The sequence below is a fragment of the Sutterella massiliensis genome (assembly GCF_016899755.1).
In the GTDB taxonomy this organism is placed as follows: domain Bacteria; phylum Pseudomonadota; class Gammaproteobacteria; order Burkholderiales; family Burkholderiaceae_F; genus Sutterella; species Sutterella massiliensis.
On record NZ_JACJJC010000007.1, the window covers coordinates 1 to 115343 of the forward strand.

The 115343-nt window shown below is 61.3% G+C and carries 94 protein-coding genes (1 of these 94 running past the window's edge); 42 read left to right on the forward strand and 52 right to left on the reverse strand.

Annotated elements, in window-relative coordinates; genetic code table 11:
* Positions 1–501: 501 nt before the first annotated feature.
* Both H6A60_RS05475 and H6A60_RS05480 read left to right on the forward strand, forming a co-directional pair.
* On the forward strand, positions 502–1230 hold the full coding sequence (locus H6A60_RS05475; protein WP_205102408.1) for a carbonic anhydrase family protein: 729 nt from the start codon (positions 502–504) through the stop codon (positions 1228–1230).
* A 9-nt stretch (positions 1231–1239) separates the two neighbouring features.
* The gene (locus H6A60_RS05480; RefSeq protein ID WP_205102409.1) at positions 1240–2166 is read left to right on the forward strand and encodes a DMT family transporter; all 927 of its coding nucleotides are present in this window, start codon (positions 1240–1242) and stop codon (positions 2164–2166) included.
* A gap of 220 nt (positions 2167–2386) precedes the next feature.
* On the opposite strand, the gene H6A60_RS05485 is transcribed toward H6A60_RS05480, so the two are convergent.
* The gene (locus H6A60_RS05485; RefSeq protein WP_205102410.1) at positions 2387–3229 is read right to left on the reverse strand and encodes a LexA family protein; all 843 of its coding nucleotides are present in this window, start codon (positions 3227–3229) and stop codon (positions 2387–2389) included.
* A 384-nt stretch (positions 3230–3613) separates the two neighbouring features.
* Here H6A60_RS05485 and H6A60_RS05490 point away from each other — a divergent pair, with 384 nt between their 5' ends.
* The 8 genes from H6A60_RS05490 (at position 3614) to H6A60_RS05525 (ending at position 14590) form a co-directional block, all read left to right on the forward strand.
* Positions 3614–4615, forward strand: a complete 1002-nt coding sequence (locus H6A60_RS05490; RefSeq protein WP_205102411.1) for an HlyD family secretion protein — start codon at positions 3614–3616, stop codon at positions 4613–4615.
* On the forward strand, positions 4612–6489 hold the full coding sequence (locus H6A60_RS05495) for an ATP-binding cassette domain-containing protein (protein WP_205102412.1): 1878 nt from the start codon (positions 4612–4614) through the stop codon (positions 6487–6489). Before H6A60_RS05490 ends, H6A60_RS05495 begins: the two co-directional genes overlap by 4 nt.
* Positions 6486–7919: an ABC transporter permease gene (locus H6A60_RS05500; protein WP_205102413.1), complete on the forward strand. Its 1434-nt coding sequence runs from the start codon at positions 6486–6488 to the stop codon at positions 7917–7919. Before H6A60_RS05495 ends, H6A60_RS05500 begins: the two co-directional genes overlap by 4 nt.
* Positions 7920–7941: 22 nt before the next feature.
* Entirely contained in the window at positions 7942–9075 is a 1134-nt protein-coding gene (locus tag H6A60_RS05505) for an ABC transporter permease (RefSeq protein WP_205102414.1), read from the forward strand.
* Positions 9076–9271: 196 nt separating this feature from the next.
* On the forward strand, positions 9272–10942 hold the full coding sequence (nikA, locus tag H6A60_RS05510; RefSeq protein WP_205102415.1) for a nickel ABC transporter substrate-binding protein: 1671 nt from the start codon (positions 9272–9274) through the stop codon (positions 10940–10942).
* Complete coding sequence (opp1B, locus tag H6A60_RS05515; RefSeq protein WP_205102416.1) at positions 10942–11901, forward strand: nickel/cobalt ABC transporter permease; 960 nt, start codon at positions 10942–10944, stop codon at positions 11899–11901. Before nikA ends, opp1B begins: the two co-directional genes overlap by 1 nt.
* Positions 11898–12854: an ABC transporter permease gene (locus H6A60_RS05520; protein WP_205102417.1), complete on the forward strand. Its 957-nt coding sequence runs from the start codon at positions 11898–11900 to the stop codon at positions 12852–12854. Before opp1B ends, H6A60_RS05520 begins: the two co-directional genes overlap by 4 nt.
* Positions 12851–14590: an ABC transporter ATP-binding protein gene (locus tag H6A60_RS05525; protein ID WP_205102418.1), complete on the forward strand. Its 1740-nt coding sequence runs from the start codon at positions 12851–12853 to the stop codon at positions 14588–14590. The genes H6A60_RS05520 and H6A60_RS05525 overlap by 4 nt, the downstream gene beginning before the upstream one ends.
* Before the next feature lie 23 nt (positions 14591–14613).
* Here the strand turns inward: H6A60_RS05525 and H6A60_RS05530 are convergent, their stop codons facing one another.
* Positions 14614–15807 (reverse strand): RtcB family protein, encoded by a 1194-nt coding sequence (locus tag H6A60_RS05530; RefSeq protein WP_205102419.1) that lies wholly within the window; start codon positions 15805–15807, stop codon positions 14614–14616.
* 293 nt (positions 15808–16100) lie between these two features.
* Between H6A60_RS05530 and gpmI the strand changes: the two genes are divergently transcribed.
* A complete protein-coding gene (gene gpmI / locus H6A60_RS05535; RefSeq protein WP_205102420.1) occupies positions 16101–17627 on the forward strand; it encodes a 2,3-bisphosphoglycerate-independent phosphoglycerate mutase in 1527 nt (508 codons plus the stop codon).
* 128 nt (positions 17628–17755) lie between these two features.
* Here the strand turns inward: gpmI and H6A60_RS05540 are convergent, their stop codons facing one another.
* The 4 genes from H6A60_RS05540 to H6A60_RS05555 all read right to left on the reverse strand — a co-directional run bounded on the left by H6A60_RS05540 (position 17756) and on the right by H6A60_RS05555 (position 21961).
* A complete protein-coding gene (locus H6A60_RS05540) occupies positions 17756–18307 on the reverse strand; it encodes a hypothetical protein (protein WP_205102421.1) in 552 nt (183 codons plus the stop codon).
* Between the two features lie 410 nt (positions 18308–18717).
* Positions 18718–20016 (reverse strand): L-cysteine desulfidase family protein, encoded by a 1299-nt coding sequence (locus tag H6A60_RS05545; RefSeq protein WP_239477612.1) that lies wholly within the window; start codon positions 20014–20016, stop codon positions 18718–18720.
* A 186-nt stretch (positions 20017–20202) separates the two neighbouring features.
* On the reverse strand, positions 20203–20994 hold the full coding sequence (locus H6A60_RS05550; protein WP_338054839.1) for a TMEM165/GDT1 family protein: 792 nt from the start codon (positions 20992–20994) through the stop codon (positions 20203–20205).
* Positions 20995–21265: 271 nt separating this feature from the next.
* A complete protein-coding gene (locus tag H6A60_RS05555) occupies positions 21266–21961 on the reverse strand; it encodes a Crp/Fnr family transcriptional regulator (RefSeq protein WP_205102422.1) in 696 nt (231 codons plus the stop codon).
* 572 nt (positions 21962–22533) lie between these two features.
* On the opposite strand from H6A60_RS05555, the gene H6A60_RS05560 reads away from it, so the two are divergent.
* The 4 genes from H6A60_RS05560 to H6A60_RS05575 all read left to right on the forward strand — a co-directional run bounded on the left by H6A60_RS05560 (position 22534) and on the right by H6A60_RS05575 (position 27467).
* Complete coding sequence (locus H6A60_RS05560; RefSeq protein WP_205102423.1) at positions 22534–24069, forward strand: flavocytochrome c; 1536 nt, start codon at positions 22534–22536, stop codon at positions 24067–24069.
* A 181-nt stretch (positions 24070–24250) separates the two neighbouring features.
* Positions 24251–24592, forward strand: coding sequence for a cytochrome c3 family protein (locus tag H6A60_RS05565; RefSeq protein ID WP_205102424.1), 342 nt, complete (start codon positions 24251–24253; stop codon positions 24590–24592).
* 132 nt (positions 24593–24724) lie between these two features.
* Positions 24725–25882 (forward strand): porin, encoded by a 1158-nt coding sequence (locus H6A60_RS05570; RefSeq protein ID WP_205102425.1) that lies wholly within the window; start codon positions 24725–24727, stop codon positions 25880–25882.
* Positions 25883–26165: 283 nt separating this feature from the next.
* On the forward strand, positions 26166–27467 hold the full coding sequence (locus tag H6A60_RS05575; protein WP_338054840.1) for an NCS2 family permease: 1302 nt from the start codon (positions 26166–26168) through the stop codon (positions 27465–27467).
* Between the two features lie 96 nt (positions 27468–27563).
* On the opposite strand, the gene mmuP is transcribed toward H6A60_RS05575, so the two are convergent.
* Positions 27564–28982, reverse strand: coding sequence for an S-methylmethionine permease (gene mmuP, locus H6A60_RS05580; RefSeq protein WP_205102426.1), 1419 nt, complete (start codon positions 28980–28982; stop codon positions 27564–27566).
* 458 nt (positions 28983–29440) lie between these two features.
* Between mmuP and H6A60_RS05585 the strand changes: the two genes are divergently transcribed.
* Positions 29441–29671: a FeoA family protein gene (locus H6A60_RS05585; RefSeq protein WP_205102427.1), complete on the forward strand. Its 231-nt coding sequence runs from the start codon at positions 29441–29443 to the stop codon at positions 29669–29671.
* A gap of 143 nt (positions 29672–29814) precedes the next feature.
* On the forward strand, positions 29815–32193 hold the full coding sequence (feoB, locus tag H6A60_RS05590; protein WP_205102428.1) for a Fe(2+) transporter permease subunit FeoB: 2379 nt from the start codon (positions 29815–29817) through the stop codon (positions 32191–32193).
* Positions 32194–32293: 100 nt separating this feature from the next.
* On the opposite strand, the gene pepT is transcribed toward feoB, so the two are convergent.
* The 3 genes from pepT to H6A60_RS05605 all read right to left on the reverse strand — a co-directional run bounded on the left by pepT (position 32294) and on the right by H6A60_RS05605 (position 35875).
* The gene (pepT, locus tag H6A60_RS05595) at positions 32294–33544 is read right to left on the reverse strand and encodes a peptidase T (RefSeq protein WP_205102429.1); all 1251 of its coding nucleotides are present in this window, start codon (positions 33542–33544) and stop codon (positions 32294–32296) included.
* Between the two features lie 161 nt (positions 33545–33705).
* Entirely contained in the window at positions 33706–34611 is a 906-nt protein-coding gene (locus H6A60_RS05600) for a MetQ/NlpA family ABC transporter substrate-binding protein (RefSeq protein WP_205102430.1), read from the reverse strand.
* Between the two features lie 280 nt (positions 34612–34891).
* Positions 34892–35875 (reverse strand): DUF362 domain-containing protein, encoded by a 984-nt coding sequence (locus H6A60_RS05605; RefSeq protein WP_205102431.1) that lies wholly within the window; start codon positions 35873–35875, stop codon positions 34892–34894.
* A 194-nt stretch (positions 35876–36069) separates the two neighbouring features.
* Here H6A60_RS05605 and H6A60_RS05610 point away from each other — a divergent pair, with 194 nt between their 5' ends.
* Positions 36070–36576: a CYTH domain-containing protein gene (locus tag H6A60_RS05610; protein WP_205102432.1), complete on the forward strand. Its 507-nt coding sequence runs from the start codon at positions 36070–36072 to the stop codon at positions 36574–36576.
* A 159-nt stretch (positions 36577–36735) separates the two neighbouring features.
* Here the strand turns inward: H6A60_RS05610 and cybH are convergent, their stop codons facing one another.
* From cybH to H6A60_RS05625, 3 genes are read right to left on the reverse strand one after another with little or no spacing between them, the layout of a single operon-like run.
* Entirely contained in the window at positions 36736–37452 is a 717-nt protein-coding gene (gene cybH / locus H6A60_RS05615; protein WP_205102433.1) for a Ni/Fe-hydrogenase, b-type cytochrome subunit, read from the reverse strand.
* Between the two features lie 21 nt (positions 37453–37473).
* Positions 37474–39237, reverse strand: coding sequence for a nickel-dependent hydrogenase large subunit (locus H6A60_RS05620; RefSeq protein WP_205102434.1), 1764 nt, complete (start codon positions 39235–39237; stop codon positions 37474–37476).
* Positions 39237–40331: a hydrogenase small subunit gene (locus H6A60_RS05625; RefSeq protein WP_205102435.1), complete on the reverse strand. Its 1095-nt coding sequence runs from the start codon at positions 40329–40331 to the stop codon at positions 39237–39239. Before H6A60_RS05625 ends, H6A60_RS05620 begins: the two co-directional genes overlap by 1 nt.
* 662 nt (positions 40332–40993) lie before the next feature.
* On the opposite strand from H6A60_RS05625, the gene hybE reads away from it, so the two are divergent.
* The 8 genes from hybE (at position 40994) to hypE (ending at position 49660) form a co-directional block, all read left to right on the forward strand.
* Positions 40994–41755 (forward strand): [NiFe]-hydrogenase assembly chaperone HybE, encoded by a 762-nt coding sequence (hybE, locus tag H6A60_RS05630; protein WP_205102436.1) that lies wholly within the window; start codon positions 40994–40996, stop codon positions 41753–41755.
* The gene (locus H6A60_RS05635) at positions 41748–43079 is read left to right on the forward strand and encodes a hypothetical protein (protein ID WP_205102437.1); all 1332 of its coding nucleotides are present in this window, start codon (positions 41748–41750) and stop codon (positions 43077–43079) included. The genes hybE and H6A60_RS05635 overlap by 8 nt, the downstream gene beginning before the upstream one ends.
* Before the next feature lie 32 nt (positions 43080–43111).
* A complete protein-coding gene (hypA, locus tag H6A60_RS05640; protein WP_205102438.1) occupies positions 43112–43492 on the forward strand; it encodes a hydrogenase maturation nickel metallochaperone HypA in 381 nt (126 codons plus the stop codon).
* An 89-nt stretch (positions 43493–43581) separates the two neighbouring features.
* A complete protein-coding gene (hypB, locus tag H6A60_RS05645; RefSeq protein WP_205102439.1) occupies positions 43582–44433 on the forward strand; it encodes a hydrogenase nickel incorporation protein HypB in 852 nt (283 codons plus the stop codon).
* A gap of 118 nt (positions 44434–44551) precedes the next feature.
* Complete coding sequence (gene hypF, locus H6A60_RS05650; protein WP_205102440.1) at positions 44552–47107, forward strand: carbamoyltransferase HypF; 2556 nt, start codon at positions 44552–44554, stop codon at positions 47105–47107.
* Between the two features lie 80 nt (positions 47108–47187).
* Positions 47188–47445 carry a HypC/HybG/HupF family hydrogenase formation chaperone gene (locus H6A60_RS05655; RefSeq protein ID WP_205102441.1) on the forward strand — a complete coding sequence of 86 codons (258 nt, stop codon included), beginning with the start codon at positions 47188–47190 and terminating at the stop codon, positions 47443–47445.
* On the forward strand, positions 47442–48557 hold the full coding sequence (hypD, locus tag H6A60_RS05660; RefSeq protein ID WP_205102442.1) for a hydrogenase formation protein HypD: 1116 nt from the start codon (positions 47442–47444) through the stop codon (positions 48555–48557). Before H6A60_RS05655 ends, hypD begins: the two co-directional genes overlap by 4 nt.
* Positions 48558–48613: 56 nt before the next feature.
* On the forward strand, positions 48614–49660 hold the full coding sequence (gene hypE / locus H6A60_RS05665) for a hydrogenase expression/formation protein HypE (protein ID WP_205102443.1): 1047 nt from the start codon (positions 48614–48616) through the stop codon (positions 49658–49660).
* A 92-nt stretch (positions 49661–49752) separates the two neighbouring features.
* Here the strand turns inward: hypE and H6A60_RS05670 are convergent, their stop codons facing one another.
* A complete protein-coding gene (locus H6A60_RS05670; protein WP_205102444.1) occupies positions 49753–50475 on the reverse strand; it encodes a dihydrofolate reductase family protein in 723 nt (240 codons plus the stop codon).
* Between the two features lie 630 nt (positions 50476–51105).
* On the opposite strand from H6A60_RS05670, the gene H6A60_RS05675 reads away from it, so the two are divergent.
* A complete protein-coding gene (locus H6A60_RS05675) occupies positions 51106–52335 on the forward strand; it encodes an MFS transporter (protein WP_205102523.1) in 1230 nt (409 codons plus the stop codon).
* Between the two features lie 270 nt (positions 52336–52605).
* Here the strand turns inward: H6A60_RS05675 and H6A60_RS05680 are convergent, their stop codons facing one another.
* The 12 genes from H6A60_RS05680 to hutW form a co-directional block, all read right to left on the reverse strand.
* Positions 52606–53361 (reverse strand): ABC transporter permease, encoded by a 756-nt coding sequence (locus H6A60_RS05680; RefSeq protein ID WP_205102524.1) that lies wholly within the window; start codon positions 53359–53361, stop codon positions 52606–52608.
* A 13-nt stretch (positions 53362–53374) separates the two neighbouring features.
* The gene (locus tag H6A60_RS05685) at positions 53375–54364 is read right to left on the reverse strand and encodes an ABC transporter ATP-binding protein (protein ID WP_338054843.1); all 990 of its coding nucleotides are present in this window, start codon (positions 54362–54364) and stop codon (positions 53375–53377) included.
* 170 nt (positions 54365–54534) lie between these two features.
* Positions 54535–55593 (reverse strand): TonB family protein, encoded by a 1059-nt coding sequence (locus H6A60_RS13920; protein ID WP_205102445.1) that lies wholly within the window; start codon positions 55591–55593, stop codon positions 54535–54537.
* The gene (locus H6A60_RS05695; protein WP_205102446.1) at positions 55590–56024 is read right to left on the reverse strand and encodes an ExbD/TolR family protein; all 435 of its coding nucleotides are present in this window, start codon (positions 56022–56024) and stop codon (positions 55590–55592) included. The genes H6A60_RS13920 and H6A60_RS05695 overlap by 4 nt, the downstream gene beginning before the upstream one ends.
* A 61-nt stretch (positions 56025–56085) precedes the next feature.
* Positions 56086–56856, reverse strand: coding sequence for a MotA/TolQ/ExbB proton channel family protein (locus H6A60_RS05700; protein ID WP_205102447.1), 771 nt, complete (start codon positions 56854–56856; stop codon positions 56086–56088).
* A 29-nt stretch (positions 56857–56885) separates the two neighbouring features.
* The gene (locus H6A60_RS05705) at positions 56886–57437 is read right to left on the reverse strand and encodes a flavodoxin family protein (RefSeq protein ID WP_205102448.1); all 552 of its coding nucleotides are present in this window, start codon (positions 57435–57437) and stop codon (positions 56886–56888) included.
* A 113-nt stretch (positions 57438–57550) separates the two neighbouring features.
* On the reverse strand, positions 57551–58090 hold the full coding sequence (gene hutX / locus H6A60_RS05710) for a heme utilization cystosolic carrier protein HutX (RefSeq protein WP_205102449.1): 540 nt from the start codon (positions 58088–58090) through the stop codon (positions 57551–57553).
* Between the two features lie 82 nt (positions 58091–58172).
* On the reverse strand, positions 58173–59750 hold the full coding sequence (locus tag H6A60_RS05715) for an ABC transporter ATP-binding protein (protein ID WP_205102450.1): 1578 nt from the start codon (positions 59748–59750) through the stop codon (positions 58173–58175).
* Positions 59751–59789: 39 nt separating this feature from the next.
* Entirely contained in the window at positions 59790–60578 is a 789-nt protein-coding gene (locus H6A60_RS05720; RefSeq protein WP_205102451.1) for an energy-coupling factor transporter transmembrane component T family protein, read from the reverse strand.
* Positions 60559–61134 carry an MptD family putative ECF transporter S component gene (locus H6A60_RS05725; RefSeq protein ID WP_205102452.1) on the reverse strand — a complete coding sequence of 192 codons (576 nt, stop codon included), beginning with the start codon at positions 61132–61134 and terminating at the stop codon, positions 60559–60561. Before H6A60_RS05725 ends, H6A60_RS05720 begins: the two co-directional genes overlap by 20 nt.
* A gap of 59 nt (positions 61135–61193) precedes the next feature.
* Complete coding sequence (locus H6A60_RS05730; protein ID WP_205102453.1) at positions 61194–63266, reverse strand: TonB-dependent receptor plug domain-containing protein; 2073 nt, start codon at positions 63264–63266, stop codon at positions 61194–61196.
* A gap of 109 nt (positions 63267–63375) precedes the next feature.
* Positions 63376–64980, reverse strand: coding sequence for a heme anaerobic degradation radical SAM methyltransferase ChuW/HutW (hutW, locus tag H6A60_RS05735; RefSeq protein WP_338054841.1), 1605 nt, complete (start codon positions 64978–64980; stop codon positions 63376–63378).
* 282 nt (positions 64981–65262) lie between these two features.
* On the opposite strand from hutW, the gene H6A60_RS05740 reads away from it, so the two are divergent.
* On the forward strand, positions 65263–66228 hold the full coding sequence (locus tag H6A60_RS05740; RefSeq protein WP_205102454.1) for an AEC family transporter: 966 nt from the start codon (positions 65263–65265) through the stop codon (positions 66226–66228).
* Between the two features lie 89 nt (positions 66229–66317).
* On the opposite strand, the gene H6A60_RS05745 is transcribed toward H6A60_RS05740, so the two are convergent.
* A complete protein-coding gene (locus H6A60_RS05745) occupies positions 66318–67019 on the reverse strand; it encodes a hypothetical protein (RefSeq protein ID WP_205102455.1) in 702 nt (233 codons plus the stop codon).
* Between the two features lie 169 nt (positions 67020–67188).
* Between H6A60_RS05745 and H6A60_RS05750 the strand changes: the two genes are divergently transcribed.
* The gene (locus H6A60_RS05750; protein WP_205102456.1) at positions 67189–67389 is read left to right on the forward strand and encodes a hypothetical protein; all 201 of its coding nucleotides are present in this window, start codon (positions 67189–67191) and stop codon (positions 67387–67389) included.
* Positions 67390–67514: 125 nt separating this feature from the next.
* On the opposite strand, the gene H6A60_RS05755 is transcribed toward H6A60_RS05750, so the two are convergent.
* Both H6A60_RS05755 and tilS read right to left on the reverse strand, forming a co-directional pair.
* Positions 67515–71150, reverse strand: coding sequence for a DEAD/DEAH box helicase (locus H6A60_RS05755; RefSeq protein ID WP_205102457.1), 3636 nt, complete (start codon positions 71148–71150; stop codon positions 67515–67517).
* On the reverse strand, positions 71150–73465 hold the full coding sequence (tilS, locus tag H6A60_RS05760; RefSeq protein ID WP_205102458.1) for a tRNA lysidine(34) synthetase TilS: 2316 nt from the start codon (positions 73463–73465) through the stop codon (positions 71150–71152). The genes H6A60_RS05755 and tilS overlap by 1 nt, the downstream gene beginning before the upstream one ends.
* Positions 73466–73539: 74 nt before the next feature.
* Between tilS and H6A60_RS05765 the strand changes: the two genes are divergently transcribed.
* On the forward strand, positions 73540–73683 hold the full coding sequence (locus tag H6A60_RS05765) for a hypothetical protein (RefSeq protein ID WP_205102459.1): 144 nt from the start codon (positions 73540–73542) through the stop codon (positions 73681–73683).
* A 34-nt stretch (positions 73684–73717) separates the two neighbouring features.
* On the opposite strand, the gene H6A60_RS05770 is transcribed toward H6A60_RS05765, so the two are convergent.
* Entirely contained in the window at positions 73718–74992 is a 1275-nt protein-coding gene (locus H6A60_RS05770) for a M20/M25/M40 family metallo-hydrolase (RefSeq protein WP_205102460.1), read from the reverse strand.
* Between the two features lie 363 nt (positions 74993–75355).
* Between H6A60_RS05770 and H6A60_RS05775 the strand changes: the two genes are divergently transcribed.
* Together H6A60_RS05775 and H6A60_RS05780 are read left to right on the forward strand one after the other, a co-directional pair.
* Positions 75356–77164, forward strand: coding sequence for an FAD-dependent oxidoreductase (locus tag H6A60_RS05775; RefSeq protein WP_205102461.1), 1809 nt, complete (start codon positions 75356–75358; stop codon positions 77162–77164).
* 528 nt (positions 77165–77692) lie between these two features.
* Positions 77693–79198, forward strand: a complete 1506-nt coding sequence (locus tag H6A60_RS05780) for a flavocytochrome c (RefSeq protein ID WP_205102462.1) — start codon at positions 77693–77695, stop codon at positions 79196–79198.
* 278 nt (positions 79199–79476) lie between these two features.
* On the opposite strand, the gene H6A60_RS05785 is transcribed toward H6A60_RS05780, so the two are convergent.
* Complete coding sequence (locus H6A60_RS05785) at positions 79477–79629, reverse strand: hypothetical protein (RefSeq protein WP_205102463.1); 153 nt, start codon at positions 79627–79629, stop codon at positions 79477–79479.
* 309 nt (positions 79630–79938) lie between these two features.
* Between H6A60_RS05785 and H6A60_RS05790 the strand changes: the two genes are divergently transcribed.
* Positions 79939–80880 (forward strand): EamA family transporter, encoded by a 942-nt coding sequence (locus H6A60_RS05790; protein ID WP_205102464.1) that lies wholly within the window; start codon positions 79939–79941, stop codon positions 80878–80880.
* A gap of 112 nt (positions 80881–80992) precedes the next feature.
* On the opposite strand, the gene H6A60_RS05795 is transcribed toward H6A60_RS05790, so the two are convergent.
* From H6A60_RS05795 to H6A60_RS05835, 9 genes are all read right to left on the reverse strand, one after another.
* Positions 80993–81271, reverse strand: a complete 279-nt coding sequence (locus H6A60_RS05795; RefSeq protein WP_205102465.1) for a hypothetical protein — start codon at positions 81269–81271, stop codon at positions 80993–80995.
* Positions 81272–81273: 2 nt separating this feature from the next.
* Positions 81274–81705 carry a hypothetical protein gene (locus H6A60_RS05800; RefSeq protein ID WP_205102466.1) on the reverse strand — a complete coding sequence of 144 codons (432 nt, stop codon included), beginning with the start codon at positions 81703–81705 and terminating at the stop codon, positions 81274–81276.
* A gap of 186 nt (positions 81706–81891) precedes the next feature.
* Positions 81892–82422, reverse strand: coding sequence for a hypothetical protein (locus H6A60_RS05805; protein ID WP_205102467.1), 531 nt, complete (start codon positions 82420–82422; stop codon positions 81892–81894).
* 23 nt (positions 82423–82445) lie between these two features.
* Positions 82446–82937: a hypothetical protein gene (locus H6A60_RS05810; RefSeq protein ID WP_205102468.1), complete on the reverse strand. Its 492-nt coding sequence runs from the start codon at positions 82935–82937 to the stop codon at positions 82446–82448.
* The gene (locus tag H6A60_RS05815) at positions 82924–83451 is read right to left on the reverse strand and encodes a hypothetical protein (RefSeq protein ID WP_205102469.1); all 528 of its coding nucleotides are present in this window, start codon (positions 83449–83451) and stop codon (positions 82924–82926) included. The genes H6A60_RS05810 and H6A60_RS05815 overlap by 14 nt, the downstream gene beginning before the upstream one ends.
* 579 nt (positions 83452–84030) lie before the next feature.
* Positions 84031–84864 (reverse strand): HAD family hydrolase, encoded by an 834-nt coding sequence (locus tag H6A60_RS05820; RefSeq protein ID WP_239477614.1) that lies wholly within the window; start codon positions 84862–84864, stop codon positions 84031–84033.
* Positions 84848–86389, reverse strand: coding sequence for an FAD-dependent oxidoreductase (locus H6A60_RS05825; RefSeq protein WP_338054842.1), 1542 nt, complete (start codon positions 86387–86389; stop codon positions 84848–84850). The genes H6A60_RS05820 and H6A60_RS05825 overlap by 17 nt, the downstream gene beginning before the upstream one ends.
* Before the next feature lie 16 nt (positions 86390–86405).
* Positions 86406–87059, reverse strand: a complete 654-nt coding sequence (locus tag H6A60_RS05830; protein ID WP_205102470.1) for a response regulator transcription factor — start codon at positions 87057–87059, stop codon at positions 86406–86408.
* Complete coding sequence (locus H6A60_RS05835; RefSeq protein ID WP_205102471.1) at positions 87056–89200, reverse strand: sensor histidine kinase; 2145 nt, start codon at positions 89198–89200, stop codon at positions 87056–87058. The genes H6A60_RS05830 and H6A60_RS05835 overlap by 4 nt, the downstream gene beginning before the upstream one ends.
* 448 nt (positions 89201–89648) lie before the next feature.
* On the opposite strand from H6A60_RS05835, the gene H6A60_RS05840 reads away from it, so the two are divergent.
* On the forward strand, positions 89649–90842 hold the full coding sequence (locus tag H6A60_RS05840; RefSeq protein ID WP_205102472.1) for a pyridoxal phosphate-dependent aminotransferase: 1194 nt from the start codon (positions 89649–89651) through the stop codon (positions 90840–90842).
* A 158-nt stretch (positions 90843–91000) separates the two neighbouring features.
* Here H6A60_RS05840 and dcuC read toward each other — a convergent pair whose 3' ends face one another.
* Both dcuC and H6A60_RS05850 read right to left on the reverse strand, forming a co-directional pair.
* Positions 91001–92371: a C4-dicarboxylate transporter DcuC gene (gene dcuC, locus H6A60_RS05845; protein ID WP_205102473.1), complete on the reverse strand. Its 1371-nt coding sequence runs from the start codon at positions 92369–92371 to the stop codon at positions 91001–91003.
* A gap of 61 nt (positions 92372–92432) precedes the next feature.
* Entirely contained in the window at positions 92433–93866 is a 1434-nt protein-coding gene (locus H6A60_RS05850; RefSeq protein WP_205102474.1) for a lyase family protein, read from the reverse strand.
* A gap of 182 nt (positions 93867–94048) precedes the next feature.
* On the opposite strand from H6A60_RS05850, the gene H6A60_RS05855 reads away from it, so the two are divergent.
* The 3 genes from H6A60_RS05855 to H6A60_RS05865 all read left to right on the forward strand — a co-directional run bounded on the left by H6A60_RS05855 (position 94049) and on the right by H6A60_RS05865 (position 97349).
* On the forward strand, positions 94049–95035 hold the full coding sequence (locus H6A60_RS05855; protein ID WP_205102475.1) for a LysR family transcriptional regulator: 987 nt from the start codon (positions 94049–94051) through the stop codon (positions 95033–95035).
* Positions 95036–95232: 197 nt separating this feature from the next.
* Entirely contained in the window at positions 95233–96792 is a 1560-nt protein-coding gene (locus H6A60_RS05860) for an FAD-dependent oxidoreductase (RefSeq protein ID WP_205102476.1), read from the forward strand.
* A 206-nt stretch (positions 96793–96998) separates the two neighbouring features.
* Complete coding sequence (locus tag H6A60_RS05865; RefSeq protein ID WP_205102477.1) at positions 96999–97349, forward strand: cytochrome c3 family protein; 351 nt, start codon at positions 96999–97001, stop codon at positions 97347–97349.
* An 81-nt stretch (positions 97350–97430) separates the two neighbouring features.
* Here H6A60_RS05865 and H6A60_RS05870 read toward each other — a convergent pair whose 3' ends face one another.
* Positions 97431–98285, reverse strand: coding sequence for a DNA-processing protein DprA (locus tag H6A60_RS05870; protein ID WP_205102478.1), 855 nt, complete (start codon positions 98283–98285; stop codon positions 97431–97433).
* 372 nt (positions 98286–98657) lie between these two features.
* On the opposite strand from H6A60_RS05870, the gene H6A60_RS05875 reads away from it, so the two are divergent.
* Positions 98658–100088, forward strand: a complete 1431-nt coding sequence (locus H6A60_RS05875; RefSeq protein WP_205102479.1) for a flavocytochrome c — start codon at positions 98658–98660, stop codon at positions 100086–100088.
* Between the two features lie 241 nt (positions 100089–100329).
* Positions 100330–101220, forward strand: a complete 891-nt coding sequence (serB, locus tag H6A60_RS05880; RefSeq protein WP_205102480.1) for a phosphoserine phosphatase SerB — start codon at positions 100330–100332, stop codon at positions 101218–101220.
* A 95-nt stretch (positions 101221–101315) separates the two neighbouring features.
* Here the strand turns inward: serB and H6A60_RS05885 are convergent, their stop codons facing one another.
* The 6 genes from H6A60_RS05885 to H6A60_RS05910 all read right to left on the reverse strand — a co-directional run bounded on the left by H6A60_RS05885 (position 101316) and on the right by H6A60_RS05910 (position 107049).
* The gene (locus tag H6A60_RS05885) at positions 101316–102167 is read right to left on the reverse strand and encodes a metallophosphoesterase (RefSeq protein WP_205102481.1); all 852 of its coding nucleotides are present in this window, start codon (positions 102165–102167) and stop codon (positions 101316–101318) included.
* Between the two features lie 78 nt (positions 102168–102245).
* A complete protein-coding gene (locus H6A60_RS05890; protein ID WP_205102482.1) occupies positions 102246–103346 on the reverse strand; it encodes an ABC transporter ATP-binding protein in 1101 nt (366 codons plus the stop codon).
* A 109-nt stretch (positions 103347–103455) separates the two neighbouring features.
* Positions 103456–104316: an ABC transporter permease gene (locus tag H6A60_RS05895; protein WP_205102483.1), complete on the reverse strand. Its 861-nt coding sequence runs from the start codon at positions 104314–104316 to the stop codon at positions 103456–103458.
* Positions 104317–104334: 18 nt separating this feature from the next.
* Positions 104335–105141 carry an ABC transporter permease gene (locus H6A60_RS05900; RefSeq protein ID WP_205102484.1) on the reverse strand — a complete coding sequence of 269 codons (807 nt, stop codon included), beginning with the start codon at positions 105139–105141 and terminating at the stop codon, positions 104335–104337.
* 127 nt (positions 105142–105268) lie between these two features.
* Complete coding sequence (locus tag H6A60_RS05905; RefSeq protein ID WP_205102485.1) at positions 105269–106306, reverse strand: extracellular solute-binding protein; 1038 nt, start codon at positions 106304–106306, stop codon at positions 105269–105271.
* 317 nt (positions 106307–106623) lie between these two features.
* Positions 106624–107049, reverse strand: coding sequence for a GNAT family N-acetyltransferase (locus H6A60_RS05910; protein WP_205102486.1), 426 nt, complete (start codon positions 107047–107049; stop codon positions 106624–106626).
* 316 nt (positions 107050–107365) lie between these two features.
* Between H6A60_RS05910 and H6A60_RS05915 the strand changes: the two genes are divergently transcribed.
* A complete protein-coding gene (locus H6A60_RS05915; protein WP_205102487.1) occupies positions 107366–108721 on the forward strand; it encodes an ATP-binding protein in 1356 nt (451 codons plus the stop codon).
* Positions 108722–108829: 108 nt separating this feature from the next.
* Here the strand turns inward: H6A60_RS05915 and H6A60_RS05920 are convergent, their stop codons facing one another.
* Positions 108830–111589, reverse strand: a complete 2760-nt coding sequence (locus tag H6A60_RS05920) for a M16 family metallopeptidase (protein ID WP_205102488.1) — start codon at positions 111587–111589, stop codon at positions 108830–108832.
* Positions 111590–111890: 301 nt separating this feature from the next.
* On the opposite strand from H6A60_RS05920, the gene H6A60_RS05925 reads away from it, so the two are divergent.
* Positions 111891–112496, forward strand: coding sequence for a septation protein A (locus H6A60_RS05925; RefSeq protein WP_205102489.1), 606 nt, complete (start codon positions 111891–111893; stop codon positions 112494–112496).
* Positions 112497–112570: 74 nt separating this feature from the next.
* Entirely contained in the window at positions 112571–113353 is a 783-nt protein-coding gene (locus tag H6A60_RS05930; RefSeq protein ID WP_205102490.1) for a peptidylprolyl isomerase, read from the forward strand.
* Positions 113354–113584: 231 nt separating this feature from the next.
* Here the strand turns inward: H6A60_RS05930 and H6A60_RS05935 are convergent, their stop codons facing one another.
* Positions 113585–114349, reverse strand: a complete 765-nt coding sequence (locus H6A60_RS05935) for a tetratricopeptide repeat protein (protein ID WP_205102491.1) — start codon at positions 114347–114349, stop codon at positions 113585–113587.
* Positions 114350–114497: 148 nt separating this feature from the next.
* Positions 114498–115343, reverse strand: partial view of a YihY family inner membrane protein gene (locus H6A60_RS05940; RefSeq protein WP_205102492.1) — the 3' portion only. 543 nt of this gene lie beyond the right edge of the window; the window shows 846 of its 1389 coding nt (coding positions 544–1389); its start codon lies off the right edge, out of view — the gene reads right to left on this strand; it ends in the stop codon at positions 114498–114500.

The window sequence follows — 115343 nt, forward strand, 5'->3', positions numbered from 1 at the left end:
CGGAATTGAAAGAGAAAGAATTAACTTTCGTCTTTCGGCTTTCCATCAAAGCGCGAACTCGTAAAATTTCGAGAACTCCCTAAGAAATTCGCCGCTCTACGACGTTCACGCTTATCGGTTCGTTGAATCGAATTTTTAAAGAGCTGCTGAACATTTCGTTCAGTGCAGAATTGAAATCTTACTGATTTCGTGTCTGTTTGTCAAGAGCAATTTCGAAGAATTTTTAATTTCGCCGCTTTCGCTCTTGTTTCGTCCGCTCCAGCGAGCGGCGAGGTTGCGCATTCTGCCTACCTGTTCGGAATCTGTCAAGGATAGTCCGTCAAAATACGCAAAAGTCACAAAACAAACTTACCATCTCTTATCTTCGATCGCCGCACAACCGCTCCTTGCGATTTGAAGAGCTCGCAGCTCGCCGCGCTTTCGCTATCCTATGCTGAACAAAAAGGTGAACCGCTCCTGAAGCCCGGACTGCTCGTTGGTCGGGCTTCGAGTTTTTTAGAAATGTACGCTAGCAACTATCTTCGTTTTCACTGCCTTGGCTGCGCCATGATGTCGCTGCCGAGCCTTGAGGAACTTTCTGTCGGCGCGGAACCTGTTCGACGCTACCAGTGCCCGGTCTCCATTCATACGACCGCCGTCAAAGACGCGGCCGAACCATTCACCCTTCACTTTGAGGACAACGCGTCGGAGATTCTTCACACCGGCCACACGATAGAAGTCCGCTTTACGCCCGGCGACACACTGCAGCGCGGCACCGACACCTACACGCTGCGCCAGCTCCACTTTCATACGCCTTCGGAAACGTTCATTGACGGCGAGCACTTTCCGATGGAAACGCACTTTGTCTATGAGAAGACGGTCGACGCCGAGGGGCCGATCGAGTCGACGCCCGAGCATCACGGACCGCTTCTCGTGCTCGGCGCTTTTGTAAAGGCAGGAAAGAGCAACCCTGCACTTCAAACGCTTCTCGCGAACGCACCGCTTGAAGACGAGCCGCCCAAAGAATTTCAGGGCTACGACCCTTCGCCGCTCCTGCCTCCGATGCTTCATCACTATGCCTTCCCCGGGAGTCTCACGACGCCGCCCTATACGGAACCCGTCGAGTGGATCGTGCTTGCCGATCCCGTAGAGGCTGCCGCAGAAGAGATCGAACAAATCAAAGACATCCTGGGCGACAACACCCGTCCGATTCAGCCGCTGAACGGCCGGCGCGTTGCCTTCGGCAAATGAGGCTTCACCATGGGTAGTCTCTGGATGCTCGCCGCCTCTTTCTTCTTCGCATTGATGGCGGCATTTACGAAGATTGGCGCAGACGCCTTCGGTACTTTTGAGCTCGTCTTCTATCGACAGATCTTTGCGGTTTTCGTTTTGGGTGCCATCGCCTTCGCCACCCCTGGTCAAACGCTCAAAACGCGTTACCCCTGGGGACACTTCAAGCGCAGCATTCTCGGCACAATGGCGCTTCTTGTCTGGTTCTGGGCGCTCGGACGTCTGCCGCTCGGCACCGCAATGACGCTCGACTACACGTCGCCGCTCTTTATGGCTGCGATCGTCATTGTTTTGGCGCTTCGCCACCGCGAACCGATCGAGTGGAAGCTTGTCGGGTGCGTGCTGCTCGGCTTTGTCGGCATATCGCTCGTTCTGCATCCGGATGTACGTTCGAGCGACTTTACCGCCGGGCTGATCGGTCTGTCCGCAGGCTTCTTTGCGGCGCTCGCTCAATTTCAAATCCGCCAAATCGTCGCTCTTAAGGAACCGACCTACCGCATCGTCTTCTATTTCTCCCTGATCGGCACGATTGCGGGCTTAGGCGGTCATCTTGCGTTCGAAGGACCGCTCACCCCCATCACAACGGACAACGTCGTCCCGCTCTTAGGCGTCGCCATTTGTGGGATGCTCGCGCAGCTCTCGCTCACGCGTGCCTGGGGCGGCGGCAACCTGCTGCTGACGAGTTCGCTGCAGTACTCTGCGATCGTCTTTGCCGCGGTGATCGGTCTTCTTTTCTTTGATGAGCCGATCGACTTCCTCTCTGGCACGGGCATCGCCGTCATCATTTTTGCCGGGTTTGCCGCGAGCCTTGAAACGAAGCGCAAGCAGCGTAAGGATGCCGACATCGCCCGAAAGCTTCAGGCTTACGTTGATCAAAGCACTGATACGGACAAATAGGCCGGTGAGTGCTCAACGCAATCTCGATTTGCCACAAAAAAACGCTCGCGCCGGGTGGAAACGGCTGCGAGCGTTTGATTTGTTTGGATTGACTTTTTAGCGGACTCGAACCCGGCGCGCCGCCTCCCGGAGGATTGAGAAGCGGCGCCGATAAGCACACCGAAAGTACCGAAAAGTGCCTCGTCGGCTGCTCGAGCAGGCTGCAATCGCGCAACGCGCCTTAGAAGCGCATCTTGCGCATCATCCCCGTCACAACGCCTTCAACGTGGAATTCGTCTTCGTCGGGTTCGATCGTCGGGTAGTTCTTCTCGGCGTTCTCGGCGAGAAGCTCCACCTGGCCGCTCGAAGTGAAGCGAACCCGCTTCACCGTAAAGGCGCCGTCCAGATAGGCAAGCACGATGTCGCCGTTCTTGGCCGTAATCGAGCGGTCGACCACGAGAATGTCGCCGTCGTTGATCCCCGCATCCTTCATCGAATCGCCCACGGCGACCACCACGTAGGTCTGATCGGGGTTGCGAACGAAGAACTGCGTGAGGTTCACGGGAGCGACATCGACGGAGCCCGTCGTGCGGCGCGTCTGCGGTGCTTCGGCACCCAGGTCGAGACGCTTGATGTTGGTGCCGAACCCGTCGGGACCGACTCGACGCAGACCGGCAGCGCTGATGGCGCTTTCGCTCATGCGGCGGGATTTCGGCGCATTCTTGGCAATCACTTCTTCGGAAGGCTCGCCCGTCGCCATCTCGAGCACACCGCGAATGAACGCGGAGCCGCCGCGCGCCATGCACGCTTCTGCTGTTTCTGAAAAGACACGCACGCGAATCATCGCCGAATACGGTTTGTCCTTAGGCGGACGACCTGCAGCACGCTTCACGGGGATCGGCTGCATTTTGGCTTCTTCGTGATACGCGGCATGCGCAAAGCCGTTTATCTTGCGCCCGCGGCGCGATTTGCGAGAGGTATCGTCGGTCGGGACCAGCGGTTCCGAGGGGGATTTCGGGAAATTGCTGAAGAGGTTCTCAGCAGCCAATCTTGCCGAGGACTTGGTATCGTTATTCGTCGCCATCGACATATCCTTTCAAAATTGATCTTGACCACTTTGATTTTAGGCTTCCGACAACGATCGCACCTCTAAAACACCTGGAGTTTTTGCATTTTCAGGCTATTTACACCCAAGACAATTCCCGATCAGTATTTGATCGGGCTTTTGGCATCTCTTTTTGACGCATTTTTGCTCGCCCTTGATTGGTTTCCGCGCCGTTTAGCCGACAAACAGCACTTTGTCGCACGCGACTGACGTTTCGTACGCGATCCGTCGTTGCGTTTTGCGCCCGTTAAAATGCCTCGAATCGGACATTCCGTCCGACATAACGGCCATGCGTCCTCGCAACAAGACGCTCTTGACAACCGAAACGAGCTTTCCGCTCGCCTCTGCGCGCTTTTTTGACCGATGTCCTTTGCCCGAATCGCCGTCCCCGCTCTCCTTGTCGCCGCACTCGGCGTCGCAGCCTGGCAGCTGCGCCAGACGCAGAACGATACGCCCGCCAATCAGGCCTGGGGAAACGTTGACGCTCGGCACGTATCGCTTGCTTTCGAAGGAAGCGGCCGCATTGCCGAACTCGGCCCCGAAGAAGGCGAGCGTGTTCGCAAGGGCGACATCCTCGGCCGGCTCGACACGGAGTCTTTGGAAATCGAAAAACGTCGCCTGACAGCAAACCTCGCCGCCCTGGAAGCGCAGGCCGCCATGGCCCGAGAAGGCTACCGCACCGAAGACATTGAAGTCGCCGAGCGCAACGCCGAATCGCTCAAGGCGCAGCTCGCGAGTGCCGAGCGCACTTACGCACGCCAGAAGCACCTTTTCGAATCGCAAGCAACGAGCCGTCAGGCTTTGGACGATGCCCGCTACGCGGCCGAATCCCTTAAGCGCCAGCTCCAGGCAGCCGAAGCGACGCGCTCGGCCTACCGCGCTGGGCTCCGCCCGCAGGAGGTCGACGCCGCCATCGCCCGGGTTGAGGCCGCGCGCGCAGCGCTCGATGCGCTCGACTATCGGCTCGAAAAGGCAGCCGTCATCCTTGCACCGATGGACGGCGTCGTGAGAACGCGTCTTGCCGAACCCGGAGACATGGCATCGCCTTCGCGAACCGTTTATCAACTCTCGATCGTTTCGCCCAAGTGGGTGCGCGCCTACGTAACGGAGCGCCAGCTCGGACTCGTTCGCGAGGGCGACCCGGCTGTCGTTCTCACCGACACGACGGACCCCGTGCCCGCCGTGATTGCCGCCGTCAGCGATACGGCGGAATTTACGCCGAAGACCGTTCAGACCGAAGACCTGCGCACCGTACTCGTCTACGAAGTGAAGCTCACGCTCGAAGACCCCGATAACCGCCTGCGCCTCGGTCAGCCCGTCACTGTTCGCTTTGGCGACGCCGCTCCCGCGAGCGCGAAGCCATGATAAGTTCCCCTGATTTTCGCAAGCCGCCCGTTCTCGTGCGCGGACTCGCGAAGCGCTTTCCCGGTCCCGACGGCAAGCTATTTGCCGCGCTCGAAGACATCAATTTCGAGATGAAGACGAGGGCGCTCGCAAGCCTCACGGGCCCGGACGGCGCTGGGAAAACGACGCTCCTGCGCCTCATCTGCGGAATCCTTTCACCCGACGAGGGTGAAGTGGAAGTCTTCGGCATGCGGCCGGACACGGAAAATCCCGAGTTTGTTTCGCTATTGGGCTTCATGCCGCAGCGCTTCGGACTTTACGAAGACCTGAGCGTCTACGAGAACGCGGAAATTTTCGGCGCGCTCGCCGGGATCGCCGGTCGGGCGCTCGAATCGCGCTTTTCGGAGCTGCTGACCCTCACGGGACTCGCGGGCTTTGAAAAGCGCCCCGCCGGAAAACTTTCGGGCGGCATGAAGCAAAAGCTCGGGCTCGCCTGCGCACTCCTCGCCGAGCCGAAGCTTCTCATCCTCGATGAGCCGACGGTAGGGGTCGACCCGCTCTCGCGCAGAGAACTCGCGAGAATCGTCGCCGAAATGCGCCGCCGCACCGGCATGAGCGCCCTCATTTCGACCGCGTATCTTGAAGAAGCGGAAGCGGCCGACGACGTCGTCCTCTTGGCCGATGGACGCGTGATCGCGCAGGACGCGCCCAAAGCCATTCGCGCACGTGCGGCGGGAAGGACCTTTCGCGCGACGGCGATCAACCCGGACGACGCGACCCGAACGGCACGTACGCTCATGCGGCGCGTAGCCGCCGTCGACCCCGCTTCACCCGTGCTCGACGCCGTGCCGCGCGGCGACGCAATCGAGGTCCTCTTCGTGCGAGCACCCGCAAGCACTGATGCGGCACGTGAGGCGCTTGAAGCGCTTCTTGCCGCACCGTCGATGAACGAGCGCATCGAGCCCCCGGCGCCGCAAGGAGATCGCGCCCCGACACTCGCAGTTGCCAAACGCGTCCCGCGGCTTGAGGACGCCTACGCGGCGCTCACTTTCACTTCGGGGCAGAATTTGACGAGCACCGAGCGCGCGACCGCAGCTTATGGAGAAGCCGCACTTCTCCATAGCGGCGGGAACGAAGACCCCGTCATTCGCGCCGACCACATCGCTAAACGCTTCGGCGGCTTCACAGCCGTCTCCGACACGAGCTTCACGGTCGCCAAAGGAGAAATCTTCGGACTTCTCGGACCGAACGGCGCCGGCAAAACCACGACCTTCCGCATGCTCTGCGGGCTACTGCCGCCCACGGAAGGCGACATTGCCGTTGCGGGTGCGGACCTCAGGCACGCCAAATCCGAAGCGCGTGCGCGCGTCGGCTATGTCGCGCAGAAGTTTTCCCTCTACGAACGCCTCACGACGCGGCAAAACCTTGTCTACTTCGGGGAGTGCTACGGCGTTTACGGCCGAAGGCTCGACGAAGCCGTCGATCGGCTCGCGCGTGAAGGGTCGCTCATGAAGCACCTCTCGCGGCGCACCGCAGAGCTGCCGCTCGGGGCCAAGCGCGAACTCGCCATGGCCTGCGCGCTCGTGCATTCGCCTTCAATTCTTTTTCTTGACGAAGCCACCTCGGGCGCGGACGTTGCCGCGCGCCGCACCTTCTGGCGGCGCATCGTCTCGCTCGCCGAAGCCGGCACGACTGTCGTCGTGACGACGCACTTCATGGAAGAGGCCGAGTACTGCGACCGCTTTCTCATTCAGGACGCGGGCAAGGTGCTCGTTCTCGGCGCACCGCGCGAGGTCCGCCGAGCGGTCGACGCCGATAGCATCGAAGAGGCGTTCGTTCGGATCGTCGAGCGAAACCGAGCGAACCGGCGCAGCCCGAAGGAGGCCGAAGCATGACTTCACGCCGCGCTTACGCCCTTGGAGACGCAATCGGCTTTTCGCCGAGGCGCTTCTTTGCGCTCCTAGTCAAGGAGTGGCGCCAGATGAAGCGCGACGCTTCGAGCTTCATCATCGCGGTGCTCCTCCCAGCTGCACTTATTCTGCTCTTCGGCTTCGGTCTCTCGATGGACCTGCAGCGCGTGCCGAGCGCGGTCGTGCTCGGCGAATCCACGCCGATGACGCGCGAAATCGCCGCGCGCTTTACGGGAAGCGCCTACTTTGACACGACAATCGTACCGACGCGCCAAGCGGCCGAAGACCTCATGCGCCGGCAGCTCGTTGATGTGATCGTGGAGCTGCCGCAGGGGCTCGCGCAGAAAACGGCGGCGGGCGCCGGCGAAATATCGCTCACAATTCACGGCGTCGATGCGTCAGCCGCGATGATCATCCGAACTTACGCATCGGCGGCGCTCGCCGATTTTCTCGCTCGGCGCGAAGCCCGCGAGGACGCACTCGCCGTTATCGGCGCCTCGAGCGAAGGGCTTGCTGCCGAGGCAGCCGCTTCGGCGGCAGGTGCGGCGCAAAGCGCGGCAGCTGCCGCAAACGATGCGGGCACCGGCAGTGACGACAATCGGTTCGCCATGCCCTTGCGGCCGCTCTCGCTCGGAACGGTCTCGAGCCAATCTTCTCGCTCGGGTGCAGCCGATTCTGACTCGGCCGAGGCCGCTCGGAGCGAGAACGAAACTCTCTTGGAAGACGAAGCGACTGCTGTGTCCGCTTCGAGTGCGGGCGCACTGCCCGGCACGATCGTGCTCGAGACGCGTGCTTGGTTCAACGAGGCGAACAAATCGGCCTGGTACCTCGTTCCCGGCCTCACCATCGTCGTCATGACGCTTACCTGCAGCTTCATGGGCAGCATCGTGATTGCGCGCGAGTGGGAGCGCGGCACAATGGAGTCGCTCTGCACGACGCGCGCAACACCCCTTGAAATCCTTTCGGCCAAGCTCTGCGTCAACTACGGCTTTTCGACGCTCGGACTTCTTCTCTGCCTCGCGCTCGCGCGCCTCGTTTTCGAGGTCCCCGTTCGAGGCGACTTAGGGTACCTGATCGCAACGCTTCTCATCTACAACCTCTGGGCCATGAGCTTCGGACTCTTTCTCTCGGCGGCCACAAAGCGCCAGTTCGTCGCAATTCAGATGGCGGTGATCGGAAGCTACCTCCCTGCGCTCATTCTTTCGGGGTACCTCTTCGACCTCAGAAGCGTGCCCGACTGGATCGCCTGGGTCGGCCACTTGATGCCGCCCACGTATGCGATCGAGTCGGTGAAGATTCTTTGTCTCTCGGGCGGATCGGACGACATTGTTCGATCGAATGCGGCGCTCCTAGCCGCGTGGAGCACGCTCTTTTTCGGACTTGCGCTCAATTTGACGCGCAAGCGCCTCGACTGACGCAGGCCGCAGGAACCTCAAGATGATGCTCTCGAAGATTCTTCAGCCGCTTCTCATCGTCTTCATTCGCCTGCGCGCGCTCATGCGCAAGGAGGCAACGACGCTCTTGCTCGACCCGGGCGTGCGCCGCATTCTCGTCGTGCCGATCCTCGCGCAGTCGGTGCTCTTCGGCTATGGAGCCACCTTCAACCTCGAACAGGTTCCCTATGTCATTCACGACGCCTCGCGCTCGCCCGAGAGCGAAGCGCTCGTGCGCCGCATTGAAGCCAACGGCATCTTCGAGCGCGCGGGGCTCGCAGCAAGCGAAGCGGCGCTGCGCCGAGCGATCGACCACGGCGATGCGCTCATCGGCATTTCGATTCCGACCGACTTTGCCGATCGTCTTGCGCGCGGCGAAAAGGCGCCCGTGATGGTCTCGGTCGACGCGAGAAACACCACGACCGCCAATGTCGCCACAGGCTACGTGAGCGCCATCGTCGCAGCCAGAAACGCCGAGCGCGCGGGCACGGAAGGCGTGCTTGTCATGAAGGAGCGCTACCGCTACAACGAAAACAACATCACCCGCTACAACATCATGACGGGCCTCATCCTCGGTCTCTCCATGATTCAGGTGATGCTCCTTGCCGGGCTTGCCGTCTCGCGCGAGCGCGAAGAGGGCTCTTTCGACATGATGCTGATGACGCCGCTTTCACCCGCGGAAATTTTTGTCGGCAAGGCCGTTCCGCCCATCGCGATCGGCGTGTTTCAGGGCTTTCTGATTTTCTCGGTCTGCCGCTGGTGGTTCGAAATTCCTTTTGCGGGAAACCTCGTCCTTCTTTTCGGGGTCGTCACGCTCTTTGCGGCGAGCATCGTGGGACTTGCGCTCTCGATTTCGGCGATGTGCCGTACGCTGCAGCAGTCGGTCGTCTTCAACTTCATCATTCTCCTGCCTTCCCTCATCCTCTCGGGACTCATGACGCCCGTTGCGGCGATGCCGCCGTGGCTGCAGACAGCTACGATTCTCAACCCCGTGCGCTACGGCATCGAGGCCGTTCGCATGATTTACTTTGAGAACGCGAGCGCTGCGGACATTGCGCCCTTCCTTTGGCCGATGCTTCTCATTTCCGCCGTCACGCTCCCGATGAGCGCGTGGCTCTTCCGTCACAAGGTTGCCTGATCGGCGCGGCTGAAGAGAGGCTACGAGAGCCGCAGGCAACAATCCGAAAGAATCCGTTCGGTGCGCGACAGATCGCTTCGGTATGATCCCGATAGAATCGAAAGGATCGTTGGGGCGGCCCCGCACCGGCGATCTCTTTCGACGCGCCCCTTTCTTTTGCGCCTCCACCTTCGCGCCACTCTGAGGACCACCAAGCATGACCACCAATGCCGCGCCCGCGCTTCGCTTCAACCGCCCGATCGGCTGCGGATTGGCTGCCGGCGCCCTCTTCGTGCTGCTGCTTTCGGGCTGCTCGGAGGACGCACGCGAAGCGGCTGCATCCGGAAATGCACGCGAGGCGCAGCCGCGCTCGGAAGTCGTCTACGCGAGCATGAAGGACATCCGTGACATCAATCCGCACCTATACATGGGCGAGATGTCTGCGCAGGCGATGGTGTTCGAGCCCTTGGTCGTCAATACGCCCGAAGGCGTCAAACCCGCGTTGGCCGAAAGCTGGACGCTTTCGCCCGACGGGCGCACGTACACGTTCTCACTTCGAAAGGGTGTTGCCTACACGGACGGCGAACCTTTTACGGCCGAGAGCGTCGTCAAGAATTTCGAAGCGATTGTCGCCAACCGCACGCGCCACGCATGGCTCGACATGGTGAACGAGATCGACACGTTCGAAGCGCTCGACGAGCACACGTTCCGACTGACCCTGAAGCATGCGTACTTCCCGGCCTTGGTTGAACTCGCCCTAAGCCGTCCTTTCCGCTTCATTTCGCCCAAGTGCTTCAAGGACGGCGCGACCAAAGGGGGCGTCTCCTGCTACGCGGGCACCGGCCCCTGGCGCCTCACCGAACACGTGCGCGACGAACACGCGCTCTTTGAGCGCAACGCCGACTACTGGGGCAAAAAGCCCGTGCTCGAGCGCGTGCGCTGGGTTGTCATGCCCGACGCGCAGACGATGCTGATGGCGCTCGAAAAGGGCGAAGTCGATTTGATCTTCGGCGCCGACGGCGATCAGCTCACGAGCGAAGCGCTCTCCATGATCAGAGAAAAGGGCGCGGAAAAAGGACTTGCCGCCGAGCTGAGCGAGCCGATCGCAAGCCGCACCGTTCTTCTCAATTCGAATCGAGCGCCGACGAGCGACAAAAACGTGCGTGAAGCGCTGCAGCTCGCCTTCGACCGCCAGGCCGTCGTTTCGGGTGTTTTGAACGGTATCGAGTCGCCCGCAGAAACGCTCTTTGCCAAGAACGTCCCGGGCTGCGACGTCGAGCTCGCCGTGCGCCCCTTCGACCGTGCGGCGGCCGAGAAGCGTCTTGACGCCGCCGGCTGGACGCGCGGCGCAGACGGACTTCGCGTGAAGGACGGTCAAACGCTCAAGCTGCGCTTCGTCTTCAACGCGAAGAACACCCAGGAAAAGAGCATTGCCGAGACGATTCAGGCCAATTACGCCGAACTCGGCGTCGCGGTTGAGCTCCAAGGCGAAGAAAAGCAGACGTACCTCGACCGCGTGCGCGCAGGCGACTTTGAACTCGCCTATTCGCTCTCCTGGGGCGCCCCCTACGATCCGCAGAGCTTCCTCTCCTCGTGGCGCGAACCCGCACACGGCGACTACCAGGCACAGCTCGGCATTGAAGGGAAGGCCGAAATCGACGCCGCGATCGGGCGCTACCTCATTGAAAACGATGAAGCCAAGCGCAACGCCATTCTGAGGGAACTACTCGTTCGCATTCACGACTCGGCCGTCTATCTGCCGATCAGCTACTCGCGCACGAAGGCCGTGCATTCGATGAAGCTCGAGAACGTGGGCTTTGCCGTGACGCAGTACGAAATTCCGTTTGAAAAGATGCGCTTTGCCGCTCCCAAACGCGCAAACGAATAATGCTCGGCTTCCTTTTGAAACGGCTCGTCATCTTCGCGCTCACGCTGCTCGGCGTGTCGCTCGTCGTTTTTTCGCTCGCCGCAATCTCGCCCTCGGACCCCGCAGAGGTCGCCATTCGCCTCAATGCCATGGTGCCGACGCCGGAACTCGTTGCCGAGATGCGCAGCGAACTCGGTCTTGACCGACCGTTTTTCGTGCGCTATGCCGACTGGCTCACCGGCATCCTCCGGGGCGACTTCGGGAAAAGCTTCGTAACGGGGCTCCCCGTTGCTGAAGAAATCGCGCGCGTCTTTTGGCCCACCGTTCGCCTCGCGCTCGCCGCACTCTTCATCACGTTGGCGACGGCCGTCCCTGCCGGCATTCTTTGCGCGAAGTACGAGGGGCGCCTCCCCGACCGGCTGATGCGCGGCGCGATTTTTCTCTCCTCCTCGATGCCCGCATTCTGGGCGGGACTGCTTTTCATCTGGCTCTTTTCGCTCGAGCTCGGCTGGGTGCCGACAAGCGGCATGCGCGAGCCTTCGGCGATTGTGCTCCCTGCGCTCACGCTTTCGCTTGCCTATAGCGGCACATACGTTCGTCTGATTCGAAGCGCCATGGTTCGCACGGCCGACGAAGACTGGGTGGTCTTTGCGCGCTCGCGCGGCCTCTCCGAAGGGCGGATCACGCTGCGCATTCTTGTGAACTCGCTCGCTTCGAGCATCACTGCGCTCGGCATTTCGATTCCGAAGCTCATGGCGGGCGCCTTTGTCGTTGAGAACATCTTTGCGCGGCCCGGTCTCGGGCGCCTTTGCGTCACGGCGATTTTTAACCGAGACCTCCCCGTCGTCGAAGCCTACGTGCTCGTCATGGCGGCGCTTTTTGCGGGATTCGGCCTCTTGGCCGATGTTGCCGAAGCGATGCTCGATCCGTCTCGCCGCACCGCGGCTTTCCCGGCCAAAGAGAGGGAGGGCGCGGCATGAGGCGTCCTCTTAAATACGAAGCCCCCGCGGCTTGCAGTGCGCAGCCTTGCCGCGACAAGCGCGGACTCGGCCCCACGCTCTGGTCGCGCTTTGTCGAAGACCGAGCGGCGCTCGCCGCCTTCGTCTTCATACTCTTCGTGCTCGCGCTCGGCGTGCTCGCGCCGATTCTGCCGATGCCTTCGCCCAACAAGATCGCGCTGGCCGAGAAGTTCGCCGCCCCCGGCCTCGAACATCTTTTGGGCACCGATCACCTGGGTCGCGACGTGCTCTCGCGCCTCGTTTGGGGCATCCGCACGACGGTCTTTTCAGCGGTCGCCGCGATGTGCGCGACGGCTGCCGTCGGCGCCCTGTGGTCGGGGATTGCCGCAAGCGGCTCGGCCGCGCTCGACCGCTTCATGATGCGTGTGGCGCGCGCGTGGATGGCGCTGCCGAGCGAAGTAATGATCCTCGCCGTCGTCGGGATGCTCGGGCCGGGGCTGGAAAACGTTGTTTTTGCTTGCGTTGCAGCCAAGTGGCCCTGGCACGCCCGCATGATCCGCTCGGCGCTCGCGCGCCTCTCGCAAGCGGGCTACATCGTCTTTGCGAAGCTCTCGGGCGCGAGCGGCACGCGCATTCTCCTCTCGCACCTCGCACCGAACGTGCTCGGCGACTTCTTCGTCTTTGCGACGATCGACACGGCCGCGGTCATCCTGACGGTGGCAACGCTCTCGTTCTTGGGGCTCGGCGTTGAGGCGCCCGCAGCCGAATGGGGCATGATGCTCGCCGAAGCCAAAAACGTCATGACGATCCACCCGGGCCTCATGCTTGCGCCGGGGCTTGCGATTCTCGCCGTGAGCGCCGCCTTCGGCTTTGCGGGCGACGGCCTCGAGTCGGCGCTGCGCCCGAAGGAGCCCGGCCGAATCGTGCCCGACAACCACACGGCCGAAACGCCGCAGCCGGAGCGCGAAGCATGAATGACACGACGAAAACGCTGCTTCGCATCGAAGGGCTTCGAATCGAAAACCGCCGCACGGGTGAAGCGTTCGTGCGCTCGGTGAACCTCGAACTCCGTGCGGGCGAAAAGCTCGCCGTGATCGGCGAGTCGGGCGCCGGGAAGTCGATCACGATGCGTGCGGCTGCGGGGCTTTTGCCCAAATGTCTGCGCGCAACGGGCAGCATCGAACTTTTCGGGCGCGACATTCTTCGGGACCCTCGAGGCGCACAAGGACTCCTCGGTACGGGACTCTGCTACCTCACGCAGCAGGGCGCAAGCGCCTTCGATCCGCTTCTGGCGGTCGGGCGGCAGCTCCTCGATGCCGCGCGTAAGGCCGCGCCCGAGAAAACGAAAGCCGAACACGCGGCCGAGATCCGCCGCGTGCTCGGAGCGCTGCGCTTTGCGCCCGAATCGATCGAGACCGTGCTCGCTGCGCGGCCAGCCGAGCTTTCGGGCGGCATGCTGCAGCGCGCCATGGTTGCCGCAGCCATGCTCCTAAAGCCCCAAATCGTTGTTGCCGACGAACCGACAAGCGCGCTCGACGCAAGCTCGACACGCGAAGTCGTGCGGCTTCTTCAGGCGCTCGTCGATGCTACGGGTGCAGCGCTTGTCGTCGTCACGCACGACCTCGCCGTTGCGCAGGCGCTCGCGAGGCGCGTCGTTGTGATGCGCCGCGGCGAAATCGTCGAGACGGGTACGCGCTCGGTGCTCGACAGCCCGGGGCATCCCTTCACGCAGCGCCTTGTTGCGGCACGAAGAAGCATGACGCGCGCGCTTCTTCGGGTGCTCACCCCCGAAAGTGCGTCCGACGCCGCTCAAGCAAACGCTGCGAACACGACGGCGGGCGAGGATGTACTTTTGAGCGTGCGCGGACTCTCAAAAGCCTACCCATGCTCGAATGCCTCGGCTCGGCGAAGCACGTCATGTCCGAACGAATCGAGCGAACTGGCACTCGAAGCCCGAACGCAGACTGCCGGCTTTTTGGCGTCGCTTCGATCGCGCCTTTTCGGTTCTGTGCGAACCGAACGCGCGAGCCTGCCGGTTCTTCGCTGCATCGACCTCGACATCCGGCGCGGCGAAGCCGTCGCGCTCGTCGGCGCTTCGGGCGCGGGCAAAACGACGCTTGCGCGGCTTATCCTCGGACTTGAGGCCGCGGACGCGGGCGAGATTCGATACGCCCGCGACATGCGCTTGCCCGGACGCATCTCGGCCGTCTTTCAGAATACGACCGACGCCCTTGACCCGCGCTGGCGCGCCGAAACCTGCGTTCTTGAAGCACTTCGCCTCTCGGGCGCTGCGCTCGAGGAGCCGCACGCCAAAGCCTCTTCGCTCCTCGCAGCCATGGGCCTAAAACCCGAAGCGCTCGGGCGGCGCCCGCACGAACTCTCCGGGGGCGAACTGCAGCGCGTCGCCTTTGCGCGCGCCATTGCCGCCGAACCTGCCTTCATCGTCTTTGACGAAGCAATGAGTTCGCTCGACGCATCGGTGCGCGCCGATTTGATCGAACTCCTCATCGAAATGCGCCGCCGACCCGGCGCGCCCGCCATGCTCTTTATCACGCACGACCTCGCTGCGGCTGCAGCGCTTGCCGACCGCGTGCTCTTTTTGGACGGCGGGCGCATCGTCGAAGCGCTCCCCGTCGGTGCGCTCTCGCGTGCCGCCTCGCCCGCAGCGAAGGCGCTTCTCGCGGACGCGCAAGAAGTTGCGGGCTTCTGAAGCGGCGCGTCTTCACGCGGCACTCAGCCTTTCACGCAAAGAAGCTGCTTATAGGCATGTACGACACGCGTGAGATCGCTCTGGTTCGCCATCACGACATCGATCGACTTGTACGCCGAAGGAATTTCGTCGAGCACGCCCGCATCCTTGCGGCAGACGATGCCTTCAGTCTCGCGCTTGAGATCCTCGACGCTGAAGCGCGCCGCCGCGTCCTTGCGTCCGTATCGGCGGCCCGCGCCGTGCGCGGACGACATGAAGGCGTCCGCATTGCCGAGTCCGACGACAAGGTAGCTGCGCGCGCCCATGCTCCCGGGCACGATGCCGAATTCGCCCGTACCCGCTCGGATAGCCCCCTTGCGCGTCACCCAAACGTCTTCGCCGAAGTGGCGCTCGAGCGCAACGAAGTTGTGGTGGCAATTGACTGCTTCGCCCACGGGTTCGAACCCGGGGAAGACGTCGTCGAGCGCTGCGAGCACATCCGCCGTCATCACGCGGCGATTTGCCGCCGCATAGTCCGACGCCCAGGCGGTCGCCTCGAGATAGTCCTCAAAAAGCTTTTCGCCCTTTTCGAAGTACGCAAGCGCCGAGTCGGCGAGCACGATGCCGCGCTCGCGCATGCGCTTCTTCGCCAAGCGAATGAAGTGTGCGGCCATGACGTTGCCCGCACCGCGCGAACCCGAGTGCAGGAGCACCCAGAGCGCGCCGGTTTCGTCCGCAACGAGCTCGATAAAGTGGTTGCCGCCGCCGAGCGTACCGAGCTGGCGACGCCAATTCATGTTGCGCATAGGCTTCAGAATATCGGGGTACTTCGCTTCGATCGCGGCGATGCGGTCTTCGAAAGGCTCGCAGGCGGTCGCGACAACATGTTCGGTCATGCGCTGGCGCATGCCGACGGGAATGCGCTCGAGGATCTTTTCGAAAAGCGCTTCGAGGTCCGCGCGCGAAGCGCGATCGGCCGTGAGGTTGGTTTTCTGCAGACACATCCCGCAGCCGATATCAACGCCGACGGCGGCAGGAATGACCGCATCCTTCGTCGCGATGACGGAACCAATCGTTGCGCCCATGCCGACGTGCACGTCGGGCATGGCGGCGACATGGTGGAAAACAAAAGGAAGCGACGCGATGTTGAGCAGCTGCGACTCGGCAGCCGCATCGACCTCATCGGTCCAGATATGTACGGGTACGCGCGACCCGCTGAAAGTTTTAAAAACAGGCATTTTCGTCTTCTATAAGAAAAAAGTCTGCAACGCGAATCTGCCTGAGAGCGGAGAATAACGGGCTCGCAGCAACCCGTCGAGACACGATCGATTCGCCGATTCGGCCTTTTTTTCGGTTCCTCGCATCCGCGCGATTCTTTCGCGACGTTTACAACCATTCGTGCGGCGAAAGTCCCCGCCGAGCATTTAGAATGCGGCCCAACCCGTCGGGCGCTGCGGCGGGCGCCGCTTTGGCGCCGTCGTGCGCCGCATGGCACACCCGACACGAAACCGACTTTTCAAGGACTTGTCTCATGACCCGCAAAGTACTTCTCATGATTCTCGACGGCTGGGGCTGCGGCCGAAGCGAAGCGGCCGACGCCATCCGTGCCGGGCACCCCGCCTACATCGAAGCCATGACGAACGCCTATCCGCATGCAGAGCTGCGCACGGACGGCGAAAACGTCGGCCTGCCCGAAGGCCAGATGGGCAATTCCGAAGTCGGTCACCTCAATATCGGTGCCGGCCGCGTCGTCTACCAGGACCTCGTTCGCATCAACCGCGCCTGCCGCGACCGCACGCTGATCGAGAACCCGGAAGTGGGCGCACTCTTTTCGCACGCCAAGGGCGAAGGTCGTGCGCTGCACCTCATGGGGCTTTTCTCCGACGGCGGCGTGCACTCGAGCCTCGAGCACCTTTTTGCGCTTCTGAAGCTCGCCAAGGCCGAAGGCCTCGATCGTGTTTACGTTCATGCCTTCATGGACGGACGCGACACGGACCCGAAGAGCGGCATCGGCTTTGTGCGCGCCTTGGGCGACCTTCTCGCCTCGGGGGAAGCCGCGGGCGAACTCGCGAGCATGATTGGGCGCTACTACGCCATGGACCGCGACAAGCGCTGGGAGCGCATCCGCGAAGCCTACGACCTCCTCGTCGAAGGGCGCGGCGAAGCGACAACCGATTTCGCGAAGTCGCTTGAAGCCTCCTATGAGGCGGGGGTCACCGACGAATTCGTCAAGCCCGTCGTGCGCGTCGATGAAGCGGGCCGCCCTGTCGGGCGCATCCGCCCCGACGATGCGGTGCTCTTTATCAACTTCCGCAACGACCGCGCACGCGAACTCACGACCGTGCTGACGCAGCGCGAAGTCGAGGGGATGAAGCCGCTGCCGCTTTACTTCGCAACGATGACGCCGTACGACGCCACGTTCGAAGGGCTCCACATCCTCTTTGACAAGGAAAACGTCGCCAACACGATCGGCGAGTGGGTTGCCGCCAAGGGCTTGAAGCAGCTTCGCATTGCCGAAACGGAAAAGTACGCGCACGTGACCTTCTTCTTGAACGGCGGCCGCGAGGCGCCCTTTGAAGGCGAAGAGCGTATTCTCGTTGCCTCCCCGAAGGTCGCGACCTACGACCTCAAGCCCGAAATGAGCGCGCCCGAAGTGGCCGAGAAGCTCGCTGCGGCGCTTGCCGAGGAAAAGTACGATTTCGTCTGCCTCAACTTTGCCAACGGCGACATGGTCGGGCACACCGGCAAGTGGGATGCGATCCTTGAAGCCGTCGCCGCCGTCGACCGTGCGGTAGAAAAAGTTGTTGAGGCCGCCAAGGCCGCGGACTACGAAGTCGTGCAGATTGCTGACCACGGCAACGCCGACAATGCGGTGAACCCCGACGGTTCGCCCAATACCGCCCATTCGCTCAACCCGGTGCCGATCGTGGTCGTCTCCGATCGCGTGAAGGCCGTGCGACCGGGCGTGCTCGCCGACGTTGCGCCGACCGTCCTCGAGCTCATGGGGGTTGATCAACCCGCAGAAATGACGGGGCACTCGCTGATCGAGTGGAAGTAAGGCTCGCCACGGTCCAATCCGCCGACAGAACAAAGAAGCCGGCGCTGCTTTTTCGGGCAGCGCCGGCTTTTCGTTCTCGGCTTCTCTTCTTTGCGCTCGACAGCCGCCCGCTTGACGGGCGGCAACACTCACGCGATCGATTCGCGAAGCGCCTGCCGCGCTTCTTCGTCGAGCCGCGCCATCGCATCATCGTTGCCGCAGAGCGCGCGGCGAACGGCTGCAGACGCGTCGCGCGCGAGCTTCCCGATCACGCATTCGTCAAGCCCCGAGAGCCCCGCGAGCGCTTCGCGAACCGCACTTTCCTTCGACTCGGCCAAGTCGTTCGCCGAATCGGGCATGGCGGCAAGAATCGCGCGCAGCGCACCGGGGAGTTCCGCCGCGTCTACGTCGATTGCAAAAGCGCCAAAGCTCGTTTTGACGCGCTTACGCTCGGGCGCGCGCTGCGAGGCGTTCTCCATACCGCGCGGCTTGTGTTCGGCCCGCTGCATGGCGGCGCGCCGTTCGACCCCCGCCGTGAACGTGACATCGTCGGCGTCATAGGCGGCCGCCTCGAAAGCAAACCCACCGGTTGAATCGAATTCAATGGCCCCGCTCGCCGCAAGAGGCGCACGCGTGGCGTTGGCTTCCCCGGCGAAATCTTCGTCGGTCCAAGCTCGAATTTCGAAGCTCTTTTCAGTCATTGCTTTGTCTCTTCTTTTTGTGTTTTCGACTGCGCTTAACTTTTTCGCGCTTTGGCTGCGCTTCTTTTTTCGTACGGGCGCCCTGAACGCAAGCGGCGTTTCTTCACTCGGAAACGTCGCGCGGGCGCACGCAATCGAAATTCGAAAAGGGCTTCGGCACGCACCGAAGACGCCGCTTCGATTTTCGACGCCCCAATATTACGCGGCGGGTGCGTCAGCCGAAGACGCACACAGACCGACCTATCGGTTGGGATTGTATCCTGTAGCGAGAAGGCAACACTTTTTGACAACAACCGGCCGTTTACCGAGTAGTTAGAGGCGCGAAGGCAGCGCTTCTGCAAACGCTGCCTTCGTTTTTTTTTTCGCTTTTATCGGTACGGGTGCCGACTTCGGGCACGCACCGAGGAAGCTTAGCGGTTTCTGCCGAGCATGACGTCGATAATCACCTTGTCGGTGTCGACCATGCCGCGGCTCGCGATGCGGCCGACGGCGCGAACGGTTTCGTCGGCGCTCGGCTGCACGATGCCTTCGCCCGCTTCAAAGCGGCGACCGTTGCGCACCATGTCGATCGCCAGCAGCGCCCCTTCGATCGACATGGCGATCTTCGACGCGCACGAAGACTTCGCGCCGTCGCAAATCATCCCCGACGTAATGGCGAGCGCGTTGGAGACGACCGACTCGATTTCCGCGTCCTTCATCCCCGAGAGCATCGCGATGCCAGCGCCGCTTCCCGCGCCTGCACTCACTGCGCCGCAATAGGCGGACAGCTTGCCGATGCCCTGCTTCAAGAGAATCGTGACAAGGTCCGAAAGGAGCAGCGCGCGCAGCATCGCTTCGCGCCCGGCCTTCAGGTGTTCTGCAAAGACGACGACGGGAAGGCTTGCCGTAATGCCCTGATTGCCCGAACCAGAAACGATCACGACAGGGAGTTCGCACCCGTTCATGCGGGCGTCGGACGCAGCTGCCGCCATGGCGCGCGCCACCGTTTCCGGGTCTTCGGGATTGCGCGCGAGGAGGATGCGGCCGATCGTCGCGCCCCACTTGCCGCGCAGTCCCTCTTCGGCGATGGCGCGGTTGCAGTCGATCTGACGCATCAGAAGCGGCTCGACGCGCTCGAGCGGCATTGTCTTGGCCGCGGCAATGAGCGCCGGAAGCGACCAGGCGGCTTCGGCGGGCGGCTCGATTTCAGGCGTATCGTTGTGTTCGTACACCGTTTCACCGTTTTCGACGATGCGCGTGACATTCGTGTGCGAAGCGCGAATCGTGACGGAAACGGTCTTGCCGTCCTTCTTCCCGGTGACGCGGATGTAGAAAACGTCGGGCTCCTTCGTCGGCACCACATCGACCTTGCGCGTCTTCACCAGTTCGCCGATCTTCTCGCGAATCTCGGGCGTGATGCGCGCGAGCACCTCGAGCTTGGCGTCGGGGGCGTTGGCGGCAAAACCCGCGATCACCGCGGCTTCAATGCCCGTGAGCCCGCCCGTATTGGGAACGACCACGCTCTTGACGTTCTTGACGATATTGGCGGACACCTCCGCAATCATCTCGTCGGGGAAGCCCCCGAGACGCGAAGCCGCGATCGAGGCCGCGTAGCTCAAAGCGATCGGCTCGGTGCAACCCATGGCGGGCAACAATTCCGCCCGAAGCGCAGCTTCGTACTGTGCGATTTCGGCTTCCGTGGGGGCGGCGCCCGTCTGCATACTCGTCATGGTCCATCCTCTTCTAATCGATGCATGCGGCGGCGCTTCTCCCCTTCGAGGTACGACTGCCGCATATGTTTTTTCGGTCAGAGGCGATTGTAGGGCCGCGCGGTCGCGATACCAACTGCAATTTGCGCAAATTTGCAACTTGCCGATCGGCGCGCGTCAAGTCGCAGCGACCTGCCCCGAGTGCGTTTACCTTCCTACGGGTGCTTGAGGTGCTTTTTCAGAGGCACCGCCGCCATCGGGCGGCGCTTCAAGGGTGGCGGGCGCAGTCGACTTTTCAATGCTCGCGAGGTCTTCCACGCTCTCCGTAGGCGCAAAGAAAGCGAGCGCCGCAAGCCCCACGAAGATCGCGCAGGAGAAAACGCGCATGGTCTTCAGAGACACACGCTTCATGATCCATTCGCCGACGAAGACGGCGGGCACGTCCGCTATGAGCATCCCCAAGGTTGTGCCGACCACAACGGAGAAAGCCGCCTGATAGTGCGCTGCAAGCGCCACGGTCGCAAGCTGCGTCTTGTCGCCCATTTCCGCCAAGAAAAAGAGAACGAGCGTCGTGCCGAAAGCGCCGAAGCGGCCCTCGGTCTTGACATCATCGTCGGCTTTGTCGGGCACGAGCATCCACGCCGCCATGGCAAGAAACGAGATCGTAAGCGCCCACTTCAAATAAACAGGATTGATCCACGAAGCGAGTGCGGCGCCGAAGATGCCCGCAAGCGCGTGGTTGAAAATCGTCGCGGCGAGAATGCCGAGAATGATCGGCACGGGCGCGCGAAAGCGTGCGGCGAGAATGAGCGCAAGAAGCTGCGTCTTGTCGCCGATTTCGGAAGCGGCGACAACGAGGGTCGAGAGGCCGGCGGCTTCGAGAAACATGATGGGAAAAGCGGGCAGCGGCACGAGCGACAGGATTCGGAAGACGACAACGGTCCGCAGACTTCGCCTGTCAAGGCCGCCGCCCATCTCCTGATTTCGGTGGGCATGCACGAAGTTCGCCGGAGCCGCTGGTCTTGCCGGCGATTCGAGCGCAGGGCTCGAATCGTCCGCCGCCATGAAGCGTGTACTGCGCTCTTTTGCGGGATCGACAAAAGACGCGCTTCAAGTATGTTGACGACGGGTCGGACGAAGGCGTCGGTCAAAAGGACCGGTTTCGTCGTTCGGCTACTCCCCAGAGAAGCGAAGCGCGATTATAGCGGGATTTTTCGTCCGTTTTTGCTCGGGCTTTATCGTGCACCCGAGCCCTCTCACTCGCAAGCGATCAATCGTATTCGCCCGACTGCGCGCCGTAGAGGAGATCCTCGACGTGCTCGGGGCGCTTGTAGAGAACGCCGTCGCCGTCGCCATGCCGCATCCAGTCGTGCGCAGTCTGCAGCATCGAAGCGCGGAAGCGGACGAATTCGCCGTTTCGTTCATAACCGTGCGTGTGCGCGAGCTCGGCGACGATTTTGTCGAGGGTCACCGACGACGAGCAAATCACCTGCTCGATGTGCCAGCGTCTGCCCGGCGCAGGCATCGTCACGAAGTCGCCCTCGCCCGGGATGTTTTCAATCTTCCCGAAATAGACGGCCCAGGAAAGAAAGAGCGCCTGGAAGCGAACGATCGCGGGCATGAGCGCAAGGAGCGCAAAGCCCATGCGGTCGCTCAGATTATTGAGCTCAAACTGCGCGAAAAGCTTGCGAAGAATCTCCTTGGGTGCGTCCGAGATCACTTCGTCGAACTGATTGTGACTGATGCTCGAGAGTGTCGCGTGCGTGAGCGTCATGTACCGACCGATGGCCGGACGATGAGTCGTCCAGTTGAGGTTGCCGCAAGCGAGACGATTGGGCGGACTCAACGCCATGGCGCCCGCTCCGGGCTGTCCGTCAAAGGTCGACGCAATCCGAGCGGTGAGACCGTCGCGCACAAGCACGAAATGCGTCACCTGCGTCGTCGGGAAAAAATAACGCTCCGGCACCAATGGAAGCTCCTCTCCGTACGTATCAAAGAACGCACGCAGAGCCGGATGCAGAGGATGAGTCACCCAAGGGTGTGTGGGCAGCCTCGGACCGCGCTCGGTCGACCACTCGCCGCAGAAGCGCTCGGTTCGGAGCGCCTCGAACCACTCCTTGGAAAATCGTTTTGCTGTCGCCATGACCGATAGTATGCAAGGCGCCTACGCATCCTGTGAAGTAAGCAATTCCCGTATACATCCTTCGAAAGCGGTAGACATTTCGGCGGCCCTGATGAAAGTGAAAACGGGCTTCGGACGTGGTCGTCGAACCACGGAAAGTGAATTGGACATTACCCGTATCTTTCGGCAAAAAGTTCGCATTTTCGGCAACTGATGCCTTCTGCCATTTTCTTGTCGTATAGGGTAAGCCTCAGTTTCGTTCACCCAACTAGTTGGGTTTCACAGGTCGTTCGGTCTTCCTAAACTTTAGCTTGTCGCGGACAGAGGCCGCCAGGAGCGTTATCGCTCAAGCCGAGCCGACCGCTTTTGAAGGAGCGAGCCCGCCGCCGACATTCACCAAATAGGAGAGAAGAAACATGACCACTTCGATTTCTCGTCGCAAGCTCTTCGGTACCGCTGGCGCCCTCAGCCTCGGCATCGCCGGCGCGGCCGCCCCGATTCTTGCGCACGCGAGCACCAATGTTCCCGAAAAGTGGGACGAAACGACCGGCCTTCTGATCATCGGCACGGGCTTTGCCGGTCTGGGCGCTGCGCTTGAAGCGCACTACCTCGGCATGAAGAACGAGGAAATCATGGTGGTTGACAAGATGCCGACCGCCGGCGGCAACTCGATCATCAACGGCGGCGCCGTTGCTGCTGCGGGTACCGACATGCAGGAAAAGGAAGGCATCAAGGACAGCCCCGACCTCCTCTACGCAGACATCCTGAAGGCCGGCGGCGGCCTCGCCCATCCGTCGCTTGCTCGCCGCATTGCCGACGAATCCGTTGAAAACTTCTACTGGCTGCGCGACAAGATCGGCGTCAAGTTCAAGGCCGTTACGTTCCACGGCGGTCACTCCGTGAAGCGTTCGCACGCCGTCACGAACAACTCGGGCTCGGGCTTCATCAACCCGATGCTCGCCAAGCTCAAGGAATTCGGCATCACGCCGCGTCTTCGCACGATCGTTGACGAAATCATCGTCAACGACAAGAAGTGCGTCCTTGGCGTCAAGGCCCGCATCAACTATCGCTTCGGCCGTGAAAACTCCGGCAAGGTCGTCTACATCCGCGCCACGAAGGGCGTTCTCCTCGCTTCGGGCGGCTTCTCGAACAACGTGAAGATGCGTATGTCGCACGACCCGCGTCTGAACGAAAAGTTCACGTCGACGAACCATCCGGGCGCTACGGGCGAAATGATTCAGGAAGCCCAGGAAATCGGCGCCAACACGATTCAGATGGACTGGATCCAGCTCGGTCCGTGGACCTCGCCCGACGAACAGGGCTTCGGCGTTGCGCCGCTCTTCGTCGAATCCGCCGTCGGCTACGGCCCGATGATCGACCCGGCCACGGGCAAGCGCTTCATTCAGGAAACGGGCAACCGCAAGGTCCGCGCCGACGCCATCGTCGCGATTGGTCATCCGTGCCTCATCTACACGTCCGAAGAAAACGCCAAGAAGGTGATCATCGGCAAGAACATGACGCCGGAACTCTTTGACCGCGCCGTGAAGAACGGCGTCATCAAGAAGTACGCCACGCTCGAAGACATGGCTGCCGACCTCAAGATCCCGCTCGACGAACTCAAGAAGACCAACGAAACCTTCAACAGCTACATCAAGGCCCAGAAGGATCCGGACTTCAACTGCATGATGTTCAAGGACGCCACGCCCAACGAAAAGAACCTCCTCGTTGTCCGTCTGTGGCCGCGCGTCCACCACTGCATGGGCGGTCTTGAAATCAACGACAAGGCGCAGGTCCTCTCCGTTCGCGGCGAACCGATCAACGGTCTCTACGCTGCCGGCGAAGTGACGGGCGGCGTGCACGGCATGGTCCGTCTCGGTACCGTTGCCGTTGCCGACTGCATCATCTTCGGCCGCGTTGCTGCTCGTACGGCCAACGCCTTCAAGGGCTGCTGATAAGCGAAAGCGTGCGCCGCAATCCCTGCGGCGCACTTCGGGAAGAGGGGCCGCAAAGCCTTTCTTCCCTTTCGCATATCAAAAACCCGAATAATCTGACCCCCTTCAAGGAGCCGCCGAAAATCGCTTTGCTGCGTGTTTTCAGGCGATCCGACCTTCCTAGATACGGGAGACTCATCAAATGAAGCGACTCGCAGCTTTGATTGCTTCTTCGCTCGTTCTCGGTCTTATGGCCGCCAATACGGTTTCGGCTTCCGACTTCGGTGCCGACCGTCACGTCGCCCGCGGCCTCAAGTGCGAAACCTGCCACGGCCCGGACATGAAGAACCCCAACTATCCGGACGAAACGACGTGCCTGCAGTGCCACAAGCGCGAAGACGTTGCAGCCAAGACGAAGCAGCTCGAACCGAATCCGCACACCGCTCCGCACAACAACGACTGCACGCTCTGCCACATGCAGCACGAGCCTGAAGTCAACTACTGCGAACAGTGCCACAAGTTCAACTACAAGATGAAGCACTGATCGAATTCAACCACCGGGTTTTCAGGGAGAACGCGCGACCGTGTCCACGGACAAATCGTTAGCCGCGTAGACTAAGCGGTTTCGTTTGGGCTGCGTTCCTCTGCAATCCAAAGTCATACACAGAGACAGAAAATGAAAAAGACTCTTATCGCACTTTCCCTCGCCGGGGCTTTTGCTGCCGCCGGCGCCGCTTCCGCAGCTGAAGTTCAGGTCTACGGTTTGGTTGACCTGAGCTTGGCCTACGTCCATTCCGATGCCGACGCCTCCGGCGTTGACAACGTCGACAAGTTCACGATGGAAAACGCCCGTGAGTTCGGCTCGCGCTTCGGCATCAAGGGCATGGAAGACCTCGGCAACGGCTACAAGGTCGGCTTCGTGCTTGAAAACGGCTTTAAGGCAGACGACGGCACGCTCGACCAGGGCGGCGACCTCTTCGGCCGTGAAGCGCACCTTGACCTCTATTCGCCCTACGGCACGCTCACCTTCGGCGTGATGCCCGTCTTCGGCAGCACGCTCGGCGCCAACGGCCTCTTCCGCTCGATCGACCCGCTCTTTGCGAACTACACGGAAGGCTTTGGTTCCGGCCTCATCACGGCTTCGAGCTGGACGCGCGTTGACAATGCCGTCAGCTATGTGACGCCGACCTTTGCTGGCTTCACAGGTTATGCGCAGTACTCCTTCAAGAATGATGCCCGTACCGGCAGTGTTGAAGGCAAGTCCTCGTCCGACCGCTACGCTTCTCTCGCGATGCGCTATCAGGGCGGTGCCTTTGAAGGCATCATCGTTGCCGATACGACGATGTATGGCAGCTCCCGCCAAGACTCGCAGGACCTCGACAACGGCTACACCGTCACGATCGGCGGCAACTACACGTTCGACAACGGCCTCAAGCTCCTCGCTTTCGGCCAGTGGTTCGACACGATGGAACTCTCCCGTGCGCGCGGCCGTGGCGGCGTGATCTCTCACGGCCTTGAGAACTTTAAAGAAGTCGGCGACTACGGCTTCGTTAGCGGCTACGGCCTCAGTATCGGTGCCAACTACCCGCTCGGCGGCGGCGTGATCAAGGGCCAGATCGGTTACCGTGACATGGACAACAGCGACGATCCGCGCGACGTCGTCGATGCCGACTTCACGAAGTGGATGGCAGCGATCGGCTACGACTATCCGCTCTCGAAGCGCACCGCCGTTTACGTGATGGGCGGCTACTCGCAGGAAAAGATCGAAACGAAGAACGAAGATCGCACGCCGAGCGGCTGCGAGCTCGTTATGGGCATGGTGCACCGTTTCTAATTGCCTGTGCCACAGGCTATTGCAAGAGCCACTTGAATCGTCGCTGCTAGTATAACAGCGCTATTTTTGAAGGCCTATCCTCAACGAAAGTTGGATAGGCCTTCTTCTTTGCTCGAACGCTGCGAAAGTATCTTCAAGGAAAGCATTCCTTTGACCGTTCGTGCACGAAATTCTCCGGACGAGACTTAGACTCAGGTTTTCCTGATGCGCCATTTCTCTTTCGGGTTATCCCGAAAACGAGGTTGACGTCTCGCTTTCCCCCTTCTCAATCGGAATCAGCAACGTGTCTCTCGAATCCTTTTTTCAGCTCAAGGAAAACAACACGAGTGTTCGCCAGGAGCTTTTGGCCGGCCTCACGACCTTCATGGCGATGAGCTATCTCATCTTCGTCGTGCCTTCCATGCTCGCCGATGCGGGCATTCCGAAGGATGCCGCCATCGCAAGCACGATCTTCGTGACGATCGCGATCACGCTCCTCATGGGCCTCTGGGCGAAGTTCCCCGTGGGCGTCGCACCGGGCTTGGGCATTACGGCCTATTTCGCCTATTTCGTTTGCGGTCCGATGGGCTTCACGTGGCAGGCCGGGCTCGCTGCCGTCTTCATTTCGGGCGTGATCTTCTTCATTCTGACGGTCACGCACATTCGCGAGCTCATCATCAACGCCGTTCCGCTTGATCTGAAACTAGCCACCGCTGCGGGCATCGGCGCCTTTATCGCCTTCATCGGCATGAAGAACTGCGGTCTTATCGTTGTGGATGCCAATACTGGCGTGGCGCTCGGCAATGTCGCCAAACCCGAAGTCCTTCTCGCCATCGCGGGCTTCTTTATTACGGCCGCACTCACGATCCGAAACGTACCGGGCGCCATGGTGCTCGGCATCATCATCACGACGATTCTGAGCCTCGTTTTAGGTGTTCAAAAACTCCCCGAAGGAGACCTCTTCTCCTTCTCCGTGCCTGACCTGTCGACCACTTTTCTCGCGCTTGATTTCGGCAGCGCGCTGAGCCACGGACTCTTCACCATCATCTTCACGCTTACGATGGTGGACCTCTTCGACAACATGGGTACGCTCATCGGCCTCTCGCGCAAGGCGGGCTTCATGGAGCCCAACGGCCACATCCGCAACCTCGACCGTGCGTTCATCACGGACTCGATCGGCACCATGTTCTCCGGGATTGTCGGCGCAACAACCGCGACCTCGTACCTTGAAAGCGCCGCAGGCGTCGCTGCGGGCGGCCGCACGGGCCTCACTGCCGTCACGACCGCGGTTCTTTTTGCTGCAGCGTTTCTGCTCATTCCGCTCGTAGGCATCGTGCCGGGTTATGCCACGGCCCCCGCGCTCATCATGGTAGGCGTTTACATGATGCAGGAAGTCGTCAATATTCGCTTTGACCGCCTGGAGATCGCCATCCCCGCGTTTCTGATGATTGTCGGCATGCCGCTTACCTTCAATATCGCCACGGGTTTTGGCTTCGGCTTCATTTCCTACACGCTCGTGCAGGTTCTGATGGGACGCTGGCGCAACGTAACGCCCGTCATGTACATCATCAGTGCGGCCTTTGCAGTGAACTTCATCCTGCGCTAAAAAGAAACTCGCTGCAGTTTTTAAGAGCGTCCCCGAATTTGAGGCGCTCCCGATCTAAGAAGACGCCGCGCCCGACCAAGTTCGGGCGCGGCTTTTTTACTTTTGCGCTTCGCGTGCGGCTGCACTTTTCTTTGAGACAAACGGATACACCGCGTAGCAAAGGATGATGTACGGAATGCCGCAGTAGAGCGCAATGCGCTGCGTCGGATCGAACGCCAGACCGATGCAGGAGCCCACACAAAGGACAAATCCCAAAAGCGGTACGACCGGATAACCCGGCGCCCGATAGGGGAGCGTCGAAAGGTCGCCGCCCTCGCTCGCAAAGCGCCTGCGGAAGTTAAAGTGCGCCAGACAAATCGACGCCCAGACGATCACGACTGCCAGTCCCGAAATAGCCGTGAGCACGACAAAGACCGTGTCGGCAGCATAGACGCTCGTCAGAAGCGCAAAAATGCCGCCCACCATTGAGAACAGAAGTGCGTTCACGGGAAGTCCTCGTTCGTTTTGCTTGGCCAGTGCCTTCGGGAGCAGCCCGCGCGAAGCGAGCGACCAAGCCATGCGGCCCGAAGCGTAGAGACCGGAATTGGCTGCCGAAACAATGGCCGTAAGAATCACGAAGTTCATGATGTCAGCCGTATACGGAATACCGATGCGCTCAAAGACGTCAACAAAGGGCGACTTTGTTACGCCCGCCTGATCGATCGGAATGAGCGCTGCGAGCACAAAGACAGTACCGACAAAGAAAAGCACGAGACGCAGTACCGTTGTGCGAATTGCGGCGGGAATCACTTTCTGCGGATTTTCCGTTTCGCCCGCAGCGATGCCGATGAGTTCCGTACCCGAATAGGCGAAGTTCACGGTCACCATGGTGAAGAGAATTGGAAGCACCCCCGTCGGGAAGAAGCCGTTCTTCGTGATGTTCTCAAGTCCCGGCGAAGGCGAGCCGTCCGCCAAAGGAAGCACGCCGCACAGCGCGAGGATCCCGAGAATGACGAAAACCTGAATCGTCACGACCTTCACAATCGAGAAAACGAATTCACTCTCGGCAAAGATGCGCGTCGTGAAAACGTTCATGCCGAGAATGAGTACCGCGAAGAAGACGCACCAGATCCAGACGGGTACTTCCGGAATCCAGTACTGCATCGCCATGCCTGCGCCCGTCAAAGATGTTCCGAGCGCAAGCGTCCATGTGAGCCAATACGAAATGACGACGAGAAAGCCCGTTGCGGGCGAAATAAAGCGCTCGGCGTAAACATGAAACGAGCCCGTTTCCGGCATCGCGCAGGCGAGCTCGCCCAAGCACATCATGACGAGCGACACCGTAAAGGCGCCCACGAGGTACGCGAGAATCGTGCCGAAGGCACCGGCCTGTGAAAGCACCCAGCCGGTGTTCAGAAAAAGTCCTGTTCCGATGACGCCGCCCAAAGAAAGCATGATGAGGTGGCGCGCCTTCATGGTTCGCTCAAATGCCCGAACCTCCGTTGTGCCTGCTGAATTCTTTTCTTCGTGCTGCATGAGTTTTTTTCTTTTGACTTTTGCTTTGTAGTGGTCTGCCGTTCGCCAATCGCGCACGACGTCCATCCGCAAGGATAGCGATCGCTGAGTGTGCCGCTGCACTACAGCGCGAAAGATGACTACATGGCTGTAATACCGCGAACGAGGCGTTTATTTTTTCCGCGTTCGGGCCCAAAAATCGTGTGTCGCGAATTGCGGGTTTTCCTGACGTCCAAATTTTTGACGCCAGTCAATTGGCTCGAAAAACGATTTGAGAAACTATTTCATTTAGATTTAACCGAGTGGCGATCGGTCGCGGTTATCACGACAATATCGTTCTTACATTGAGGCGCCGTCCGCCCTTCCCCACGCGAGGAGCCCTTCGGGCAACGACTTTTGTCACCCCCATCTGCCAAAGCTCCTGTGCCGCCAACGCGGACTCGAAGTGCCTCCCAAAACGATTTGACGGACCCCGAATCATGCATCTAAAGCAAATTCCGGTTGGCGGCAGAGGCCGCATCACCGGCTACAAGCGCGGCGAAAAGGAGTATCGACGCCGGCTTCTCATGCTCGGCGCAACGCCCGGCGTTGAATTCGAAGTCGTGCGCATTGCGCCGCTCGGCGACCCCGTTGAAATCCGCGTGCGCGGCAGCTTTATCAGCGTGCGGCGCAACGAAGCCGAATTGATTGAAATCGAGCCGGTCGACTAAATGGCGATCTGAGCTCGTCGCACCCATAAAACGAAAAGCACGTGCGCGCGCCGAACTGTCTGCACGACTCATCGGCTGTGCATAGAAGTGACCCGATGAGAGCAGCGCCGCGCACCGACGAATGATCATCCGCCCCAAGCAACATGCAGGAAAAAATCATCTGCGTGGTCGGCAACCCAAACTGCGGCAAGACCACGCTTTTTAACGAACTCACCGGCTCGCACCAGGAAGTCGGCAACTGGCCGGGCGTTACCGTCGACAAGAAGACGGGGCGCTTTACGCACAAGGGAACGTCGGTTGAAATCGTCGACCTTCCCGGGATCTATTCGATTACGCCCTCGGCCGCTTCGGGCGACGACGAGCGCATTTCGCGCGACTACATTCTCACGGGTGAAGCGCAGGCGGTTCTCAACATCGTCGACGCATCGAACCTCGAGCGCAACCTCTTTCTCACCGCGCAGCTCATTGAAATGCGCGTACCGATGCTCGTCGTCGTCAACATGCTCGACATCGCGGCGCAGCACAAGATCGACGTCGATCTCGATCGTCTCTCCGAAGCGCTCGGCTGCCCCGTCGTGGGGCTTGTCGCCTCGAAGTCGACCGGCGTGAGCGAATTGAAGGATGCGATTCTCGACTTTCTCGCGCACCCGGTCGTGCCGCCCATGCAGGTGAAGTTCGACGCACGCATTGAAGAGAAGCTCGACGAGCTCGAGACGACGCTCAATGCCGCAGGTCTCTCGCGTCCGCGCTGGTTTGCGGGGCAGCTTCTGGAGTCGGCCTCGGGGCTAGACAAGCTCGCACCCGGCATCGACCTCAACCCACTTCGCGCCTCGGTCGAGCGTTTTGACGAAGAACGCTTCTCAGGCGACCTCGACATCGCGCTCGCGAGCTGCCGCTACGACTTCGTCGACCGCATTGCCGAGAAGGCCGTCAAGCACGAAGCGCGCACGGGCGCAACGCTCTCGGAGAAAATCGACCGCATCGTTCTCAACCGCTGGCTCGGGCTGCCGATCTTCCTCTTCATCATGTACCTGATGTTTCTCTTCACGCAGAACGCAGGTGCAGCCTTCATCGATTTCTTCGACATCTTCGTGGGCGGCGTGATGGTGACGGGGTTCGGCGAACTGCTCGCCTCGCTCGGCGTGCCCGAATTCCTCAAGGTCCTTTTGGCCGACGGCGTCGGCGGGGGCCTGCAGACCGTCTCGACCTTCATTCCGGTCGTCTTTTTCCTTTACCTCTTCCTCGCGGCGCTCGAAGATTCGGGCTACATGGCGCGTGCGGCGTTCGTGATGGACCGCTTCATGCGCACGCTCGGACTCCCGGGCAAAGCCTTCGTCCCCCTGATTGTCGGTTTCGGCTGCAACGTACCGGCCATCATGGCCGCGCGAACAATGGACCGCGCAGCCGACCGCATCATCACGGCACTTATGACGCCCTTTATGAGCTGCGGCGCGCGACTGCCTGTCTACGTGCTTTTCGCGACGGCGTTCTTCCCGACGAACGGCCAGAATCTCGTTTTCTGTCTTTATATCGTCGGCATTGCCGCGGCGGTCTTGACGGGCTTTGTGCTCAAGCGTCGCGCGTTGCCCGGAGAAGCGGCGACCTTCGTGATGGAAATCCCGCCCTACCACATCCCGACCGTCAAAGGCGTCATGAAGCGCACCTGGGAGCGCGTCAAGAGCTTCACGCTGCGCGCGGGCGAAACGATCGTGATCGTGGTCGCAGCGCTCACGTTCTTGAATTCCCTCGGCACCGACGGCACCTTCGGCAACGAAAACACCGAGAAGTCGGCCCTCTCGGCGATCGGCCGCACGATTGTGCCCGCCTTTGAACCGATGGGCGTCTCGCAGGACAATTGGCCCGCGGCCGTCGGCATCTTTACGGGCGTCTTCGCCAAGGAAGCAGTCGTGGGTACGCTTAACAGCCTCTACGCGGCGCAGCCCGAAGATGCCGCGCCCGAGAGCACTGACGAAACCGAAGGCTTCTCCCTCACGACCACCTTCAAGGAAGCCGTCGGCGCCACGTGGGAGAACCTCAAAGGCTTGGGCGCCGCGCTCTCGGACCCCCTCGGGCTCTCGTCCGAAGCCATTGCCGAAAGCGGCGCCGAAGAGGATGCGGGAACGCTCGCGGAGCTGCGCTCGCGCTTCGAGTCGCCCTCGAGTGCCTTTGCGTACCTCCTGCTCATTCTGCTCTACATGCCGTGCGTGGCGTCGCTCGCCGTCATTCGGCGCGAGACGGGTACGGCCTGGATGGTCCTCTCGGCCCTCTGGTCGCTCGTGCTCGGCTACACGGTTGCGACGCTCTACTTCCGCATCGTCAATTTCGCAGCGGATCCGGTCTACGCCTCGGTTTCGATCGGCGCGAGCATCGCAATGCTCCTTCTCATGTACTTCGGCATGGGCGCTTGGGCGAAAAAGGATGCTGAAGGCGCGCCGCGCGTGATTCCGATTCGTGCGGTTGAAAAGGGCAGCCTCGTTGGCAAAGACTTCACGGGCGGCAAGGACTGCTGCAAGAAGCACTGAGTTCCGAGAACTCCCGCAGTCATCTAAAAAAGCCCCGACTCGGCGAGACCGATCGGGGCTTTTGATTGGGGCAGCCGTGCTCGGGGCTGAGAGCACCGCGTCAGTCGAGCGACTCGACCGTCGCGGACATTTTCGCGAGCGCCACCGCCACGTCGCGCGCCTTTTCAAGCGACTTCACGGGCAGACACTCGTAGACGCCGTGGTAATTCATGCCGCCCGTAAAGATATTCGGACAAGGGAGGCCCTTCGCAGAGAGCATCGCGCCGTCCGTACCGCCGCGAATCGGCACTTCGACGGGCTCGAGGTCGGCCGCACGGTAAGCTTCTCTCGCGAGCTCGAGAACACGGGGCTTCTTGTCGATGTAGCCGCGCATGTTCTCGTAGCTCTCTCGAATCTCAAGCGTTGCGCCGCACTGCGGGCACTCGGCCTTGAGTTCTTTGACGAGCGCCGCGAGAAAGCGCTTCTTCTCTTCGAACGCTTCACGATCGTGGTCGCGAATAAGAATGTGAATGCTCGCTTCGGTGACGGAACCCGTCATATCGTGCGGATGGAGAAAGCCTTCGCGTCCGTCGGTGCACTCGGGACTCATTTCGGCGGGGAGACGCTCGACGAACTTCGCCGCAAGCCGCAGCGCGTTCACCATCTTGCCCTTTGCCGATCCCGGATGTACGCCCACGCCGCGGATCTTGACGAGCGCAGAGGCGGCGTTGAAGTTTTCGCTCTCGAGCGTGCCGACTTCGCCGCCGTCGAAGGTGTAGGCGTAATCGGCGCCGAAATGCGCGATATCGAAGTTTTCCGTCCCGCGGCCGATTTCTTCGTCGGGCGTGAAGCCGATCGCAATCCGAGCATGCGGCACCTCCGGATGCGCGGCGAGGTATTCGACCATGCCCATGATCGCCGCAATGCCCGCTTTGTCGTCGGCGCCAAGCAGCGTCGTGCCGTCCGTAAAGACGACCTCTTCGCCGATGTAGCGGCCGATTTCGGGGAAGGTCTTGGCCGAAAAGACGATGCACTTTTCGGGATTGAGCAGCACGTCACCGCCCGTGTAGCGGACGATCTGGGGCTTCACGCCCGCGCCCGGCGCGTCGGGCGACGTATCCATGTGCGCGATGAGGCCGATCGAAGGCGCCGATTCGGCACCCGCCGTCGCGGGAATCACCGCATAAAGAACGCCGCCCCGGCCGATTTCCGCCTCTACACCCATGGCGCGCAGCTCTTCGAGGAGAACGTTCGCCAAATCAAGCTGTACGGCCGTTGAGGGCGCTTCGTTCGACGCTTCATTCGACTGGGTATGGATTCGCACGTAGCGCAGGAAGCGCTCGAGAAGCGACTGATTGAGGTCGACTGCCAATTTCTGTTCTTCCGAAATAAGGTTGCTTGAGCGCACAAGCGGGCGCAGTCAGAAAACTGCGCCCGCCCGTGCGGATTCTCTAATTATTGTCGATGGCGCTCCGCTCAAACGAGCGGTTTTGAGCGATTTTCACCACGAAACGGCCGCGAGCAGCGTTGACTTTAGGAAGCGCTCTTCTTTTCGCCGTCGTCGACACTGCGCTTTTCGGTCGTCCAGCTCGGCAGGATCGTGCCGCGGAACTTTTCACGTACGAAAGCGGCTGTTTCCGCACTGCGGTAGCTCTCGACGAACGTCGCGATCTCCGGATTCTTCACGTTGTCCTCGCGAGCGGCAATGACAATGAGCGCATAGGGTGCGTCAAGGCGCTCGAAGTAGAAGCCGTCCTTCTCGGGTGAAAGGCCGGAGGAGACAACGTAATTCATGGGAATGAAAGCCGCGTCGACATCTTCGAGCGAAAGCGGCAGCTGTGCGGCCTCAAGCTCGATGAAGCGCAGACCGCGCGGATTCTCGACTATATCGTGCACGAGGGGTTCCCCCTTGAGGCCTTCGCGCAGCTTGATAAGACCGGCTTCTTCGCAAAGGATGAGCGCACGGCCGCCGTTCGAAGGGTCGTTCGGAATGGCAACGGCCGCACCCGTCTTGATGTCTTCGAGCGCATGAATGCGCTTCGAGTAAATGCCCATCGGCTGCACCACGGCGTGGCCGGCAACGGCCAGCTTCGTGCCCTTTTGCTCGTTGAAGTTTCTGAGGAACGGTTCGTGCTGATAAACGGCTGCGTCAAGCGCGCCGTCGTTCAAAGAAATGTCGGGCGTGACGTAGTCGGAAAATTCCACCACTTCAACTTCGAGCCCGTGCGTCTTGGCGACCTCGGCAGCCTTGGCGACGATATCAGCGTGCGGACCGGCCGTCACGCCCACGCGGATCTTGGTTTTGCCGAGCGCTTTTGCTGTATCGGGCTTGCCGGCGGCCGCTGCGGGCTTCTCGTCCCCACAACCCGTCAGAATGAAAGGCGTCGAAAGAATGAATGCGGCCGAAAGAGCGCCGCGCAGGAAAGTGCGCTTCTGCATGATGCGTCGAACCTCGTCTTTTTCGTTTCGTTGTTGTTTGCTCGAACGTCGTCGGCTTCTTCACTCGTGAAGCGCGTCGTCCTTCCAATCCATTGTCACGAATACGTAGGTCGAATTCGCACAAAAAGCTCGGTACTTCAGCCGAGTTGCCCGAGTAATACCGCAGATCGGGCATGAATAAACGCGAAGCGCCCGCTTCGGCCGCTGCCGTCGCGGGCGCTTCGGTTGGATTCGTTACGGCGCCGTCCGATCGTTCGAAGGACAACGCAGGACGAATCGCTTACTCGATTTCGACGAGTTCGTAGTTGGGCTTGCCCATGCCGAGTTCGCGCATGTAGGCGAGCTGGTGCAGACCGTGGCGCGTTTCGATGCGCTCGACGAGGTCGTGGTTGTGCGTCTGCGTGTAGACCATGTCGACCGAGGCCTGGTCAACGGCAAGGATGTCTGTCGAGGCGAGGATGCCGATATCGGGAATCGTCGGTTCGGCGGCCGCGAGCCCCGCGCAGTCGCAGTCGACCGACATGCGGCGCAGCACGTTGATAAACGTAATGCGCTTGCCGAAATGGTCGCACGTGGCCTTGGCGGATTCGGACATCGTTTCCATGAGGAGTTCCTTGCCGGGCCACTGATCCCAAGGCAGATTCACGTCGCTCACGGCGTGAACCTGCTGCTTGCCGATCTTGCCGTCGGCGCAGCCGATTGCGATGTTCTTCATCGAGCCGCCGAAGCCGCCCATGGCGTGCCCCTTGAAGTGCGTGAGCACGATCATCGAATCGTAGTTGCGAATGTTCTTCCCCATCGAGACGGCCTTGAAATGCTTGCCGCCCTTCACTGGGAGCATCGTCGTGCCCTCGGCGTCCATGATGTCGACCGGGCAGAAGGTCCAGCCGTTCACCTTCAAGGTTTCGAGGTGCTTTTCTGTCGTGTCGCGATCCCCCACGTAGAGCGTATTCGTTTCAACGATCGTCGAGTCGGGAATGTCCTTCTGGAAGGCTTCGACCATGTCGCGCGGCAGAATGTTCGGGCCGTGGCGCTCGCCCGTGTGCAGCTTGATCGCAACCTTGCCGATGATTTCGCCGTTCACAAGCGCGTAGAGTTTTTTGAGATGCTCGGCATCGATCTTGCGGGTGAAATAGACGACAGCCTTTTCGCCCTTGAAGTCGTGACCGACGCGGCGCGAGCCGACAACGGGCGCCTGCGGGAATTCACCTTCGGTGCAGGTGCAGGCTTTTTTCTCTTCTTCGTGATGGCAGCAGCAGGACATGTGAGGGATCCTCCGATATGTGCATGGGGCTGCGCCGCGAAAGGCGCAACCGGTCAGTCCGAACGGCGCGACGGCCGCGTCCATCTAAAATTATGGGCGCTCTCGAGCCAAGCGGCGAACCGCTTTTTCCTGCCGCTTGCTCGATCCGATCAATTGCGCGCAAACGCTTCTGCGCAAAGAAAGGCTCTCTTGTTATGGCTCAGGAAATCGAACGCAAATTTTTGGTCGCCGACGACAGCTGGCGCACGCCCGAAGCGCTTGCCTCGGGCGTAGCGATGCGCCAGGGGTATCTTTGCCGCGACAAAGCGCGCACGGTGCGCGTGCGGCTTGCCGGCGGGCGCGGCACGATGACGGTCAAGGGCGCGACCGAAGGCTTTAGCCGCCTTGAATTCGAGTACGAGATCCCGGCCGAAGAAGCGGCCGACATGCTCGAGAAGCTCGCACTGCGCCCGCTTGTCGAAAAGGTGCGCTACCGCGTCCCCGCTGCTGCGCCTGCGGGTGCCTTCTGGGAGATCGACGTTTTCGAAGGCGAAAATGCGGGACTCATCGTCGCGGAAATGGAACTCCCTGATGAAGCGGCCGTTTTCGAGCGCCCCGCCTGGCTCGGGCGCGAAGTCTCTCGCGACCCGCGCTACTTCAATTCGAACCTCCTCGCGCATCCCTACTGCGCGTGGAAGGAAGAAGAGCGCGGCGGGCAATAGCGTCGCCCGTGCACCGTTCAAAAAGAAGCCGTCGAACGCTCGGGCGAGCAGTCCGACGGCTTTTGTTGTCGGTTGGTCTTTTCGGACTCTGCCGAACCTAGCGGCGGGCGGGCTTTCCCGCCGAAAAGTTCGGCAGACCGCACCCGACCGCTCAGGCGATCAATGGGCCGAATGGTCTTCTTTGAACATCCTTAAGCCCGTCGTCATCGACGAGAGCGTCGTGGCGCCGCCCATCACGTCTTCGCGGAAGCTCATGTACATATGCGCGATCGTGAAGATGATGAGCACGTACATGAAGGCGTGGTGCACGGTACGCACGGCCTGCGCGTCGCCAAAGAGCGTGAAGACCCAGCCGAACCAGGCCATCCAGCTCGTGTCGGCGCCCCAAGCCTGCGCATAGAGCGCCAGCCCCGTGACGATCAGAACGAGCGACCCCAGGAAGAAGAACGCAAACATCGCGAGCTGCGCGAGCGGATTGTGTCCGGCGTACTCGGGACTCGACTTGCGCATGAAGAGGTAGTAGGCAACCTGTGCGAAGACGCCTTTCCACCACTTCCAGGACCAGAGCGGCGGAATGAAGATCATGCGCGCGTACTTGTTGCCGACCACCGCCCAATAGAGACGATAGACCATGAGCACGGTGAAGATCATCCCGGCGGCAAAGTGAAAGAGCCGCACGTAGCCGAAGTCATAGGTCTCCCAGGTGTTGCCGAGGTTCGACACCAGGGGCGAGCCGATGATGAAGCCCGTGAAGATCATCACGAACATGCAGACCGCCATCGCCCAGTGCCAGACGCGCACGGGCGCTTCCCATACGTAGATGGGCTTCGTGCCGGCCGAGACGTCGACCTCAAAGGTGACAGGATCGATTTTCATAGGAAGGGCTCCTTCGTGCCCTCAGCGAACCTGCACGCGGCAGAGCTCTTCGCCCTCGGGGGTGAAAAGGTGCGTGGCACAGGCGAGGCACGGGTCGTAACTGTGGATCGTGCGGATGATTTCGAGCGGGCGCTCCGGATCCGCCACGGGGGTGCCGATGAGCGAAAGCTCGAAGGCGCCCATCTGTCCTTCGGGCGAGCGCGGCGACGCATTCCAAGTGGTCGGCACAACGGCCTGCCAGTTGGCGATGCGCGTGTCGCGAATGACGCACCAGTGCCCGAGCGCACCGCGAGGCGCTTCGCACGGGCCCACGCCGCGGCATTCCTTCGGCCACGTCTTCGGATCCCAGAACGTCATGTCGGCTGCGGTCTCGTCGCCCGCCTTGATGTTGGCGGTGAGGTCGTCGACGTACTGCACCATCTTCTTGGCGGACCAGTGGCACTCAAGTGCGCGCGCCGCGTGACGACCGAGCGTCGAGAAGACCGCTTCGAGCGGCAGGTTGAGCTCTTCAAGGAGCGCAAGCGCGGGCTCCTTGATGTGCGGCACGTTCTTAGCAACACCCATGACGAGGCGCGCCAAGGGGCCGACTTCCATGAAGTTGCCCTTCCAGCGCGGGCTCTTGATCCAGCTGTACTTGCCGTCGGCCGCGAGCCAGGAGAACTTCGTGCGAGTGCCGTCGCTCCCCTGCGGCAATTCGTAGGCCTGATCGGTGACGCCGTCCCACGGGTGGAGCCCCTTCTTCTGATCCGGGTACTTGTACCAGGAGTGATCGACGAACTCCTGAATTTCGTCGGGGTTGCGCAGATCGACGTCGAAGACTTCGTTCAAGTTGCCGTTCAAAATCGCACCGCGCGGCAGCTGCAGGCTCTTGTCGGACCAGTCGTTGGCGATTTCCGGGAAGTCGCCGTAGCAGAGCAGGTTCTTGTTGGCGAGACCGGCGCCGTAGCGGAACCATTCCGGATAGAACGAAGCGATCGCCTTGATGTCGGGCAGATAAACGTTTTCGACCATCTCGACGCACTTCTTGGCGATGTCGCGCATGTAGTTGAGCGTAACCTCGTTCACCATCGTGCCCTGCGCGCCCGTGTCGTGCATGTTGATCGGGCAGGCAACGCCGCCTACGAGGTAGTTCGGGTGCGGATTCTTGCCGCCCAGAATCGTGTGCACGCGCACGATTTCGCGCTGGAAGTCGAGGACTTCGAGGTAGTGCGTCACGGCAAGAAGGTTCACTGCGGGCGGCAGCTTCATCGCCGGATGCCCCCAGTAGCCCTTGTTGAAGATGCCGAGCTGGCCCGAGGCGACGAACTTCTTCAGACGATTCTGCACGTCGCGAAAGTAGCCCACGGCCGCGAGCGGATGGTGCGGCGAAATCTTCTGCTGCAGCTCGGCCGTTTCGCGCGGATCGGCTTCAAGCGCGCTCACGACGTCCACCCAGTCGAGCGCAGAGAGCTGATAGAAGTGCACGAGGTGGTCGTGCGTATAAAGCGTCGCGTTGATAAGGTTGCGGATGATGTTGGCGTTCTTCGGGATCTTGATGCCGATCGCGTCTTCAACGGCGCGCACGGCCGAGAGCGCGTGAATGCCCGTGCAAACGCCGCAGATGCGCTCCACAAAAGCCCAGGCGTCGCGCGGATCGCGCCCCTTCAGAATGACTTCCAGGCCGCGCCACATCGTGCCCGTGCTCATCGAGTCGACGATTTTGTTGTCTTCACCGAGCACGGCCTGCACGCGCAGGTGCCCTTCGATGCGGGTGACCGGGTCGACGACAATACGACGTTCGCTCATTATTCCTTACCTCCGATTTCCTTGTTGGTGCGACCGCGCGCCTGCGCAACCGCGGACATGGCCGCGTGCGCCGCAGCGGCGACGCCGACGACGGCAACCGTCGCGAGGCCGACCTTGTCGACCGTGGCTTCGATGCCGCCGAACCCCGGCGGCAGCACGGTCGTTTCGTGTTCGTAGAAGGAGCCCTTGTCGAAGAAGTTGGGCTCGGCGCAACCGATGCAGCCGTGACCGGACTTCACGGGCCAGGAAAGACCCTCATTCCACTGAACGGTCGAGCAGGGCGCGTAGGTGGTCGGCCCCTTGCAGCCGAGCTTATAGAGGCAGTAGCCAAGCTTGGCGCCTTCGTCGTCGAAGGCTTCGGCAAACTGACCGGCATCGAAATGTCCGCGGCGGTAGCACTTGTCGTGAATACGCTGACCGTAGAACATCTTCGGGCGTCCGAGCCGATCGAGCGGCGGCAGACGGTCGTAGGTGAGGATGTAGGTGATGACGGACGTCATCACTTCCGGAATCGGCGGGCAGCCCGGCACGAGAACGATGGGCTTATCCGTAATCACTTCCGTAATCGGCACGGCGTGCGTGGGATTGGGTTTGGCAGCCTGCACGCAGCCCCAGGCGGCGCAGGAGCCCCAGCCGATCACGGCCTTGGCGTCCTTGGCGACGTGCTTCAATTTGTCGAGAAAGATTTCTCCGCCCGGAATGCAGTTGATGCCGCCGTCATGGAGCGGCACGTTGCCTTCGACGGCAAGAATGTAGTTGCCCTTGTACTTTTCGATCGTCTCTTCGAGCGACTCTTCGGCCTGATGGCCGGCGGCAGCCATAATCGTGTCGTCGTAGTCGAGCGACACCATCGAGAGCACCATGTCTTTGGCGACCGGCGTATAGGAGCGAATGAAGGACTCGGTACAGCAGGTGCACTCGAGCCCGTGCAGCCAAACGACCGGGGTGCGGGGCTTCGTCTGCATCGCGTCGGCAATTTCCTGTGCGCCCGCGCTTCCGAGTCCGAGGCTCGCTGCGGTGAGCGAGCAGAACTGCAGGAAGCTTCGGCGGCTGATGCCCTGGCGGCGAAGCGCTTCGTATTGCGTTTCAAACATATTGCGGGTCTCCCTCTTTTGGGGTTGTCCGTGCTGCTCGAGCCGCTTTATAGGCGCGAGCCGCACGAGCGCGTTCATGCGCAGTGCTTCGGCGGCGGAAAGACTCGTCGAGCCGCGCCCCTGCTTTTTCTGCGTTTATTCGTCCTGCTCTCAGACTTCGGTTCCGGCATGCGGCACCCGTTAACGTGCGGAACGTCGGCCCCGCCGCAACGGGAGCCGCATCCGACATACGCTTCAAGCGCGCTCGTTCGCCCCGTTCAAAGGCGTAAGCCGCCTTTGAACTGCGCGAGCGGCACCGAACCGGCGAAGCGGCGCGCAAGCGAAGCGTGAAGACAAAAAGAGCAACGAAAAAATCGAAAGCGAAGGGGACGGACGACAAAAACGTCTTCTGCCCCGCGCACACTTCAGAGATTAGGCGCGAGGGAGCGCGCTGCCTATCGGACGTCGGTAGAGATCGGACGAAAAACCCATCCGCCGAAAGACTTAGTTGTGATTAGAGAACTGCGCCTCCGAAAGCCGCGCCCCTACCAAATGATGAGTGCCAACTCGTCTTTCGACCGATTTCAAGCGCTCTATCCCCTCCATATACTTCAAAAATGGAGTGCGCTCCGCTCGGATCGGACGCGCCGCCTCTCACCCAGGGAAGGAGCCTCAAGCCACATATGGTCGCAGGAAACGCCAAAGGACAGCTTCGCGTGTTCGCACAGTCGCCGGCGGACGATTTCGAGCGCGGATTCCGCGAAATCGAAGCGTGCCGCATGCGGGGGCTGCCCGTCCTCAATCCGAAGCTCTCGGTCAAGGCCGTGCGCTTTCGGCGCTTCGGCAACGACTGGTTCGGCACCGTCGTGACCCCTTGGGCGATCTTCGCCGTTTATGCCTGCGGCGCGCGCGAAGCGTGGGTGGACCTGCCCTCGGGCGCCACCCGCACGATCGAACTTCCGGCGGGCGACTTCCCCTTTACCGCGATCGACGACGAGGTGCTCGGGCGCTTTCTTGCGCTCTCTTTAAAGAGCCCCGTGCTCGACGTGGGCGACCAGGAAACGGCCGAACTCATTGCAAACTTCGCCTTCGAAAACATGCTCACCGCGCAGGCGATCCCCGAAGACGACGAGGCGGCAACCGCTTGGGTGCCGCCCACGGCCGACGGCGAGCTGCGCCGCGTGATTCCGATTCGGATTGCGCCGCCCAAGGACATGGAAAAAACGCCGGCGCTCACGCCGAAGGCGCCTGAAGCGCCCGCCGAGGAAAGTCCCGCAGAACCGTTTTTTAAGAAGCGGCTCTCGCGCCGCGCGCTCTTCGCGGGCGCAAGCGCCTCTGCCAAGGATGACGCCCGCGTCGCAGACGCCGTCCAAGCTTCGCAGCCGTACCTCGAGAAAGCCGATCGCGCCGACCGAACGCCGACGCAGGGAGGCGCGCATGATTGAAACGGGTGCCATCCACGTCTGTGTCGGCATGAAGCCGACGGGGCGCCTCACGCTCTCGCTCACAAACACCCGGACGGCCGCACCCGCCCGACTTCTTTGCGCGCCCGAAAACCGCGGGAAGGCCCGACGTCTCGTGACGCTTCTCTTCGGCCTCTGCCCGATCGCGCAGCTCGTTGCGTTTGATGAAGCACGCGCGGCCGCGCTCGGCGTTCCCGGCCCCGTTGTTCGAACGGGCCGCCTCGCCGAGCTCGGCGTCGTTCTGGAAGCGATCGTCGAGACGATCCGCGTTCTCGTTGCCGACGCTGCCCGCATGGCCGGGCTCCAGCACGCACCCGAAGCCGGCCGCGCGATCGGCCGCATGCGCGTCGAACTCGGCCGCATCGTCGAAGTGCTTCTCTCGGCCGACCCTAGCGGGGACGCAGCCCTCTTCACGAGTCCCGCGCATCAGCGCCGCGTTGACGCAGGCTTTCGCTCGGCCGAAACGCTCCTAGAAGAAGCCCTTGCCGTCGCACGCAGTGCAGTTTACGGCGAAGCACCCGAGCGCTTCGACCTCGAGCGCAAAACTTGCGCGTCGCTTGAAGCTTGGGCACGCAGTCATGCGGCAGGCGAAAAGCCGCTCGCTGCCGCCGCGCTCTTCTCGCAAATGCTCGAAAAGGGCAAGGGTGCGTGCGAAATCGAAATTCCGTTTCTGCCCGTTCGAACAGAGAAGACGACGAACGCCTTTGCCGAGGAGCTGCTGAACCGCATGCTCGTTGAGACGGACTTCGAACTCTCGCCCTTCTGGCAGGGAACGCCCCGTCTCACGGGGACGCTCTCCCGCATGCGAAGCGCGCACCCGGCCGTCGAAACTCTTTTGGCCGAAAACGGCATCTCGCCCGTTTCGCTTTTGGGTTCGCGGCTCCTCGAACTCGCCATTGCGCTTCGGCACGCCAAGCGCCTTTTGGCCACCCGCGGCGAAGCGCCCTCGCGCGCCTACGCCGACTCGATCGTCTGGCATTTTGCCGAAGAAGAGAGCGGCGCGAAGCGCCGTGAGGCGATTTCGCTCGTCGAAACCGCTCGCGGCCTTTTGGCGCACGCCGTGCGGCTTGACGAATCGGGCGAAGTGGCGACGCTTCGCATCACGTCGCCGACAGAATGGCAGTTCGCGCCCTATGGCGCGGGGCAGCGCATTCTTCTCGCGCTCGTGAAGCGCTGCTACAACGACGCGCCGCCCGCTTCGCGCTGCCGGCTCGAAGCACAGGTGCGGCGCGTGCTCTTCGGGCTCGACCCCTGCGTGCCGATAGAATTTGCCTACACGGGCCGCGCGCAGCAGATTCCGGTTTAGCGTCCCACAAACACACAAAGGCCAAGCGACCCATGCACGAACTTTCCATCGCAGAAGGCATCATCGAAATCGTCGAACGCACGGCCGCCGCCAACGACGTGCGGTCCGTTCGAGCCGTGCGCGTAGCAATCGGCGAACTCGCGGGCGTCGACATCCCGAGTCTTGAATTTGCTTGGGAAAGCGTACGCAAAGGCGGCGTTGCCGAGAACGCAGTGCTCGAAATCGAGCGCCCGAAAGGCGAAGCCTGGTGTCTTGACTGCTGCCGGACGGTGCCGATGGCGCGCTACGGCGACCCGTGCCCCATCTGCGGCGGCTACCGGCTCACCGCCACGGGCGGCACCGAGATGCGGGTTATCGAGTTCATTGAACGCACCCCGGACGGTGAGAATTCGAACGAAGAGCGAGACTCATAACGCGATCGGCGCCTGGCCGACAAACCCCTGGAAGCACCGAACGCAACAAAGAAAAGTCAGACATTTGAAGACAACGGAGGGCTGATTACATGTGCACCACCTGCGGCTGCGGCGACCCGAACGCCGTTCACATGCATGTCGACGAAAACGGCAACATCACCGTGCACTCGCACGGGGATCACGACCATCATCACCATGAGCACGGTCACGCCCACGCGCATGAAGACGATCATGGGCACGGCCCGGCGCACGCGCATGCCGCTTCGACCCCGGCGGGCCGCGCCGTTGCGATTGAAGAAGACATCCTCGGGCGCAACAACGCCGTTGCAACGAAAAACCGCGCACTCTTGGCAGCGCGCCGCATACTCGCGCTCAACCTCGTATCGAGCCCGGGTTCGGGGAAAACGGAACTCCTCTCGGCAACGCTCAAGCGCCTCCTCGAACAGTCGGGCCCGAAGCCCCTCGTAATCGAAGGCGACCAGGAAACGGCCAACGACGCCGACCGCATCCGTTCGACGGGCGCGCGCGCCGTTCAGATCAATACCGGCAAGGGCTGTCACCTCGACGCCGCCATGATCGAGCGAGCGCTCGAAGTGCTTGACCCCGAACCTGAATCGATTCTCTTTATTGAAAACGTCGGCAACCTCGTCTGCCCGGCCGAGTTCGACTTGGGCGAAGCGCACAAGGTGGCGCTCCTTTCCGTCACGGAAGGCGAAGACAAGCCCCTTAAGTACCCGGACATGTTCCGCGCGGCCGACCTCGTTCTCATCACCAAGGTCGACCTCCTGCCCTATCTGCGTTTTGACGTCGAGAAGTGCGAAGCCTACGCGCGGCGCGTCAATCCTCGCGCGAAGATCATCCGCACGAGCGCGATCACGGGCGAAGGACTCGACACGTGGCTTAAGTGGCTCGAAGCCGAGCACACACTCGCCGGCATCTAGAGCGGACGCGGCCGAACCGCAGCGAGCACGCGAGAAAAGGAGTCGAAAGCGCGCACTGCGGCCGACGGCCTTCGAAACATTGACCATCCATGGACGGGCGGCAAGGAGGCGGCGCGGCATGACGAAGGAATTGCAAACCAGTGCGCACGACAATCGTGAAGCGCGCGTCGTGCGCGTCACGGGCCTCGTGCAGGGGGTGGGCTTTCGCCCGACCGTCTACCGCATTGCACTTGCGCTCGGCCTCACGGGGTTCGTCTTCAATGACGAAGCGGGCGTCGGGATCCATCTTGAAGGGCCGCGGGAAGCGCTCGAGCGCTTCCCAAAGGTGCTCCTAGACGAAAAGCCGCCCCTCGCGCGCATCGATACGATCGAAATGCACCCGGCCGAATGCCAAGGGCTTGAAGACTTCTCCATCACGGCTTCGCGCGCGGGCGGGCACGTGACGACCGCCATTACGGCGGATGCGGCAACGTGCAATGCATGTTTTGCCGATATGTTCGACCCCAAGGGGCGGCGCTGGCGCTACGCCTTCACAAACTGCACGCACTGCGGACCGCGCTTCACGATCACGCATTCGCTCCCCTATGACCGTCCGCAGACCTCGATGGCACGGTTTCCGATGTGCCCCGACTGTCTGCGCGAATACGAAGATCCGCTCGATCGGCGCTTCCACGCGCAGCCCAATGCCTGTCCCGTATGCGGACCGAAACTCGTTTTCACCGACGCTGCCGGCCGTGCGATTGCGGGCGACCCCGTTGAAAACGCCCTGCGATCGATCCTTGCGGGCGAAATCGTCGCGATGAAGGGAATCGGGGGCTTTCATCTCGTCTGCGACGCGCGCAGCGCGCAGGCGGTCGCCCGACTGCGCGCCCGCAAGCACCGCGATGAAAAGCCTTTGGCGATCATGGCGGCCAACGTCGCCTCGGCGCAGACCGTCGTTCAATTGAATGACGAAGAAAAGCGGCTCCTCCTTTCGCCCGCGCATCCGATCGTCCTTGCGAGAAAGCGCTCGGATCTTCCCGAGGGCGCCCTCAGCGGCATCGCCAACGGACTCGTCGAAATCGGCGTGATGCTCCCTTATGCGCCGCTTCATGCGCTTCTCTTCCACGAGTACCTCGGGCGTCCCGCCGGGACGGACTGGCTCGAACATCAGGCGATCGATCTCCTCCTCGTCATGACGAGCGCAAATCCCGGCGGTGAACCCCTCGTTACTGCAAACGACGAAGCGCTCGCGCGGCTCGGGCACATTGCCGACCGCTTTCTCATGCACAACCGCGACATTCTCGTGCGATGCGACGACTCGGTTGTGCGTGTCGCCAAGGTGCACGAACCCGCCCCCTGCCTGCGCCCGGTCTGGGTGCGCCGCGCGCGCGGCCTCGCCCCCGAAGCCGTGATGCTCGGAGACAACCCCAATGCCCGCGAAGCAGACGAGGCGGGCGTCGATGTGCTCGCGCTCGGCCCCTACCTCAAAAACACGGCGGCGGCCACACGCGGGCACGAAGCCTTTCTCACGCAGCACATCGGCGACCTCGAAAACGCCGCCACGGCAGAAGCCCTAGAAGAGGCGGTCGAACATCTCTCGGCCATTCTCGAACTTGAACCGCAGGCGTACGCCGCCGACTGCCATCCGGATTTCTTCTCGACGCGGCTTGCCGAACGGCTCGCACGCGACACAGGGAAACCGCTTCTCAAGGTTCCGCACCACGCCGCGCACGTCGGCGTCGTCATGGCCGAACTCGGCCGCACGTCGACCACCTTCGGCCTCGCGCTCGACGGCGTCGGACTCGGTCCCGAGGGCGGCATCTGGGGCGGAGAACTCCTCGCCGTCTCGGCAACGGGCTTCGAGCGGCTCGGCGCGCTTCGCGAGATCGCGCTACCAGGCGGCGACCGTGCAGCACGCGAGCCTTGGCGCATGGGGGCGGCCGTCTTGGTCGACATCGGTCGAGCAGATCTGATCGAGCCCTTTTTCGGCACCATGCCGCACGCGGGCGCCATCGCGGCGCTCGTGCGCTCGCCCTTGACGCGCAGGACGAGTGCTGCAGGGCGCTACTTCGACGCGGCCGCCGCAATCCTCGGCATCACGCTCGTGCAGCACGACGAAGCGACGGCCGCCATGCACTTTGAAGCGGCTGCCGCCGACTACGAGCGCCGCTCGGGCCCCGTTGTGCTCGAAAGCGAGTCGGCAGCGGGTGGCGCAGCCCTTTCTCAAAGAGCCCCCCTTGACCTGCCGCGACTCGACCTCCGGAAGCTTTATATCGAACTCGTGCAGGCGCGCCTCGCGGGTGTCGAGCCGGGGCTTGCCGCGGCAACCTTCCTCCACGGCTTTGCACTGAGCCTCGCCGACTGGACGATTGCGCGCTTGGCCGAGGTTCGATCGAGCTCGTACGTGACGACCGGCACCGCCCCATCAAGACCGATCGTCGCGCTCACGGGCGGATGCTTTTTGAACCGCGTGCTTCTCTCGGACGTCTCCGAGCGGCTCGCTGCCGCAGGATATGCCCCGCGCGTCCCGCAAAGCGTGCCGCCGGGCGACGGCGGTCTCGCGCTCGGAGAAGCCTGGCTCGCAAAGTGCTTCTTTGAAGCGCACCGGCGAACCGCATCGGCCCACGCACCACTTCCGACGGATCCCGAGTACGGCTTCGGACCTATTTCCAAAACCGACGCCTTCGCGTAGAACTGTAGAAACGAGTCCCGCACGGCCGACGCTCTCATGCGCGCCGGCCGCGCATCTTTCGATAGGAGCCGCTCGCCGCCATGTGTCTTGCCGTTCCCGCTCAACTCATCGCCGTCAACGCCGATGCGGCTCGCGCCCGAGCCGACTTCGGCGGCATTGAAAAAGAAATCGATGTCTCGCTCATTGACGAGCCGCGCCCGGGCGACTGGGTGATCGTGCACGTTGGCTTTGCGCTCAACCGCATCGACGAAGCGCAGGCCGCCGAAACGCTCGAACTATTGCGCACGACGGGCGCGGCCGACGCGGCTTCGGACGCCACCAAGGGAGCGGCCCAATGAAGTACGTCGACGAGTACCGCGGCGCCGAAGAAGCGCGCCGCATCACGGCCGAAATCGCGCGTACGGTGGTGCCTGACCGTCAGTACCGCTTCATGGAGTTCTGCGGCGGTCACACGCACGTCATCAGCCGCTGGGGGCTTGAAGACGTTTTGCCGCCCGCTGTGCACATGATTCACGGGCCGGGGTGTCCGGTGTGCGTGCTGCCGATCGGCCGCATCGACATGGCGATCGAGCTCGCGCTTCAAAAGGGCGTCATTCTCTGCACCTATGCCGACACCTTGCGCGTGCCCGCTTCAAAGGGGCTGTCGCTATTTAGCTGCCGCGCACAGGGCGGCGACGTACGCATGGTGTATTCGCCACTCGACGCGCTCAAAATCGCACGCGAGAATCCCGAACGCGAAGTCGTCTTCTTTGCCATCGGCTTTGAAACGACAACGCCGCCCACAGCCGCAGCGATCCTCGCCGCAGAGCGCGAAGGGCTCCAAAACTTTTCCGTTTTCTGCAACCACGTGCTGACGCCCGCCGCGATGGAGCACATTCTCGCGACAGCGCCCGAGCGCCCCGACGCGCCGAAGCTCGACGGGCTCGTCGGCCCCGCGCACGTCTCGACCGTGATCGGCTCGAACCCCTACAAGCCCTTTGCCGAGAAATGGAAGCTCCCCGTCGTGATCGCCGGGTTCGAGCCGCTTGACATGCTTTTGGCGGTTCTCATGCTCGTGCGCCAAGCGAACGAAGGACGCGCCGAGGTTGAAAACGAATTTGCACGCGCCGTCACCGCCGAAGGGAACTTGAAGGCCATTGCGCTCACCGACTCGATCTTCACGCTGCGCGAGCGCTTCGAGTGGCGGGGCTTGGGCAGCGTCGCGCACTCGGCACTGCGCCTCAGGGACGAATTCGCTTCGTTTGACGCCGAAAAGCGGTTTGAGATGCCCGAGCGCATCGTACGAGACAACAAAGCCTGCGAATGCGGCGCAATTCTGCGCGGCGAGAAAACGCCTCGCGAGTGTCGGCTCTTCGGCACCGTCTGCGTGCCCGCCCACCCGATCGGCGCCTGCATGGTGTCGTCCGAAGGTGCCTGTGCGGCTGCCTGGCGCTACGGCCGGCGCAGCTGACGCACAGCAAAAGCCAAGTGACAACGCAAAAAGCGACTCATTCAAGGAGGAAGAAAATGCCCGTCAAACCCGGCTATGCACGCAAAATCGACATCCGCCGCGGTGCCGTCGAAATGATCCACGGCTCGGGCGGGCGCGCCACGGCCGAACTCATCGAGCAGCTTTTTGCCGAACACTTTCGCAACGACTGGCTCGACCAAGGCCACGACGGCGCCGTGATGCCGCCGATAGTGCGCCCCGTTGCGGTTTCCTGCGACGCGCATGTCGTCAAGCCCCTCTTCTTCCCCGGGGGCGACATCGGACGCCTCGCCGTCTGCGGCACCGTCAACGACGTGGCGATGTGCGGTGCGAAGCCCCTTTACCTGAGCGCAAGCTTCATTCTCGAGGAAGGCTTTCCGCTCGCCGACCTTGAGTGCATCGTGTGCTCGATGGCCGAAGCCGCCCGTGAAGCCCGGGTTGCCATCGTCACGGGCGACACTAAAGTGGTTGAACGCGGCAAAGGCGACGGCGTCTACATTTCGACTTCGGGCATCGGCGAAAAGCTCACCGACCGAACGATCAGCGGCAAGAATGCGCAGCCGGGCGACAAGATCCTCGTCTCGGGCGCCATCGGCGAACACGGCATGACGATCATGTCGCTCAGAGAAAATATGACCTTCGGCACGACGCTCGAAAGCGACTGTGCGCCGCTTGCCGATCTTGTGGCCGACGTGCTCGCCGCAGCACCCGACACCCACGTGCTGCGCGACCCGACGAGAGGCGGCCTCGCAACGACGCTCAACGAAATCGCAGGCGAAAGCGGTGTCGGCATGATGCTTGAAGAAACGGCGATTCCCGTTTCCAACGCCGTTCGCGCCGCCTGCGAATTCCTGGGACTCGACCCGCTTTACGTGGCCAACGAAGGCAAACTTATCGCGATCGTCCCGGCCAACGAAGCCGACGCTGCACTCGCCGCCATGCACGCCAATGCACGCGGCAGGGACGCGGCCGTTATCGGTACGGTTACGGAAGCGCACCCGGGGTTTGTTGAAATGCGAACGCCGATGGGCGGCGTACGTACGGTCGACTGGCTCACAGGCGAACAATTGCCGCGCATCTGTTGAGCGCTTCTCGACCTTTTTTGAACCTATAGAGCCGGCGGCACGAACATTGCATCCGTACCGCCGGCTTTATTTATTCTTTTGCGCAGTGCGCGTTAGGCTGCCGAGTGCTCGACGCGGTAGCGCAGCCACACGACGCCGCCCGGGAGCGTTTTGGCTTCAATAAGTTCCAGAGGCTGCCCTGCGGCAGGCTGTTCGTGCGCTTCGCCCGCGTAACCCACAATCGAGGGGACGCCCGCGAGGCCGTCAACGGCCGGATAAACGAGAATCGAGAATTCGTCGATGAGGCCCGCCTTGAGGAAGCTGCCGTTGATGAGGCCGCCGCCTTCGAGCAGGATGAGCTTCACGCCGAAGGTTTCTTCGAGCGCGGCGAGCGCACCTTCGAGCTTTTTCTCGCCTTCGCCCTCAAAGACATAGGAGACGCCCACGCGGCGCAGTTCTTCGAGATAATCCTCGGCCGTATCGGGGGCGAGAACGGCGACGAGATGCTCGCCCGTCGAGAGCGTCGGCGTCGTGTAGCGGAGCTTGCCCTTCGGGTCCGTCACGACCGCTAGCATGCGGCCTTCGCGCTTGCCGACAAAGGGTGTCGGACGCGGCTCATCGGCGCCGCGCTTCCCCGCGGGCGCACCTTCCGAGATCGAATCGTCGTATTGCGCCATCGAGGTGCGGCCGATGAGCCAGCCGTCCGCGGGAAAATTCGACGCGGCGGCCTCATAGCACTCCGTAACGTTGACGGGATGGACGGGCTTCGTCCAACGGCCGGGCAAAAGACGGCCGTCGACGGATGAAATCATGTGGCAGACAACTTTGACTGTCATTGTGCGGTTTTCCTCCGAAAAAATACCGAGCGCAAAGCGCTCTCATTTTCTTTGCAAGTTCAATTCTGAACATGCCTCAGGTTTGCGAACGCCTTGATTTAACCGTTTCTTTGGCAATTTCGCTCATTCAGAAGTCGCACCTGTTTTGAGCTTTGCTTTCGCAAGCCTTCGAGGGGGTAAATGAGATAAGTTGGAGAGAGGCAACGGTTGCTCATGATCGTTGCTGTTTACATGCCTCTAAACCTCACCACAAGAGAAAGTCAATCGAAGCATTCGCTCTAGCAATCAATTCGCACCCAATTCGCCCTTATCCTTGCCGCTCGCTTCAGATTCACACGGATTCCAGTCCGTAAACTCGTTTCGTCCGCCGGAAAGCTTTTGCGCCGACGGACAACCGAGGGCGCATTTCCTCGGCGCGCGCCCGACTTTCGACGCAGCCGACAAGAAAAAGAAAAAACAACGGAGGCCGCTTTGACGTCTTTGCATCCGGCATCAACGCAAGAGAAAAAAGAATCAACGACTTCGGAAGACGCACGCGCAGCAACGTCTACCGCGAAAGAAACACATGAAACCGCCGGCAGCTCGCCGCGCAGCTTTTTCTCGCCGCCCGCAGAAAATTCGCGCCTTTTTCTGCTCCTCTTTCTTGCCGCGTTGGCGGCGTTCGGTCCGTTTGTCACGGACTTTTACCTGCCGACGCTCCCCGAACAGGCGCTCGACTTCCAAACGTCGCCTTCGACTGTGCAGCTCGGGCTTTCGATGACAATGTGGGGGCTCGCGATCGGGCAGCTCTTTGTCGGACCGCTCTCCGACGTCAAGGGGCGGCGCAAGCCGCTCCTTTGGAGCCTACTTGTCTTCGCCGCCTCAACGTTCGGCGCAGCAGCGGCACCGAACGTCCAAATTTTCCTCGCGATGCGTTTTCTTGAGGGCCTCGGCGCCTCGGGTGCGATCGTGATGTCGCGCGCCGTCGCGGCAGACCGCTATACGGGCAAAGCACTCGGGAGCTTCATGGGCGTCATGGGTTCGATCCAGGGCATTGCGCCGATCACGGCACCGCTTTTGGGTTCGCTCATTGCGGACGCCATCGGCTGGCGCGGAATCTTTTGGATTCTCTTTGCAGCGGGCATCGTGCTCCTTGCGATCACCTTTACGCGCCTCGCGGAAACACGCTCGCCCGCCGACAGACGCCGCAGCACCAAAAGCAAGGCAACCCCCGACGTCGTTCCGCAAAGCGCCTCGGCGATCGAGGAGCGCACGCCGGAGCCGTCGGAAACGCTTGGGACGAGCGTACGGCGGCTTTTCGGCGACCCGGTGTTCGTTGCAATCGTACTTCAGCAGATCTTTTCGTCGGCCGTGCTCTTCGCGCACATCGCCTCGTCGCCTTTTATCTTCCAGACGCACTTCGGACTCTCTGCCACCGAGTACGGCTTCTTCTTCGGCGCCATGGCACTCGGCATTGCGGCGGGCGCCGCTTTCTCCGGCAAGCTCGCTTCGCCCGCCTTTGCGATGCTCGCGGGGGCAGTCGGCATGCTCGCCGCCTCCTCGGGCGTCGCCGCGCTCTACGCGGCCGAAGCTTCTTTATTGGCGATCGTCCCCGTCTATTTCGCACTCCTCGTGATGCTCGGACTCACGCTGCCCGCTGCCATGACGGCAGCCCTTTCGCGCCATCGTCCGCGCTCGGGGCTTGCCGCTGCGATTCTCGGCGCCGTCGGTTTCGGGGGCGGCGGCCTGGTAGCCCCGCTCACGTCGATCGGTGAGGCAACCACGTCGACGGCGATACTTTTCATCGCCTCCTCGGCGTTTCTTTGCGTAATCGGCGTCGCCTTGATGCGGCGCATGAAGCGCGAAGCGGCACAAGCATGAACCAAGCACACACAAGGTCGGCTGGGATACGACGATCATCCCGACCGTGATGCTCATGTGACAGTTCGGAAGTCAAAGACAGCCCGATGACGGACGGCAACACGGCCGCCTGGGGCTTCGGGATCGGCGTCGACTACAAGGTTTGGTAACCGGCGCACCGAACGACCGGACTTGATTCGGGCCAGCCTCGAGCGCAGACCGAACGATTAGAAAATGGCTTGGGACCTCGCGTGATCCCAAGCCTTTTTGCTTGCCGCAAGCGTCAGCGTCTCAGGCACGGATCTTCCAGCCGCGGGTCACAAGCGTCACGGCGGCCGCCATGACAGCGAGCGCCGTGAGCGCGACGATCATGAGCGAGAGCGGCGCATTCGTCGTACCGGTTCCGAAAAAGCCCTGACGGAAGCCGTCGACAAGATAAAAAAACGGATTGAAGAGACTCAGCTGCCGCCAGACGGGCGGGAGCGACTCGACCGAATAAAAAACGCCCGAAAGGAACGTGAGCGGCATCACGACAAAGTTCATCACGGCGCCCATCTGATCGTACTTCTCGGCCCAGAGCGCCGTGATGAGACCGAGCGAAGCCATGATGATCACGCCGCAGAAGGCGAACGCAAAGAGATAGAAGGGATTTGCCACCGAAGGCGCCGCCCAGACCATGCAGACGACGTAAACACCGATTCCGGCTATCGCCGCGCGCACAAAGCTCGCGCAGATGTAGGCCGCCGCGATCGCGGGTCCCGGGATCGCGGGGAGCAGGATGAAAACGAGGTTCCCCGAAATCTTCGACTGAATGAGCGACGAGGCCGTATTGGAAAAGGCGTTTTGCAGCACCGTCATCATAATGAGCCCCGGGACAATGAAGCTCGTGTAGCTCACGCCCGCATAGACGGGGAGGTGCTTCTCAAGCGCTTCGCCGAAAACGACAAGGTAGAGAAAGCTCGTGAGTACGGGCGCAAAAAGCGTGTGCTTCCAGACCTTGAGAAAGCGAATCGTTTCTTTGGAAAAAAGCGTCCAAAATGCAATCAGGGCATCCGACACGTCAGACTCCGCCGTGAGAGGGTTGATTGGCTTCGGTAGGAGCGCCGGCATTGTCGACGCGAGCGGACGTCACTTCAAGAAACACGTCTTCGAGACTCGGCTGCCCGACCGTCAGGTTTTCGATGTCCACCCCCGCCCGCGCGAATGCGGCAAGCTTTTCCCCCGCATCGCGCGCGTCGGCAAGACGCAGTACGATGTCGGCGCCGTGTCGGCGCATGAGGTCGGCCTCAAGCGCCTTGGGTAGCTCCCCGCGCAAGATGCGGCACTTCATCGCGCGTCCCTCAAAGCGCGAGAGGAGCGCCTCGGTGCGGTCGAGCGCCGCCAAACGACCTCGGTTCATGATCGCGACGCGGCTGCAGAGCGCCTGCGCCTCCTCAAGGTGGTGCGTCGTCAGAATGATCGTGCGGCCTTCGCTGTGAAGCCGTCCGATAAAGGCCCAGAGGTTTTCGCGCAGCTCCACGTCGACCCCAGCCGTCGGCTCGTCGAGGACGATGAGTCGGGGCTTGTGCACAAGCGCCTGCGCGACGAGAACGCGCCGCTTCATGCCGCCCGAGAGCGCACGCATGGAGGCGTCCGCCTTTTCGGTGAGCCCCAGGTGAAAGAGAATTTCGTCGATCCAGTCGTCGTTGCCGCGTACGCCCCAGTAGCCCGACTGAAAGCGCAGCGTCTCTCGCACCGTGAGAAACGGATCGAACGTGATCTCCTGCGGCACAATCCCGACATGACGGGCCGCGCGGCGCCGCTCTTTGGCGCAATCGATGCCGAAGACGCGAATCGTGCCTTCGGTCGGCCGAACAAGACCGCCCAGCGCGGAAATGAGCGTCGTTTTCCCGGCGCCGTTCGGACCGAGGAGTCCGAAGAATTCGCCCTCTTCAACCTCGAGCGAAAGTCCTTCGAGCGCCACCGTGCCCGAGGCATAGACCTTTCTCAAATCCGATACCGAAAGCGCGGCGGGCTTTGCCGTCGCGTCGGACGTCTCTATTTCGTTCACGAAATTCACGAGAGCAAACTCTCCGTAGGTTTGGACGGGCTGCGGGCGCAAAGGGCTGCACGCGAGCACCCGGTGCCGGACCGCGTTCGGGCGATCCGGCGAGAAACTTTTTGCGGTCGACCGCGCGACGATTCTAATCGCGGCGTTCCCGCCGCGAAGCGCGCCGCGCCTTATCGCGACGTGAGTAAGAACCGTACGGGCACTTCAAGGCGCACGGCGCGCTTGAGTTTCGTTGCCACGCCGAGAAGCGGTTTGGCCGCGGCCTTGGCCGCACGATTCAAAAGCGACGACGCGCTCTTTTGAAGCACCTCGACCTCGGTGACGAGCCCCTGTGCGTTCACGTGAACGCCCAAGAGCACCGTCCCCGTCTGATTCGTCTGCCGCGCGCGGCGCGGATAGCGCTTGTTGGCTTCGATGATCGACATGATCTCGGCGAGCGCTCGGGTTTCGTCCGTTGCGTCGCCAGCTCTGCCGCTTCCGGCAAAGCCGCCCGGTACGCCCGAAACCGAGCCGCTTGCCCCGGCACCGCCCTCAGCAGACTCAGCCGAACCGCTCGCGGCAGCGCCGGCCGCAGCTGCGCTCGATCCCGCATCGTCCTTCGGCGCGATCGATGCTTTCGGCTCCTGCGGCGCAGCGGCCGTTTTCTCGACCTTGGGCGTTTGCCGCACCTTTTTCACCACGGGTTTCGGCGCAGGCTTCGGGAGCGGCTTTGCCTTTTCCGGTTCGGGCTTGGGCTCAAGTTTCGGCGCCGGCTGCGGCAGTGGAACGGGAACAGGCTCAGGCATGGCCTCCGGTTGGGATTCCGTTTTTGGAGAAGACTCCGGCACGGTTTCGGGCGGCACCTCCTCCTGGGGCTTAGGCTCCGAAAGCGGCTTTTCTTCGGGTTCGGGCGGCGGTTCGGGTTGGACAATCGGTTTCGGCTCGGGCCGAGCTTCAATCGAAAAGTCGCTCTCTTCGACCGTGTGCTCGAAAAGCTGCTCCGTACGCGGCACGGGGGCTGGCGTCAGGGGCGCCTCTCGAATTTCCATTTGAAGGGTCTCGATCGCGCCGCCCGCGGGCGCTGCCGCCAACGCCGGGAGCGCAGGCACTGCAACGGCTTCGCTCGCCGCGTCAAACGTCATCAGTGCAGCCACTGCGAGCGCGGTGGCGCAGACGGTCGCGCGGGCAAACCGCGTTGCGCGCTCGGCTTCGGTGGGCACGGCCTTCTTTCTTCTTTTCACCTTTGTCACGATGATGCTGCTCTTGAGGGCGAAGCCGACTCAGGGGATTCGGGGCGGCGCGTGCTGATCACGAAGCGCCCGTTGCGCTTCGTCTTCGCCAAGTCCATCACGGCGACAAAGCGCGAGAACGGCGCCTCTTCGTCCATGTAAATGTTGAGAAGCCGCTCGGGCGCTTCGTCAAGCGCGCGGGCAATCTCCTCGATCGTCGCGGGTGCGGCGTTCAAGTAGAGCGTGCCGTCGGCCTTCACCGACACGAGCAGTTCGTTGCGCGCCTGCGACGTCTCGGCGTTCGTCGCCTCGGGGAGAATGACTTCGAGCACGGGTTTGGAAAAGCTCATCGTCAGCACGAAAAAGATGATGAGCATAAAAAGGCAGTCGATGAGCGGCGTGAGATCGATCTGCGGCTCGTCTTCAAAGCTGCCGAAGAGATTGGTGTCCATTGGGCGTCCTTTCTCTCGAATGCGTGGGCGGTTGGGTCCTTTTCAAAGCGTCGGTGCGCGGTCAGAATGTCGCGTCCGCGCTGGCGTAGCCGGCGGAACGGCGGCGGTTTTCGCGCGCTTTTGCGTCGCTCGCCGCATTCGCTCGTTCGCACCCGCCCTGTGCCGCAGCTGCGTTTTGCGTGTCACGCTCGTTCTCGCAAACTCCATCGGACGCACGGCGGCGCAGCCGTCGGCAGACTTCGAGCGCACGATAGCTGTGCTCAACCGCCTCAATGTGGAAACCTCGGAACTTGAGCATCAGGTAGTAGTAGGCCATGAGGGTCGGAATCGCGACGCAAAGCCCCATGATCGTCGTGATGAGCGCCGACCAAATGCCCGAAGCGAGCACCGTGGCATTGGCGTGCGAAAAGTCCTCCATCGCCTGAAAAACCGCCACCATGCCCCAAACAGTCCCGAGAAGTCCGAGAAGCGGCGAGATCACGGAAATGAGCTTGAGCCAGCAGAGCGCGTTGTTGACGCGCTTGAAATTGCGATGGAAGAGATAGCCCACTTCGGCGCGCACGTCGTCGGAGTGCTGCGCGTGCGTCGTCACGATTTCGTAAATGATGCGGATGAGCGGATTGGCGCGCTTCGGGTCGACGCTTCGCAGGCACCGGTCCTCACCGCGCTCGAGATCGAGAAAGTCGCGGCGGAAATTGCGCCAGACGGCCGCCATGTAAAAGAGCTGCCAGAGAATGAGGTAAAGCGAGAGGAGCGCCACAGCGACGAGCACAACGCCCGCCGGACCGATCATGGCGTAGATCTCGAAGAGATTGTCGGAAGAAAACGTCATGGTGAAGCCTCTTCAGTACGCGTTGGATTTCAGGCAGTTTCAGTCGCGCTGCCGCTCGTGCTCCTTGCAAAGCGCTCGGCAAAGTACGCGGCTGCAGCAATGAGGTCCATGCGGTTCGGATGCGTTTCTGCAGCCGACCAGCGTTGGGCGCGCTCGGGCGTCACGGGCATCGACTGCGAAAGCTTGGGATCGATGCGGCCGCGGCAGAGGAAGGTGCCCGCGAGCACATTGCCGCGATCGTCGCCGATCAAATCGCTCGACGTGCGCATCATCCAGTCCTTCGCGCGCGGCGTGTCGGGCTCACCGCCCAGGGTGGCGAAGCAGGCAACGCGCTTCCCCGCGAGCTTCGCAGCTGCGCGCTTCATGTCGGCGGGCGCGCGGCCGCAGTCGCACCAGAACCCGAGAATGACGGGGTCGTACTGCGAAAGCGACTCGGGCATTGCCTCGGCCGCCACGAGTTCGGCCCCGGGGAGCGCATCGCGCACGGCGTAGGCAACCGTGCGGGTGTTGCCCGTTCGAGAGCTCACGACGACAAGGGGCTTTGTAGCAGCGGACTTTTCAGGCGTTTCAATGACGTTCATGGCAAGGAACTTCCTTTTCTTCTGAGCGTGAAGGATTCGGCATCGGCGGCACGCATCAACGATCGCAAGTACGTGCCGAAACATGCCGATACGGCAGCGGGTGAACGGGCGGCTTATTGCGCGGCGCCGCAGAACGTTCGACGCGCCGCCAGGAACGCTTCGCGCACCGAATCGATGATCTTGTGGTTTTCTCGGCCCGCGTAGACGGCAAAAGCCGCCTCGCCCGCCTTGTTGAAGAACTGCACGGAAAGCGACTCGCGGTTCATGAAGGGCAGGGACGCGAAGACAATCGCCTCAAGGTCGAGATAGTTGATGTGCCCGCCGATCGCGGCGTTTTTCGAGAGGATGTTGTAGTAGCCGCGCGCAGCCTTGCCGATGCTGATTTTCCCTTCGATTTCAAAAACGTTGCCGGCGTGCACGACGAAAAGCGTCGCCTTTTCCCATTGAGCGAGAGCCGCCCAGACATCGGCAAAGCGCTCGGCGGCATCGCCTTCGACAAAGGCGACCGCCGACTCGGGCATCAGGCGCGCGGCCTCAAGCGGCGTCGTACCGAGTTTCCGGGCGGCAATACCGAAGGTGACCGGATAGGGCGCCTTCAGGATTTCTTCGATCAGGGCGGTCTGTTCGGCAGTGGGCGTAAGTCGGTTCATCATCGATTCCTTTTGGTTTTTAGAAATTGTTTTTGATTCCGTTGAAAGTGACGGGGCTTAGCTAAAACGCCGCTCTGTCACGGCGTCAGGCACGCGTCTGCGCTCCCGCACCTCTGAAGGCCTCGGCAAGCAGGGCGTCGCTTTCTCGGCCGGCCGCGCGAACGCACGCCATGTCGAGCGCGCGGTCGCAGGCGTCAAGGAGCTCGAGGTCGTGCGTGATGAGAAAGACCGCGCGGCCCCGCTCGCCCTTTCGGGCTTCGGCTTTGAGGAGCGCCGAAATGGCGGCCATGTTGGCGCCGTCCAGGCCCGAGGTCGGCTCGTCAAGGATGAGAACGGCGGGATCCTTGACGAGCGCGCAGGCGATCACGAGGCGCTGCTTCTCGCCGCCCGAAAGACTCTGCGGATGACGCTGCGCGAGGTGCGAGAGGCGCAGTGCCGAGAGAAGCGCATCAATGCGCGCTTCGTCGTCGGCAGTGAGCGCCGCCCTGCGTAGTCCTGCGAAAAGGCCGAAGCGCTTCGAGCGGCCGGCCGCCGCCTTCATGCCGATAGCCGCCCGCATGGCAAATTCGACCTCTTCGCGTACGGTGCGCATCTGCAGTTGATGGTCGGCGTTCTGAAGTACGAGTCCGGCCGAAGGCATTAGCCCATCGCGACCGAGCGACTCGCCGTCGAGCGAAAAGTCGCCTTCGGCCGACTCGAGGCCCGTGAGAATGCGTGCGAGCGTCGTCTTGCCGGTGCCGTTGTCGCCGATAAGAGCGGTAATCCCGGCAGGCACTTCGAAAGAGACGGCCGAAAAAAGCGGCGCCTTCCCCGGATAGGCAAAGCGAAGGTTCTTGACGCCCAAGCGCGCAGGCGTCTCCACTCTCGAGAGCTCGGCGCCCAAGGGCGCAACGGGCACGCGCGGCAGACGCGTTCTCGGATCAGCAAGTGCTGCGCGCCGCAGCCCGAACTCGGCGCGCAGCGCCTCGTCTTCGAGCATCGAAAACGGACCGCGCCGGCAAATTTCACCCGCACGCATCACGAGCACTTCGTCGGCCAAGTCTTTGAGCCAATAAAGGCGGTGGTCGACGATGAGAATCGCCGCACCCGCAGCCTTGAGTTCGCCCAAGAGCCGCGCGAGCGCCTCGGTCGCTTCCGGGTCGAGATTGGCGGTCGGCTCGTCCAGGATGAGCGCCTTGGGACCGAGCGCGAGAATGCCCGCGAGCCCCACCTTTTGCTTTTGCCCTTCGGAGAGCGCATGAATGTCGCGCCCGAGGAGCGCCGTGATCCCCATGCGGCGGGCGGCGTCCGCCACGCGCGCTTCGATCGCAGCAGGCGCGAACCCGCGGCTTTTGAGCGCAAAGGCAATCTCGTCGCCGACGTTGAGCGCAAAGAACTGTGCTTCAGGATCCTGAAAGAGCGTTCCGATGTGCTCGGCAAGCGAAGCGACGGGCGTCGCTGCCGCATCGAGCCCGTTCACCGAAACTTCACCCGAGAGGCTGCCGCCGAGAATCTGCGGCGCGAGCCCGTTCACAAGCCGCATGATCGTCGTCTTCCCGCAGCCCGAGGCCCCGGTGACCAGTTTGATTTCGCCGGGCGCCACGCTGAGGTTGAGATCCTTCACGGCGGCGTCGCTGCAGTTCGGATACGTGTAGGTGACGTGCTTGAGTTCAATTCCGGTCATATCGGCCGTTTGTCCAAAGAGAATTCAATCGAAAGGCCCTCAGGGCATCATCACGACGGCGCCCGCCATGAAGAGGTCGTGCAGAAACACTTCCGCAAGCGTCACGCAAAGAGTTGTCGTCACGGCGCCCGCCAAAATGCGCGCATCGAGACTAGTGAGCGTTCTGAAAGAGGCGGGCACCGTGCGCTCGGCCGTGCCGAGCCCCTTCAATTCGGCCGCAATGCCGAGCGACTCGGACGACTTGAGCGCCCGGAAAAGCACCGGGATCAGAAGCAGACGCGCAGAAAGGAGCGGGTGCCGCGTAAGCATCTTCGGCCCCATCGGCCAGCCGCGAATGCGAAGCGTCTCCCAGACCTGCCGGATGTCGGCGGCAAAGGTCGGAATAAAGCGCAGCATGACGGCCGCGGGCAAAAACACCGCATAAGGAAGCCGCAGACGTTCGAGCGTCGACAAAAGATCTTCGACGCGCGTCGTAAGCGCGAGCGCCATCACGACATTCATCATCGAAGCGCCGCGCAGGAACGGAATAACGAGCGCCTTTACGGAAAAACCGCTCAAGGCCGGCATGAACTGCGAGAGAAGCGCCGTGCAGCCGAGGGCCGCCAAGAGCATGACGGCCATAAGAGCGTAGAGACAGGCGAGAAGCGCAGGACGGCGCAAGAGGAGCACGTAGCCGAGCGTCACGACAAAGAGCACCCCCTGCGCAACGACGCCGCCCGTGCAAACCGCGAGCACGGCTGTGAGTGCGGTGATGCCGAGTTTGGTTCTCGCGTCGAGACGACGAAGCACGCTCGATTCGTGAGCGCCTTTAGCGAACAAAGCCCGCATGCTTGAGTTCTCCTACGGTTTTCCAGCCGAACCAAAGCCCCATGACGGAACCGACGTAGCCGAGAGCGACGATCGGCACCACCATGGTCATGAGCGCGGGGCTCTCGCGCATGAAGAGATACGACACCCCGAGGCTCAAGCCCTTGCTCGCGAGGTCATAGACGCCTGCGGCAAGCCAAGGCGCCCAAAGTACGGCGCGCGGCGTCGTGCGCGCGAGTCCCCAGGCGGCCGCCTCACCCAAAAGTGCACCGGCGAGCGCCGCGGGCAGAAGCGCCATGCTGCCGCCGAGAAGGAGCACGCTGATGAGCATGCTCACGACGGTAAAGAGCAGCAGCGTCCCGGCCTTGGGAACCTTTGTGAGAAGCACGACAAGGAGCGTTGTAAAAACGAGGTTTTTCGCCACGAGCGAAACGGGATTCATCCCGCCGCCCGCCAGCGCGATGAGAAGGCTCGAGAGCTTGGCCGCGGCGGCGAAGACGCCCACCATGACGAGTTCGCGCGGCGCCCAGTAGCGCTCGATGCTGCCAGTGCATGCTGCGGTTCTTTGAGTCTTCATGTCGTTGCTCTCCCGCGGACGGCGCGAAAGCGGGTTTGGTTGCTCGAGATTCGAAGGCTTTAGAACTTGGCGTTGAACTTCACGCTGAAGTAGCGCCCGGGTTCGTAGATCGCGGTCGAAAGCTTGTAGGCCTTGTTCGTGATGTTGTAGAGACCCACGTCGAGGCTGTAGGCGTTCTGCGGCCCGAAGCCGATCCCGCCCGTGAGATTGAAGTGGGTCGAGCCGCCGTAGGAGGTCGTCGTGCCGCTGTCGAAGTCGTACTGCGCGGTGTCGGACTGGCTCACTGCGTAGGCGTCCGCGCGAAGCGAGAGCCCTTCGAGAAGCCCCGTCCAACGCACGCCGTAGCGCCCGTAAAGCTCGGGCGTACCCGACTCGTAAGTCGACTCGCCGCCCTCTTCAAACTTGCGGCGCAGCCACGTGCCGCTCACGTAGGGCTCAAAGCCGCTCTCGAACAAATAGCTCGCCGTGACTTCAATGCCATGCGTTTTGGCGCCCGAAACGTTCTTGTTCGTATAGCGGTTGCTCTCAAACTCGAACGAGGCGATGTAGTCGTCAGCCTTGCTGTAGAAGGCGGCGATATCGAGCACGGCGCGCCCCGGCGTGAAGCGCACGCCAAGTTCGAAGTTGTCCGACGTTTCAGGATCGAGGTCCGGATTCGGAACCACTTCGCCACCGCCCATCGAAGTCGGGATGTAGCGCTCCATTAGGTTGGGCGAACGGTAGCCCTGCGCCCAAGTAGCGCGCACGGCCGTGTGTTCGATCCCGCGCCAGACGCCGCCCAAATTGAAGACGACGTGCCCGTCGCTGCTGTCGTTCTTTTCTTTGTCGGTGAGGCCGGGCTCGCCCGGGGTCGAGCCGTCCATCGTCACGTTCTTGCCGGTGTGCGTCGTCACTTCCGACGAAACCCACGTGTAGCGGGCGCCGTAGTTGAGCGCGAAGGTATCGGTGAGCGCACTTTCCATCGAGGCGTACACCGCGTGGCTCATCTGGTAGCCGTCGTTTTCCGTGAGCTTGCGCGAGTACATGTTCATCGGGCCGCCCATAGCGACGCGCGTGTGCGTATTGGTTTGTGCTTCAAGGTCGTCGTAGAGGAACTCGTAGCCTGCGATCAGGTAGTGGCGATCGCCGAGCTGCCAGTCCGCTTGGATGGAAACGCCGTACTGGAGCAGCTCGTTGTCGGCGAAGCTGTCCATCTTCATGGGATTCATCCAGACGCGATTTTCCATGTACTTGTCGTTCTTCTGCACGTAAGCGTCCGCGCGCAGCCGCACGAAGTTCTCCGTGATGTTCTTCGACTCGAAGAACACCGCACCCTTCGTGCGCTTCCACTCGGGCACGTTCACCGCGAAATCGTCATAGCCCGACGCCTGCATGTCCTGCAGCCCCGTCTGGAAGTCGAGATCGTAGTGCTCGAGCGTGAAGCCCGCGCGGGTGTCGGGCGTGAAGTCGTATGCCACATACCCCTGCATCGAACGCGAAGAGAACGCCGTGTTGTCGACGTCGCCCTTTGCCGTATGGAGGTCTTCTGCGTCTTCGATGCCCGCGGAGAAGCGGTACGTCCAGCCGCCCGCACCCCCATAGACGGAACCGTAGAGAGACTTGCCGGAATTCGACGTGTTCATGCCGGCCGAGACTTCGCCTTCAAGGGGCTTCGTGCCGCCCTTTTTCGTGATGATGTTGACGGCGCCGCCGATCGCATCCGAGCCGTAGAGCACGGAGGCCGGCCCCTTAATCACTTCAATGCGCTCGATCATCGACGGATCGATCAGAATGGGCGCGCCCGACATGGACTTGTGCTCCGCAATACGCTGCCCGTCGATCATGACGATCGTGCGGAAGGCGTCTTCGCCGCGAATCTGAATGCGCTTCATGCCTTGACTGCCGTCATTCATGACGCGAACGCCCGGAACATCCTTCAAGAGGTCGCCCACGGTCTGCGCGTTCGAGCGCTCGATGTCCTTCTGCGTAATCACAGAGACCGACATCGGCACGTCTAGGAGTTCCTGCTCGACGCGGGAAGCCGTGACGTGAACGGTTTCGGTCGTGAGGGCTTCCTCGGCGCAAGCGCCCGAGGAAAGCGCCGCGAGCGCGGCGCTGACGGCGGCGGCCGTCTTCAACATTTTCTTCTGCATGGTGGCTGCAGCCGCGGCTCGCGGCTGCCGGTGAGTAGAAAAAAGAGGGGCGTGCGTCGTTGATGTTGAGCGACAACGAGCGGTTAAGACGAACGCGCCAAGCAAACGGTCAGACCGAACGATCCGCGTTGGTGTCGCCGGCTTCACGGGCAGCTTCGCGATTCGCCCGCTGCGCGTGTGCGCCGTGCTCGGCGGGACGCAGGCGGTGCATGGCGCCGGGCGCACCCATATCGAAGCGAGCAGCTCGAACAGATCTTTCGTCGGGCGCCGCCTCGGCGAGCGCCCCTTCGATCCAGCGCATCAGCAGCTGCGCGAGCGTGACGTGCCAGTACTGACCGGCCACCGTCTGAATGAGGTGACGGCCGCGTCGCAAGAGAAGTCCCGCTTCGACCCACTGGTCGACGACGGGTTTGGCGATCGAATCGAGGTCGACCGGTTTGCCGCCCGCTTCGACCTTGAAGCTCGAGAGATCGATCGCGCCGCTCTCCATAGCGGCGGAGATTTCGCGCAATAGCGCCCAATTCGCGCCCGGACGCATCAGGAACTGCACGGGCTTTTCGCCCGCAGCCATGCGTGCGTGGTAAGCGGCTAGACTGCGCTCGAGCATGAAGCTCGACCCGAAGAGACGCCCGCCCGCGCCGCAGCCGAAGGCCAAGCAGTCGACCGAGGACTTTCCGAGAGCGTTGTAGATATTGCGCTCGCGGTGCGTGCGCCCCCAGTGGTTGTTCGAGAGACGGCGCCAGTTTTCGTTTGTGAAGAATTCGACGCTGCGCGCGAACATGTCGGCCTTCTCTGCGGCATCGGCCGCGCTCGGGAGCTTGCCCGAGGCGATGCGCTTGGCGAGCGGCGACTTTTCAAAAACATTGAGCTGATAGCAATCGACGCCGTCGAGCTTGAGGGACGCCGCCGTCGCGAGATCGTTTTCCCAGACGGCCGCCGTTTGCCCCGGGAAGCCGTAAATAAGGTCGATCACAAGCGCAGCCTCGTCGTAGCGGCCGATCGCTTCGAGTCGACGAATCATGGTATCGGCGTCGTCGACGCGCAGCATCGAGCGCCGGATTTCGGTGCTGAAAGTCTGAATGCCGAGCGAGAAGCGGTTTACGCCGCCCGCGATCGCCGCTTCGATGCGCGCGTCGTCAAAGTTGTGAATGCGGCCTTCGAGCGTAATTTCGCAGTCGTTCGCGAGCGGCAGGTACTTCTTCACGGCCTCGAGCACGCGGCGAAGATCTTCGGGCGCAAGCGCCGTGGGCGTGCCGCCGCCGAAGTAGACGGCGTGCACGGGGCCCGAAGCCTGCGCAGCGCGCTCGGCGTGCAGCGCAAGTTCCTTCACGAGCGAATCCGCATACGCGTGCGCGGCCGAAGGATCGAGCGGGTTCTGATAGAACATGCAGTAAAGGCAGCGCGTCTCGCAAAAGGGCACGTGTAAGTAGGCAAGCGTCTTGCCGCTTCGGGGACGATCGAGCGAAGCTTCGAACGCCTCACTCGCGGCCGCTCCCATGAGCGGCATGCCGCCAGGTCCCGAGTGAATCACGGCCTTGGCCTTGAAAGCCGCATGAAGCGGGTCTTCGCGGTTGGCGAAATAGGCTTCGGGCGAACGGTTTGCCGATTCGAGCGCCGTCTGCATGGCGCGGGCACCGGCTTCGAACGTGGCGGCGCGGCTTTTCGTGTCAATCGTGCTGTCGATTTTGCTTTTGTGCGAGACCGGATCCTTCACGGCAATTTCCCTGCTTGTTCGCCTCAAATTAGTTAACGAGAATCATTCTCGTTTTTGAGATTCGAACTTTACAGGAGAACCTTTAAATTTTCAATAAGAATAAAAATTATTATCAGAAAGAGTATTCTTTAGATTTCTTCTAATAAGCGAGTGCGAGTCGACAGTAGCTAAGCGGCACAAACGTGAAAGGTGAAAACGACTCGGCAGCGGTAGACTTGGCGGTTATTGCAACACTTTCGGATGCAACCCGCCGGAACGATCCGGCCGCTCTAGGTGTCACTCATGTGGGAAGCATTTCTTCACTCGCTCAACTGCGTTCTGATCCTGCTCCTCTTGGCGGGCGCGGGCTACTGGACCGCGCACAAAGGCTGGTACGACGCACAGTCGACCGCGCTCATCGCCAAGCTCGTCACCTTCATGTCGCTGCCGGCGTACCTCTTTTCGAGCGTGATGGAAAAGCTCGACCACGACGAGCTCATTTCGCTCGCGGGCTCGATGGTGATTCCGTTCCTCACGGTCTGGCTCTGCTTTTTCGTCAGCCGCATCATCGTGAAGGTCTGCAAGGTCGAGCACGTGCATGCGGGGACCTTCTCATCGGCCTTTACCGCAACGAACAACATGTTCATCGGCGTCCCGGTTTCGATCGCACTCTTTGGCGACGAGGCGATCGTGCCAACGCTTCTTTACTTCTTTGCCAACACGACGTTCTTCTGGACGATGGGCAACTTCCTTGAGGCAATGGACGGCATCGCCGCCGAAAAGAAAGCCGCCCCCAAAGTGCTCTCGCTCGCAACGGTGAAGCGCGTCTTCTCGCCCCCGCTTTGCGGCTTTCTGCTTGCGATCCTCCTGATCCTGCTCGATCTGCGCCTGCCGGAAGCGTTCATGACGGCCGCCAAATACATGGGCGGCATTACGTCGCCGCTTGCCCTCATCTTCATCGGCATCATGATCTACCGCATCGGGGTGCGTAACATCCGCATCACCAAGGACCTGGGACTCGTTCTCCTCGGGCGCTTCGTGATCTGCCCGACGGTGTGTCTCATCTTCACCTGGCTTATGCCGCTGCCGGAACTCTTTGCGAAGGTTTATGTCATTCAGGCGGCACTCCCCTGCATCACGCAGATTGCGGTGCTTGCGAAGTTCCATCACGCCGACGTGAAGTTCGCAACGACGGCCGTTGCCTCAACGACGCTCTTCTCGGCGGCAACGCTCCCCGTCTGGATGATGATCCTCACAGCGATCGGCTGACGCCGCGCAAACGACAACTGCGACACGCCCGACGATTTCCGGCGAGATCGTCGGGCGTTTCTTCTTGTAACTGCTGAGCGTTCAAACCGTCAGCCGATGGGCTTTTTGGCCGTTTCGGCCGCGAACGCTTTGGCGAGTTCGGCGGCTTCTTTTGCAGCGGCGAGCCGCTCCTCACGCGCTTCGGCTTCGTGTTTTCCGGCATGCCGAACGGCAAGCTTCCACGCATCAAAGCGCTTTGAAGTCATCGCAAACGTCTCCTTGAGCGCCTCGAGCGCCGCCTCGAGTTCGGCAATGTCGTCCGGGTCGCCGTCGATGTCGCGCAGAAACTCAATCTCGCGCTCGAGATTCTCTTCGTCGCGCAGAATGGCGCTCATGGTCACTTCGAAGTCCGACTCGGTCAGCGCATCAAAGGGCGCTTGAAGCGCACGGATGGACGGTCCCTCGGCTGCGCCGGCCGGCATCGGCGCCGGGGGTTCGTCGGGCGAGAGAAAGGGATTTTCATCGAGCTGCCGCACGGGGCATCCCACTTTGGGCAGCTCTAGCACAGGCTTCGGCAAGACGGCCGCCGAGGCAACAGATGCTTCAGGATCGGCGTTTGTCGGTGCGAGGCGGGCAGCAGCGCCGTCGGCACTTTCCCGTGAGCGGCCCGACGCAGGCGCAAATTCGAAGTCGAGCGTGATGCGCCCGAGCGTGAGGGGACCCGATTCGGCGCTGAGCGTAAGCGTTTCACCCGTCTCGACATTTCGAAGCAGCACGGTGCCCTGCGGCAGAACGACCTCAAACTGCGGCATGCTTATTTCCTTCTTTTCTCTCTAATTTCGCCAAATTTGCGCTTATCCGCGCGAACGCAAAGCATAAGGGGTTTTTAAGCACCCGGCGCTAAATTCGAAGCCATGGGAAGCTTGGTCGCTCCCGAGGTCAAAAAGGCTCTTTATCCATCAACCGCAAGCTCTACCGGTCATGTACACGTTCTTCTCCATCGTTTTCGGCATCATCTGGGCGCTCGCCTCGTTCGTCCTTCTCTTCAAGGTTTGGGACAAGCTCGGGCCCGTGGTGCTCTCGATGTCGAAGAGCCATATCGTGCAGGTGGCCGCCATGATCATCACGTATGCGGTGATCTTCGGCATCCCCGCCAAAATTTGGTGCTGGCTCTTCGGGTGAGGATAAATTTCAAGAGCCGCCGTTCCGCTTAAAGAACGGTGTTTTGATGACCGCGCCGGGTCCGGTGAAAACCGATGATCGCGCGGGCTTTTCTTTTGCGCGCTCTGCGCTTCCATTGAGTGCTGCTAGCGCTGCGCCGCAAAAATCCGGTCGCTCTCTCCGAGCACCGCTCCGCGTATGCGCAGACGCTCGGCCAAAATGGCGAATGCGGGTTCCGCGCGCCAATCTTCAACGCAGCCGATCACGACTATGGCGCGCCGCGCACGGGTGACGCCGACATTGAGAAGATTCGTGGGATTGGCCGCCCAATGGCGCTGACGCCTGCCGCGAGCGCCCTTTTCGGTGCCGAGCACGAAAATCACCGCATCGGCTTCCTGACCCTGAAACGCGTGCACCGTATCGGCCCGCATGGCTGCGGGCGCAATCTGCGTACGCCGTACGTCGTCGATCACCCGCGCGGCCATATCCGCGATGCTTCTGAAGGGAGAAACGACGAAGATCGATCCGCCGGCCATCGCCGGACGCTTCAGGAGCGAAACGAGCGTGCTTCTCAAGACCGCCATTTCTTCGGGGACGATCTTGGCGTCGGGCATCTGCCGCTCGACGCGTACGCCGCGCACGAGAAAAGCCGCCTTGCGTGCGGCTGCGTCTCGCGGCGCGACGTTCACGTCGAGCCAAAGCGACGGCAGCGCCTTCGCCGCATCGACGCGCGGCGTCATCTGCACCATCTGGTTCGCGTAAGCGAGCGCATTGGCCACGTCGAACATGGGCGACGCGCAGCGCCTGTGGGTGCGCAGCGGCAGCCCCGTCCAAACGGCTTCGCCCGTGACGGTGTCCCGAATGGCGGCGCCGACAGGCATCGTGTTGTCGGCAAGCGACTGCAGCGACGAGACATGGGGCGACCACCTTGCATCAACAGAGGGAAGACGCCTTCGCAGGTACTCGCAAAGGCGCTCGGGCATCGTGACGACGGGCATGAGCTGCCTCGGATCGCCGAGAATCACCGCGCGCCTGGCTCGGTTGAGAATACCAGCAGCCGCCTGCGGCATCGCTTGACTCGCTTCGTCCAAAAGGAGCCAGCCGATTGTCCCGGGACCACACACCGCGAACATGCTCGCCGCGCTCGCGAGCGTCGTCGAGATCACGGGCACAAGCAGCGCAATCACGTCCCAGATCGCTTGCGGTCGGCCTTTCGTGAGCGGCGGCATCCCGCTTTCGATATATTCCGCGATCGCCTTGAAGTTCGAGAGGAAATACGACGACTGCGCAACGACGGTGGCCTTGGAGAGCGCGAGCGCCGCCAGGAAAAGCGACGAGCGCAGCGCTTCGAAGTCTTCGTCGACCCAGAGCGACGTCTTGTGCTGCACGGGAGCGGCAGCGAGCGGCGTTGCGTAGACGGCGGGGCGCCCGTTATCGAGCGCCGCCTGTGCGGCGATTGCTGCGCGGCGAGCGGCCACCGCTCGATCGAGATCTTCAAAGCGCTTCTTGGCTTCAAGCCAGGCCGCTTCCGGCCCTTTGCCGCGTTTTTCGAGCGCAGCCTTGGCCGATGCAATCTCAAGCGCAAGTTCGCTCTCGCGTTTTTTGTCGCTGTAGACGCCCGGCTCTCGTCCCTTCAAAACCGTTCGCACGAAGCGAAGCCGATTGCTTTTCCGTCCGAGCGTGACGGAAATAAGTCCCCAGACGTTCTCAAGCAGCGCATCGGGCGACTCACCAAAGAGCGACCCCGTTTCAGAAAGCCGTCGCTTCGGAAGTCCCGCACGCTTCATGGCACGCGCGCAGCTCTGCCAGTAGGCAAAACGCGCCTTGCCGGCAGAACCGGAGGTGCCGGGCGCGGCTGCCGCACTCTGCCCCGCATCGGACAGAAAAGCACGCTCGAGCGCGAAGCTCGAAGGGAGTTCGTCCGTAATGTTGCGAATGGCAGCGTTGTTGTTCGATGCAACAACAATGAGGCTGTCCCGCGCGACGCTGCGCTTCACGGGCATCACGGCGAATTGACGGTCTGCACCGAGTTCAAATTCAAGCGGGTGGTCGAAGTCGAAAATCTCCTTCGAAGCCGAGAGCGCTGCTATGCGGCGCGCCTTGCGCACCACGACTTCGGCAATCACGTCGCGCAAAAGCCAGCTTTTCCCGGTCCCGGGCGGACCGTTCACGCTCGCAATGGGCCCGAAGCTCTCGAGCTTCTCCTCGCTCGCACCCGGCATGTCCTCGGGCGAGACCTCGCCCAAGGCGAGGATGGCGTTCACGGCTGCCTGCTGCGCGACATAGAGGTGATGCGAAACCGGGCTCGGCCAGCGCCCCGAGGGGAGCCGAACGGGGTCGAGCAGTTCGGCCAAGGCCGCCGGCTTTTCGAGGAGATCCGCGCGTGCGATCCCGGCGTCGATGCCGTGAAGCAGGAGGCGCGAGAGGGGCGCACTCAGCTTCGAGATGCGCGCGGGGTTGCCCGGCGAGGCGCGCTTATCACCTTCGTCTTTGTGCGCAGGCGGCCTGTCGAACTCGAGGGCATCACCCACCGCTCCCGACAGCGTTTCGACCTCAGTCCCCGGCGCCCCAGGCGCCCCGGCCGGAGAAGTCGTCGCCGCACGGTCAGCCGCCTCGCCCGCAGTCTGAGCCGCCCGTGCGAGCCGCTCTGCGAGCGGCGCGCCGCAAGGGCTCGTGCCCGACTCTTCGAGCGCGACCGAAATGCGGGCAAGGTCGCCCAAATAGAAGCTCCCGAGACGAACGATGTCATCCACGGAAAACGTGTGGTCCGGTCGATGAAAAACGACGCGAAGGGCGGCATCGATCGGCCCCGTATAGCCGATGTAACCCGCCACGCCGCGCGCGGCATGCTCGAGAAACGGCTGCGCAACGCGTTGGGCGAGCGGCTGCGGATCTCGAAGCGTGAGCGTAAAGGCTTTCTTATCGAAGACATGCTCGGCAATATGGGACGTGCCGCAGGCAATCGTGTGAAAGAGCGACGAGACGCGCGTCTCGAATGCCTTCGAAAGCTTTTCGCATCGCTTAAGCGCCGTCGCAACGTCGAAAACTGGGGTGCTCCTCAGTGCCGCAGCCTCTTTGCGGCCCGCTTCACCCGAACGCCTCAGCTTTTCGATAAGGCGCATGCGCCGCAGTGCCAGATTGAGTGCGCCGACATAGCCCGAAACCGAAAAACTCTCGGAAACAATCTTGCCCCAAGGCGAAATGTGAAAGGCCGCAAGATAGGTTTCGCCTCGCAGGCTCGGATCTTCGCCGACGGCGTCAAAACCAAGATCAGGCGCGTTGAGCGCCGAAGTTCCGAGCCCCGACTCCGCCGCATCCAGGAGGCGCAGCATGTGCGCATAAAGGCGCGCCTTGGGAAGAATCCCGAGGTAGACCGTGAAAAAGGGGAGCGGTCGCTCGATGGCGCTGCCCGGCTGCGGGCGCAGCATCGGGCGATTGAAGGTGATCTCCTTCGTTTCGAAGGCAAGCGTCAGCAGATGACCGATCGCGTCGCCCGAGTGCTCGGCACCGGCTACAGCCGCACGACGAACGCCATCCGTTTCCGCCGTATTCGAGGGCGTCGCAAAAGCGGTCGCCTCATTCGGCATTGACGGCACCCGCCAGCGCTCGAAGTCAACGAATTCGCCGCGGCGAACACTCCAATCCGCGGGCTCGAAGAGCTCAAGAAGCGACCAATACGAAACGACGTCGCGCGCTTCGAGGAGCGAGAGCGGGCCGCGTGCTGCCGCGGTCTTCGTGTCCTCTTTCCTTGCGCCCTCGGCGTCTGTCGTCCCCTTCTTCATCAGCGGCCGCGCTGCGCGTCAAGAAAGGCTTCGAGCCGGCGTTGCTCGTCGGAAGCGGCCCGCACCATGGCTTCTCGCTCGCGGCGAATGCTTTCGGGGAGGTCGCCGTAATTGGCAATCGGCTTCGTCTTCCAGAGGTTCTGTACGGGACGATACCGGAAGCGCACGCGCTCGGGCGCCGTCTGCGGGTCGTCCAAGCGCCGCACGTCCATGCCGAGCCCCGCCGCAAACACGATTTCGTCGTTTAAGAGGATGAGCGGCAGCTCGTCCCGGTCAAAGGGCGCAATACCCGCCTGCGCGTAAAGGTCCTTCAAGGACTTCGACGGGCGCAAGAGCCAAAGCTTCATCTTTGCGGACCGACACTTCGAGCGCACCTCGAGCTTCGCGTCGAACGCCATCAGGCGGTCGACATTGATGCCGGGCTCGTCGGGCGCGCAACGCACCACTTCGATGACGCCGTTCCAGCCGGGGAGCACGATTTCGCCGCCGCCCGTCCAGCGGATGGGCGCGCTGCGTTCGGCAGCGGCCGTCTTTCTCGGCACGTCGCGAATGACGAGGTCACTGCCCCAGCGGCGGATTTCCTTGCCTTTGACACGAATCGCAAGACTCGTGTCGGCATGTGTTTCGCGCACCTGACGAAGCGCCTCTTCGAGCCGGGCCTTTCCGGGGAGTTCCATCCCCTCCTCGCTCATCCAGGCGCGCAGGCACCAAGCCTGACGGGCGGGAATGAGTTCGAGAAGCCGATAGATCGCGAGTCCCCCCGGGGTGATCTTCGAGCGGCAGCTCTCGAGGTCGCTCATCGCGACCGAGCGGAGAATGTCGGCCGCTTCCGCCACGAGTTCGACGCTGCGGGCGGCAGCCGTTCGAAAGCCCGGCCGGATCGCGTCAAGGAGCGGCACAACCTCATTGCGCACGCGGTTTCTGAGGTAGCGCGGATCGGCATTGGATTCATCGTCGACGTAAGCGAGGCGCCGCTGCTTCACATAGCGCTCGACGTCGCGGCGAAGCACTGTTCGCCACGGACGAACGAGGAGTACCGGTGCGGAACGGTTTTCGCGCGAGAATTCGCCCGGCTCCACGGCGCTCGGCATCTTCATGACGCGCGAGCGCGGAAAAGCGGCGAGCCCTTCGGGTCCGGCGCCGCGCAGCCACTGCAAGAGGAACGTTTCGATGCGGTCGTCCTCATGGTGCGCCGTCATCACAATGTCGAAGCCGTGCGCGGCAGCATAGTCGGCAAGCGCCGTGTAGCGCGCATCGCGCGCAGCGGCCTCAACGCCGTCGTCTTTGCCGTTCACCGTCACTTTAAGCGCTTTAAAGCGAATGCCGCGTTTTTCGCATTCGGCGCTGCAGTGCGCTTCCCAAGCATCGGCATTGGGACTCAAGCCGTGGTTGATATAAACGGCTTCAACCGTTTCGATGAGCGACTGATTCTTGTCGTGAAAAACCTTCGCGAGCACGTCAAGAAGCGCCGAAGAATCCCGCCCGCCCGAGTAGGCAAGCAGAACACGAACGGGATTAAGCGGCACGAGCGCGAATTCCGGACGGCTTCTGCCAAGAAGCTGATCGGCCGCTTCGCGCAGCGCCTCGATGACGAGGTCTTTCAGACGACGCGAGAGGCTCGTCGAAACCGGTTCCTTGCCCTTCTCCCGCTTTTGCGCTTCGCGCTTTATCTTGCGCGCCATGGCTTCGAGCGCGCGCTCGGCTTCGGCACGCTTGATGAGTTCGAGGTCGGGCAGCACCGCAGGCGACGTTCTCGGCAGCGTCTTTTCGGCAACGGCAAGCCGAACGGGGAAAGCTTCGTTGAAGTCTTCCGCATTTTCGAGCGCTGTCGCCGCACCCTTTTCGATCTGCACTTCGCCGCGGCTTCTCAAAGCGGGATTGAGTTTCGAGGCGCGTTTTTTAGGTGCCGCCTTCGAGGCTTTCGTCGTTTTTGTTGTGTCGGCACGCCTTGCTTTTGCCACCGCTTCAAGGCGGGCAGCCTCTTCGATAAAAATCGAAGGCGCCTGCGCTGCAGACGTTTCAGCTGGCGCATTTTGATCGAAAACGACCGCTGCCGCCTCGTCGCTCGATGCGGTCTGCGTCTTTTTCGTGGGCGCGCGCCTCAGGAGCGGAATCTTCGGCAGCGTCTCTGCGTCAACGCGTTTTTTCGCGCGGCTCGTCGTACGGCGCTTGCGGCCTTTCGCCGCCGCGTCGTCCGAAAGAGCCGCACCGGTCTCAGCATCGGTCGACGCAGAGCCGAGCGCACGCTTTTGAGCCTCATCGGAAGGCGCCGTCACGGGCGTACGCTTCGTTGCCGTTTTTCTGAGAGTAGCCATGGAAAAGATCCGCCGCAAAAAGTGATCCCTAAACGTTTAATTGTAGCCTGCTCACAAGGTGCTTCCGAAGACCGGTGCGCCATTTTGCAGGCGCCCGTCTGACGACTGCGGCGTCGGTTCTGCGCTCGGACACGCAGGCCAACAAGACGAAAGCCGCACCCGGCATCCTGCCGACTGCGGCTTTCGTTTGGTCGCTCCCCGAGAGAGAGCCGCTCTAAAAGAACGGCCGACTCTCTCGATCACGCAACCACATTAGTAAACGTGCTTTTCGAGCGCGGGCTCGTCGCCCTTGCGACCAACGAGCGCGAGCGCGATGAGAAGCGCGAGCTGCGGACCCTTTTCCATGTCGGTCGAGTCGAAGAACTCCTTGAGGCTGTGCTCGTTGTGCGTGACGCCGCCCGTACCGATGCACACCGAGGGCACACCGATCGAAATAGGCTTGTTGGCGTCGGTCGACGAGGCGCGGAACTGACGGACTTCGAGTCCCATCTGCGCCATGGCGGCAAGCGCGGCCTGGACTGCGGGCGAGCTGTCGGGCTGCTGGCCGGCCGGGCGGTTGCCGATCTGCGTCTTCACAAGGCGCAGCTGATGTTCGGCATCGGCTTCGGGCCAACGGGCATTTTCGTCGGCAACGGCCTTTTCAAAGGCGCCGAGCACCGTGCGTTCGAGCTTGTCGAGCTCTTCGAGACTCGTGCTGCGCATATCGACGTCGACTTCGCAGCGCGCGGCGATCGTGTTGACGGTCGTGCCGCCCTTGATCGTGCCGATCGTGAAAGTCGTCTTCGGGTCGGCGGGCGTGACGATGTCGGCGATCACGGCGCCGGCGCGGCACATCGCATGAATGGCCGAGGGCACGCGGCCGTAATCGATGTAGGAGTGGCCGCCCTGGCCTTCGATGGCGATGCGCCAGCGGTGCGCACCCGTAGCGGCATTCTGGACGGTGTAGACATCACCCATGTCGAGCGCGCAGAAGCCGTCGATCTGACGCGAGCCGTCAAAGAGAGCCTTGGCGCCGCAGATGTCGCCGTTGCCCTCTTCGCCGACCGTACCCACGAAGAGGATGTCGCCTTCGGTTTCGATTCCCGCCTTGTTGAGCGCGCGCAGCACCTGCAGCATCGAGCGCAGACCAGAAGCGTTGTCACCGATGCCGGGACCGTAGTAGAGAGCGCCCTCCTTGCGGACGGTGAGATCGGTCCCCGCCGGAAAGACCGTGTCAAGGTGCGCGGCGATCGCGAGCGTGGGGCCCGAACCGGTGCCGGGACGACGGCCGACGACGTTGCGCGATTCGTCGACAACGACATCTTCAAGACCGTATTCCTTCATGAGGCGGGCGATTTCTTCGCCGCGCACGGCTTCGGCAAACGTGGGCGCTTCGATCTGAGAGATGCGGACCTGTTCGGCCATGGCGCGTTCGACTTCATCGGCGCAGACCTTGAGGGCGGCGGCGACCTTCGGATCGGCCGCGAGCGCGGCGAGGCGCTCGGCCATGCAAGGTTCAACTGCGGGGACATTGTCGCGGGTCGTCATTGTTTGTGTTCTCCTTTGTACGCACAAGGCGTATGGCGCTGCACGACAAACGGGACTCGGTCGGCCCGCACCGTGCAGCAATGACAAAACTTTCCGGAACGCATATTAGCGCGACTACGACATTTCGCCTACATCGTCTGCGCGAAAGAAGTTTCGGCGCGAAGGCTACGCACGCCAAAGAGCTGCGCGCCCTCCACCGTGAGCAGGTTTTCAGTTCGCTTTAAGCGCCCTATTGCATGATCCGAAGCGCAGCAGTGTGCCCGGATGTCCCGCGGCGCACGCTTTTCGTGCGCCGGCAGACCGGCCCTGCGAGACAGAGGCCGCCAACGCAGTCAGGCCCGACGCCCATTCGAGGAGATTCAATTGCTTTCCCTGCGATTCAAGAAGTCGGCGCTTGCCGCTGCGATCATCGCCCCGATCGCTCTCTTTGCCTCCGCGGCCGGTGCAGCCGACGCCGCCGCGGCGCCTGCGCCGCTCAAGGCCGGCACCTACACGGTGACGACGCCCGGCAACAACGGCATGGTTGAAGTCACGGTCGAACTCACCGAAAACGCCATCAAGTCCGTCAAGATCGGTAAGAACGTCGAAACGGAATACATCGCCAAGGAACCGATGGAATCGGTCGCTGCCGAAATCGTCCGCACGCAGAACCTCGCGGTCGACATGGTCTCGGGTGCGACGCAGTCGACGGGCGCGATCCTTACGGCCGTGGGGCTTGCGATTGAAAAGGCTGGCGGCCGCTCATCCGACTACACGCATCTGTACGTGCCGATCGACCCCGCGACGCTGCCCTTGGCTGATGCCCCCGCGACGCAGGTCCTCGTGATCGGCGCCGGCGCCACGGGTCTTGCTGCCGCAGCCGCGGCAGCCGACAACGGCGCGAAGGTGATCGTGCTCGAAAAGATGCCCGAGATCGGCGGCTCGACCGCGCTCTCGAAGGGCTGGGTGCTCGCCGCTGGTACGAAGGAGCAGGCTGCGGCCGGCATCAAGGACGATGCCAAGCAGTTTGCCGCCGCTTGGCTTGACGAGCAGAAGCGCTCCGTCAAGGGCGGCCTCAAGTTCTATCCGGAAAAGGCCCGCGTTGAAGCAATGGCAGCCGAAAGCGCCGAAACCGTTGCCTGGCTCGAAGAAAAGACAGGCTTGAAGTTCAACAAACCCGTTGTAACCGACCTCACGGGTACGGCGCGCGCGCACGGCACGGCCGACGCGTCGGGCCGCACTGAAATCGAAGCGCTCGGCGACTTCTGCGAAAAGAAGGGCGTTGCCATCCGCACGAACACGACCGCCTACGAACTCATCCAGGGCAAGGACGGCCGCATCACGGGCGTTCGTGCGCATGATGGCAAGAACCGCTACGAATTCAAGGCCGACGCCGTTGTGCTCGCCACGGGCGGTTTTGCGCAAAATCTCGAGCGAATCGCCGCTGAAATTCCCCGTTGGGCCATCTACACCGAATACTCGATGGCCGCCAAGGGTTCCACGGGCGACGGCATCGTGATGGCCGAAAAGGCGGGTGCCGCTCCCGCCAAGGACAGCTGGATGATCGGTCTTTCGCTCAAGCCCGTCTATAAGGCCCTTGAACAAGTGATTCGCACGGACGACGGCTTCAAGCGCGAACTCATCGTGAACGAGCGCGGCGAACGCTTCGTGCGGGAAGACCTGCCGTTCCTCGCCGACGCCGCGAGCGAGCAGCGTACTTCGTGGTTCGTCTTCGATTCGAGCGACAAAGCCCGCACGAAGATCGTCGGCGATTACCTCACGTTCGACGTTGCTGTTCACGGCAAGGACATCCGCGAACTTGCCCGCCGCATGGGCGTCAACGCCGACCGACTCGAAGCGCAGGTGAAGAAATTCAACGAAGACTGCAAGAAGGGCGTCGACAGTGCCTTCGGCAAGGACCCGAAGTACCTGCGCGCCGTTGAAAAGGCACCCTTCTACGCCGTGCAGGTTCGCCCGGCTTCGGGCGGCACGATGGGCGGCGTTCAGACGAACGACAAATTCCAGGTGCTCGACCGTAAGGGCGGCGTGATTCAGGGGCTCTACGCGGGCGGCGAAATGGCCAACCGTCCCTACTACGACCGCTACTTCCTCGCAGGTTCGAGCCTGACGATCGCCTACACCTCGGGCCGTCTGATCGGTGAAGAAGCCGCGAAGGCCGTGCTCAAGAAGTAAGTACCACAGAAAAACAGCCTCAATCGAGAGCAGCTCTCGTCCGTCAGGTCGAGAGCTGCTTTTTTTCATGCCGAAAGTCTCATCGGTTGGTTACCAACCAAACAGACACCCCGAACAGAACCTTCAATCAAACCATCTTCAACGTAAGTTTTCCGCTCCGAGAAATGAACGCTTGTGCACAACTCGAGTGGAGAAGCCTGTGGACAACCAAGACTTTCCCTGTCGTGCAGACGAATCCCTTGCTGCCTAATTTTTAGGCAGACTCAAATCCTGTGAATAACTGTTCCCAGATTGGCAAATGGAGCACGACGGCTGCCCAAAATAAGCGCTCACTTTCACGCTTTTTCCTCGGCCGCTTTGCAAGAAGAGGACTCCTCTCTTTTTTGTCGGCCTTCATTCGATCGAATTTCGTCAGCAAAAACCGAACTTGCCGCAGCTGCATGGCGATTCGCGTTTTCAACGATGACAGTTAAGCATCGATGGCCCTATTGTGAAACGGAATACTCGTCAAACAAAAGGAGGTGGAGTATGACCAACGTCATCTCTCGCAGACACTTCATCGCGGGCGCCGCTGCGGGCGCCGCGACGCTCGCAGCCGGCGCGGCGCATGCGGCCGTTCCCGCTTCGTGGGATGAAACGGTCGACGTGATCGTTGTCGGTTCGGGGTTTGCGGGCCTCATGGCCGGCTACATGGCCAAGAAGGCGGGCGCCGACGTTCTCATCATCGAAAAGATGCCGACGACGGGTGGCAACAGCGTCATCAACGGCGGCATCATGGGCGTGCCGGGCACCGAGATGCAAAAGAAGCTCGGCATCGAAGACTCGCCCGAACGCATGGCGGAAGACATGCTCAAGGCGGGCCTCCATATGAATCATCCTGACAAGGTGAAGGCGCTCACGGAATCGGCCTACGACGCCTATCGACTTCTCGTCGATGAACTCGGCGTCGAATTCCGCGACGACTATATGCCGCACGAAGGCGGTCATTCCGTCGCGCGCAGCCTCCTCACGATCAACGGTTCGGGTTCGGAAATCATCCGCAAGCAGCTCGCCGCACTTGAAAAGCTCGGCGTCAAGCCGCGCACCCGCACAATCATGGACGAGATCGTTCTTGACGACAAAGGCACGGCTGTCGGCCTCAAGGTGCGTGAGGGCTATCGCTTCGGCTCGGAAAATTCCGGCAAAGCCAAGACCATCCGCGCCAAGAAAGGCATCGTGCTCGCTTACGGCGGCTTCGGCGCTGACCCCGTCTATCGTCAGCTCTTCGATCCGAAGCTCACGCCCGACTTCCAGACAACGAATCATCCGGGCGCAACGGGCGAAGCCTGGCGTGCCGCCGCACGCATCGGCGCGCAGATGATTCAGAACGACTGGATCCAGTGCCTGCCGTACACCTCGCCCGACGAAAAAGGCTTCGGCCTTGCCTGGGCCTGGTCGGGCCACGTACAGGCGCTCGGATTCTGGATCGATGCTGCGACGGGCAAGCGCTTCGTCAACGAACTTGCCGACCGCAAGATCCGCTCCGACGCGATTTTCGTCTGCCTTGCCAAGGGACACCAGTGCCTAGCTGTGGGCGACAAAAAGGCGGCGGAGAGCTTTGAAGTGAAGCGCCCCGGCATGCTCGAGCGGCAGCTGAAAGCGAAGGTCGTCTTCAAGTACGACACGCTCGAAGAGCTTGCCAAAGCCAACGGTGTACCGCTCGACGCGCTCAAGGCAACGGTTGACGAAGTCAACAAGTCCATTGAAACGGGCAAGGACCCGTGGCGCCCCGTCGTCGAGCCGAACCTGAAGCCCCAAACCGAAGGTCCTTGGTATATCTCGCGCCTCTCGCCCAAGGTTCACCACACCATGGGCGGCATCTACACGACCTCGAAGGCCGAAGTCGTCAATGTCGACGGCAAGGTGATCCCGGGCCTCTACGCCGCGGGGGAAGCCACGGGCGGCGTGCATGGCGCCGTTCGCCTCGGTTCGAACGCGACTACGGACTGCATCGTCAACGGCCGCATCGCCGGCATGGAAGTCGCGAAACGCTGATGCCGCAAAACGAAAGCGCGCTGCCGGGCGTCAAGCCCGCTGCGGCGCGCTTTCACGGATAGCTGAACGTCAGAGAAGTCCGGTGCCGTGAATGGATGCGCGGCACCGGATTTTCGTTGCTGGGCAGCTAAATGCAAAAAGCCGCACCGACCTTCTCAAGTCGACTGCGGCCCCACCCTGGGGCGCCTGTTCGCCGCGCCCCCGCTTCATTCGGTATTTTTGTTTTTTTCTCTCTGTTCGAAAGCTATCGCCGTCAGCTACCACGTTCGTTTCTCAACTTACGGGAGAAGCATGTCGGTACCGATCTCGCACACCCCGCCGATGCACCAACCCATACCTTTCAGGACAGCTGCGAGGAGAATGAGAAAGAGGACGAACAAAACCAAACGACCCCATTCGCGATGCGGACCATTCTTCTTCAACGTCGTCATGATGTACCTCCCTTCAATTCATTTAAGGAGGGAAACGGCTCTTTTCTTTCTTGTTTGTCACCGATCCTTTTTCTCTACGCCTCTATTGTCTCATAGAAACGTGAACTTTCGAAAACAAATTTGTCAAATTGTGTCTAAGCGCAAATGTGACGCAACGATGACAAACGGCTGAAAAATCCGCGAAAAATCAAAGAAGCCGCAGGTCGACGGCTTTAGACGGGCAAACTTGGAACGGATGCGACACAATATGCCGATTTCTGCGGCGGCCCCTGCGCCGCGCAACCTCAACCTGCGCCACGCGAGTTCATCGTGAAGAAGGCTTTCCTTCAGCTTCATCTCTCCGTCATTCTGGCCGGCTGGACCGGCATTTTCGGCAAACTCATCTCCCTCTCCCCGGGGCTCATCGTCTTTTGGCGAATCGTCATTGCAGGTGCGCTCCTCTGGACATGGACGCGATTGACGGGCAAGCTCGAAGCCGTCACCAAGCGCGACCGCATCGGGATCATGGGTGTCGGTGCGCTCCTGATGATTCAGTGGACGCTTTTTTACGCGGCGATCAAGGCTTCAAACGTCTCGATCGGCGTCGTGACGTTCTCTTCGATCGGGTTCTTTACAGCGCTCCTTGAACCCCTCATGACGGGTTCGCGCGTCAAGCTCAAGGAAATCGCCTTTTCGCTTCTCACGATCATCGGCATTTCGCTCATTTTTCACTTCGACACCCGCTACCGCCTCGGCATCTTTTTCGGACTGGCGAGTGCCGCTGCGGCAGCCGTCCTTGCGGTGTTCTTCCGCATATACAAAGCCAAGTATTCGTCGGTGACGGTGATGAACTGGCAGCTTGCCGGCGGGCTCACCGCTGCGCTCGTGCTTTTGCCTTTCTACCGCTGGCTGATGCCCGCAGAGCCCTTCATTCCCACGCTCTTTGACGCGGGCTGTCTTGTCATCTTCGCGAGCTTCTGCACGATCGGCATGTACCTCCTGCAGATTCAGTCACTCGAAAAGATTTCGGCCTTTACGGTAAACCTCACCTACAACCTCGAGCCGATCTATTCGATCATCCTCGCGATGATCATCTTCGGCGAAGGCAGCCAACTCGGCGCCTCCTTCTACGCCGGGCTCGGCCTCATCGGCCTCTCCGTGGTGCTGCAGACGCTCTCGGTGATGAAAATGCAGCGCCGCTCCGCAAAGCTCAAGCGCCTCAAGGTCGAAGCATCGGAAAAGGCCGATAACGGCACCGCCGCCGGATCCTGACCGATCGACGAGCGCTCATCTCAAACCCAGAAAACAATTCGAGCCGCATCCCGAACTGCTTAAGGTCGGGGGCGGCTCGTTTCTTTGGACGGCCGTCTCGCGGCCATGTTTCTCACGAGTGCTGATTCCACTCCCGCAGGAGACGCTTGGCGGTGCCGCAAAAGTAGCCCAACTGGTAGAAGCGGTCCGCCATGGCGTGAATGATGCCTTCGACGTCGACAGGCGGGAGCTTGTCCTCGATATAGCGGCGAATTTCGTCGCGCAGGACGTCCTCAGGCGGACGATTACGCATCTCGGAGACCGCGTGAAGCGCGCGCAGCGCATCGGGCGAGAGGCCGCGCATGAGGCGGTCCATTGCCGCGTCGTCGAGATTCTTCGGCAGCTGCGCCATCTTCAGTGTGCCTCGTGAACGCCCGCTGCGGCCTCGCCGTGGGACTCATGCGCCTGCATGGCTGCACCGAGAGCGCCCAAAACGATTTGCGCTTCAATCACGCGCGCGACGGCATTGGCAAGCCCCTTTTCATCATGAGCGATCGTAAAAATGCGGCCTTCTTCGTCGAGCTGCGTGCCGGCATCGATCCAAGCGGCCTCAATGGACTTGAAAATACGCGAATGCAGTACGTCCGTTGCGGCCCGCACCGCCTTCACAACGGCAGCGCCGTCGTGCACGAAAAAGAGTCCGCCCGGCATTCTGCGCACAAGAACGGAAATCGGCGTTTCAACGCCCGGAATGACAAAGGGCGTCATCACGCGGTCGTCACCCTGCTCGAGCACGCCCGAGCCCGGGCGAATTTGCAGGAACGATTGAAGATCCCCAAAAAGCATGGATGCTTCCGAAAAAGAAAAGTGTGGATTCGGCGCTTCCCGTCGGCGATCTTCGCCCCGTGCTTTCGGGAAGCGGATTCTTTGATCATAGCGCGGCATGACGCCGAAAAGAGAGCGCGGGCCTGCACTCGTTTTCACCGAGCTTTCAACCCGCGCACATCAGTGAGAGCGATCTGCTGAAAACATTCAGCCGAGGTGATCGCCGGCAGGCGCGCCGACAAAAAGGTGCGCCCAGCGCTCTGCGAGTTCGGCCATCGGATCGCTCTCGGCAACGGCCCCGGCGTCGGCAAGTGCGGATCCCGCGAGGCGGCCTGCCATCGCTCGAACGTCGCGAATGAAGAGCCTCGCCGCGCGCTCGAGCACTTCTTCGTCGTCAACAGGCATCGAGCCGCTCATGGGTGAAGCGAGCACATGCAGAATGTGGCGAGCGAGCCCCTCGGGGTGCCACTCGTCGCTCGCTTCAAAGTGCTTGTTGCGGCCGCCAAACGTCTGCGCAACCCAATGAACAAGCTTGTCGTCGGCCGCGTCAATGTCTTCTGCCGAAAGCAGGCCGCGCGCGCAGTCAACATCGCGCGCGACGAGGTTGCGCATCGCGGCATGAAAGATCTGCGTAACGACCTCGATTTCAAGGAGGTTCGGACGGCGTGCCGCCCGTGAGCTGAAGTCGCCGCATCCGCCGTCGCAGCCTCGGCGGGGACGACAGTCGCTGCATCGCATGATCGGGTACCTCCGCGGACGAATCAGTTGAAGCGACCAGGGGTGTCGCCCATGAAGCGCACCGCCCAAAGGGCGGCAAAGCCTTCAATGCGCTCACGCACGGTTTCGGGCGAAAGCTTGTCGCCTTCGGCGACAAAGGCGCGCATCATCGTGTAGATCTCGGAGAGGAACATGCGCGAAGCGTGAACAAGCGCCGCACGCGGGTTTTCCGGATCCACGCCTTCCGGCATGCTGCGAAAGAGCGCAGGGATGTTCTTTCGCATTTCTTCGGCGAGCTTCGGCCCGACGAGCGGCAGATCGGGCTTGATGCGATCGTGCTCGTTCATGAGGACGCGCGCGAGATTACGAACGTTCGCGTCGTCGCGCTCGGCCGCTTCAGCAGGCTTCATTTTGCCCGCGCGCACGGCGAGCACGTTGGCGAACACCTCATTGGCGATGCCGCAGAGAAAAGCCTCGAAAGCCGGTTCATCAAGAACGACGCACTCGGGCTTGGCCGCTTCGTTATTCGTTGTCATCAAAAGGTCCCTTCTTTGTTTTGCCGAGGAGCCAATCGGCCCAGAAGTCGAATTCGGCGAGCGTATCAGGGTCGCCAAGGAAAGCGTTCACCGCATCTTCCCCGGCCTCGCCGGCAAAAACGCCGCGCGAATGGGCCGCCTCGTAAAGCGTCTCGAAGAAGAGATGAATGGCGAGCACGACCACCTCTTCGTCGGCGGCAAAAATCGCCTTGTCTTCTTCGGGCATCGCTTCGATCGCGGCGGCAAGTCCCGGGCGCAGACGTGCGCCGACCGCACCGATATCCCAGCCCTCGGGCAAATCGACGATTTCACTCTCGCCGCGAAGCACCCCCGCCACGCCAAAGATGATCTGTCCGATCTCCTCGGCTGGCGCCTCGTCGCTTGCGGCGAACGCATGAAGAAAGTCGCCCGCGGCGTACGCAAGAAGCGAAGAGAGAACGCCGTCGTCGGCAAGACTCGGGCGCACAGCAATCGAAGTGCGCGCGCCGCCGCTGATGTCGTCAGTAGTTGTCATTGTGCGTAATCGGCCCGCCCCGAGCGCTTCGGAACGTAACCGCTTGTGAATGTGCGGATCAATGCTTCATTATGCACAAAGCGGCGTATGCCGATCGGCCGCGGCTCACTTGTGAGTTCGGGCTTGAGCAAAAAAGGCCCACGGAGGGCTCACGGGATATAGGCGGAGGAAGGAGCCCGCCGCGGGAAAGAAGCGGTCGACCTAACGCGAGCAACCGAAGGCGCACCGTGCCAGGAGGTATCGACGGCACGCAAAGCTCCGGCTTCGCCTCAAACGGGCGGAAAGCCGTGCGCGGCGAACGCCGGTTCGGGACCGTCCGCGCGCCAAGCGCAGGCCTTGGAGACCGCTTGTCTTCATCGTAAGCATTTCGCGTCGCGTTCGCGAAAGCGACTGACGGTTTGTTGCGCAAACATCGATTCGGGCGAATCTTGTTTTTCGTTTCCTTGTAGGGAAGCAAAGATGCGGCATTTAAGGATTGAGTTGCTTACTCTTTGAAATTTAAAATGAAAACTTGTGCAACTATCGAAAAGCCGTGTCATCAGGTACGCCTCGCGGACACGCGCGGCGTTCGCTCGTCTTTTATCGGGCTGCGGCTTCCGCTTCAATCGCAGCCAAGATAGCCGCATGGTCCTCAAAGCGCGCAACGGCAAGCGCGTCGAGCTTCTCACGCTCGCCCTCGGCGTGACGCTCGGAAATCACGATCGAATCGATGCCCGCCGCACGAGCTGCGATCATGCCGGGCGCCGCATCTTCGACAACAAGGCACTCTTCGGGGGCAAGACCAAGCTTCTCAAGAATCATCAGGTGAGCTTCCGGATCGGGCTTCGTTGCCTTGACGTCGTCGCGCGTCACGATCATGTCGAAAAACGCGTCGAGGGGCGCCTTGGCACGCAAGTTTTCGTTCTCGCGCGAATAGGTGTCGACGTTGCGGCGACGCGTGGTCGTTGCAAGTGCGAGCTTGAGTCCCGCGCGCTTCAATGCTTCGAGCACCTTATCGGCATCGGGCCGATAGTCGACGCGCGTTCTCAAGAACGTCTGCGCGATGTCGTAGCGGCGCGCGTGAATTTCTTCGGGTGTGCCCGGCATGCCGAACTTGGCCTTCAGATCCGCACAGAACTTCAGATAAGCGTCAGACCCTTCGCCGTAGCGGCGCATTGCTTCGGCACGCATTTCGTAAGCGGCCTCTTCAGTGACCTTGACGTGTTCGCTCGAGCGCTCTTCAATGAGCGCCTGGTCGACTTGGCTCCAGATGCCGAGCGAATCGATGAGCGTTCCGTCGAGGTCGAAGATGATGCATTTGCGGTCGAGAAACATGGTGGTCCAGATGCTGCAAGCGTTGTTCGGAAATCTGTCGAAGAGGGCATGATAGCCGACCGATTCGCCGTCCGCCGCACGCTCAGTTTCGGGCGGCAAACTTCGCCGCATTCGTGCCGGCAATACGCCCGAAAACGAAGGCGTCCGTCAAGCCGTTGCCGCCCAAACGAAACCGCCCGTGCACACCGCCCGTCACTTCGCCCGCAGCAAAGAGCCCCGGCAAAACGGTCCCGTCGTCGCGCTTTATCTGCGCGAGCGGCGTAATCGCAACGCCTCCGCACGTGTAGTGCACATCAAAGCGCTCGCGTCCGAAATAAAAAGGCGGCTTTTCAATTGTCTGCGTGAAGCGCTTGCGCCCGAAATCGGGATCAATCCCCGTTCTCGCCGCTTCGTTGTAGCGGGCCATCTCGGCCTTGAGGCGCTCGCGCGGAATCGACATCGCGTCGGCGAGCGCGTCTAGACTCTCGGCACTTCGTACGGTTCCCTGCTGGACCTTCGTAGCAAAGGTCGCGCCCTTGCGGCTGGCGGCATCGGTCACCACCCAGAAATCGGGGAACCCCGTTTCAAGGAGACCGTCGAGCACCTTTTCCCACGAACGGGTCTCGTCGGTAAAGCGACGGCCGATCACGGAGAGGAAAATCTCCGCGCCCGGATAGTCGAGCACGCGCCCGCCCCAAAAAGGAATCGCCATCACGGCATCCATGTCGCGCAGGGCGGCGCCTTCGGCAACGGCCATCCGAATGCCGTCGCCCGTCGCCGGGTCTTCGTCCGGAAAACCAACGCTGTAGGTCGTACCGAAGCGGCTTCCGAGCTTCGGCGCCCAGTCCTGACGAAGCGCCATGCTCGACGAGAAGCCCCCTGTTGCGAGCACCACGGCTTTTGCACGCCAGAGTGTCGTGAGTCCCTCGGCATTCTGCGTCCAAACACCTCGGGCACGCCCGTCGCGCATTTCGAAGCGCTCGGCACGCTCCCGAAAGGCGACCGCTACGCCCAGCGCCTTGGCTCGCCGCATGAGCGCGCGCACGTAGACGTAGCCGCTGCGGCTGAAAGTCGTTCTGTGCGAGCGCGGATAGAGGGCGTTGTACGCTTCAAAGAGCACCGGATCGAAAGCTACGCCCATGTCGGCGAGCCACCTGAGCATGGACTCGCTCCCCTCGACGAGCGTTCTCACGAGTTCGGGGTCCGCCGCGCGCCCGCCGCCTTCGAAGGTGTCGCGAAAATACGCTTCAAGCGAGTCGCTTCGACCCATGCGGGCCTGTCCTTCGGGATCGTAGGCATTCACCGAGCCCGACGAAACCATCGCGTGCCCGCCCGCAACGGCCGCTTTTTCGAGGACGAGCACGCGCGCTGCACCCGCTTCTCGCGCGGCGACGGCCGCAGCGAGCCCCGCACCGCCCGCGCCGAGCACGATGACATCAAAGACCGTTTCACGCAGGTGCGCATATCGTCCCCCCGAGACTGCGGCGGGGGCTGGAGCCGAAGCAGATGCGCCGTCCGGCACAGCCGACACTGTCTGCGCTTGAGAAAATCCGGCCATGGGCACGGCCCCGGTGCACCAGAGGGCGCCCGCCGCCCCGGCAGCGCCGAGCAGCCGTCTTCTCGCGGTACTTTTCTTTGTCGTCACGCTCACACCCTGCTTATTAAGCCTTCACGCCTGCTCTGCCTTGCACGGCCGCTGCATCGGCATGCGCGAGCGCTCGGGCAATCGCAACCGCACTGCGCGCGCCGAGCTTACGCGTGACGTTGCCGCGGTGCATCTTGACGGTCGCAAGCGAAATCGCAAGCCGATCAGCAATCTGCTTGTTTAAAAGCCCCTCAGCGACAAGTCGAGCCACTTCGAGTTCCCGTTCAGTAAGGCTTTCGACGAAGTTCTGCCCTTTTTCGGTTTCATCGGCCGCCTGCGCCTCCTCAACGCTTTTGGCGACGGCCCTTTTCACCGCTTCGACGAGCACCTCGGGATCGGCGGGTTTGACGAGAAAGTCCATTGCACCGCGATGCACCGCCTGCATCGCCATCGGGATGTCGCCGTGCGCCGAGAGAAAGATAATGGGCGTGGTCGACCCTTTTTCGACGAGCGCCTCCTGCAACTCAAGCCCCGTCATCCCGGGCATGCGCTGATCGAGAATGATGCAGCCCGGCCGCAAGCCGTCGTCGAGCGCGAGGAAGCTCGCCGCCGATTCGTACGTGAGGACGTCAAAACCCGCCATCCTCACGAGAAAAGCGGCGCTCTTTAAAAGCTCCGGATCGTCGTCGACGATGCGAACGAGCGGAATGCAGTCGATCTTCGCTGTCATGACTCTTCCTTCGGCGCATGTGCTGCCTCGCGCGCATGCGTCTCTCCAACTTCGATGTCTTTGATGGTTTTGATGCCGTTGGCCTCAGACTGCGCCTCAAAACGCTCGAGCCCGTCAATCGTCACCTCGGCGCAGATCCCTTCGGTCGGCTGCTGCAGGAACCGCAGCGTGCCGCCGTGTCGGTCGACGATGCCGCGGCAAATCGAGAGTCCGATGCCGAGCCCGTCGCGCTTGACGGACTCGCCGTAGCCCGTGAGCCGCGCAAAAGCTTCTTCGGAGAGCTTCGGGCCGTTGTCGGTTACGCGCAGCACCAATCGGCCGTCCTCGCGCGTGAGAGAAATGTTGACGAAGCCCGAGCGCTGCGAATAGGCCGCATGCCCGGCATTGCGGATGAGGTTGAGCGCCAAAAGCTCGAGTTCGACCGTGTCGCCCATGACCATCGCGGGGCGGTCGTCCTCTTCGGCAACGGCGAAAAATTCCCCGGCCGCAAAGAGAATCGGGACGCGCTTCGTGTCGTGGTGCTCGACGATCGCCGCTGCGCGCCGAAGCGCTTTCGTCCAGTCGACGGGCTTCAAGGGCGAGAACTGCGACTTAGCGTACCCGCGCACGCGCTCGACGATAAGTGCGGCGCGGCGCGCCTCGTCGCCCGCAGCGGCGAGCGCTTCTTCGGCCATTGCGCGGTCTTCGGGCGTTGTCTGCCGCATTTTATTCCAGAGCTTCAGGCCGCCGATGTAATTCGTGATCGACGCCAGGGGCTGCTTCAACTCATGCGCAAACATCGAACTCATCTGCGACAAAAGCCCGACGCGTTCGATCGCCGAAAGCCGTTCGCGCGTGACTTTGGCTTCCGCTTCCATGCGGTCGCGCGCCGCGAGCGCTTCGCGTAGCGCCTGCGTTTTGATGCGCACGAGGTGATTGGCGCGCAGCCAGTGCAGAAGCAGCACGAGGAACACGGCTGCCGCAGCAAGGAGCACGTTGCGGTAGCGCTTCACCGTTCCCCAAAACGTCTGCTCGTCCAGGTACTCGTAAGGACCGTAATGGAGTGCACGCATCAGATTCTGCACGCCGCTCAGATCCACACGCAGCCCCCAGCGGTAGCCTGCGCTTGGCGGCACGCCGAAAACAACCGCCGCAAAGCGACGCAGCTCGTCGTTGCCGACGCTCGGCATGTAGCCGATCGTCCAGTCCGGAAACTTCACCGTACTCGTGCGGCAGCTCCCTGGCGCCGACGGATACTCGCCCACCGTTTTCAGGGCGGTCGAATCGATAAGGCCGTCTTCAACGAGCGTCTCGAAAACGCAGCTCGAAAGAAGGCCCGCATCGGCATGGCCGTGCATGACGGCGTTGACGACCTCGGGCATATCGTGCGGACGCCAAAAGACGCTGCTGAAAAAGTTATTCGGATCGAACCCTTCGTCAAGCAACCGTCCCTGCAGACGCTGCCAAGGGCCGAAAGAGACGACGCTCTCGAGCGCAACGCGCTTGCCGGAAAGGCTCGCAATATCGGTGATGTCGGCGCGGTCGGCGCGCGCAATCAGGAGTCCTCCGGCGACGGGCTCGGTCTTCACACCTGCCGGCGCATCGCGCTCGTTTTCGCGCACAGCGAGCGGCACCGCGCCCTCCGCCATCATGAGGCTCACCATGGTGCCCGCCGTCGCAATCACGAAGGGAATGCGCTCCCGTGTGACTTCGCGCACGAAGTCGCGCGACGGAATGGACGTGAGATGGACGCGCCTCTCCGGAAACGCACGCTCGAGCGCCTCAAGGAGCGGCCCCACGCTCTGGCGGTAAGCAATGTCGGTACCCACTTCTTCGAAGGCAACGCGAAAGTCGCCCGGCCTCGGCGGCTCAGTCGATTGACTGCGCGAGCGAAAGCGCTCGTAGTAAAAATCCTCGGTTTCGTTGAAGCGCAGCGACCGAACGTCGGAAATATCGAAGGTCGCCGCAGAGACCGCGTCGGCTGTCTCGCCCGGTGGCGGCGCATCATTGACTGCTGCGACAGGGCCTGGTGAGAGGAGCGCGAGTGAAGCACAAAGAAGCACGCAAAGCGGCGCACACATGCGCGCGAACGACGCCCGGCCGTCCCGCACGACGGCCGCCACCGCGTCCGTGCGTCGGTCGTTTTCTTCTGCGCATCGCATCCGTGTCGTCCTTCTCGAGTTGCATTTCTGGGCCCGAACTTCGAAACAGCCGCTTCGACGAAAGGCCTGTAATCAAAAGGGTCATCTTCTACGATTCGAGCGCTTTTTGGCAAGTTTTCGTTCCGTCGAACGACGGCAGGCATCGTCAAGGCGTCCATATATGGGGGCCGAAAATCCGATGCATCGCGAGCAACAGAAAGCGGGTATTAGTCGACAATATATCTAACAAAATTTCGCAGAAAATCAACCGATTAGAAACATCTTCGTGCGGCATGACTTCGCCAAAACCGCCTCAGGCATTTGTCGTATTTCGCGCACGTGCACGATTGGGCGACTCGGCATAACTTTCCTCCCACGACTCTTCGAAACGCATTGCGCCGACCTCTGCCCGAGGCGAAGAGCTTTTCAGTCACACCAGAAGCAGAACCTAGAAAAGGAAAAACACATCATGCAGCGCCGCTCTCTCTTCCTTCGCACCTTTGCGGGCGCCATCGCCGGTTCGCTCGCGAGCGCCGCTACGGTCGCCGCAGCAGCCGAAGCAGGTCAATCCGCGCTTCCCGCGAGCGCACTCAAAGAGTTCGTTCCGAGCGCCGAGAAGCCGCTGCTTCTCAACTTCAACGAAAATTCGCTCGGCATGGCCGCAAGCGCCAAAGAAGCCGTCGCCAAGTCGATGGGCGAAGCCTTCCGCTATCCCGATGCGGTTCGCAGCGGCGTCATTGCCGACATTGCCAAGCATTTTGGCCTTGCCAGCGAAAACGTCTCGCTCGGCAACGGTTCGTCCGAGGTCATCCAGGCCGTGATCGAAGCCCAGGTGCACAAAGCTCAGAAGGTTGGCGAGAAGGTGCAGCTCCTTGAACCCGTGCCGACCTTCGGCGTTGCGGCCGCCTATGCCGAAGCGCTCGGGATTCCCGTGAAGGACGTCGTTCTCAAAAAGGACACGCTTTCGATCGACGTTGCCGCACTCAAGGCTGCTGCAGCCGCCTTTGACGGCGTCTCGATTGTGTACTTCTGCAACCCCAACAATCCGACCGGCATCATCACGCCCGCGACGGAAATCAACGCCTGGATCGAAGAGGCCGCCCGAACGAACGCCCCGGTCTTCTTTCTCATGGACGAAGCCTATGCGGAATTTGTTTCCGACCCCGCCTTCGTCTCGGCCGTCGAACTCGTAAAGAAGGGGCTCAAGAACCTCGTCGTCTCGCGCACGTTCTCGAAGCTCTATGCGCTCGCGGGTCTGCGCCTCGGCTACGGGCTCGCCGAAAAGTCAGTCGCCGCCGACGTGAACAACTTCGAATCTATCGACAACACGAACGTCGCCGCAGCCGTTGCCGCGAGCGCAACGCTTCGCGACGAAAACTATCTCAAGCTCTCGCTCGAAGCTGTCAACCTCTCGCGCAAGGTCGTCGTTGAGGCTTTTGAAGAACTCGGCATCGCGTATCTGCCTTCGCAGGCGAATTTCATCTTCCACAAGGTCAAGGGCGCCGAAGGCGAATACACGAAGGCGATGGCGGCCGAGCACGTCATGGTCGGTCGTCCGTTCCCGCCCTTTGTCGAGTGGAACCGCCTCACGCTCGGCACACCCGGCGAGATGAAAGCCTTCGTCAAAGTGCTCAAGAAGCTCCACAAGCAGGGCCTCGCGTAACCGCGATTACAGTCGACTGCACGGAAGCAAAAGCTGAAAAAAACGCCCGACTGCCAGCCATTTTGGACCCGCGTCGGGCGTTTTCGTTTTCTTCGCTCGATCGGCGCTTTGACTTCGAATCGAAGCGCCAATCCCTGCTGCTGTCGACCGGCAGCCGATCAGCCGAAGAAAATCTGATTCGCGATAAGCGTAGCCGCCATACCGACAATCATCGGTATCCACGTGCGGCGCACGATTGCCATGGGCGAAACGCCCGCCGCACCCGCAACGGCGATGATGACGCCTGCGACCGGGCTCATGGCGCGCAGCATGCCGGAAGCAAACTGCATCGGCGTCACGAGCGCTTCGACGGAGCCGCCGAGACCTGCGGCGACATCGGGCGCGAGAGCGGCAAACGACGAGTAGGCGCCCACGCCCGAGCCGGTGAGGAAGGTCACGAGCGAAACGATCCCGGTGAGAAGCACCGTCATCGCGCCCATGCCGGCGCCCACGCCCTGAGCGGAGTTAATGATGAGGTCGATGAGGCCCGAGGTCTTCAGGCCGGTCGCAAAGAACTCCGCACAGATGATGAGGGCGACGATGCCCGCAAACATCTTCCCCATCGCCTGAAACATCGCCATGGCGTCCTTGAAGATCTTCTTGAGATCGCGGCAGCGGATGATTTCTACGATCACGACGAGCGCCCACACCATGAAGAGCGCGGCAACCGTGTCGAGCTTGATCGAGGAGACGACAAGTTTCGAGAAGATAATGAGAAGAACAATCGGCAGGACCGGGAAAATGGCATACCACTTCGGCACGGCAGGCGCATCCGAGGCCTTCACTTCGGCGGCTTCTGTGTAGACGTCGTCGCCCTTGCGGTCGTAGTAGCGCTGCACGAAGTAGTGTGCGGCGCCGGCGGCGATGAGCGTCGGGAGTGCAAGCGGCAGCTGATATTCGACGAGGTAGATGATGGGATCGAGGTTAGCAACCTTGGCAGCGAGGTTGGCAGTACCCGCCGTCGGCGCGAAGGTCATGCCAGCGGACGTGCCGATCACGGCGGCAGCCGCTGCGCCTGAGACGCCCACACCCTTCAGAATCGGGAAGAGCGCGACGAGAAGCAGCATGGCGAGGCCCGCGGCCGACGGGATTACCGCAACAAGCACCTGCCCGATCACGTAGCCGCCGACAAGCACGATGTACGGGGCCTTCAGCATCGAAAGCGGCTTCACAGCCAGGTCAACCAGTGCTCGCGCCGCACCGATGCGGTCCATATAAGCGGCAAAGCCCCCGGCCGTCATGATGATGAAGCCGATACCGCTCGCCTGCTTCGTGGCAATGTTCTTGAGCGTCGCAAAGATGTCGAAGAGCCAGAAGCCCGAAGGCTTTACGCCCTTCGGCAGGAAATTCGCGTCGCCCATGAGCGCGACGCAAAGAAGAATCACGAGACCGGCAAAGAAGAGCACCATGTGCGTCGAATAGCGCTTGATGAGCGCCCAGCCGGCCACGACCGTGACAATGACGGCGATGAGAGGCAAAAGAGAGGACATTTGTGTTTCCTCGGTTGAGTCGTTTGGGTTGAATCTGTTTTCGGGGGCAAATCGGCAAATATCAGTTTGCGGCTGCAAAGAGGCCGAAGTCCTTTTCAAGGGCGGCGAGCGAGCCGGCGATCTTTTCGTCGAGCGCAGCCGTCTGCGCCTTGAAAACCGCGAGTTGAGCGCGGTCTTCTTCGAGCATCGCTGCGACTTCAGCGGGCGCCGCACTTCCCGAGGTGCGGCGAGCTTCAACGATCTTGCGAGGATCAAGCGCGTCGCGGAACTGCGCTTCGCTCATCGGGAGTTCGGCCGACGCTTCGGGGAACTCTTCTTCGATCTCTTCGCGATAAATGCGGCGCATCTCTTCGTACGGGAAGTCGAGCGGCAGAACGTTGTTCGCACGCGCCCAGGAAACCATGCGACTCGCCACGTGGTGGCCGATGCGGAAGGGAAGCCCGTGCTCGCGCATCAGGCGGTCGGCGATTTCCTGCGATGCCGTCCAGTCGCTGTTGAGTTCCTCGAGCGCGCGCTCGGGATTGATGCGAAGGCCGTTCAGGACCTTGAGAAAGCGCTCGAACATCGAGATCGCGGTCGCCGCCGCGCGGCTGTTCTTCGCCGTACTCTTCGCGTCGACCATGCCCGGCACGACGTTGTGCGCGCGCAGGAACGCAGCCGTCATTTCGGCGACGACCTCGGAGGCGTCGGCGCGACAGTTGTTCATGAGGCCCGGATTACGCTTCTGCGGCATCGCCGACGAAACGTAAGTGTTCTCGCCGCCTTCCTGCAGCTGAATCCAGGGACGCGGCTGTGCGTACTGCACCATGATGTCGTCGACAAACGCCCCCACCTGCAGCGCAGCCGAAGCGACGATCGAAGCAAGTTCGATCGGCAGATCGGCGGGCGCGAGGCACGTGCAGTCAAAGGCATTGCGCCGGGGTCGGTCGAACCCGAGCACCGCGGCCATGCCGTCGCGGTCAAGCGGCCAGCCCGTGCCGTTAAGCACCGTTGCGCCCATCGGGCACTCGTTCAAGCGAACAAGAAACTGCGAGAGGCGCTCGCGCGTGCGAAGGAGCGACGCCAGAAAACCGAGCACGTAGTGCGCGTAGCTGTTGGGCTGCGCGGCCACGCCGTTCGTGTAGTTGGGAACGATCGTGCTGCGGTGTTCTTCAGCCAGCGCGAGGAGCCGATCGAGCACGGCGTCAAACGCACGGCAGAGCTCAACGGCGTCGTCGCGCACGACGGCAATGCGCGCTGTCGAGAGGATGTCCTGACTCGAGCGGCCGGCGTGGATGAGGGTCACTTCCGGCGACGTCGCGGCGATGAGCATCGGCTCATACGCGATGTACTTCTTAACGCGCTTCGTGCCGTCGACGGCCGCATCGGCTTCAACGGCTGCAATGCCGCGCGCGGCAAGGCGCGCGATGCGCTCCTCGAGGAGTCCCGAACGGCTGTTGACGACAACCGTTGCCTTGTTGATGGTCGAAATCCAGAAAAATTCGTCTCGCTTCACGATCGTTTCCTTCAGGGTTGATGGTCGAGGGGCTTCGCGCCGGATGCCTCCTTTTTTTGCGTAAACCGTAGTCTCGTTCGCTTCACGAATCGCAAACAACGGCATAATGCGCAAAATCGTTTTGCCGATTCGGCAAAATAAAAAACACAGACCGTACTTTTCAACGCCAAAGAAAAACACGCATGTCCAAAGCCGACGATCTCACCGCATGGCGCTACTTTCTCGCGTTCGCCAAAACGGGCTCCCTCACGGCTGCCGCCAAAATGCTCGACCTCGAGGTCTCCGCCGTCTCCCGCGGCATTGCGGGACTCGAGAGAGCGCTCGGTTGTGAGCTCATCCGGCACAACACGCGCCCGCTCGCCCTCACGGACGCGGGAGATGTCGCCGTGAAGCGCATGGAGACGATCCTGCGCGCGCACGATTCACTCGTCGAAACGCTCATGAACACGAATCGGCGACTCGAAGGCAATATCCGCCTTTCCTCGGCACCGGGCTTTGCCGCACGGCGCCTCACGCCCATCCTGCAGAAATTCAGAAGCGAACACCCCGACATCACGGTCGAGATCCTCGGCGGCCTCAGGGAGGCCGACGTCCAGAAGGGACTTTGCGACATCGCTACGCTTACGGGCGAGCCGACACTCCCTGGACTCGTCTACATGAGCCGAGGGCGCAACGTGTATCTCCCCGTTGCGAGCCCCGCGTACATCCTCAGGCACGGCCTTCCCGTTCGGCCCGAAGAGCTCAAAAACCACACGGGCTACGTCTACACGGGTCCCGTGCGGCCAGAGACGCGCGAAATCGTGCGAGGCGAGGAACACGCACAAGTTCACTACGGCACGGCGATCCGTTCGACCGACGTCCTCGCGGTGCGGCAGGCGGTGCTCGACGGTACGGGCGTGGCCGTCGACCTACCGCTCGTGCAGATCGTTGAAGACCTTGCCGCCGGGCGAATGGTGCCGATTCTGCCCGGTTGGTTCCGTCCGCCTATCGAGTGCTACAACGTCACCTCGCGAGCTGCCTGGCACAAGAAGCGCATCCGCATCTTTTTCGAGTGGTACAGCCGCGAACTGCAGCAGCTCTTTAAAAGCTACGAAGCGGCTGCCTCCCGCATCGTGGGGCTGCCGCCCGAAGAGGCGCCCATGGACCGGCAGTGCATTCTGAGAACCTGACAGCCGCTTCAGCGCATCCTTGCGGTTCGCCAGTAACGGGCCCCACCCCCGACACATACCTGAACCTATACCAAGGTCTAGGACCGCTTCGCCGCGGAACCTTCACAATTTGTCCTGTCCGCAGAAGTTGACCGCGCTCTCCAATCATTCAGGCGTCTTCTGCGGTGTATCAGCCAACCACTTGTAAGAGGTTTCAAATGTCCGAAGTTAGTCTCGCCCGCCGCAATTTCCTCAAGACCGGCGCTGCCGCTGCCGCCGCTCTGATGGCGAGCGCCGCCGCCAATGCCGGCATTCCCGCCGCGACCGTCAAGAAGTACGATGAAGAATTCGATGTCGTCGTGGTCGGTTCCGGCTTCGCCGGCATGGCCTGCGCCCTCAAGGCTTCGCGCGCCGGCCTGAAGGTTCTCATGATCGAAAAGATGTCCGTCGTCGGCGGCAACTCCGCCATCTGCGGCGGCAACGTTGCCTGCCCGGTCAACCCGGTCCAGAAGGCCCAGAACATTCAGGACAGCAAGGAACTCTTCATCAAGGACTGCCTGAAGGACGGCCTCGGCATCAACTACACGAATCTGCTCGGCGTCATCGCCGACCGCTGCAACGACACAATCAAGTTCGTTGAAGAGTGCGGCGCCGAATTCGTCCCCAACAAGATGCTCTTCGAGGCCGGCCACTCCGTGCCGCGCTCCTATGAAATCAAGGCCGGTTCCGGCTCGGGCTACATCAACCCGATGTTCGCCACGATGAAGAAGGAAGGCAAGGTCACGGTCCGCACGCGCTGCAAGTTCGACGACTTCATCATGGACGGCGACGACGTCGTGGGTATCGTCTGCCGCGAAGGCTATCGCTTCAACGCCAAGCTCCAGTCCGACGACCTCGAAAACAAGACGGGCAAGACGAAGTACATCCGCGCCAAGATGGGCGTGATGCTCGCTGCGGGCGGCTTCTCGCGCGACATCTGGTTCCGTCAGGTTCAGGACCCGCGCGTTGTCCCGAGCACCGACTCGACGAACCAGCCGGGTGCGACCGCCGGCGTCCTCATCAAGGCCCTCGGCATCGGCGCCACGCCCGTACAGCTCTGCTGGCTGCAGTTCCTCCCCTACTGCAACCCGCGTGAAAAGGGCTTCGGCGTTTCCGTGAACTTCACGAACCACGCCTGCATGGACTTCGGCATCGTCGTCGACCGCAAGACCGGCAAGCGCTTCATGGACGAACACGCCGGCCGCAAGATCAAGGCCGACGCCCTCTTCGCCGTGATCGGCAACGATGAAAACTACCCGATCGCCGTCGCCGACGACGCCATCGTGAAGGCCATCAACCCGTCCTTCGTGAAGCTGCCTCTCGAAATGGGCACCGTCAAGAAGTTCAACACCCTCGAAGAACTCGCCGACTTCTACAAGATCCCGAAGGAAGCGTTCCTCGAACAGGTGAAGAAGTTCAACGGCTACGTCAAGGCCGGCGAAGACCCCGAATTCCACCGCAACCTCAAGTTCTCGAACGGTCTCGACGTTTCGAAGGCCCCGTTCTACGGCATTGAAGTGTCGCCGAAGATCCACCACACGATGGGCGGCGTCATGATCAACGAAAAGGCGCAGGTCATCTCGACGAAGACCCACCAGCCGATCAAGGGCCTCTATGCCGGCGGCGAAATCACGGGCGGCGTGCACGGCGCTTCGCGTCTCGGCACGGTTGCCGTGATCGACGCCCTCACGTTCGGCATGGTTGCCGGCGAAGAATTCGCCAAGATGGCGAAGGCCTAATCGGCTGCGATTCCGGGCCGAAGGTCCGAGAGCCCGAGGCGTCGATCCTCGCGAGACAATCGGCGCCCCGATGAAGGCCTTCGGGCCGGCAATCGGCCGTCAAGCGCTTCGCTTTCACCCGAAGGAGCCGTCCGGATCCGTTCGGACGGCTCTTTTCACACCCCAGATTTCCCCGTTGCGGCATTGGTCCGCAGGAGACTCACGCTATGTTTAAGACCTCGATGATTGCCGCCGCGCTTGCCGCGTTCGCTATGGCCGCTTCGATGCCCGTTCATGCCGGCGAACAGCTCGCCGATCTGCACGTCAAGGGCGGCATGAAGTGCGAAACCTGCCACGGCAACGACATGAAGAATCCCCAGGAGCCGACGACGGCAACCTGCACGGGCTGCCACAACACCGATCAGCTCGTTGAGAAGACGAAGGGCGTCAAGCCCACGAACCCGCATACGTCGCCGCACTACGGCAAGGAACTCGACTGCACGAACTGCCACCTGATGCATCAAGAATCGGAAAACTTCTGCAATCAGTGTCACGAATTCAAGTTCCAGGTGCCGTAATCAAGGCGCCTCGATTTCTCTCCTATCTCCTTTTTCGTTTCGAGCGAAGCGAGCTACCGGCCGCTTCGCTTTTTTTTGCGTTCAGAGCCACCAGACGCGTCTCCAGGGCGAGAGCGCCGCTTCAACGTCCTCAGCGGACGCGACCACGTGAATGAGCGCCTCGCCTTCGTCGTTCTTTGGATTTTCGGCTATCCATTCGCGCGCCCAGTCGTCCCCGGCGGCTTCGTGCCAGATGAGGACGGGGTGACCGATCGCGAGCGACGCACGCGCTTCGATGAGCGTGCTCGAACCTTTGCGCGCCGCCATCACGACGCTGCCGAGTCCGAGCGCAGCAACGATGCGATTGCGCCGCTTCAAGGCAGCCGCCCGCTCGTCGTCTTTGACACCGAGCGCCGCAAGTTGGGCGACTTCCGAAAGGAGGAGTCCCTCCTTCGCTATTCGTGCTCCAAGCTCGACGTTCATCGGCGGCCAAATGCTTTTTAAAGGTGTGCCGAGTACAGCAACGGTTCTCCCGGCGCGATCGCCCGAACGTGCGTCGAGCGCCCCTTCATGAGCCGCTCGATCAATCCCGGCAGCGAGCCCCGAAACAATGAGCGCGCCCCGCTCGGCCAAGTTCCGTGCAAGCGCCTTCGTGGCTGCGCAGCGTTCAGGCGTCGCGTCACGCGAGCCCACGATAGAAACCGACAGCTCTCGCTCGAGAAGCGTCAGATCCCCCGTCCAAGCAATCACTTCCGGCGGATCGACGAGCGTGCGCAACGCGTACGGATAGTCATCGTCACCAAGCGCCAAAGCACCGCCTGGTGCCGGAATCGCGCCAAGCAGCAGCTCGCCGCTGATTTCTTCAGCTCTTTTGCCCGCAGCCGCCTCAATCCGCTTCAAAGCCTCAAGCGCCATTGCCGAAATCGTCTTTTCGGCATCCATTACCACTTTCTGCATTTTTTGTTCACCGCACACGTCATTTTCGTTTGTCTGTTCGAAAACCGTCCTTCTTCCTGCCCATTCTCCGGGTTCGAGCAGCCGGGCGCAAACGGCAGTCATTCAGCAGCTGCAGGAATCTCTGTATCGAAAAAAGGCTATACCTATTAAGTATTAAGAATTATCTTTACGGAACTCGAAAATTTTTGTTTTTTACCTTTTGAGTGGTAGCTTTTCACGAGATTTTTTGGCCAAACGCGAAAAAAATATTTTGTCTTTACAACTACACCCGTTAAGATACCGAGCGTCGAATCTCCTCAACGAGAATCTCGACGGTTTTCCGTTCTCGATCGGGAAACTCAATTGCTTTCCATGAAAAAGGTGAAGATTCATATGAAGAAGATTTTGGTTGCGGCCGCCGTTGCCGCCTGCATGAGCAGCGTCTACGCCGCTGAAGACATCACCGTTGACGTCGCCGTCATCGGTGCTGGCGGCGCCGGCCTTTCGGCTGCCGTCCAGGCCACGGACCTCGGCGCCAAGGTTGTCGTCCTCGAAAAGATGGCCATGGTCGGCGGCAACACGATCCGTGCGGCGGGCGGCCTCAACGCTGCCGGCACGACGCTTCAGGCTGCAAAGGGCGGCAAAGCTGCTCAGGACTCCGTCGAAGTCATGTACTACGACACGATGAAGGGCGGCCACTGGCTCAACGACCCGGCGCTCGTTCGCACGCTCGCTGAAAAGTCCGCTTCCTCCGTTGAATGGCTCCTCGCCTTGGGCGGCGACCTTCGCGACGTCGGCCTCATGGCCGGCGCCACGTTCCCGCGCACCCATCGTCCGACCGGCGGCGCGCTCGTCGGCCCGGAAGTGATCCGCACGCTTTACACGGCTGCCAAGACCCGCAACATCGACATCCGCACGAACACGAAGGCTGAAGAACTCATCACCGACAAGTCCGGCCGCGTCACGGGCGTCAAAGTGAAGGGTAAGGACGGCACGTACACGGTGACGGCCAAGGCTGTCGTTAACGCCGCCGGCGGCTTCGGCGCCAACAACGAACTCGTCTCGAAGTACGTTCCGAAGCTCAAGGGCTTTGCCACGACGAACCACCCGGGCGCCACGGGCGAAGCCATTGAAATGGCCCAGGATATCGGCGCTCAGGTCACGCAGATGGAACAGATCCAGACGCACCCGACCGTTGTGCCCAAGGTTGGCGAAATGATCACCGAAGCTGTTCGCGGCAACGGTGCCATCCTGATCAACAAGGACGGCAAGCGCTTCTTCAACGAACTTGATACGCGCGACGCTGTCTCGGCCGCCATCCTCAAGCAGAAGGACGGCATCGCCTACCTTTTCTTCGACAGCGACATGCAGAAGTCGCTCAAGGCCACGAACGGCTACATCAAGCAGCCCTACTGCCTCACGGGCGCCACGCTCGACGAAATCGCCCAGAAGATGGGTGTTGACGCCGCCACGCTCAAGAGCACGATGGACGCCTGGAAGGCCGGCAAGGCCGCTGGCAAGGACCAGTTCGAACGCGCCGATATGCCGCGCAACCTCGACAAGGGTCCGTTCTACGCCATCGCCGTTACGCCTGCCGTCCACCACACGATGGGCGGTCTGAAGATCGACTCGAAGACCCAGGTCTACAACGTCAAGGGCCAGGTCATCCCGGGCCTCTTCGCTGCCGGTGAAATCACGGGCGGCGTGCACGGCGGCAACCGTCTCGGCGGCAACGCTCAGGCTGACATCGTGACCTTCGGCCGCATCGCCGGCCAGCAGGCCTTCATTTTCGCCAAGCAGGTTGACGCCGCTGCCAAGAAGTAATTCTTGAGCGAGCTCGATGCGTCCTTACGGACGCAAACCGCTTGAACCGAACCGCTCCGCAGCTTTTCGCCGCGGGGCGGTTTTCGTTTGTCTGTCCACTTGAGGCGTTATTCAGAGGAGCGCGTCAGTCCGCCCGTTTGGCGGCGAATGCAACAATTTCGACATATTCGATCGCTACAATGAACCGATTGCCGCGCCTGAAATCGGGCGCCGTCCGCCACACCTACCGGAGACAGACAAATTGAAGGACATCGTTCTGCAGGGCATCGACCTTGAGGTCGACGCGTTCATGGAAGCTATTGAGGCGCTTGCCCCGGAAAAAGTACTTTTCCGCCGTTCCGACCCCTCGATGCGCATTTGCGGCGTCGCTGACGACACCGACCTGCTGCCCCTCAAAGCACTCGCCCGCACCCACCAGATCGACTGCGTGACCGTACCGGCCGACTACTCGATCAAGTCGTTCAAAGTCTGGGCGACCGACATGGACAGCACCCTTACGCAGAACGAATGCATTGACGACATGGCCTTTGCCGCCGGCTGCGGCGAAGAAGTTTCGCGCGTGACACACGAAGCGATGCATGGCGGCTGGGGCTTTACGGAAAGTCTTCAAAAACGCGTCTCTCTCTTGAAGGGTGCCGACGCCTCGATCGTACTTTCGCACGCCATTCGCCGCGAGCGTCTCTCCGACGGCGCTGAAACGCTTATCAAGCTCTGCCGTCGCCACGGCATCGCCACCTATATCGTTTCGGGCGGCTTCGTGCAGATTGCGCGCGACACCGCGAAGGAGCTCGGCATGACAGGTGCCGTCTGCAACGAGCTCCTGATCGACGCTGACGGCAAGCTCACGGGTGAAGTTCGCGGTCCCGCCGGCGGCAAGATTCTCGACGCCGACGGCAAGCGCCGCGCCGTCGAAGTGCTCGCGCAGCTCGCGGGCGGCGACCTCTCGCAAGTGATCTGCTCTGGCGACGGCGCCAACGACGTCGAAATGGTTTCTGCGGCGGGCCTCGGCGTTGCTTACCACCCGAAACCCGTTCTCGCGGAAAAGGCGAAGGTCGTCATTCGCTACAGCGGGCTCGATCTCATCGCGCATCTTTTCAAAGAATGCTGGGTCGACGCTGAGCGCATCCGCTAAGAAGCGCAGGCTGCACACGAAAAAAAGCCGCCTTCGGTTCGCAAAAAAGACGAATCAAAGGCGGCTTTCTTACGCTCTGCGCGTTTAAGGAACGTCTACTCGGTCGGGTTGACGACGTCCTTGAAGCGGAAAGGACCGGCAAAAGAAGTTTGCACGGGAATGAGACCGAAGAAAGTGGTCCAGCCCGCAGCCACGCCCTCGGGTTCGGCCTTCCAGTGATGGAGCGCAAAGCCCGGCGTTTCAAGACGGAATTCGTCGCCGCCCTTAGGCGTCAAATCGATCGCGATGGGACACGCAACGGAAGGCGCCGTCGCAATGAGCGTAGCCCCCGCCGACTGCACAATCGCGCGGTGCATGTGTCCGGTTGCGAGTCGGACGCTCGGGTGCTTGGCAAGAATCGACAAAAAGCGCTTCCGGTTGCCGAAATCCTCATCCATGACGCCCATGCCGCAATGGAGCGGCGTGTGATGCGTGAAGACAATGGCAGGCTTGGCCTGCGCGGCCGCCTCGTCAAGAAGGACTTCCAAGCGATCGAGCACGGCGTCGGGCACTTCGCCCCAATGTTTGCCGGGCTGCAGCGTATCGAGGAGCACGATGCGGGCGCCCTCTATGTCGAGCAGCTGATCCTGTCGGCCGGGAACCGCCTCAAGGCGCCCTTCGATAAAGTCCCCAAGCACGGCCTCTATCCCGACGCGTCGGTCGTGGTTGCCCGGAATCATGCGAACGGGCACCGAAAGCCCCGTAAAAACGTCCTTCACGATGCGATAGGCATCTTCGTTGCCGTCGCAGCCGATGTCGCCCGTGACGACGACGGCATCGACCTTTTCGGCCGCCTGCACGAGCCAGGGACGAATCGACTCAAGAAGCCCCGCAGAATCGCAACGCCCGAAAGCGAGCCTGCCGCGCGGTTCGACATGAAGATCGGAGAGCTGAAGAATGGTCGGCATAAGCTGAATCCGTCGAAAAAGAGCGCGCCGTTTTTTGGGCGCGCTCGTTACTCACTCAGTTTTTTCGAGGATAGCGCATCAGACGCGAAATGCCATCAGGCGATTGGGTTCGACCGAAAGACGCATGCGCGCACCGGGCCCAACCCCTTCGGGAAGCGTCTGCAGGTTGACCTTCACGAGTTCGCTGCCCGTGCCGTCGCCCGGAATCACGGAGACGCGAACAAAGTTCCCCATGAAGTGAACGTCCTTCACCACGACGGGCGCGCCCGCCGCGCTTTCGGGCACAAGCGACGCATCGTCGGCACGGAAGAAAACGAAGGTCTCTTCACCGGGCGAAACGCCCTGAAGGCGCTTTTGCGACTCGGCCGACAGTGCTTCGAGCGGCGTCTTCACACCGTACCACTCAAGCTCGGCGCCGTTGCAGACGGCACGCGTGCGGTTGCTGCCGCCGACAAAGCCCGCAACAAAGGGCGTTGCCGGATGATCCCAGACTTCTCGGGGCGAAGCGGCCTGATGGATGCGTCCGCCCTCCATGACGACGATGTGGTCGCCGAGTACCATGGCTTCGTCCTGGTCGTGCGTGACGATCACGGCCGTGATCCCAAGCTCCTTCAGAATGACAGCGAGCTCTTCGCGCACCTTGTGGCGAATCTGCGCATCAAGCGCCGAAAGCGGTTCATCAAGAAGCAGAATCTTCGGACGAATCGCGAGAGCGCGCGCAAGCGCGACACGCTGGCGCTGGCCGCCCGAGAGCGCAAGGACGTTGCGCTTCTTGTACTTTTCGAGATTGACGAGCGCGAGCATGCGGTTCACCGCGCGGTCGATCGCCTCGGCAGACTCCCCGCGCACCTTGAGGCCGTAAGCGACGTTTTCTTCAACCGTCATGTGCGGGAATAGCGCGTACTGCTGGAACATAAAGCCGATGCGGCGCTTTTCGACAGGCATGTCGGTGACGTCTGCGCCCCCGATCAAAACGCGGCTGCCTTCGTCAGGCGTCTCGAGCCCCGCAATGATGCGAAGCAGCGTCGTTTTACCGCAGCCCGACGGCCCCAAGAGCACTGTGCGGCAGCCCGCTTCGAGCTTAAGCGAGAAGGGCTGAAGAACGAGCGTCTTGCCGTAATGCTTCGAGACGTTTTCGAGTTCGATCGAAACCGATTGATTGAGATTTTCTTCAGTCATTTGTTCTGTTTTCCTCTTGCAGTCCGGCGCGGACGTGCCGATTAACAGGGCACTCGCGTTTCGCGCAGCCGGACGGCGTGGTCGTATGCGTTCGGGATCCTCTCGGGACTTATTGAAGTGCCTCGTCTTCAGCAGCAAGTGCGGCTTTGCGGCGGCGCTCGGCGCGCTTTTTCGCGAGCCATTCGGGCAGACTCTGCATGAGCGAGAGCAGCGGCACGAGAATCACGAAGAAGAGGAACGTGTAGGCGCTGCCGATTTCAAGGCGCAGCGACGCGTAGCTGTCGGCCATGCCGACCGGAAGCGTCTTCGTGTCGGGCGTCTGCAACATCCAGGAAATATTGAATTCGCCGAGCGAAACGGTCATCACCATGAGGCCGCCCGCGAGAATCCCAGGCATCGAAACGGGGACGACCACTTTCATGAATGTGGTCCAGGGCGAAGCGCCGAGCGTAGCGGACGCTTCCTCATAGGCGTCAAGAGGCTCGACGCGCATCACGGCCATGACGCTTCGCACCATAAAGGGCAGACAGAACATCACGTGGCCGCAAAGAATGAAAAGCGAACTCTGTCGGAAGCCGCCGAAACCGCCCCAGACGAGCAGAATACCGAGCCCGATTGCAAGGCCCGGAATCGAGAGCGGGAGCAGAAGAGCCTCCTCAACGAGCCCGGCCCAGCGCTTGCGCTGTTCGCGCACGAGCACCCACGCGGCGGGCACACCGATGATGATGCAGATAACAAGCGCCCCGACAGCAAGCCCCAGGCTTCGCAGAATCGTGTCGCCATAGTTGGTGAGAACGCGCTCGATCCACTGCGTCGTGAACCCGGCTTTGAAGCCGCGGAAGGCGTTCTTCATGAAAGCCGTGACCGCCATCTGAATGACGGGCACAAAGAGAAAGAGAAGCGTGAGTCCGGTGACCACCGCCTGGGCGATCTGCATGGCGCTCCAGCGATTGCTTGATTTTTTCGACATGACGGTCTACTCCTCGCTTCAGATCGGATCCGTGCCCAGACGACTCGCACGGCGCGCCGCCAGAAGCATGACCCAGGTGATGACGCCGAGCACCACGGAAAGCATGGCAGCCGAAGCAATGTTGGCCGAAAGCGTGAATTCCGTGTAGATCGTGATCGGCAGCACGTTGATATCGGTCGCAAGCGTAAAGGCCGTACCGAAGGCGCCCATCGACGTTGCAAAGCAGATTGCACCCGTCGACACGAGTGCGGGCAAAAGCGCTGGGAGCGTCACGTCGCGCATGATCCGCCAGGAGGGGGCACCGAGCGTTCGGGCGGCTTCCTCATACACCGGATCGATTTTCTTGGCCGCAGCCATCACAGTCGTGACAACACGCGGAATCGAAAAGTAGACGTAGCCCGCAAAGAGACCCGCCATGCCGTAGGCGAAGACAAACTTTCCGGCACCCATCGCCGAAGAAAGAATGGCGGCCATGCCGTTGCGGCCGCCCAGCATGATGATCATGAAGCCCACGACGACGCCCGGGAACGAAAGCGGCAGCGTAATGAGGGAAACAACGGCGCTGCGGCCGGGGAACTTCGTACGCTCGAGGAAAAGCCCCGTAAAGGCGCCGAGCGCGACGCTCGCCGCGGTAACGAAAACCGAGAGAAGAACGGTTGAGACGACGCTCGAGGCATAGCGCGGATTCGTCACGATCTGTGCGTAAAGCGCCAAGCCTTCTTCCGAAGAAACCGAGGCGGGCAAGAGCCGCACCACGGGCAGCACGAAAAAGGCAACCAGAACAACGAGCGCGGGAACGATGAAGATGAAATGGCTTCTCTTCATTTTGTTGTGCGTTCAGAAAGTTGAAATCCGCAAGACCCGGGCGGTTGGCCCGAGCACTTGCGGTACGTCGCGAACAGAGAGGAATGCGCTTTCGTGCGCCCCTCTCGGTTCGATGCCCGATGGGGCTTTAGGACTTCATCGCCTGCAGATACGCTTCGCTGAAGGCCGCCTGTACTTCGGCCATGCGCGCGTAATCGATGCTGCCCGCGCGTGCGTATTCGCTGTCGGGAAGGAACTTCGCCGCCGCTTCGGGCGAAATCTTCGAAAGTTCGCCGACAACGGGACGCAGGAAGTTGTCCGCCCAGAGCTTCTGCCCCTTTTCGGAAAGCACGAAGTCGATCACCTTCTGGCCGTTTGCCTTGTGCGGCGCGTTCTTCACGAGCGACATCACGTACGGAACCTGGATCGTGCCTTCCATCGGAATCACGAACTCGATCGGCGCCTTGTCGACGTAGCGGGCGCGGTAAGCGTCAAAGTCATAGTCAAAGAGGATGGGAATTTCACCCGAGAGGCAGCGCGCGTAGGCGGTCTGCTTCGGAACGATCGGGCTCAGTTCGTTGAGCTTCTTGAAGTATTCGATTGCGGGCTGGAAGTTGTCGAGCGTGCCGCCCATGCCCTTGTTAACGGCGAGCGCACAGGCGTAGCCGACAAAGGCCGAAGACGGATCGAGGAAGCCCACCATGCCTTCGTACTTCGGATCGAGAAGGTCGTTCCAGCCCTGCGGAACCGGGAGATCTTCGAGCGCTTCCTTGTTGACCATGAGACCCACGGTACCCGCATGCACGGAGACCCAGGCGCCGTTCGGATCCTTGAGGCCTTCGGGCACGCGCTTCCAGCCTTCGCCCTGATAGTTTTCGACGAGCCCCTGCTTCTGCGCATTGATTGCAAACGAAATGCCCAGGTAGGCGGCATCGGCCACCGGATTCTTCGCTTCGGCGAGAATCTGCGAGATCGCCTGACCGGAATTCTTGTTGTCAACCGGCACCTCAATGCCCGTTTCGGCCTTGATCATCTTGAGCATGTCGCCCCAGCCGCCCCATTCTGCAGGGCAGTTGTAAACGATGGCGCGGCCGCCGGCGGGCGCGGCAAAGACGCTCGAAGCGCCGAAGCCGTTCAGAAGGAGTGCGGTACCCAGAAGATTGCGTGCGAATTCACGGCGTTGCATGATTCTCTTTCCTTTTTGAGAAGAAGTTGGAGGCGATCATATGGAAGGGGTATGACGGTTGGGTGTCTCCTTTGTGACAATCCGATGACATTCCTCGCGAACTTGAGCTGTTTTCGCGGCAATTAGAGATGTTTTCACGATAACGAACGCCAAGCGAACTCGCCATCCGTAAATTTGCGTGCGCTTTTAGCGATACTTCGGGAACAAAAAAAGCCGACGGCCGCTACCCGCAGGCAGTCGTACGCGTCGACTTCGGTTGCCGCACGCCGCTTTCGCGGCGTGTCTTTTCTTCATTTCGGTGTTTCCGAAAGTATTTCTCAGAGCGAGCGGCGCATTCTCACGTGCTCGATGCCCGCTTCCATAAAGCGTTCGCCCTCCGAAACAAAGCCCGCACGCTCGTAAAAGGGCTCGGCGTGCACCTGTGCGTTCATGAAGACCTCCTTCATGCCTGCGGCCTTGGCCGAACGCAACACCGCATCGAGAAGCGCGCGTCCGACGCCGCGCTTTCTGAAGGGGCGCAGCACGGCAAGGCGCCCGATCTGACCGGTCGGCAGCAGTCGAGCACACCCGAGCACCATGCGCCGTTCATCCTTCGCAACAAAGTGCCGCGACGCTTCGTCCCATTCGTCGAGCTCTTCGTCTTTGGGCACCTTCTGCTCGGCAACGAATACCATGAGTCGCACGCGTTCGCATTCGTGCTTCAGCGAATGCCAGTCGCCTTCCTCGATGTGAATGGCGGTCATCGTTTTCCTCCTACTGCACTGTTTCCAACATCGCGATGTTTGTTTACAAACGAAATGCGCGCTATTTGGTCGCAATTATGCAAAATTTGAGACGACTGGGACGCCTCGAGCACTTTCGGCTGAAAAAGTGCCGCCGTCTTAGCGCCATCTTCCGTTCACGAGCGTACTGCCCGACCAGATTCGTTACGACATCCTTTCTGCTTTGTAGCTACAAAATTTGTAGCTACAGCTTTTGTAGCTACTGATTTTGTAGTTATACTTTCTTTAGCTACAAATTTAGTAGAAAGTTTGTGCCTGACTGGAAAAGGATGCCTCCATGCGCTTTTATGGCCGAACCGCTGAGCTGCGAACGCTCCATGAACTTCTCGATAGTTGTCAAACCAAGAATACTTGCCGCCTGGCTGTCGTCACAGGTCGCCGCCGAATCGGAAAAACAACCTTGATAGAGGAAGCTTTTCGGGACTGCGGCGTCCCGTACATCTATTTTTTTACTTCAGTCGGGATCAGTGAAAACGATTTCTGCGCTCGTCTGATCAAAGCCGTATCGGAGACGCTCGACATCAAATTCCCGCCGACACTCACTGACGCGAGCGATACCTTTTCATATGTTTTGGAATTAGCCAAAAGCCATGCGTTTGTTCTGGCTATCGACGAATGTCAAGATGCAGAAAGCCGAGTGCCCGATTTTTGGTCCAAGCTTCAGAAAGCTTGGGACCTGAACAAAGACGGCGGCAAGTTGCTCCTCGTCTTGAGCGGTTCGATTCAGTCGACAATTGAGCGCGTTTTCGGTTCTGAAAGCTCGCCCTTATTCGGACGTGCAGACCTTTTTATGGTGCTGCAGCCCTTCACGACACGCGAAACGGAAGCGATTTTCTACGAAGAATTTCCTGCCGGACAAAACGAGGACTTGTTGACGCTTTATGCAGTCACGGGCGGCGTTGCTCGCTACCTGGCTTTCTTTGCCGATTGGGATGCTTTATCCAGCCGTCGACTGCTCGAGTGCATCTTTTCAGAAAAAGGAAGCTGGTATCAAGCCGAAGGCATCCTGCTTCTCAGCAAAGAGTTCCGAACGTCCACATCGACCTACCTCACCATTCTTCAGCTCGTCGCCTCGGGCGTGAGCAAACGAAGCGAGCTCCAAGATCGTTTGGACGTGGATATTTCGCCTTATTTGCAGCGACTTGAGACGAACTATCGACTCATAGAACGGACTGAGCCTATTTTGCAGAAAAAATCAAATCGCAATTTTCGCTACAAAATCAAAGATCCGTTCTTTCGATACTGGTTTGCCTTCATTTCCCAAATGTCACAGCAAAGTTATATCGAAAGAGGTCTCTGGGCGCCTGCACGGGCTCATGCTGCAAAGATGCTGCCGGCATTTTTAGGACGCACGTTAGAAGATTGGTTCATCAGACGCTGCCTAGAAAATCCTGCTTGGTGCGAAGTCGGCAGCTGGTGGGATAGAAAAGGCGAAAACGAAATAGACTTGATTGCGATCGATCGCGCGTGCAAACGAATTCTGATTGCCGAAGTCAAACTCAATCGAGACAAATACGACGAATACCGGCTGCGTAAAAAAATCGACGTTTTCCTAGAACACCACCCGGAACTCTCGGCATTCGACATTGCCTGGCGGCCTTTGTCGATAGAAAACATGCGAGATTTAATCTGAGTTTGCGCCGCAGAGAAAAAACGCTCGACCGAGAAAATTCGATCGAGCGCTTTTTTTGAAGCATTTTTGCACGCGGGCGAGGTACCGAAGTACCTCGCCACTGCAGCCTTACTCCGCGAAGTCCTTGCCGGCAGCCTTCGCCTTAGCGCGGTCACCCGCGAGCGCGAAGGTCATCTTCGACGGATCGGCAATGCGGCGAATCGCCTTGTTGACGTCCTCAACCGTGAGTTTTGCGATCGCATCTTCGGTCGCTTTCGAGAAAGCCCACGTGCGATCGAGCTCGAGATAGTTGAGCCAGTTGGCGGCGAGCACCGGGTCCTGGGCACGGTTGACGGCACGCGACTCGATGATGCCGCGTTTGGCTTCGGCGAGCTCATCTTCGGTGATGCCGTTTTCAAGCGCCTTCTTCAGCTCGTCGCGAAGGCTTGCTTCCGCCTGTGCGAGATTCTGCGGTGCAACGATTGCACCGATCGACCACTTCGCACGCGTGCCGAACGAAGGCAGCGAGAGGCTCGAGCCCGCACCGTAGGAGAGGCCTTCCTTCTGGCGCAGACGCGTCACGATGCGGTTCGAGAGTCCTTCGGAGCCGCCCAAAATCCAGTCGGCGACAACGAGCGCGGGCATATCTTCGTCGGCCAAATTGGCCTTCAAGTCGACGCGCGCAAAGAGCATCGCGTTTTCCTTGTCGGGCGTATCGATCGCAAAGCGAGCCGCTTCAACGGGCTTAAAGTCGGAGATGATGCGCTCGAAAGGAACGGTCGCACGCTTCTTCTCGACGAGATTCGCGCCGAGCGCTTCAACAAGCGCTTCAGGCTCGAAGTCGCCCACCACCGCAATGGCGCCCTGCGTGAGGCCGAAGACTTCGCGGTAGTAATTCTTGACGTCGTCAAGCGTCACGGCTTCGAGTTCGGCAATGAGTTCGGCGCTCGTTTCGGTGTAGCGCGCGTCGCCCTTCGGGTACGTATTGAAGTGCTTCGTGATCGCATCGCGCCCCTTCGTCTGGGGTTCATCCGAACGGGACTTGAGGCCCACGATCGTCTGGCGCTTCAGGGTATCGAACTCCTTCTGCGGGAAGTTCGAGGCAGTAAGGAGGTGCCCGGCGAGCTTCACCGCCTCAACGAGGTGTTCGCGATCGGTCGTGAAGCTGAAGGGCGAGCCATCCATCTTGAGCTTCGTGAAGGCGTCGTCGATCTCATCGCGCGTCATCTTGTCGGTTCCGCGCGTGAGCATCGCTACGGCGAGCATCGGCACGGCCGCATTCGCAGCCGTCTTGTTGTTGCCGTTATTGAAACGCATGTTGACGACAACCGTTTCGCCAAGCGTCTTCTTCGGCAGCAGCGCGAGTTTCACTTTGCCCATTTCGGCGAGCGTCGTGCGCGCGTCTATGTTGGCCTGCGAGACGTCGAAGGCTTCGGCCTGCGCCCCCTCTTCGCTGAAGGTGAAGCGCTTCAGGAGTTCTTCGGCGTCGGGGGCAGGCGCAATTTCGGCGCGCTTGACGTCTTCGGTCGGCACATAGAGACCCACGACGCGGTTGTCGCGCACGAAGTAGCGCGCGGCAGCCGCTTCGATCTGATCCTTCGTCACGGCCTTCACCGTATCGCGATCCGCAAAGAAGAGCCGCCAATCGCCCAAACCGATGTAGTCGGAGAGATTCACCGCGAACTGTTCGGGATCCGAGAGCAGACGCTCGAACATCGTGGCTTGCTCGGCCTTCTGGCGGGCGAGCTCGTCGTCGCCCACGGGCTTCTGCGCGAAGGCGTTTTCGATCTCTTCCACAAGCTTCGTCTTCACTGCCTGGATATCGTCGCCCTTTTTCACCATGGCGCCGAACATCACGAAGCCGGGCTTTTGTGCAGCGATCGGCCAGCCGAAAACCTGCGTAGCCATGCCGGTTTCGACAAGCGACTTGTAAAGACGCCCCGTCGGGGCGGTGGCGAGAATTTCCGCGGCCATCGCAACGGGTTCGTAGTCGTCCGAGAGCGCGCTCGGCACGCGATAGCCCACGGCAACGAGCTGCGTCTCGCCCTTGCGGCGGATGTAGAACTCGCGCTCGCCGTCGGCCGTAGGCTCAACGGTCCATTCCTTGGGCAGGACGCGCTCAGGCTTCGGAATAGCGCCGAAGTCTTCGGCGATCCAGCCGAGCACCTTTTCGGCGTCGAACTTGCCCGAAACCGTCAGCACGGCGTTGTCGGGCTGATAGTAGCGGCGGTAGAAGGCCTGCAGGTTCTCGATTTCAACATTCTCAATGTCGCTGCGCGCCCCGATCGTCGAGCGACCGTAGCTCTGCCAGTCAAAGAGCACGCTCTGCATGCGCTTGAGCATGACGGAAATCGGCTTGTTTTCGCCCATTTCGTACTCGTTGCGCACTACGGTCATTTCCGTGTCGAGGTCCTTGCGCGCGATGAAGGAATTCGTCATCGCGTCGGCCTGCCAGCCGAGCGCCCACTTCATGTTGTCGTCGTTGGCCGTGAAGGAAACGAAGTAGTTCGTGCGGTCGAGCCACGTCGAGCCGTTCATACGGAAGCCGCGCTTCGTGAACTCGGCCGTCGGATTCGGGTAATTCTTCGAACCCTTGAACATCAGGTGCTCAAGGAGGTGCGCCATGCCGGTCTCGCCGTAATTTTCCTGGCGCGAACCGACGAGATACGTCATGTTGACGGTGGCCGTGGGCTTCGATGCATCCGGATAGAGCACCACGCGCAGACCGTTGTCGAGCCGGTACTCGGTGATGCCTTCGACGGTGACGTAGGGCGACGGCAGGTCGCTTCTCATGCTTGCATTCTCCTCAGCGCAGACGCCTTGTGCGCCCGCAACAACGGCTGCCGACGCGGCGGCAGCCACAATTTTTCCAATCTTCTTTGCCTGCATCTGCATTCGTTCCTTATTGGACGTTCCTTCTCGGTTCTTGTCGATCCTTATGGAAGGCAGTTACGAAATAGATGCGTCAAACAGTACCGCGCGACGTCCACTTTGAAGCTGAAGCTCGGTGCGGCAATGCGTTTCTCAATGTTACCGAAGCATTTCGTTTTCGACCTGCAACGGCAAAGTCGCGATCCCCGATCCTTGCGCGCCGATGGTATCCTTTGCCGACCGACGGCGCTGGCCTCGTCCGATCGCGCAAAGACCGCCCGTCTCCACACGACACCGCTTCGAATTGGACCACCCGCAGATGAAGCTTCTTTTCGACTTTCTGCCCATCATTCTCTTTTTCGCGACATTCAAAGGCGCGGAACATTTCTCAGAAGGTTCGCTCGGACTCGCACAGTCGATTTTGGGCGACGGCATCACGGCGCTCACCGCCCCCGTTTTCCTCGCAACGATCGTCGCGATTGTCGCGACTTTCCTTCAGATCTTCTGGCTCAAGCTCAAAGGCCAGAAGGTCGAACCGACCCTCTGGATCAGCCTCGCCGTGATCGTGCTCTTCGGCGGCCTCACGCTTTACTTGAAAAACGAATGGTTCATCAAATGGAAGCCCACGATCCTCTATTGGATTTTCGGCGCCATTCTCTTTTACGGGAACCTCGCAAAAAAGAACTTCATTCGGCTGCTTATGAAGGGGCAAATCGAAATGCCCGACGCGGCTTGGGGAAAACTCCAAAGCATGTGGATCGGCTTCTTTATTTTTGCGGGCTTTGTCAATCTCGCTGTGGCATACGCCTTTTCGACCGATGTCTGGGTTAACTTCAAGCTTTTCGGCTTATTGGCCTTGACAATGATATTTACAATTGGCGTTGCCGTATGGATGACAAAGCAGGCATCCGAGGGCCAAAATTGACTCTGTTTTTACCGATCGGCCGCATTTCAAAAGGTCTCGGATCGGCAACCTTCAGCAATTTTCAAAGAACAACCATGGATAAGAAGATTATCGTTCTCGGCCTTGCCGCCGCTCTTGCCGCCGGCACCGCCAGCGCTGAACTCAAAGCCTTCAAGGTGAACGGCGAGACCGTTTCCGTCGCCGACCAGAAGGAAATTTACGACCGCGCCGTCGCGCAGGGTCAGCCCGCGGGCGAACAGCTCGAACGTCAGGTCAAGAACCTCCTCGTCCAGCAGAAAGTTCTTCTCCAGGAAGCCAAGAAGGCCAAGCTCGCCGAGCAGCCCAACGTGAAGGAAGCGATCGAAGACGCGCGCAACCAGATCCTCATCCGCGCCCTTGCGCAGGATTGGGCCAAGAAGAACCCGGTTTCGGACGCCGATCTCAAGAAGGCCTATGACGCCGACAAGAAGGCCTATGGCGACACGGAATACCAGGTTCGCCACATCCTCGTGAAGACGGAAGACCAGGCAAAGAACCTCATTCAGCGCATCAACAAGGGCGCCGACTTCGGCAAGCTTGCGCAGGAATTCTCCGAAGACACGAGCAACAAGGCCCAGGGCGGCCTCTTGGGCTGGGTCGTTCCGCGCTCCTTCGTGCCGACCTTCGGCACCGCCTTTACGGCGCTTAAGGCCGGCGAAGTCGGTCAGTCGCCTGTTCGCACGCAGTTCGGCTTCCACGTCGTGAAGCTCGAAGCCAAGCGTGCCGCGCAGCTCTATCCGACCTTTGAATCGCAGAAGCCCGTGATCCGCAACGCGCTCGCGAACCAGCAGGTCCAGAAGCACTTCCAGGAACTCGTGAAGAAGGCCAAGGTCCAGTAATTCCGAGAGGTACTGAAAAAGCGCGGCAAAAGGCCACGCTTTTTTCGAAGTGCACATCGAGCACCGAACGGCGCACAAGCGGCGAATGTCGTCCGCGGTGCGCCGTTTGCCTTTTCGCCGGACGTTTGAGCCGCTGGCCGAACCGCATGCCAACAAAAAGCCCGTACGAAAGAAGCTATCCTCCGAACGGGCTTTGGCGGTTCGTGCTCGACTTCGTCGGCAGCGAATCGCTTACTTGGCAGCCGCTTCCCAGGCTTTCGGATCGAGGTCCTTGAGCGAATCGAGCACCGCCTTGAGCGTCAGTTTTTCGGCGCGCGCCTTTTCTTCGGCGTTGAGCGCGTGGCGCAGATTGCGCGCGTCGGCCGCCGCATTGCGGTTGGCCGCCTGGCCGTCAACGGGCTTCGAGGCGGCCACGAGCAGCGTAAGCGCAGCCGGTCGATCAAGGGCAACGCCGTTGCCGTTCAAGAGCAGCTCGGAGAGCGCCATATACGCGCTCAGGTTGCCCTTGAGCGCCGCACGGTAGTACCAGCGGGCGCCTTCGGTCGGATCCTTTTCGACAAACTGGCCGAGCACATAGTAGTCGCCCATATTGCGCATCGCCTGTACGTTGCCGAGCTCAACGGCCTTCTTGTCCCAGACATACGCCTGCGGCCAGTCGAGCTTTACGCCGAAGCCGTTTCGATACGCGTGCGAGAGTTCGAGCATCGCTTCCGGATCACCCAAATAGGCGGCTTTTTCCCACCAATAGGTCGCTTCGAGCGGCTGACGCTTTTGACCGGTGAAACCCTTTTCGAGAATGCGACCGATCCAAAGCATGGCAGTCGTGTCGTCCTTTTGTGCGGCGACCTTGAGCTCCTTGAGCGCATTGACGTGATCGCCCGCCTTCAGGTAGCGAAGACCGGCTTCGGTGTCCGCAAACGCAGGCCCCGCAGCAAGAACGACCGCCGCACCCACGCCGGCAAAAAGAAGCCCGAGCTTGCTCATCTGAATTGCCATTTTCGAATTTCTCCCGGAAAAACGCCCGCACGCACGGGCAGTGCCTGGCGCGACAACGTTTCAAGCGCTGCGCGAGGCTCAATTGCTTCACGGTAGCAAAGAATTCTTAACGCAAGCCTATCGGCGAGAAGCGCCCTGCGGCTTACGCTTACGGTGCGGTGCGCTCGCTCTCCTGAGCGGTCTCTTCCGTCGCTTCGGAGACTTTTTCAGCAGCCGTCTCAAAGCGCTCGCTCCAGTCGGCCGCATCGCTATCTAGAAGCGCCGAGAGCGGAGCATTGACGGTCGAATCGTTCATGAGGCGCCGGTACCACCCGAAGAGCTGCCCGGCTTCGCGCCGCTGACCGATGCGCTTCGGTGCAACAAGCGTGTTATCCGGATCGATCAAAAGAATGCGGAAAGCGTCTCGCAGCGTCTTTTCGTCGGGGTCGCAGAGGAGCGCCCAAGAGGAGAACTTGCGTCGGCCGCTCGGGCGGATTTCACCGCAGTAGCCCGCAGCGGACAAATGCGTGAGAATCCGTTCGACCAATTGAGGGTAAGCGTCCACTTCGCTTGCGAGGACGTCTGCCGGCACGGTCGGATTGCCCGACGCCCGCGCGGCGGTGAGGACACGCAAAAGAGCTACACCCGTCAAAAACTCGTTGCCGATCCGATAACTGTCCGCAAAGCGCCCGGACGCAAGAAGCGGAATGGTTGCCGTCACCGCCGCCCCGGAAAAGACAAGAAGCCACGTCACGTAAAGCCAAAGGAGAAATACCGGGAAAGCAACGAAGGCGCCGTAAATCGAAGAAAGCGTGCCGGCCGTCACGTAGATCTCAAAGCACTCGCGCACAACGAGGCCGGCGATCGCAACGACGAAACCCCCGGCAAGGGCATGCGAAAAAGGCACACGGCAATTGGGCACGAACTTAAAGAGCGCGCCGTAGCCGAGCGACTGAACCAGCACTTGAATGATCGTGAGCATCCACATCGGCAGCGACGCGCTCTGCGCGTCGAC

What these genes read in the sequence shown, in the direction of transcription:
- H6A60_RS05475 (WP_205102408.1), top strand. Translation starts at nt 502, where the DNA reads ATGTACGCTAGCAACTATCTTCGTTTTCACTGCCTTGGCTGCGCCATG.
- H6A60_RS05480 (WP_205102409.1), top strand. Translation starts at nt 1,240, where the DNA reads ATGGGTAGTCTCTGGATGCTCGCCGCCTCTTTCTTCTTCGCATTGATG.
- H6A60_RS05485 (WP_205102410.1), bottom strand. Translation starts at nt 3,229, where the DNA reads ATGGCGACGAATAACGATACCAAGTCCTCGGCAAGATTGGCTGCTGAG.
- H6A60_RS05490 (WP_205102411.1), top strand. Translation starts at nt 3,614, where the DNA reads ATGTCCTTTGCCCGAATCGCCGTCCCCGCTCTCCTTGTCGCCGCACTC.
- H6A60_RS05495 (WP_205102412.1), top strand. Translation starts at nt 4,612, where the DNA reads ATGATAAGTTCCCCTGATTTTCGCAAGCCGCCCGTTCTCGTGCGCGGA.
- H6A60_RS05500 (WP_205102413.1), top strand. Translation starts at nt 6,486, where the DNA reads ATGACTTCACGCCGCGCTTACGCCCTTGGAGACGCAATCGGCTTTTCG.
- H6A60_RS05505 (WP_205102414.1), top strand. Translation starts at nt 7,942, where the DNA reads ATGATGCTCTCGAAGATTCTTCAGCCGCTTCTCATCGTCTTCATTCGC.
- nikA (WP_205102415.1), top strand. Translation starts at nt 9,272, where the DNA reads ATGACCACCAATGCCGCGCCCGCGCTTCGCTTCAACCGCCCGATCGGC.
- opp1B (WP_205102416.1), top strand. Translation starts at nt 10,942, where the DNA reads ATGCTCGGCTTCCTTTTGAAACGGCTCGTCATCTTCGCGCTCACGCTG.
- H6A60_RS05520 (WP_205102417.1), top strand. Translation starts at nt 11,898, where the DNA reads ATGAGGCGTCCTCTTAAATACGAAGCCCCCGCGGCTTGCAGTGCGCAG.
- H6A60_RS05525 (WP_205102418.1), top strand. Translation starts at nt 12,851, where the DNA reads ATGAATGACACGACGAAAACGCTGCTTCGCATCGAAGGGCTTCGAATC.
- H6A60_RS05530 (WP_205102419.1), bottom strand. Translation starts at nt 15,807, where the DNA reads ATGCCTGTTTTTAAAACTTTCAGCGGGTCGCGCGTACCCGTACATATC.
- gpmI (WP_205102420.1), top strand. Translation starts at nt 16,101, where the DNA reads ATGACCCGCAAAGTACTTCTCATGATTCTCGACGGCTGGGGCTGCGGC.
- H6A60_RS05540 (WP_205102421.1), bottom strand. Translation starts at nt 18,307, where the DNA reads ATGACTGAAAAGAGCTTCGAAATTCGAGCTTGGACCGACGAAGATTTC.
- H6A60_RS05545 (WP_239477612.1), bottom strand. Translation starts at nt 20,016, where the DNA reads ATGACGAGTATGCAGACGGGCGCCGCCCCCACGGAAGCCGAAATCGCA.
- H6A60_RS05560 (WP_205102423.1), top strand. Translation starts at nt 22,534, where the DNA reads ATGACCACTTCGATTTCTCGTCGCAAGCTCTTCGGTACCGCTGGCGCC.
- H6A60_RS05565 (WP_205102424.1), top strand. Translation starts at nt 24,251, where the DNA reads ATGAAGCGACTCGCAGCTTTGATTGCTTCTTCGCTCGTTCTCGGTCTT.
- H6A60_RS05570 (WP_205102425.1), top strand. Translation starts at nt 24,725, where the DNA reads ATGAAAAAGACTCTTATCGCACTTTCCCTCGCCGGGGCTTTTGCTGCC.
- mmuP (WP_205102426.1), bottom strand. Translation starts at nt 28,982, where the DNA reads ATGCAGCACGAAGAAAAGAATTCAGCAGGCACAACGGAGGTTCGGGCA.
- H6A60_RS05585 (WP_205102427.1), top strand. Translation starts at nt 29,441, where the DNA reads ATGCATCTAAAGCAAATTCCGGTTGGCGGCAGAGGCCGCATCACCGGC.
- feoB (WP_205102428.1), top strand. Translation starts at nt 29,815, where the DNA reads ATGCAGGAAAAAATCATCTGCGTGGTCGGCAACCCAAACTGCGGCAAG.
- H6A60_RS05600 (WP_205102430.1), bottom strand. Translation starts at nt 34,611, where the DNA reads ATGCAGAAGCGCACTTTCCTGCGCGGCGCTCTTTCGGCCGCATTCATT.
- H6A60_RS05605 (WP_205102431.1), bottom strand. Translation starts at nt 35,875, where the DNA reads ATGTCCTGCTGCTGCCATCACGAAGAAGAGAAAAAAGCCTGCACCTGC.
- H6A60_RS05610 (WP_205102432.1), top strand. Translation starts at nt 36,070, where the DNA reads ATGGCTCAGGAAATCGAACGCAAATTTTTGGTCGCCGACGACAGCTGG.
- cybH (WP_205102433.1), bottom strand. Translation starts at nt 37,452, where the DNA reads ATGAAAATCGATCCTGTCACCTTTGAGGTCGACGTCTCGGCCGGCACG.
- H6A60_RS05620 (WP_205102434.1), bottom strand. Translation starts at nt 39,237, where the DNA reads ATGAGCGAACGTCGTATTGTCGTCGACCCGGTCACCCGCATCGAAGGG.
- H6A60_RS05625 (WP_205102435.1), bottom strand. Translation starts at nt 40,331, where the DNA reads ATGTTTGAAACGCAATACGAAGCGCTTCGCCGCCAGGGCATCAGCCGC.
- hybE (WP_205102436.1), top strand. Translation starts at nt 40,994, where the DNA reads ATGGTCGCAGGAAACGCCAAAGGACAGCTTCGCGTGTTCGCACAGTCG.
- H6A60_RS05635 (WP_205102437.1), top strand. Translation starts at nt 41,748, where the DNA reads ATGATTGAAACGGGTGCCATCCACGTCTGTGTCGGCATGAAGCCGACG.
- hypA (WP_205102438.1), top strand. Translation starts at nt 43,112, where the DNA reads ATGCACGAACTTTCCATCGCAGAAGGCATCATCGAAATCGTCGAACGC.
- hypB (WP_205102439.1), top strand. Translation starts at nt 43,582, where the DNA reads ATGTGCACCACCTGCGGCTGCGGCGACCCGAACGCCGTTCACATGCAT.
- hypF (WP_205102440.1), top strand. Translation starts at nt 44,552, where the DNA reads ATGACGAAGGAATTGCAAACCAGTGCGCACGACAATCGTGAAGCGCGC.
- H6A60_RS05655 (WP_205102441.1), top strand. Translation starts at nt 47,188, where the DNA reads ATGTGTCTTGCCGTTCCCGCTCAACTCATCGCCGTCAACGCCGATGCG.
- hypD (WP_205102442.1), top strand. Translation starts at nt 47,442, where the DNA reads ATGAAGTACGTCGACGAGTACCGCGGCGCCGAAGAAGCGCGCCGCATC.
- hypE (WP_205102443.1), top strand. Translation starts at nt 48,614, where the DNA reads ATGCCCGTCAAACCCGGCTATGCACGCAAAATCGACATCCGCCGCGGT.
- H6A60_RS05670 (WP_205102444.1), bottom strand. Translation starts at nt 50,475, where the DNA reads ATGACAGTCAAAGTTGTCTGCCACATGATTTCATCCGTCGACGGCCGT.
- H6A60_RS05695 (WP_205102446.1), bottom strand. Translation starts at nt 56,024, where the DNA reads ATGGACACCAATCTCTTCGGCAGCTTTGAAGACGAGCCGCAGATCGAT.
- H6A60_RS05700 (WP_205102447.1), bottom strand. Translation starts at nt 56,856, where the DNA reads ATGACGTTTTCTTCCGACAATCTCTTCGAGATCTACGCCATGATCGGT.
- H6A60_RS05705 (WP_205102448.1), bottom strand. Translation starts at nt 57,437, where the DNA reads ATGAACGTCATTGAAACGCCTGAAAAGTCCGCTGCTACAAAGCCCCTT.
- hutX (WP_205102449.1), bottom strand. Translation starts at nt 58,090, where the DNA reads ATGATGAACCGACTTACGCCCACTGCCGAACAGACCGCCCTGATCGAA.
- H6A60_RS05715 (WP_205102450.1), bottom strand. Translation starts at nt 59,750, where the DNA reads ATGACCGGAATTGAACTCAAGCACGTCACCTACACGTATCCGAACTGC.
- H6A60_RS05720 (WP_205102451.1), bottom strand. Translation starts at nt 60,578, where the DNA reads ATGCGGGCTTTGTTCGCTAAAGGCGCTCACGAATCGAGCGTGCTTCGT.
- H6A60_RS05725 (WP_205102452.1), bottom strand. Translation starts at nt 61,134, where the DNA reads ATGAAGACTCAAAGAACCGCAGCATGCACTGGCAGCATCGAGCGCTAC.
- H6A60_RS05730 (WP_205102453.1), bottom strand. Translation starts at nt 63,266, where the DNA reads ATGCAGAAGAAAATGTTGAAGACGGCCGCCGCCGTCAGCGCCGCGCTC.
- H6A60_RS05740 (WP_205102454.1), top strand. Translation starts at nt 65,263, where the DNA reads ATGTGGGAAGCATTTCTTCACTCGCTCAACTGCGTTCTGATCCTGCTC.
- H6A60_RS05745 (WP_205102455.1), bottom strand. Translation starts at nt 67,019, where the DNA reads ATGCCGCAGTTTGAGGTCGTTCTGCCGCAGGGCACCGTGCTGCTTCGA.
- H6A60_RS05750 (WP_205102456.1), top strand. Translation starts at nt 67,189, where the DNA reads ATGTACACGTTCTTCTCCATCGTTTTCGGCATCATCTGGGCGCTCGCC.
- H6A60_RS05755 (WP_205102457.1), bottom strand. Translation starts at nt 71,150, where the DNA reads ATGAAGAAGGGGACGACAGACGCCGAGGGCGCAAGGAAAGAGGACACG.
- tilS (WP_205102458.1), bottom strand. Translation starts at nt 73,465, where the DNA reads ATGGCTACTCTCAGAAAAACGGCAACGAAGCGTACGCCCGTGACGGCG.
- H6A60_RS05770 (WP_205102460.1), bottom strand. Translation starts at nt 74,992, where the DNA reads ATGACGACCCGCGACAATGTCCCCGCAGTTGAACCTTGCATGGCCGAG.
- H6A60_RS05780 (WP_205102462.1), top strand. Translation starts at nt 77,693, where the DNA reads ATGACCAACGTCATCTCTCGCAGACACTTCATCGCGGGCGCCGCTGCG.
- H6A60_RS05785 (WP_205102463.1), bottom strand. Translation starts at nt 79,629, where the DNA reads ATGACGACGTTGAAGAAGAATGGTCCGCATCGCGAATGGGGTCGTTTG.
- H6A60_RS05795 (WP_205102465.1), bottom strand. Translation starts at nt 81,271, where the DNA reads ATGGCGCAGCTGCCGAAGAATCTCGACGACGCGGCAATGGACCGCCTC.
- H6A60_RS05800 (WP_205102466.1), bottom strand. Translation starts at nt 81,705, where the DNA reads ATGCTTTTTGGGGATCTTCAATCGTTCCTGCAAATTCGCCCGGGCTCG.
- H6A60_RS05805 (WP_205102467.1), bottom strand. Translation starts at nt 82,422, where the DNA reads ATGCGATGCAGCGACTGTCGTCCCCGCCGAGGCTGCGACGGCGGATGC.
- H6A60_RS05810 (WP_205102468.1), bottom strand. Translation starts at nt 82,937, where the DNA reads ATGACAACGAATAACGAAGCGGCCAAGCCCGAGTGCGTCGTTCTTGAT.
- H6A60_RS05815 (WP_205102469.1), bottom strand. Translation starts at nt 83,451, where the DNA reads ATGACAACTACTGACGACATCAGCGGCGGCGCGCGCACTTCGATTGCT.
- H6A60_RS05830 (WP_205102470.1), bottom strand. Translation starts at nt 87,059, where the DNA reads ATGACAGCGAAGATCGACTGCATTCCGCTCGTTCGCATCGTCGACGAC.
- H6A60_RS05835 (WP_205102471.1), bottom strand. Translation starts at nt 89,200, where the DNA reads ATGCGATGCGCAGAAGAAAACGACCGACGCACGGACGCGGTGGCGGCC.
- H6A60_RS05840 (WP_205102472.1), top strand. Translation starts at nt 89,649, where the DNA reads ATGCAGCGCCGCTCTCTCTTCCTTCGCACCTTTGCGGGCGCCATCGCC.
- dcuC (WP_205102473.1), bottom strand. Translation starts at nt 92,371, where the DNA reads ATGTCCTCTCTTTTGCCTCTCATCGCCGTCATTGTCACGGTCGTGGCC.
- H6A60_RS05855 (WP_205102475.1), top strand. Translation starts at nt 94,049, where the DNA reads ATGTCCAAAGCCGACGATCTCACCGCATGGCGCTACTTTCTCGCGTTC.
- H6A60_RS05860 (WP_205102476.1), top strand. Translation starts at nt 95,233, where the DNA reads ATGTCCGAAGTTAGTCTCGCCCGCCGCAATTTCCTCAAGACCGGCGCT.
- H6A60_RS05865 (WP_205102477.1), top strand. Translation starts at nt 96,999, where the DNA reads ATGTTTAAGACCTCGATGATTGCCGCCGCGCTTGCCGCGTTCGCTATG.
- H6A60_RS05870 (WP_205102478.1), bottom strand. Translation starts at nt 98,285, where the DNA reads ATGCAGAAAGTGGTAATGGATGCCGAAAAGACGATTTCGGCAATGGCG.
- H6A60_RS05875 (WP_205102479.1), top strand. Translation starts at nt 98,658, where the DNA reads ATGAAGAAGATTTTGGTTGCGGCCGCCGTTGCCGCCTGCATGAGCAGC.
- H6A60_RS05885 (WP_205102481.1), bottom strand. Translation starts at nt 102,167, where the DNA reads ATGCCGACCATTCTTCAGCTCTCCGATCTTCATGTCGAACCGCGCGGC.
- H6A60_RS05890 (WP_205102482.1), bottom strand. Translation starts at nt 103,346, where the DNA reads ATGACTGAAGAAAATCTCAATCAATCGGTTTCGATCGAACTCGAAAAC.
- H6A60_RS05895 (WP_205102483.1), bottom strand. Translation starts at nt 104,316, where the DNA reads ATGTCGAAAAAATCAAGCAATCGCTGGAGCGCCATGCAGATCGCCCAG.
- H6A60_RS05900 (WP_205102484.1), bottom strand. Translation starts at nt 105,141, where the DNA reads ATGAAGAGAAGCCATTTCATCTTCATCGTTCCCGCGCTCGTTGTTCTG.
- H6A60_RS05905 (WP_205102485.1), bottom strand. Translation starts at nt 106,306, where the DNA reads ATGCAACGCCGTGAATTCGCACGCAATCTTCTGGGTACCGCACTCCTT.
- H6A60_RS05910 (WP_205102486.1), bottom strand. Translation starts at nt 107,049, where the DNA reads ATGACCGCCATTCACATCGAGGAAGGCGACTGGCATTCGCTGAAGCAC.
- H6A60_RS05915 (WP_205102487.1), top strand. Translation starts at nt 107,366, where the DNA reads ATGCGCTTTTATGGCCGAACCGCTGAGCTGCGAACGCTCCATGAACTT.
- H6A60_RS05920 (WP_205102488.1), bottom strand. Translation starts at nt 111,589, where the DNA reads ATGCAGGCAAAGAAGATTGGAAAAATTGTGGCTGCCGCCGCGTCGGCA.
- H6A60_RS05925 (WP_205102489.1), top strand. Translation starts at nt 111,891, where the DNA reads ATGAAGCTTCTTTTCGACTTTCTGCCCATCATTCTCTTTTTCGCGACA.
- H6A60_RS05930 (WP_205102490.1), top strand. Translation starts at nt 112,571, where the DNA reads ATGGATAAGAAGATTATCGTTCTCGGCCTTGCCGCCGCTCTTGCCGCC.
- H6A60_RS05935 (WP_205102491.1), bottom strand. Translation starts at nt 114,349, where the DNA reads ATGGCAATTCAGATGAGCAAGCTCGGGCTTCTTTTTGCCGGCGTGGGT.